The organism is Roseivivax sp. CAU 1761, from assembly GCF_054482755.1.
On record NZ_JBTLRM010000008.1, the window covers coordinates 1 to 110,651 of the forward strand.

110 protein-coding genes (1 of these 110 running past the window's edge) are annotated in these 110,651 nt (G+C 70.3%); 46 read left to right on the forward strand and 64 right to left on the reverse strand.

Annotated features, from left to right (window positions below; translation table 11 throughout):
• Nucleotides 1-105: 105 nt before the first annotated feature.
• Nucleotides 106-321, reverse strand: a complete 216-nt coding sequence (locus ACXYMW_RS06985; protein WP_459034585.1) for a hypothetical protein — start codon at nt 319-321, stop codon at nt 106-108.
• Nucleotides 322-457: 136 nt separating this feature from the next.
• On the opposite strand from ACXYMW_RS06985, the gene ACXYMW_RS06990 reads away from it, so the two are divergent.
• Nucleotides 458-853, forward strand: a complete 396-nt coding sequence (locus ACXYMW_RS06990; protein ID WP_459034586.1) for a flagellar hook-length control protein FliK — start codon at nt 458-460, stop codon at nt 851-853.
• Nucleotides 854-864: 11 nt separating this feature from the next.
• Nucleotides 865-1,539 (forward strand): flagellar hook assembly protein FlgD, encoded by a 675-nt coding sequence (locus ACXYMW_RS06995; RefSeq protein ID WP_459034587.1) that lies wholly within the window; start codon nt 865-867, stop codon nt 1,537-1,539.
• 4 nt (nt 1,540-1,543) lie between these two features.
• Here the strand turns inward: ACXYMW_RS06995 and ACXYMW_RS07000 are convergent, their stop codons facing one another.
• The 5 genes from ACXYMW_RS07000 to flgF all read right to left on the reverse strand — a co-directional run bounded on the left by ACXYMW_RS07000 (nt 1,544) and on the right by flgF (nt 5,272).
• Entirely contained in the window at nt 1,544-2,152 is a 609-nt protein-coding gene (locus ACXYMW_RS07000; protein WP_459034588.1) for a hypothetical protein, read from the reverse strand.
• 136 nt (nt 2,153-2,288) lie between these two features.
• Complete coding sequence (locus tag ACXYMW_RS07005) at nt 2,289-3,044, reverse strand: flagellar basal body L-ring protein FlgH (protein ID WP_459034589.1); 756 nt, start codon at nt 3,042-3,044, stop codon at nt 2,289-2,291.
• Nucleotides 3,041-3,715: a flagellar basal body P-ring formation chaperone FlgA gene (gene flgA, locus ACXYMW_RS07010; RefSeq protein ID WP_459034590.1), complete on the reverse strand. Its 675-nt coding sequence runs from the start codon at nt 3,713-3,715 to the stop codon at nt 3,041-3,043. The genes ACXYMW_RS07005 and flgA overlap by 4 nt, the downstream gene beginning before the upstream one ends.
• Before the next feature lie 2 nt (nt 3,716-3,717).
• Nucleotides 3,718-4,503 (reverse strand): flagellar basal-body rod protein FlgG, encoded by a 786-nt coding sequence (gene flgG, locus ACXYMW_RS07015; RefSeq protein WP_459034591.1) that lies wholly within the window; start codon nt 4,501-4,503, stop codon nt 3,718-3,720.
• Between the two features lie 19 nt (nt 4,504-4,522).
• Complete coding sequence (gene flgF, locus ACXYMW_RS07020) at nt 4,523-5,272, reverse strand: flagellar basal-body rod protein FlgF (RefSeq protein ID WP_459034592.1); 750 nt, start codon at nt 5,270-5,272, stop codon at nt 4,523-4,525.
• 94 nt (nt 5,273-5,366) lie between these two features.
• Here flgF and ACXYMW_RS07025 point away from each other — a divergent pair, with 94 nt between their 5' ends.
• From ACXYMW_RS07025 to ACXYMW_RS07040, 4 genes are all read left to right on the forward strand, one after another.
• Nucleotides 5,367-7,295: a hypothetical protein gene (locus ACXYMW_RS07025; RefSeq protein ID WP_459034593.1), complete on the forward strand. Its 1,929-nt coding sequence runs from the start codon at nt 5,367-5,369 to the stop codon at nt 7,293-7,295.
• Nucleotides 7,296-7,409: 114 nt separating this feature from the next.
• Nucleotides 7,410-8,717, forward strand: coding sequence for a flagellar hook protein FlgE (locus tag ACXYMW_RS07030; RefSeq protein WP_459034594.1), 1,308 nt, complete (start codon nt 7,410-7,412; stop codon nt 8,715-8,717).
• 30 nt (nt 8,718-8,747) lie between these two features.
• Nucleotides 8,748-10,151, forward strand: coding sequence for a flagellar hook-associated protein FlgK (flgK, locus tag ACXYMW_RS07035; RefSeq protein WP_459034595.1), 1,404 nt, complete (start codon nt 8,748-8,750; stop codon nt 10,149-10,151).
• Between the two features lie 13 nt (nt 10,152-10,164).
• Nucleotides 10,165-11,199 (forward strand): flagellin N-terminal helical domain-containing protein, encoded by a 1,035-nt coding sequence (locus ACXYMW_RS07040; RefSeq protein WP_459034596.1) that lies wholly within the window; start codon nt 10,165-10,167, stop codon nt 11,197-11,199.
• Nucleotides 11,200-11,257: 58 nt separating this feature from the next.
• On the opposite strand, the gene ACXYMW_RS07045 is transcribed toward ACXYMW_RS07040, so the two are convergent.
• The gene (locus tag ACXYMW_RS07045; RefSeq protein WP_459034597.1) at nt 11,258-12,004 is read right to left on the reverse strand and encodes a response regulator transcription factor; all 747 of its coding nucleotides are present in this window, start codon (nt 12,002-12,004) and stop codon (nt 11,258-11,260) included.
• A 177-nt stretch (nt 12,005-12,181) separates the two neighbouring features.
• Here ACXYMW_RS07045 and ACXYMW_RS07050 point away from each other — a divergent pair, with 177 nt between their 5' ends.
• From ACXYMW_RS07050 to ACXYMW_RS07085, 8 genes are all read left to right on the forward strand, one after another.
• A complete protein-coding gene (locus ACXYMW_RS07050) occupies nt 12,182-13,336 on the forward strand; it encodes a flagellar basal body P-ring protein FlgI (RefSeq protein WP_459034598.1) in 1,155 nt (384 codons plus the stop codon).
• A 10-nt stretch (nt 13,337-13,346) separates the two neighbouring features.
• Nucleotides 13,347-13,646 carry a rod-binding protein gene (locus ACXYMW_RS07055; RefSeq protein ID WP_459034599.1) on the forward strand — a complete coding sequence of 100 codons (300 nt, stop codon included), beginning with the start codon at nt 13,347-13,349 and terminating at the stop codon, nt 13,644-13,646.
• On the forward strand, nt 13,643-14,032 hold the full coding sequence (locus tag ACXYMW_RS07060) for a hypothetical protein (protein WP_459034600.1): 390 nt from the start codon (nt 13,643-13,645) through the stop codon (nt 14,030-14,032). The genes ACXYMW_RS07055 and ACXYMW_RS07060 overlap by 4 nt, the downstream gene beginning before the upstream one ends.
• A gap of 113 nt (nt 14,033-14,145) precedes the next feature.
• Complete coding sequence (locus tag ACXYMW_RS07065) at nt 14,146-15,000, forward strand: flagellin N-terminal helical domain-containing protein (protein WP_459034601.1); 855 nt, start codon at nt 14,146-14,148, stop codon at nt 14,998-15,000.
• A 103-nt stretch (nt 15,001-15,103) separates the two neighbouring features.
• Nucleotides 15,104-15,499, forward strand: a complete 396-nt coding sequence (locus ACXYMW_RS07070; protein ID WP_459034602.1) for a flagellar biosynthesis regulator FlaF — start codon at nt 15,104-15,106, stop codon at nt 15,497-15,499.
• A 4-nt stretch (nt 15,500-15,503) separates the two neighbouring features.
• Entirely contained in the window at nt 15,504-15,950 is a 447-nt protein-coding gene (locus ACXYMW_RS07075) for a flagellar biosynthesis repressor FlbT (protein WP_459034603.1), read from the forward strand.
• Nucleotides 15,951-15,964: 14 nt separating this feature from the next.
• A complete protein-coding gene (locus ACXYMW_RS07080; protein ID WP_459034604.1) occupies nt 15,965-16,768 on the forward strand; it encodes a DUF1217 domain-containing protein in 804 nt (267 codons plus the stop codon).
• Between the two features lie 17 nt (nt 16,769-16,785).
• A complete protein-coding gene (locus tag ACXYMW_RS07085; RefSeq protein ID WP_459034605.1) occupies nt 16,786-17,514 on the forward strand; it encodes a sulfotransferase domain-containing protein in 729 nt (242 codons plus the stop codon).
• Nucleotides 17,515-17,587: 73 nt separating this feature from the next.
• On the opposite strand, the gene ACXYMW_RS07090 is transcribed toward ACXYMW_RS07085, so the two are convergent.
• The 5 genes from ACXYMW_RS07090 to fliF are packed head-to-tail and all read right to left on the reverse strand — an operon-like array spanning nt 17,588 to nt 22,373.
• Nucleotides 17,588-18,658, reverse strand: a complete 1,071-nt coding sequence (locus tag ACXYMW_RS07090; RefSeq protein WP_459034606.1) for a flagellar motor switch protein FliG — start codon at nt 18,656-18,658, stop codon at nt 17,588-17,590.
• Nucleotides 18,659-18,674: 16 nt separating this feature from the next.
• Nucleotides 18,675-19,502, reverse strand: a complete 828-nt coding sequence (gene fliP / locus ACXYMW_RS07095) for a flagellar type III secretion system pore protein FliP (protein WP_459034607.1) — start codon at nt 19,500-19,502, stop codon at nt 18,675-18,677.
• Nucleotides 19,503-19,506: 4 nt separating this feature from the next.
• Nucleotides 19,507-19,968: a FliM/FliN family flagellar motor switch protein gene (locus ACXYMW_RS07100; protein WP_459034608.1), complete on the reverse strand. Its 462-nt coding sequence runs from the start codon at nt 19,966-19,968 to the stop codon at nt 19,507-19,509.
• Nucleotides 19,965-20,639: a FliH/SctL family protein gene (locus tag ACXYMW_RS07105; RefSeq protein ID WP_459034609.1), complete on the reverse strand. Its 675-nt coding sequence runs from the start codon at nt 20,637-20,639 to the stop codon at nt 19,965-19,967. The genes ACXYMW_RS07100 and ACXYMW_RS07105 overlap by 4 nt, the downstream gene beginning before the upstream one ends.
• A 3-nt stretch (nt 20,640-20,642) precedes the next feature.
• Nucleotides 20,643-22,373 carry a flagellar basal-body MS-ring/collar protein FliF gene (fliF, locus tag ACXYMW_RS07110; protein ID WP_459034610.1) on the reverse strand — a complete coding sequence of 577 codons (1,731 nt, stop codon included), beginning with the start codon at nt 22,371-22,373 and terminating at the stop codon, nt 20,643-20,645.
• A gap of 142 nt (nt 22,374-22,515) precedes the next feature.
• Between fliF and ACXYMW_RS07115 the strand changes: the two genes are divergently transcribed.
• From ACXYMW_RS07115 to ACXYMW_RS07135, 5 genes are read left to right on the forward strand one after another with little or no spacing between them, the layout of a single operon-like run.
• Nucleotides 22,516-23,073, forward strand: a complete 558-nt coding sequence (locus tag ACXYMW_RS07115) for a flagellar basal body-associated FliL family protein (protein WP_459034611.1) — start codon at nt 22,516-22,518, stop codon at nt 23,071-23,073.
• A complete protein-coding gene (locus tag ACXYMW_RS07120) occupies nt 23,070-23,999 on the forward strand; it encodes a flagellar motor switch protein FliM (protein WP_459034612.1) in 930 nt (309 codons plus the stop codon). The genes ACXYMW_RS07115 and ACXYMW_RS07120 overlap by 4 nt, the downstream gene beginning before the upstream one ends.
• Nucleotides 23,996-24,373, forward strand: coding sequence for a hypothetical protein (locus ACXYMW_RS07125; protein ID WP_459034613.1), 378 nt, complete (start codon nt 23,996-23,998; stop codon nt 24,371-24,373). Before ACXYMW_RS07120 ends, ACXYMW_RS07125 begins: the two co-directional genes overlap by 4 nt.
• Entirely contained in the window at nt 24,370-25,017 is a 648-nt protein-coding gene (locus ACXYMW_RS07130; protein ID WP_459034614.1) for a MotE family protein, read from the forward strand. The genes ACXYMW_RS07125 and ACXYMW_RS07130 overlap by 4 nt, the downstream gene beginning before the upstream one ends.
• A 19-nt stretch (nt 25,018-25,036) precedes the next feature.
• Complete coding sequence (locus ACXYMW_RS07135; protein ID WP_459034615.1) at nt 25,037-25,762, forward strand: hypothetical protein; 726 nt, start codon at nt 25,037-25,039, stop codon at nt 25,760-25,762.
• 3 nt (nt 25,763-25,765) lie between these two features.
• On the opposite strand, the gene ACXYMW_RS07140 is transcribed toward ACXYMW_RS07135, so the two are convergent.
• From ACXYMW_RS07140 to ACXYMW_RS07175, 8 genes are read right to left on the reverse strand one after another with little or no spacing between them, the layout of a single operon-like run.
• On the reverse strand, nt 25,766-26,890 hold the full coding sequence (locus tag ACXYMW_RS07140; RefSeq protein ID WP_459034616.1) for an EscU/YscU/HrcU family type III secretion system export apparatus switch protein: 1,125 nt from the start codon (nt 26,888-26,890) through the stop codon (nt 25,766-25,768).
• A gap of 7 nt (nt 26,891-26,897) precedes the next feature.
• Nucleotides 26,898-27,653, reverse strand: coding sequence for a flagellar biosynthetic protein FliR (locus tag ACXYMW_RS07145; RefSeq protein WP_459034617.1), 756 nt, complete (start codon nt 27,651-27,653; stop codon nt 26,898-26,900).
• Between the two features lie 4 nt (nt 27,654-27,657).
• Nucleotides 27,658-29,748, reverse strand: coding sequence for a flagellar biosynthesis protein FlhA (gene flhA, locus ACXYMW_RS07150; protein WP_459034618.1), 2,091 nt, complete (start codon nt 29,746-29,748; stop codon nt 27,658-27,660).
• 4 nt (nt 29,749-29,752) lie between these two features.
• Complete coding sequence (locus ACXYMW_RS07155; RefSeq protein WP_459034619.1) at nt 29,753-30,526, reverse strand: transglycosylase SLT domain-containing protein; 774 nt, start codon at nt 30,524-30,526, stop codon at nt 29,753-29,755.
• Nucleotides 30,523-30,792: a flagellar biosynthesis protein FliQ gene (fliQ, locus tag ACXYMW_RS07160; protein WP_459034620.1), complete on the reverse strand. Its 270-nt coding sequence runs from the start codon at nt 30,790-30,792 to the stop codon at nt 30,523-30,525. Before fliQ ends, ACXYMW_RS07155 begins: the two co-directional genes overlap by 4 nt.
• A gap of 4 nt (nt 30,793-30,796) precedes the next feature.
• The gene (locus ACXYMW_RS07165; protein WP_459034621.1) at nt 30,797-31,120 is read right to left on the reverse strand and encodes a flagellar hook-basal body complex protein FliE; all 324 of its coding nucleotides are present in this window, start codon (nt 31,118-31,120) and stop codon (nt 30,797-30,799) included.
• Between the two features lie 27 nt (nt 31,121-31,147).
• Complete coding sequence (flgC, locus tag ACXYMW_RS07170; protein ID WP_459034622.1) at nt 31,148-31,558, reverse strand: flagellar basal body rod protein FlgC; 411 nt, start codon at nt 31,556-31,558, stop codon at nt 31,148-31,150.
• Nucleotides 31,559-31,569: 11 nt separating this feature from the next.
• Nucleotides 31,570-31,983, reverse strand: a complete 414-nt coding sequence (locus ACXYMW_RS07175) for a flagellar basal body rod protein FlgB (RefSeq protein WP_459034623.1) — start codon at nt 31,981-31,983, stop codon at nt 31,570-31,572.
• Nucleotides 31,984-32,049: 66 nt separating this feature from the next.
• Between ACXYMW_RS07175 and ACXYMW_RS07180 the strand changes: the two genes are divergently transcribed.
• The 4 genes from ACXYMW_RS07180 (at nt 32,050) to ACXYMW_RS07195 (ending at nt 36,058) form a co-directional block, all read left to right on the forward strand.
• Entirely contained in the window at nt 32,050-33,420 is a 1,371-nt protein-coding gene (locus ACXYMW_RS07180; RefSeq protein WP_459034624.1) for a FliI/YscN family ATPase, read from the forward strand.
• 53 nt (nt 33,421-33,473) lie between these two features.
• Nucleotides 33,474-33,668: a heavy-metal-associated domain-containing protein gene (locus ACXYMW_RS07185; protein ID WP_459034625.1), complete on the forward strand. Its 195-nt coding sequence runs from the start codon at nt 33,474-33,476 to the stop codon at nt 33,666-33,668.
• 69 nt (nt 33,669-33,737) lie between these two features.
• Nucleotides 33,738-34,931, forward strand: a complete 1,194-nt coding sequence (locus ACXYMW_RS07190) for an AMP-binding protein (protein WP_459034626.1) — start codon at nt 33,738-33,740, stop codon at nt 34,929-34,931.
• On the forward strand, nt 34,928-36,058 hold the full coding sequence (locus ACXYMW_RS07195) for a thiolase family protein (RefSeq protein ID WP_459034627.1): 1,131 nt from the start codon (nt 34,928-34,930) through the stop codon (nt 36,056-36,058). Before ACXYMW_RS07190 ends, ACXYMW_RS07195 begins: the two co-directional genes overlap by 4 nt.
• Here ACXYMW_RS07195 and ACXYMW_RS07200 read toward each other — a convergent pair.
• From ACXYMW_RS07200 to ACXYMW_RS07225, 6 genes are all read right to left on the reverse strand, one after another.
• Nucleotides 36,034-36,753: a nitroreductase gene (locus ACXYMW_RS07200; RefSeq protein ID WP_459034628.1), complete on the reverse strand. Its 720-nt coding sequence runs from the start codon at nt 36,751-36,753 to the stop codon at nt 36,034-36,036. The genes ACXYMW_RS07195 and ACXYMW_RS07200 overlap by 25 nt on opposite strands.
• 56 nt (nt 36,754-36,809) lie before the next feature.
• Entirely contained in the window at nt 36,810-37,223 is a 414-nt protein-coding gene (locus tag ACXYMW_RS07205; RefSeq protein WP_459034629.1) for a hypothetical protein, read from the reverse strand.
• 339 nt (nt 37,224-37,562) lie between these two features.
• Nucleotides 37,563-38,723: a mannonate dehydratase gene (gene uxuA, locus ACXYMW_RS07210; RefSeq protein ID WP_459034630.1), complete on the reverse strand. Its 1,161-nt coding sequence runs from the start codon at nt 38,721-38,723 to the stop codon at nt 37,563-37,565.
• Nucleotides 38,724-38,751: 28 nt separating this feature from the next.
• Nucleotides 38,752-39,486, reverse strand: coding sequence for an FCD domain-containing protein (locus tag ACXYMW_RS07215; RefSeq protein ID WP_459034631.1), 735 nt, complete (start codon nt 39,484-39,486; stop codon nt 38,752-38,754).
• Nucleotides 39,483-41,273: a glycoside hydrolase family 2 protein gene (locus tag ACXYMW_RS07220; protein WP_459034632.1), complete on the reverse strand. Its 1,791-nt coding sequence runs from the start codon at nt 41,271-41,273 to the stop codon at nt 39,483-39,485. Before ACXYMW_RS07220 ends, ACXYMW_RS07215 begins: the two co-directional genes overlap by 4 nt.
• Nucleotides 41,274-41,282: 9 nt before the next feature.
• On the reverse strand, nt 41,283-42,266 hold the full coding sequence (locus ACXYMW_RS07225) for a TRAP transporter substrate-binding protein (protein ID WP_459034633.1): 984 nt from the start codon (nt 42,264-42,266) through the stop codon (nt 41,283-41,285).
• 208 nt (nt 42,267-42,474) lie between these two features.
• On the opposite strand from ACXYMW_RS07225, the gene ACXYMW_RS07230 reads away from it, so the two are divergent.
• The 8 genes from ACXYMW_RS07230 (at nt 42,475) to ACXYMW_RS07265 (ending at nt 53,967) form a co-directional block, all read left to right on the forward strand.
• Entirely contained in the window at nt 42,475-42,978 is a 504-nt protein-coding gene (locus tag ACXYMW_RS07230; RefSeq protein WP_459034634.1) for a TRAP transporter small permease, read from the forward strand.
• Between the two features lie 10 nt (nt 42,979-42,988).
• Nucleotides 42,989-44,293, forward strand: coding sequence for a TRAP transporter large permease (locus tag ACXYMW_RS07235; RefSeq protein ID WP_459034635.1), 1,305 nt, complete (start codon nt 42,989-42,991; stop codon nt 44,291-44,293).
• Nucleotides 44,290-46,656, forward strand: a complete 2,367-nt coding sequence (locus tag ACXYMW_RS07240; protein WP_459034636.1) for a glycoside hydrolase family 31 protein — start codon at nt 44,290-44,292, stop codon at nt 46,654-46,656. The genes ACXYMW_RS07235 and ACXYMW_RS07240 overlap by 4 nt, the downstream gene beginning before the upstream one ends.
• Nucleotides 46,657-46,781: 125 nt before the next feature.
• A complete protein-coding gene (locus ACXYMW_RS07245) occupies nt 46,782-47,270 on the forward strand; it encodes a MarR family winged helix-turn-helix transcriptional regulator (protein WP_459034637.1) in 489 nt (162 codons plus the stop codon).
• A 118-nt stretch (nt 47,271-47,388) separates the two neighbouring features.
• Entirely contained in the window at nt 47,389-49,533 is a 2,145-nt protein-coding gene (locus ACXYMW_RS07250; RefSeq protein WP_459034638.1) for a thiamine pyrophosphate-dependent enzyme, read from the forward strand.
• Nucleotides 49,530-51,182: an indolepyruvate oxidoreductase subunit beta family protein gene (locus tag ACXYMW_RS07255; RefSeq protein WP_459034639.1), complete on the forward strand. Its 1,653-nt coding sequence runs from the start codon at nt 49,530-49,532 to the stop codon at nt 51,180-51,182. The genes ACXYMW_RS07250 and ACXYMW_RS07255 overlap by 4 nt, the downstream gene beginning before the upstream one ends.
• 199 nt (nt 51,183-51,381) lie before the next feature.
• Entirely contained in the window at nt 51,382-51,939 is a 558-nt protein-coding gene (locus ACXYMW_RS07260) for a TRAP transporter small permease subunit (protein WP_459034640.1), read from the forward strand.
• Between the two features lie 3 nt (nt 51,940-51,942).
• The gene (locus tag ACXYMW_RS07265; protein ID WP_459034641.1) at nt 51,943-53,967 is read left to right on the forward strand and encodes a TRAP transporter large permease; all 2,025 of its coding nucleotides are present in this window, start codon (nt 51,943-51,945) and stop codon (nt 53,965-53,967) included.
• 666 nt (nt 53,968-54,633) lie between these two features.
• On the opposite strand, the gene ACXYMW_RS07270 is transcribed toward ACXYMW_RS07265, so the two are convergent.
• The 8 genes from ACXYMW_RS07270 to ACXYMW_RS07305 all read right to left on the reverse strand — a co-directional run bounded on the left by ACXYMW_RS07270 (nt 54,634) and on the right by ACXYMW_RS07305 (nt 62,154).
• The gene (locus ACXYMW_RS07270) at nt 54,634-55,821 is read right to left on the reverse strand and encodes a TRAP transporter substrate-binding protein (protein WP_459034642.1); all 1,188 of its coding nucleotides are present in this window, start codon (nt 55,819-55,821) and stop codon (nt 54,634-54,636) included.
• A gap of 215 nt (nt 55,822-56,036) precedes the next feature.
• Nucleotides 56,037-57,302 (reverse strand): ABC transporter substrate-binding protein, encoded by a 1,266-nt coding sequence (locus ACXYMW_RS07275; RefSeq protein ID WP_459034643.1) that lies wholly within the window; start codon nt 57,300-57,302, stop codon nt 56,037-56,039.
• Entirely contained in the window at nt 57,299-58,297 is a 999-nt protein-coding gene (locus tag ACXYMW_RS07280; protein WP_459034644.1) for a branched-chain amino acid ABC transporter permease, read from the reverse strand. Before ACXYMW_RS07280 ends, ACXYMW_RS07275 begins: the two co-directional genes overlap by 4 nt.
• Nucleotides 58,294-59,208, reverse strand: coding sequence for a branched-chain amino acid ABC transporter permease (locus ACXYMW_RS07285; protein ID WP_459034645.1), 915 nt, complete (start codon nt 59,206-59,208; stop codon nt 58,294-58,296). The genes ACXYMW_RS07280 and ACXYMW_RS07285 overlap by 4 nt, the downstream gene beginning before the upstream one ends.
• The gene (locus ACXYMW_RS07290; protein ID WP_459034646.1) at nt 59,205-59,939 is read right to left on the reverse strand and encodes an ABC transporter ATP-binding protein; all 735 of its coding nucleotides are present in this window, start codon (nt 59,937-59,939) and stop codon (nt 59,205-59,207) included. The genes ACXYMW_RS07285 and ACXYMW_RS07290 overlap by 4 nt, the downstream gene beginning before the upstream one ends.
• Nucleotides 59,932-60,705 carry an ABC transporter ATP-binding protein gene (locus ACXYMW_RS07295; protein ID WP_459034647.1) on the reverse strand — a complete coding sequence of 258 codons (774 nt, stop codon included), beginning with the start codon at nt 60,703-60,705 and terminating at the stop codon, nt 59,932-59,934. Before ACXYMW_RS07295 ends, ACXYMW_RS07290 begins: the two co-directional genes overlap by 8 nt.
• On the reverse strand, nt 60,698-61,780 hold the full coding sequence (locus ACXYMW_RS07300; protein WP_459034648.1) for an aldo/keto reductase: 1,083 nt from the start codon (nt 61,778-61,780) through the stop codon (nt 60,698-60,700). The genes ACXYMW_RS07295 and ACXYMW_RS07300 overlap by 8 nt, the downstream gene beginning before the upstream one ends.
• A complete protein-coding gene (locus tag ACXYMW_RS07305; protein ID WP_459034649.1) occupies nt 61,777-62,154 on the reverse strand; it encodes a TIGR04076 family protein in 378 nt (125 codons plus the stop codon). The genes ACXYMW_RS07300 and ACXYMW_RS07305 overlap by 4 nt, the downstream gene beginning before the upstream one ends.
• Nucleotides 62,155-62,270: 116 nt before the next feature.
• Here ACXYMW_RS07305 and ACXYMW_RS07310 point away from each other — a divergent pair, with 116 nt between their 5' ends.
• From ACXYMW_RS07310 to kynU, 4 genes are all read left to right on the forward strand, one after another.
• Entirely contained in the window at nt 62,271-62,927 is a 657-nt protein-coding gene (locus ACXYMW_RS07310; RefSeq protein WP_459034650.1) for a GntR family transcriptional regulator, read from the forward strand.
• Between the two features lies 1 nt (nt 62,928).
• Nucleotides 62,929-64,407, forward strand: coding sequence for an aldo/keto reductase (locus ACXYMW_RS07315; protein ID WP_459034651.1), 1,479 nt, complete (start codon nt 62,929-62,931; stop codon nt 64,405-64,407).
• Between the two features lie 86 nt (nt 64,408-64,493).
• Nucleotides 64,494-65,327, forward strand: a complete 834-nt coding sequence (locus tag ACXYMW_RS07320; protein ID WP_459034652.1) for a tryptophan 2,3-dioxygenase — start codon at nt 64,494-64,496, stop codon at nt 65,325-65,327.
• 1 nt (nt 65,328) lies between these two features.
• Entirely contained in the window at nt 65,329-66,516 is a 1,188-nt protein-coding gene (kynU, locus tag ACXYMW_RS07325) for a kynureninase (protein ID WP_459034653.1), read from the forward strand.
• Nucleotides 66,517-66,523: 7 nt separating this feature from the next.
• Here the strand turns inward: kynU and thiC are convergent, their stop codons facing one another.
• From thiC to ACXYMW_RS07370, 9 genes are all read right to left on the reverse strand, one after another.
• On the reverse strand, nt 66,524-68,335 hold the full coding sequence (gene thiC, locus ACXYMW_RS07330) for a phosphomethylpyrimidine synthase ThiC (protein WP_459034654.1): 1,812 nt from the start codon (nt 68,333-68,335) through the stop codon (nt 66,524-66,526).
• 292 nt (nt 68,336-68,627) lie between these two features.
• Nucleotides 68,628-69,350: an SDR family NAD(P)-dependent oxidoreductase gene (locus ACXYMW_RS07335; RefSeq protein ID WP_459034655.1), complete on the reverse strand. Its 723-nt coding sequence runs from the start codon at nt 69,348-69,350 to the stop codon at nt 68,628-68,630.
• Nucleotides 69,347-70,129: a cyclase family protein gene (locus tag ACXYMW_RS07340; protein ID WP_459034656.1), complete on the reverse strand. Its 783-nt coding sequence runs from the start codon at nt 70,127-70,129 to the stop codon at nt 69,347-69,349. The genes ACXYMW_RS07335 and ACXYMW_RS07340 overlap by 4 nt, the downstream gene beginning before the upstream one ends.
• Nucleotides 70,126-71,373, reverse strand: a complete 1,248-nt coding sequence (locus ACXYMW_RS07345; RefSeq protein ID WP_459034657.1) for an SDR family NAD(P)-dependent oxidoreductase — start codon at nt 71,371-71,373, stop codon at nt 70,126-70,128. The genes ACXYMW_RS07340 and ACXYMW_RS07345 overlap by 4 nt, the downstream gene beginning before the upstream one ends.
• Entirely contained in the window at nt 71,370-72,539 is a 1,170-nt protein-coding gene (locus ACXYMW_RS07350) for a thiolase family protein (protein WP_459034658.1), read from the reverse strand. The genes ACXYMW_RS07345 and ACXYMW_RS07350 overlap by 4 nt, the downstream gene beginning before the upstream one ends.
• On the reverse strand, nt 72,536-74,161 hold the full coding sequence (locus tag ACXYMW_RS07355) for an AMP-binding protein (RefSeq protein ID WP_459034659.1): 1,626 nt from the start codon (nt 74,159-74,161) through the stop codon (nt 72,536-72,538). The genes ACXYMW_RS07350 and ACXYMW_RS07355 overlap by 4 nt, the downstream gene beginning before the upstream one ends.
• Complete coding sequence (locus ACXYMW_RS07360) at nt 74,158-74,661, reverse strand: aromatic-ring-hydroxylating dioxygenase subunit beta (RefSeq protein WP_459034660.1); 504 nt, start codon at nt 74,659-74,661, stop codon at nt 74,158-74,160. The genes ACXYMW_RS07355 and ACXYMW_RS07360 overlap by 4 nt, the downstream gene beginning before the upstream one ends.
• Entirely contained in the window at nt 74,658-76,001 is a 1,344-nt protein-coding gene (locus ACXYMW_RS07365; RefSeq protein WP_459034661.1) for an aromatic ring-hydroxylating dioxygenase subunit alpha, read from the reverse strand. The genes ACXYMW_RS07360 and ACXYMW_RS07365 overlap by 4 nt, the downstream gene beginning before the upstream one ends.
• Before the next feature lie 13 nt (nt 76,002-76,014).
• Nucleotides 76,015-76,971: a PDR/VanB family oxidoreductase gene (locus ACXYMW_RS07370; protein ID WP_459034662.1), complete on the reverse strand. Its 957-nt coding sequence runs from the start codon at nt 76,969-76,971 to the stop codon at nt 76,015-76,017.
• Between the two features lie 195 nt (nt 76,972-77,166).
• Here ACXYMW_RS07370 and ACXYMW_RS07375 point away from each other — a divergent pair, with 195 nt between their 5' ends.
• Genes ACXYMW_RS07375 through ACXYMW_RS07390 form a run of 4 tightly spaced genes read left to right on the forward strand, consistent with a single transcriptional unit; the run spans nt 77,167 to nt 80,498 of the window.
• The gene (locus ACXYMW_RS07375; RefSeq protein ID WP_459034663.1) at nt 77,167-78,189 is read left to right on the forward strand and encodes a TRAP transporter substrate-binding protein; all 1,023 of its coding nucleotides are present in this window, start codon (nt 77,167-77,169) and stop codon (nt 78,187-78,189) included.
• Nucleotides 78,186-78,716, forward strand: a complete 531-nt coding sequence (locus ACXYMW_RS07380) for a TRAP transporter small permease (protein WP_459034664.1) — start codon at nt 78,186-78,188, stop codon at nt 78,714-78,716. Before ACXYMW_RS07375 ends, ACXYMW_RS07380 begins: the two co-directional genes overlap by 4 nt.
• A gap of 1 nt (nt 78,717) precedes the next feature.
• Nucleotides 78,718-80,004, forward strand: coding sequence for a TRAP transporter large permease (locus ACXYMW_RS07385; RefSeq protein WP_459034665.1), 1,287 nt, complete (start codon nt 78,718-78,720; stop codon nt 80,002-80,004).
• Nucleotides 80,005-80,009: 5 nt separating this feature from the next.
• Nucleotides 80,010-80,498, forward strand: a complete 489-nt coding sequence (locus ACXYMW_RS07390) for a MarR family winged helix-turn-helix transcriptional regulator (protein ID WP_459034666.1) — start codon at nt 80,010-80,012, stop codon at nt 80,496-80,498.
• Nucleotides 80,499-80,533: 35 nt separating this feature from the next.
• Here the strand turns inward: ACXYMW_RS07390 and ACXYMW_RS07395 are convergent, their stop codons facing one another.
• Nucleotides 80,534-80,935 carry a RidA family protein gene (locus ACXYMW_RS07395; RefSeq protein ID WP_459034667.1) on the reverse strand — a complete coding sequence of 134 codons (402 nt, stop codon included), beginning with the start codon at nt 80,933-80,935 and terminating at the stop codon, nt 80,534-80,536.
• The gene (locus ACXYMW_RS07400; RefSeq protein ID WP_459034668.1) at nt 80,932-81,348 is read right to left on the reverse strand and encodes an acyl-CoA thioesterase; all 417 of its coding nucleotides are present in this window, start codon (nt 81,346-81,348) and stop codon (nt 80,932-80,934) included. The genes ACXYMW_RS07395 and ACXYMW_RS07400 overlap by 4 nt, the downstream gene beginning before the upstream one ends.
• Before the next feature lie 145 nt (nt 81,349-81,493).
• On the opposite strand from ACXYMW_RS07400, the gene ACXYMW_RS07405 reads away from it, so the two are divergent.
• Together ACXYMW_RS07405 and ACXYMW_RS07410 are read left to right on the forward strand one after the other, a co-directional pair.
• Nucleotides 81,494-83,782 carry a bifunctional salicylyl-CoA 5-hydroxylase/oxidoreductase gene (locus ACXYMW_RS07405; protein ID WP_459034669.1) on the forward strand — a complete coding sequence of 763 codons (2,289 nt, stop codon included), beginning with the start codon at nt 81,494-81,496 and terminating at the stop codon, nt 83,780-83,782.
• Nucleotides 83,779-84,528 (forward strand): SDR family NAD(P)-dependent oxidoreductase, encoded by a 750-nt coding sequence (locus tag ACXYMW_RS07410; RefSeq protein ID WP_459034670.1) that lies wholly within the window; start codon nt 83,779-83,781, stop codon nt 84,526-84,528. The genes ACXYMW_RS07405 and ACXYMW_RS07410 overlap by 4 nt, the downstream gene beginning before the upstream one ends.
• Nucleotides 84,529-84,675: 147 nt before the next feature.
• On the opposite strand, the gene ACXYMW_RS07415 is transcribed toward ACXYMW_RS07410, so the two are convergent.
• The 8 genes from ACXYMW_RS07415 to ACXYMW_RS07450 all read right to left on the reverse strand — a co-directional run bounded on the left by ACXYMW_RS07415 (nt 84,676) and on the right by ACXYMW_RS07450 (nt 91,900).
• The gene (locus ACXYMW_RS07415) at nt 84,676-85,899 is read right to left on the reverse strand and encodes a flavin-dependent oxidoreductase (RefSeq protein ID WP_459034671.1); all 1,224 of its coding nucleotides are present in this window, start codon (nt 85,897-85,899) and stop codon (nt 84,676-84,678) included.
• Nucleotides 85,900-85,903: 4 nt separating this feature from the next.
• Nucleotides 85,904-86,353, reverse strand: a complete 450-nt coding sequence (locus ACXYMW_RS07420) for a cupin domain-containing protein (protein WP_459034721.1) — start codon at nt 86,351-86,353, stop codon at nt 85,904-85,906.
• Nucleotides 86,354-86,381: 28 nt separating this feature from the next.
• Nucleotides 86,382-87,068: an ABC transporter ATP-binding protein gene (locus ACXYMW_RS07425; RefSeq protein WP_459034672.1), complete on the reverse strand. Its 687-nt coding sequence runs from the start codon at nt 87,066-87,068 to the stop codon at nt 86,382-86,384.
• Nucleotides 87,068-87,817 carry an ABC transporter ATP-binding protein gene (locus ACXYMW_RS07430; protein WP_459034673.1) on the reverse strand — a complete coding sequence of 250 codons (750 nt, stop codon included), beginning with the start codon at nt 87,815-87,817 and terminating at the stop codon, nt 87,068-87,070. Before ACXYMW_RS07430 ends, ACXYMW_RS07425 begins: the two co-directional genes overlap by 1 nt.
• Complete coding sequence (locus tag ACXYMW_RS07435; RefSeq protein WP_459034674.1) at nt 87,814-88,809, reverse strand: branched-chain amino acid ABC transporter permease; 996 nt, start codon at nt 88,807-88,809, stop codon at nt 87,814-87,816. The genes ACXYMW_RS07430 and ACXYMW_RS07435 overlap by 4 nt, the downstream gene beginning before the upstream one ends.
• The gene (locus ACXYMW_RS07440; RefSeq protein ID WP_459034675.1) at nt 88,809-89,726 is read right to left on the reverse strand and encodes a branched-chain amino acid ABC transporter permease; all 918 of its coding nucleotides are present in this window, start codon (nt 89,724-89,726) and stop codon (nt 88,809-88,811) included. Before ACXYMW_RS07440 ends, ACXYMW_RS07435 begins: the two co-directional genes overlap by 1 nt.
• A 27-nt stretch (nt 89,727-89,753) precedes the next feature.
• Nucleotides 89,754-90,950 (reverse strand): ABC transporter substrate-binding protein, encoded by a 1,197-nt coding sequence (locus ACXYMW_RS07445; RefSeq protein ID WP_459034676.1) that lies wholly within the window; start codon nt 90,948-90,950, stop codon nt 89,754-89,756.
• Between the two features lie 92 nt (nt 90,951-91,042).
• The gene (locus ACXYMW_RS07450) at nt 91,043-91,900 is read right to left on the reverse strand and encodes an alpha/beta hydrolase (RefSeq protein ID WP_459034677.1); all 858 of its coding nucleotides are present in this window, start codon (nt 91,898-91,900) and stop codon (nt 91,043-91,045) included.
• A 237-nt stretch (nt 91,901-92,137) separates the two neighbouring features.
• On the opposite strand from ACXYMW_RS07450, the gene ACXYMW_RS07455 reads away from it, so the two are divergent.
• From ACXYMW_RS07455 to ACXYMW_RS07470, 4 genes are all read left to right on the forward strand, one after another.
• Entirely contained in the window at nt 92,138-92,545 is a 408-nt protein-coding gene (locus ACXYMW_RS07455) for a MarR family winged helix-turn-helix transcriptional regulator (protein WP_459034722.1), read from the forward strand.
• On the forward strand, nt 92,542-93,342 hold the full coding sequence (locus tag ACXYMW_RS07460; protein ID WP_459034678.1) for an enoyl-CoA hydratase family protein: 801 nt from the start codon (nt 92,542-92,544) through the stop codon (nt 93,340-93,342). Before ACXYMW_RS07455 ends, ACXYMW_RS07460 begins: the two co-directional genes overlap by 4 nt.
• Complete coding sequence (locus ACXYMW_RS07465) at nt 93,342-94,496, forward strand: acyl-CoA dehydrogenase family protein (protein WP_459034679.1); 1,155 nt, start codon at nt 93,342-93,344, stop codon at nt 94,494-94,496. Before ACXYMW_RS07460 ends, ACXYMW_RS07465 begins: the two co-directional genes overlap by 1 nt.
• A 75-nt stretch (nt 94,497-94,571) precedes the next feature.
• Complete coding sequence (locus tag ACXYMW_RS07470) at nt 94,572-96,215, forward strand: AMP-binding protein (protein WP_459034680.1); 1,644 nt, start codon at nt 94,572-94,574, stop codon at nt 96,213-96,215.
• A 329-nt stretch (nt 96,216-96,544) separates the two neighbouring features.
• Here ACXYMW_RS07470 and ACXYMW_RS07475 read toward each other — a convergent pair whose 3' ends face one another.
• From ACXYMW_RS07475 to ACXYMW_RS07515, 9 genes are all read right to left on the reverse strand, one after another.
• Complete coding sequence (locus tag ACXYMW_RS07475) at nt 96,545-97,333, reverse strand: aspartate/glutamate racemase family protein (RefSeq protein ID WP_459034681.1); 789 nt, start codon at nt 97,331-97,333, stop codon at nt 96,545-96,547.
• Nucleotides 97,334-97,344: 11 nt separating this feature from the next.
• A complete protein-coding gene (locus ACXYMW_RS07480; protein ID WP_459034682.1) occupies nt 97,345-98,655 on the reverse strand; it encodes a TRAP transporter large permease in 1,311 nt (436 codons plus the stop codon).
• Between the two features lie 19 nt (nt 98,656-98,674).
• A complete protein-coding gene (locus tag ACXYMW_RS07485; RefSeq protein ID WP_459034683.1) occupies nt 98,675-99,175 on the reverse strand; it encodes a TRAP transporter small permease in 501 nt (166 codons plus the stop codon).
• A 74-nt stretch (nt 99,176-99,249) separates the two neighbouring features.
• Complete coding sequence (gene dctP / locus ACXYMW_RS07490) at nt 99,250-100,233, reverse strand: TRAP transporter substrate-binding protein DctP (protein ID WP_459034684.1); 984 nt, start codon at nt 100,231-100,233, stop codon at nt 99,250-99,252.
• A 46-nt stretch (nt 100,234-100,279) separates the two neighbouring features.
• Entirely contained in the window at nt 100,280-101,257 is a 978-nt protein-coding gene (locus tag ACXYMW_RS07495) for a 3-hydroxybutyryl-CoA dehydrogenase (protein ID WP_459034685.1), read from the reverse strand.
• Nucleotides 101,254-102,357, reverse strand: a complete 1,104-nt coding sequence (locus ACXYMW_RS07500) for an NAD/NADP octopine/nopaline dehydrogenase family protein (protein WP_459034686.1) — start codon at nt 102,355-102,357, stop codon at nt 101,254-101,256. The genes ACXYMW_RS07495 and ACXYMW_RS07500 overlap by 4 nt, the downstream gene beginning before the upstream one ends.
• A 177-nt stretch (nt 102,358-102,534) precedes the next feature.
• Nucleotides 102,535-103,053: an acyloxyacyl hydrolase gene (locus ACXYMW_RS07505; RefSeq protein ID WP_459034687.1), complete on the reverse strand. Its 519-nt coding sequence runs from the start codon at nt 103,051-103,053 to the stop codon at nt 102,535-102,537.
• Between the two features lie 134 nt (nt 103,054-103,187).
• Nucleotides 103,188-103,517, reverse strand: coding sequence for a hypothetical protein (locus tag ACXYMW_RS07510; protein ID WP_459034688.1), 330 nt, complete (start codon nt 103,515-103,517; stop codon nt 103,188-103,190).
• Between the two features lie 224 nt (nt 103,518-103,741).
• A complete protein-coding gene (locus ACXYMW_RS07515) occupies nt 103,742-104,515 on the reverse strand; it encodes an L-iditol 2-dehydrogenase (protein WP_459034723.1) in 774 nt (257 codons plus the stop codon).
• 286 nt (nt 104,516-104,801) lie between these two features.
• On the opposite strand from ACXYMW_RS07515, the gene ACXYMW_RS07520 reads away from it, so the two are divergent.
• Nucleotides 104,802-106,973, forward strand: a complete 2,172-nt coding sequence (locus tag ACXYMW_RS07520) for a S8 family peptidase (RefSeq protein WP_459034689.1) — start codon at nt 104,802-104,804, stop codon at nt 106,971-106,973.
• A 138-nt stretch (nt 106,974-107,111) separates the two neighbouring features.
• Here ACXYMW_RS07520 and ACXYMW_RS07525 read toward each other — a convergent pair whose 3' ends face one another.
• Both ACXYMW_RS07525 and ACXYMW_RS07530 read right to left on the reverse strand, forming a co-directional pair.
• Entirely contained in the window at nt 107,112-109,469 is a 2,358-nt protein-coding gene (locus ACXYMW_RS07525; RefSeq protein ID WP_459034690.1) for a DUF7467 domain-containing protein, read from the reverse strand.
• Nucleotides 109,470-110,155: 686 nt separating this feature from the next.
• Nucleotides 110,156-110,651, reverse strand: partial view of a trans-3-hydroxy-L-proline dehydratase gene (locus tag ACXYMW_RS07530; RefSeq protein WP_459034691.1) — the end only. It continues 533 nt past the right edge of the window; the window shows 496 of its 1,029 coding nt (coding positions 534-1,029); the start codon falls outside the window, past its right edge; the stop codon is at nt 110,156-110,158.

Consider the following 110,651-nt stretch of genomic DNA (forward strand, 5'->3'; position numbering starts at 1 on the left):
GGCGAGCGGGGCGGTCCGGGCCCGCGCAGGCGTTGAACCCGGTGCGCCGGCGCGGCCGTCCGAGCCGGTCGCGGCCGGCGCCATCGCGGCGCCCGTTCCGCGGCCCTACCAGCCGCCCGCCGCCACCGCCGCCACGGCGCAGCCCGATCCGGCGCCCGGAGTCGACGAGGTGCGCAGCAACGCGCTCGTCGCGCGGCCGGGCGGCGCGCCGAGTGCCGGCGAGACGCGGTCCGCCGCGGCGTCGGCCTCCGCCGCGGGGGCGGCGCCGGCCGCCGGCATGACATCGCAGCCCGTCGAGGCCACGACCGCGCCGGGCGGCACGGAGCCCGGCAATCCCGCACCACAGCCGGCCGGTCCGGCCCCGGAGGCCGCGGCGCGGTCGCCGCAGGCGGCGCCGCCGCGGCCCGAACCCGGGCCCGTCCAGCCCCAGCCGGTGCCGCCGGAAATGACCCGGGCGATGCTCGACCGCGTCCGCCAGAGCAGCTTTGCCGAAGGCCGCACGCGGATCGAGCTGTCCTCGGGCGGCCTGGGCGGGATCGAGGTCGATCTCTCCGCCGACGAGGCGGGGCAGCTGCGCGTGGTGCTGCGGGCCGAGAACCCGGCGCTGCTCTCGGCGCTGCGCGGCGACCGGGCGGCGCTGCTCGACAGCCTGCAGCAGGGCGGCGTCGATGTCGGCGCCTCCGACCTCGACTTCGAGGGCTATGGCCCCCCGCGCGAGCGCCGCGACGGCGCCGAATGGCGCGACGGCGGCCTCCCCAGCGCGGAGGAGGCCGACGACGCGGCGCCGCCGCCGCAACCGACCGGCGCCACGCGTCGCCCCGCCGCCCCCGGGCGGCTCGACATTCTCACCTGAGGGAGACCTTCATGGCGATCGATCCACTGCAGACCTCCAACGCCGCCGCGGCCGCCGCGCCGCGGTCGAGCGCCGCGCAGGCCTCGCTCAGCGCCGATTACGACAGCTTCCTGAAGCTGCTGACCGCCCAGGTGTCGAACCAGGACCCGCTGGAGCCGATGGATTCCACCACCTTCGTCTCGCAGCTGGCCCAGCTCAGCCAGGTCGAGCAATCGATCCAGACCAATGCCACGCTCGAGGAGATCGGTGCGCGGCTGGCCGGGTTCGGGGCGCTGTCCGAGGCCGGGCTGATCGGCCGCACGGTGCGGGCGCCGGGCGACACGTTCCGGATCTCCGAGGGCGGAAATGCCGACCTCACCTTCGCGCTGAAGACCGGCGCGCAGACCACCAGCGCCACCATCCTGCATCCCGACGGCACCGAGGTGCAGACCTATCACGGCCTGTCGGGCCGCGCCGGCGAGACCCAGACGGTGCGCTGGAACGGCACCGATTACAACGGCCTGCCGCTGCCCGCGGGCGAATACCGCATCCGCATCGACGCCACCGACGCGGAGGGCAAGCGCGTCGGCTACGAGACCTTCACCGAGGGCAAGGTCGACAGCGTGCTGTTCCGCGACGGGGCCGCGATGCTGCGGCTCGGCACCGGGGCGGAGATCGCCTCCGACCGCGTGGTGGAGATCCGCTGAGCCCTCAGACGTGCGGCACGTCGGCCTTGTAGAAGGACAGGAACAGCACGTCCTCCACCTCCGCGTAGCGCTGCGACAGCGCCGCGCGCAGGTCGGCCGACAGCGCCTCGGTGTCGAGGCTGACGCCGCCCAGGGTGCCCGCGGTCACGCTTTCCGACAGCCGCTCGAGCAGGGCGTCGCGCAGCCGGATCGTGTGATCGGGCGTGCTGAAGCTCGCCGCGGTCTCGGCATCCTTCATGGCGACCCCGAAATCGGCGACGATGTAGGAGGTGCTGCGCGCCCGCCGCACCGGGATCGTCATGCGCCCGACATGCACCACGCGCCCGGCGATCTGCGGGTCCACCGGCTGCATCAGCGGCGCCTCCATGGCCCGGGCATCGGCCTCGGGGACCGGCGCGGCCTCCGCGCCGCTGTCCGGCGTGGCCGGGGCGTCGGCCTCCGCGACGATGTCGGGCTGCCGGGCCGGCGCCGCGGCGGGGGCCGGGGCGGCGCGCGGCGCTTCGGCGGACCGGAGCGGCGGCTCGGCCGTGTCGGGGGCGGGGTCGAGGAGCAGACCCGCGCCGAAGCCCGCCGCCACGCAGATCACGGGCAGTCCGGCCAGAAGGGGAAGCATGTAGGGCATGAATCTCCGGAAACAGTTTTGGGGCCTTGGGACGTTCGGGCCAAACTGCTTCCGGAATCTGGCCGCTTCGCGCCGCTTGCGGATCAATCCTGCGGCGCTTTGGCGGCACGGCGTTTCCGCCGCCCGATCAATATGGCAGCACGACGTCCATTACGCCCTCGCCGTAACTGACCCGCTGCTGGCGCGACAGCTGGCCGCGGCCGCCATAGGTGATGCGGGCCTCGGCGATCTTGTCGTATTCGATGGAATTGTCCCGCGCGATGTCCTCGGGGCGGATGATTCCCGCCACCCGCAGGTCGCGCAGCTCCTCGTTGACCTTGACCTCCTGGCGGCCGGCGACCACCAGGTTGCCGTTCGGCAGCTTCTCGACCACCAGCGCCGCGACGCGCAGGTTGATCCGCTCGTTGCGGTCGATGCTGCCCGAGCCCGAGACGTTCTGGCCGCCCGAGACCGCGATGATGTCCTTGCCGGCGAGGTCCTCCTCGTCGACGCCGGGCAGCAGTTGGCCGATCTGGCGGCCATAGCCGAAGAGCGACGGCGTGCCGAGATTGGTCGAGCCCTCGCGGCTGCGCTCGGTCTCGTTGCGCAGCTTGGCGCCGTCGTCGATCTCGATCACGATGGTCAGCAGGTCGCCGACCTCCTCGGCCCGCTGATCGGCGAAGAAGCCGCCGGAATTGCCCTGCCAGAGCGAGGCCTGCTCGGCCCGGTAGACCGCGCGCGTCACCTTCGGCGGCGGCATCGGCACCTGCACGCGCTCCACTGTCTCGGCGCCGGAGCCGATGCGGCTGTGCTCGATCTCGGGATTGAACGGCGACCCCGTGCAGGCCGCCAGCAGGGCCGGAAGGCTGACGAGCGCCGCGAGGCGGCAGGGCCGTGGGATCATCGTGTCACCTCGATGGTTCCGTCCGCCGCGGCGCGGCCGATGACGGTCTGGTTGCTGACGACGTTCACCACCTTGACCTCCTGCCCGGCATGGGCGTCGCGCAGCGCGCGGCCCGGGGCGGTGAGGGCGAGGCGGCCGTCGTCGTAGCGGATGGTCACCGCCTGGCCGCGGCTGATGACCAGCGGTTCCTGGATCGCCTGTGCCATCACCGGCCGGCCCTTGGCCAGCAGCGAGCGCACCTCCATGCCGACCAGCTTCTCGGCATCGGGCACGGTGAAGGAGCCGAGCCGCCCCTGCGGCAGATCGACGATTTGCAGGTCGGCCTCCTGGACGATCTCGCCCGGCATCATCTGGCGCACCGGCACCGCCACCGGCACCCGCACCACGGCGTAGCCGGTCAGGCGGTGGGTCTCGCCGGTCTCGGTCAGGGCGTTGGCGATGAACTGGCCGGTCTCCTCGTCGATCCAGAACGCCGAGAGCAGCATGGCGTCCTCGACCGGGGCGTGGGTCAGCGCCACCCGGATCTCGCCGCGGTCGGGGAAGCGGGCGCCGAAGTCCTCTCGCGCCTTGTCCTCGACCAGCTGGGTGACGGGCTCCGCCGCGGCGCCGGCGGCGGCCGCGCTCAGCGCCGCCGCGAGGCGCAGCGCCGGCGCGATGCGACGCCGGCGCATCATCATTTGATCTGGTTCGCCGTCGACATCATCTGGTCGGCGGTCTCGATGGTCTTGGAATTCATCTCGTAGGCGCGCTGCGCCGAGATCAGGTCAGTGATCTGCTGGATGATGTTGACGTTGGAATTCTCCAGGTAGCCCTGGCGCACCACGCCGATGCCGGGATCGCCGGGGTTGGCGGGCTGGGCGTCGCCCGAGGCCTCCGTGGCCTGCAGCAGGTTGGAGCCGAGCGCCCGGAGCCCGCTGTCATTGACGAAGGTGGTGAGCGTCAGGCGGCCGACCTCGACCGGGGCGGGGTCGTCTTCGACGAAGGCCGACACGGTGCCGTCCTCGGCGATGTCGAGCTGCACGGTGTTCTCGGGGATGACGATGCCGGGATCGACCTCGTAGCCCTGCAGGGTGACGAGCTGGCCCTCGGCGGAGACCTGGAAGGCGCCGTCGCGGGTATAGGCCTGTCCGCCATCGGGCATCAGCACGGTGAAGTAGCCGCGGCCGTCGATCGCCACGTCGGTCTGGTTCTCGGTCTGCGCCAGTCCGCCCTGGGCGTTCATCCGCACCACGCCGGCGGTGCGCACGCCGAGCCCGACATCGACGCCGGTGGGCCGGGCGGTGCCGGCCTCGGCGGTCAGCGTGCCCTCGCGCTGGCGGTTCTCGTAGATCAGGTCCTGGAACGCCGCGCGCCGGGCCTTGAACCCGGTGGTGTTGGCGTTGGCGATGTTGTTGGAAATCACGTCCACGTTGGTCTGCTGCGCGAGCATCCCGGTGGCGGCAATGCCGAGGGCTTTCATCGTCTGATCTCCTTGGGGGTCAGGACACGGCTTGGCCCAGGCGGTCGATGGCGTCGCGCCTGAGATCGCTGGTGGTCTGCATCAGCGTGGTGGCGCGCTCGTAGGAGCGCTGGATCTCGATCATCCGGGTCATCTCGAGCACCGGCTGCACGTTGCTGCCCTCGACCGCGCCCTGGATCATCCGGGTGGTCTGGGACGGGACGGCGTCGCCCTCGCCGCCATCGGGGGCCACGAAGAGCCCGGCGCCGCGGCGCTCGAAGCTTTGCAGGTCGCCGACCTCGAAGGTGCCGAGGCGGGCGAGGATGGCGCCGTCGGCACCGGTGATCGTGCCGTCCTCGCCGATCGAGACGGTGGCGACCTGGTCGGGCGGCAGCGCCACCGCCGCGCCCCCGGCATCGAGCACCACGGCGCCGGCCATGGTCACCAGGTTGCCCTGGTTGTCGAGCGTGAAGCGGCCGTCGCGGCCATAGGCGCGCTGGCCCTCCGGGGTCTCGTAGGCGAACCATCCGGGACCCTCGAGCGCCACGTCGAGACTGTTGCCGGTATGCTGCAGAACGCCTTGCGAGGAATCCACCCAGGAGCCGCCATCGACCACGTAGCTGGTGTCGGCATTCGCCGAATCGGCGGCGTCGTGAAGGTACGTCTCGAAGGCGACGCGCTCGCGTTTGTAGCCGGCCGTGTCGGCATTGGCGATGTTGTTGGCGGTGACGTCGAGTTCGCGGCGCAACGCGCTCGCCAGCGAAATCGGGAGTGTGGCCGTCGTGTCCATCCTGCGCCCTGCCTTCGGCTGCGATGCTCATTATCCTTGTTTCGATGCTGAAGCTGTAAGATAAAACTTCAAAAAGCAAGTATAGAAGTTGGAAGTGGCTAGCTATTCTTGGATACTCCTTGCTCTGCTGAGCGGCGCCGAGCCCGGCCTGAGCCTGCCGGAGCAGGCCGCAATGGCCGGGCCGCCCCACGCTGCCCGGGCGCCGCTGTTGCTGCACCGCATCGCCGCGGCGGCGGAGACGGACGCGCAGGCGATGCCTGCCGCGGGGTCCAAGCCGGCCGCGCCCGAGGGCGGCGCCGAGGCGGCAGCCGCGGCCCCCGAGGAAACCGGCCCCTGGCCGGCGCTCGATCTGCCGGCGCTGGCGGCCGCGCCCTATCTCGAGACCCGCACCCGCCTCCTGGAGGGCCTGGCCGAGACGCAAGCCGGGGCCCGCGGGGCGCAGCTTCAGGATCTCGCGGAGCTGCATCTGGCCCATGGCCTCTTGACCGAGGCGCGCAGCTTCTTGGCCGCGTCGGCCCGGGACGGGTCGGGGGATCCGGCGCGCGGCGCGGCACTCCGCGCGGCGCTCGAGGCCTTTCTTCCCGAAAGGGCGCGCGGCGCGGTGCAGGCCTCCGGTTCGGCGCGCGAGGCCTGGCCCGACGCGCCGATCTACGACGCGCTGGCGATGCTGAGTGCGGGCGGCGAGACCGAATATCGCGGCCTGTCCGCCGCGCTCGATGCGCTGCCGCGCCTCTCCCCGGCGCTCCAGGAACGCGCGCTGCCCCTGCTTCTGGAACATGCGGTGCTGACCGAGCGCTGGCGCGAGGCGCGTCTACTGGCGGAGCGCTTCGAGGCCGCGCCCGTCCTGCGCGACCTGCCGGTCTATCATTACCTGCTGGGACGGGTGGCCGAGGCCGGGGGCGAGGATGTCGCGGCCTTCGACAGCTACCGGCGCGCCGCGGAGGGCCGCGACGCCGCCGCGCAGCGGGCGCGGTTGCAGCTGTTGGCCCTGGGCGGCCGCACCGGCACGCTGACCCCGGAGGAGCGGACCGCCCTCCTGGCTGCGGCCCGGCGGCAATGGCAGGGCGGCCGTCTCGGCCGGCAGCTGCTGGAGGCGCAGGCCGAGGCGGCGCAGCTGTCCGGCGACCGGGTGGCGGCGCTGGCGGTGCTGCACGACCTCGCGACCCTGCATCCCGACACCCTGGCCGCCCAGAAGGCGCGGGCCGCCGCGACCGCGCTGCTGGAAGAGATCTATGCCGACGGTGCAGCGGGGCGCCTGCCGCTGGCCGAGTTCATGGCGGCGCATCAGCGGCTGGCGCGCGACTACCGCATGGCCGAGGCGTTCGGCCCGGCCGCGGAACGCTACGCCGCGACGCTGCGGGCCCGCGGCATCACCGCCGCGGCCGCCGCCGAATACGCGGCGATCCGCGAACATCTCGAAGTGGCGCAGGATCTGGGGCTCTCGCCGCCCGATCCGCTGCGCCGCGACCGGCTGCGGCTGGCCGAGGCCGAGGCGCTGATCGCCGGCGGGCGCTATGCCGAGGCGACGGTGCTGCTCGGTCCGCCGCTGGCGCAGGAGGATGACGGGCACGCGGCGCGGCGGGCGCAGCTGCGCGCCGAGGCGTTCCGCGGCGTCGACGACCTCGACGCGCTGATGGCCGAGGCGGACGAGGCGCCGTCGCCGCGCATGCTGCGCCTGAAGGGCGACGCGCATTTCCAGCGCGGCGAATGGGCCGAGGCCTTCGCCGCCTACGAGGCGCTCTGGGCCGAGGACGGCGAGGCCCTGGGCGAAGCGCGGAACCTGCGCATGCTCCTGGCCGCGCACCGCGCCGGGCTGGACGCGGCGCTGGCCCGGCTGGCCGCGGCGATGCCCGGGACCGCAAGCGCGGCGCCGCGCCTCGCCATCGCCGCCGGGCTCGCCGCTGAGCGCCCCGCGCTGGCGCCGCTGCGCCGGGAGGTGATCGAGGCCGAGATGGCGGGCGCCGCCGCCGCCGTCGAGAGAGTGCGCACCCTCGCCGATCCCGGGGGCGGTAGGGATGAATAGCAAGGACTGCAGACGGCGTAATTCTTTAAACCTGACGAAATCTTTGGGGCCTATCTCACCCCGGAGGCACGTCTGAACAGCGTCCGGCGGCAGACCGGGCAAGGAGGCAGGACCATGAGTATCTCACAGGCCATGCAGATCGGGGTCAGCGGACTCACCGCCAACGCCGACCGCGTCGGAAACATCTCCAACAACATCGCCAACGCCAACACCGACGGCTATCGCCGCAGCTTCTCGCAGCTGGTGTCGGAAGTGACCGCCTCGGGCACCAGCAATGTCGGCTCCGGGGTCCGCGCCACCGGGCGCACCGAGGTCACCACGTCGGGCACCATGCGCAACACCGACAGCGCCACCGACCTGGCGATTTCGGGGCAGGGCTTCTTCGTGGTCTCGCAGGGCATCAACGAGAACAACGAGGCGAACTTCGCGCTGACCCGGGCCGGCTCCTTCCTGCCCGACGAGAAGGGCAACCTGCGCAACGCGGCCGGCTTCTACCTGGCCGGCTACCCGATCGATCCGGGCGCCAATGCCACGACCGGGGCCGGGCTGGCGAGCTTCGCCGATCTGCAAACCGTCAACCTCGGCGCGCGCTCGATCTCCGGCAGCGCCACCACCGAGGTCTCGGTCAAGGCCAACCTGCCGGCCCAGGCCACCGGGCTCGCCACTCCGAGCGACCCGTTCGCCTCGTCCTCGGAATACTACACCGCGCTCGGCGCGGCGGAGCGCCTGCGCTTCTCCTGGCAGCCCGGCGCCAACGACAACGAATGGACGCTCACGGTCAACGACAATGACAACAACCCGCTGGGTTCGGTCGACGTGACCTTCAACGATTCCGGCGCCGATGCCGGTTCGCCGAGCGTCTATGCCGGCATCACCAACATGGCGACCGCGCCCGCGGCCTTTGCCTTCGACCCCACCACCGGCACCGCGACCCTGACGCTCGACAACGGCACCGTGCCGCAGCAGATCGCGCTGCAGCTCGGCGCCCCGGACAGCTTCGAGGGCATCACCCAATTCGCCGGCGACTATACCGGCCAGTCCGCCGAGGTGAACGGCCGCGAGGCGGGGTCGCTGACCCGAACGGAGATCGACGAGGCCGGAATAGTGTACGGCATCTTCGACAATGGCAGCCGCCAGGCGCTCTACCAGATCCCGATCGCCGTGGTGCCGAACCCGAACGGCCTGTCGCAGATCGAGGGCAACGCCTTCCAGCTGTCGCAGACCTCCGGTCCGGTCGACCTGCTGTCGGCGGGCGCCGGCAATGCCGGCACCATCCGCGGCAATTCGCTGGAAGGCTCGAACGTGGAGGTGGCCTCCGAGCTCACCGATCTGATCCAGGCGCAGCGGGCCTATTCCTCGAACGCCAAGATCGTCACCACCTCGAACGAGATGATGGAAGAGACGCTGCAGATCAAACGCTGATCCTGAGGCACGCCGGAAGGGGCCGCATCCATGAGCATCACCTCCGCCTTCAATGCCAGCCGGTCCGGCCTCTCGGCCGCGGCCGCGCGGGCCGGCCTGACCTCGACCAACATCGCCAATTCCGGCCGCGCCTCCTATGTGCGCCGGGACATGACGATGGTCGGGTCGAGCGACAACCAGGGCGTCACCATCACCGCCATCAAGCGCGACGTCGATGCCAGCCTGCAGGCGCGGCAGCGCCAGGCCGCGGCCCTGGCCGGGTTCGAGCAGGGCCGGGCGGAGGGGCTGGCGCTCTACACCCGGACGCTGGGCGAGCCCGGCGACGGCAGCACGCTGCCCGACCGGGTGTCGAAGCTGCAGACCAGCTTCGACCTGCTGTCCTCCGAACCGGCCGACACCAATGCCCAGAAGGCGGTGGTGCGGGCCGGCGAGGCGCTGGCGCGGTCGCTCAACGAAAGCGCCCGCGCGCTCACCGCGGCGCGCGCCGACGCCTATGAGGTGATCGGGTCCGAGATCTCCGAGGCCAATACCTTGCTGGGCGAGATCGAACGGCTGAACGAGCGGCTGGACGGCAGCGAGACCGGGGCGGCGGCCACGGCGGGGCTCCAGGACGAGCGCGACGCCGCGCTCGACCGGCTGAGCGAAATCGTCGATATCGAGGTGCGCGCCCGGGGCGCGCGGGTCGACGTCTACGCCGGCGGCGGCGCGCCGCTGATCGAGGGGCGCGAGATCGCGCCGCTGAGCTACGATCCCGGCTCCGGCGTCCTGACGGCGGGCGCGGTGGACGTCACCCCGGGCCGGCCAGGCGGCCGAGGCTTTGCCGCCGGATCGCTGGGCGCGGCGCTGACCCTGCACGATGCCACGCTCCCCGAGATGGGGCGGCAGCTCGACGCACTGGCCTCTCGGCTGGTCCTGGCCTTCGAGGATGCCGACGCGTCCCGCAGCCCCGGCGCGCCCGGCTTCTTCACCGATGCCGGCGCGGCCTTCAGCGCCCCCGACGGGCTGGCCGGACGGATCGCGGTGAACATCGCGGTGCGCCCGGAGGCGGGCGGCCAGATCAGGCGGGTCCGCGACGGCATGGAGGGCGTGCCCGGCAACGTGGCCGAGACCGGCCAGATCCTCGCCTTCGTGGCGGCGCTCGAGACCCCGCAGAGCTTCGACCCGCAGGCCGGGCTCGGCACCGACATGTCGCTCGGCGAGTACGCCGCCACCCTCGTCGGCGAACAGGCCGGGGCCACCGCCCGCGCCAAGGCGGCAGCCGAGGCGGAGACCGCGACGCTTTCCGCCATCGCCGTGCAGCGCTCCGAGACCGAGGGCGTCAACGTCGACGACGAATTGCAGAAGCTTTTGCAAATCGAACAATCCTATGCCGCCAACAGCCAGGTCATCACGGCGCTGACGCGCATGATGGATTCGCTCTTGGCCGCGGTGTGACGGAGCCCTTTCGATGTCCACGTTCAGCATTTCCGCCCCGTCCTCGCTGGCCTCGCACATGATGCGGCGGGACAGCCTGTCGAAACTGCAATCCGAAATGAACCGCGCCAGCCGCGAGGTCGCCACGGGGCGCTCCGCCGACCCGTATGGCAGCCTCGGCGGCCGGGCCGGCCGGGCGCTCGGCCTGCATGGCGAGGCGGCGCGGCTGGAAAGCTTCCTGACCTCCAACGCGGTGCTCGACAGCAAGCTCACCGCGAGCGAGAGCGCGCTCGGCACCATGCGCGAAGCCGCGCAATCGGTGCTGACGCTGGCCGTCGGCAACGCCACCTCGCCGCAGGCCACCGCTGAGGAGATGCAGCGCGCGGCCCGGGCCGCCTTCGACCGGATCGCCGCGGTCAGCAATACCAGCCATGCCGGGCGCAACCTGTTCTCGGGCACTGCGAGCGACGCGCCGGCGCTGACCGCCTGGAGCGAGCCGGGCCCCGGCGGCACCCCGCCCGAGGCCGCCGTGGCCGCCGCGATCGGCGCGCCCCCGGCCACCGCCGCGGAGGCGGCGACCAAGTCGGCGGCGCTGAAGACGCTGTTCCAGACCGGCTATGACGGGACCTTCTACGGCGGCGCGGTGGGCACCCAATCCTCCGCCGCCATCGACAGCGGCAGGGTGCTCGAATTCGGCGTCTCGGGCGAGGCCGACGCCTTCCGCGACGTGTTGCGCGGGCTTTCCATGCTGGCCAGCACCGATGTCGCGCAGATCGGCGACGGCGCCGCCTATCAGGCCTGGATGCAGGAGGCGGTGGCGGCGCTCGGCGCCGGGGCCGAGGGGCTGCTTTCGGCCGAGATCGATCTTGGCGAGGCGCGCAACCGGCTCGACGAGACCAAGCTGGCGCAGCAGGATCGCCTGTCGCTGCTGCAATCCGACACCGCGGCGCTGGAAGGGGTCGATCCCTACGACGCGGCGACCCGGCTGACCGAATTGCAGGCGCGGCTCGAGGCCAGCTATGCGGTCACCGCGCGGCTCGCCCGCCTGTCCTTCCTCGACTATCTCTGAGGCCGGTCCCGGGGAGCGTCGCCGCCGCAGCGGCGGCGCTCCGCCAGGGCGGCGGCCGTCACTCGGCCGCCGTCAGGTGCAGATGGCCCGGCATGCCGCGGGGCAGGCCCATCGCGTCCCAGCGCGGCTCCGCAAAGCAGTAGCCGCGCCGGCGGACCGTCTCGATATAGCGGTGGCCCGATTGCGCGGCGTCCGAGATCTTCTTGCGGATCTTGCAGATATAGACGTCGATCACCTTGTCGAAGGGCTGGTCGTCGGACAGCCCGTAGACCGCATCGTAGACCGCCTGCTTGGGCACGATGCGTCCGGCATTCAGGGCGAGGTGGCGCAGGATGTCATGTTCGCGCCGGGACAGCCGCACCTGGGTGCCGGAGACGTCCGGATTGCGGCCGTCGAAATAGACCGTGACCTCGCCCACCGTCAGGCTTTCGGCGGCATGGCCGCCGGCGCGGCGCGAGATCGAGTTGATGCGCGAGCGCAGTTCGACCGCCTTGACCGGCAGCACGATGTCGTCGTCGGCGCCGGCATCCAGGGCCTCGGCGGTGGCGCGGGCGTTGCGCAGGTCACGCATCACCAGGATCGGCGCGTCGCAATCCGCCCGGCGCAGGTTGCGCACGAAGTCGAGGGTCTGCGGGGTGTCCGCCAGAAGGAAGGGCACGCCGTCGGGACAGGAGGCCCGGAGCGACGCGGGTTCGCGGGAAAGAAAGCTTTCGTCGGCGGCGACGGTGCGGAGATTGGCGCGGCCAAGTTCCCGGCTCAGTCCGGTAAAGCGCGCCTCGCGCGGTTCGAAGAGAAAGATGTTCATGTGTCCTGCCTCGTTCCGCGGACAGTCGTGTTCTACGCCGCCCTGCGTTCTTATTGTTACACACCTAAGAATAGACAAGCATAAAAAGACAAGTATTCTTTTGGTCTTGGGCGGTGACGTGCAAGTATGGTCTCAGAAACGCAACAGCATCACCAGCAGGTATCGGGACGCAGCGGCATGCAGAGGCTCACGGCACCCACCCGCAATCGCCCTCCCGGCCGGCTGGCTCTGGCCGTGCTGGCCGCCGCGCTCTTGACCGTGCTGACCTTCGGGGCGGTGGCGGGGCCGGCCGCGGCGCAGGTCCGGATCAAGGACCTCGCCACCTTCGAGGGCGTGCGCGAGAACCAGCTGGTGGGGTACGGCCTGGTGGTCGGCCTCAACGGCACCGGCGACAGCCTGCGCAACTCGCCCTTCACCGAGAAGAGCATCGAGGGCATGCTCGAGCGCCTCGGCGCCGGCAACCTGTCGAACGACAACATCCGCACCGAGAACACCGCCGCGGTCATGGTCACCGCCATGCTGCCGCCCTTTGCGCGGCGCGGCGCCACCATCGATGTTGTGGTGTCGTCGCTGGGCGATGCCTCGAGCCTGCGCGGCGGCACGCTGATCGTGACGCCGCTCTCGGGCGCCGATGGCGAGGTCTACGCCGTGGCCCAGGGCCCGATCGCGGTGGCGGGCTACGCCGCCCAGGGCGCCAATGCCTCGATCGTCGAGGGCGTGCCGACGGTGGCGCGGATCGAGAACGGCGCCACGGTAGAGAACGAGATCGAATTCGAACTGGCCTCGTTGAACTCGATCCGGATCGCGCTGCGCGATCCCGATTTCACCACCGCGGTGCGGGTCGCCGACGCGGTCAATCGGGCGCTGGGTCCGCGCGCCGCGCGGGCGCTCGACCCCACCACGATCGAGGTCCAGGCGCATGACAAGACCGACCTGATGGGCGCCATGGCGACCATCGAGCGGCTCGAGGTCGAACCCGACACCCGCGCCAAGGTGGTGATCGATGCGCGGTCCGGCACCATCGTGATGGGCGGCAATGTCCGCATCGACCAAGTCGCGGTGAGCCAGGGCGGGTTGACCGTCATGGTGCGCGAGCAGATCGAGGTCAGCCAGCCCGAGCCGATCTCCATCGGCGAGACCGTGGTGGTGCCGCAGACCACCGTGTCGGTGGACGAGCAGCCGGCGCGGTTTGCGATCCTGAACGGCAATGTCAGCCTGCAGCGCCTCGTCGACGGGCTCAACGCCATCGGCGTCGGCGCCACCGAGACGATCTCGATCCTGCAGGCGATCAAGGCCGCGGGCGCGCTGCACGCCGACATGGAAATCATCTGAGGAGCCCGCGATGGAGTTCGGACGCCTACCGCCGCTGACCCCGGGCGACGCGCTCGCGGCGCGGCCCGCCACGCCCGACCCGGCCGCCAAGGCGGCGCGCGACTTCGAGGCCAGCTTCCTCAGCCAGGCCGTCGACGAGATGCTGAAATCGACCGGCGAGGGCTTCTTCGGCGGCGGCCAGGCCGACGAGACCTGGCGCTCCTTCCTGTCGAACGCCGTCGCCGACGCGCTGGCCGATACCGGCAGCACCGGAATCGCGCAGAGCGTCGAGGACGCCATCCGCGCCTATGGACAAGGAAACCGCACATGATCCGATTCGGTGGCGACCCCGACCTGACCGCCCTGACCGGCCTGTTGGAGCGCGAGATCGCTGCGCTCGACCGCGGCGACAGCGCCGCGGCGCTGGCCCTGCTGCCGGAAAAGCGGGCGCTGCTCGACCGGCTCGAGGCGCGCAGCGCTGCCCTGGCCGACGAGGCGCGGCGCAATGCCGGGCTGCGCGACAGGCTCGACCGGCTGCGCGCGCTGCTGGCCCGCAACGGCGCCCGGGTGGAGCGGCTGCGCACGGTCGCCGGCACGCTGACGGCCGATCTGGCGCGGCTGCGCGACCGGCACGGGCTGGGCGGGCTCTACGGCGCCGATGGCGGCGCCCGCAGCGCGCCTGTGACGGCCCGGTCACGCATCGACCACGAGGTCTGAATTTAAACTTGGGGAAACCCGGGCGCCCAATTTCCGACACGCGAGCATGAAAACGATGACCGCGAGGCCGTCAGAAGGACAGCCAAATATAGGAATGAACAGGAGCAGAACCCATGTCTTCCATCAATACCAATGCCTCCGCGATGACCGCCCTGTCGACCCTGCGGTCGATCAACCGTGATCTCGATTCGACCCAGAATCGGATCTCGACCGGTCTCAAGATCCAGTCGGCCAAGGACAACGCGGCCTACTTCGCGATCACCAAGACGATGAACAGCGACAGCAACATGTACAAGGCGATCGACGAGAGCCTGACGCTGACGCAGAACTCCGTCTCGACCGCGCGCCTGGGTGCGGAATCGCTGGCCGACCTGGCCGACGAATTCGCCACCCGCGTGGCCTTTGCCCAGGGCAAGGAAAACGACCAGTCGGCGCGCGACGACATCCAGGCCGAACTCGACGAGCTCGCCAACCGGATGCAGACGGTCATCGACCAGTCGACCTTCAACGGCGAAAGCCTGGTCGCCGGTGCCGTCGGGGGCACTGTTGGCGTCAACGTGGTGACCGGTGTCACCCGCACCACGTCGGGGCTGAGCACCACGTCGATCTCCTTCGACCGGCAGAACCTGCAGGTGATCCAGAGCGCGCTCGGCGCGATCAATATCGGGGGCTCGCTGGCGACCACCACCGCCGTCACCGACGCGCTGGCAACCGCCAACACGCAGCTCGACGCGGCGATCACCGCAGCGACCAAGCTCGGCATCGCCGAGAAGTCGATCGAGACCCAGAAGGAATTCCTGGGCGCTCTGACCGATCGCATCGATGCCGGCGTGGGTGCCATGGTCGACGCCAACATGGAGGAGGAGGCCGCGCGCCTCCAGGCCCTCCAGGTCCAGCAGCAGCTGGCCACCCAGTCGCTCTCCATCGCCAACCAGGCGCCCCAGAACATCCTCAGCCTCTTCCGCTGACGGGTTCTGACGCGACCTTCGGCAGGCCCGCCGCGTGCGGGCCTGCCGGCCCCCCGGCCGGACACAGAAGGCGGCCGGTGCCCCGACAGCAGAAGGCATGTCCATGAGCATCGCAGCTTACAAGAAGACCATCCGCGAGAGCGAAACGCCGCGCCAGATCGAGCGCCGCGTGATGTCCACCGTGACCGCCGAGATGGAGCGCCATGCCGCATTCGACGCCGCCGATCTCGACGGCCGGCGCACCATCCTCGCCGGCGGTCTGCGCAGCGGGTTGCAGGACAACCAGGCGCTCTGGCGCGCCCTGCGCACCGACCTGGCCGATGACGGCAACCGCCTGCCGGCGCCCCTACGCGCACAACTGATCTCCATCTCGCTCTGGGCCGACCGGCAATCGTCGCAGGTCATGGGCGGGCAGGCCGGACTGGCCGCACTGATCGAAGTTAACCGCCGGATCGCCGCCGGACTCGCCGGGCAGGCGCCGCAGCCGAACGAGGTCTGAGCCCATGCCATTGTCCCTGACATTGCGCCCCAACGAACGGCTGGTGGTGAACGGCTGCGCGATCCGCAACGCCAACAAGCGCCAGACCATCATCATCGAGAGCCGCGCCGACGTGGTGCGCTCCAACGACCTGCTCACCGCCGAAGAGGCGACGACGCCGGTCACCCGGGTCTATTTCGCCATCCAGACCGCACTGATCTATCCCAAGGAGCGCGAGGAGCTGGTGCCGCGGATCCAGCGCAACCTGGCCGAGCTCGCCACCGTCTTCGGCGGCGCTTCGCTGGGGGCGATCTTCGAGGCCGCGAACTTCATCAGCCAGACCGATTTCTACAAGGCGCTGGCGGTGCTGCGCCCGGTCATCGCGCACGAGGCCAAGCTCTTCGAACGCATCGCCGCCAGTGCCGAGATGGCCGGCGGCACGGCCGGCGCCGCGGGGGTGGCGGCGGAATGATCCCGATCGGCGGCATGAGCGGCCAGACCGCCCTGACGCTGGTGAAGTCGACCGAAGGCACGGCGCGCGACCTGATCCGGTCGGCGCCGCAGCACGACCGCGCGATCACGCATTTCCGGGAGAACATCGCCAAGGTCAATTCCGTCGACGACCTGATGGCCGATCCCGAACTCTACGGCTTCATGATGCGGGCCTACGACCTCGAGGACCAGATCTTCGGCAAGGCGCTGATGTCGAAGATGCTCAAGAGCGACATCGGCGACCCCGAGGCGCTGGTCAACCGGCTCACCGATCCGCGCTTCAAGGAACTCTACAAGGCGCTGGAATTCGGCACGGACGGGGTCAACACGCTGAAGACCATCAGCCGCAAATGGCAGGAGCGGGTCGTCGAACGCTACGTCACCCGCCAGTTCATCAACGGCAACGAGACCCAGAACGAGACGGTCGGCCGGGCGCTGGAATTCCGCGAGAAGGCCGGGTCGGTGTCCAACGTCTTCGACATCCTGAAGGACCGCGACCTCTCCAAGGTGCTGCGCACCGCGCTCGGCATTCCCGAAGCGGTGGCGGGCATCGACATCGACAAGCAGGCCGAAATCTTCAAGGCCAAGCTCGACCTCGAGGATCTCAAGGATCCGGAGAAGGTCGACAAGCTGATGCGCCGCTACGTGGCGATCTCCGACGCCCTCGCCGGGCCGGCGGCGCTCAGCGGCAATGCCGCGGTGACGCTGTTGTCCTCGGCAGCGTCCGGCGGCGGCTGGCTGCCGGTGACCATCGACATCACCGCGGTCTCGGCCCTGCCGTCGAATCCCTACCGCTGACAGAAAGGATCCGCGCCATGGACCGACACATTGTCATCGCCGGCCAGGGCCGCGCCGGCACGACCCTGTTCTACAGCATGCTGCGCGGAACGCTGCCGGGCTTCAAGATGCCGGACCGCGAGGTCCGCGCCGTGGAATACATGGCGATTCCGGGCAACTACGTCACCAAGCGCCCCTTCGACATCTTCGACGTGCCGTCGATCCTGAACTTGAATGCCGGTGCGAAACGGGTCGATCTGATCGTCACCCTCCGGGATCCCAGGGACATTCTGGTGAGCCGGCACGAAAACCTGCCGGGCGATTACATCATGCATGCCGACCGGTCCTGGGCGATCCGGAAAACCGGCGTGCGCGAATTCGTGAATCCCGGCGTGATCCCGATCCACCAGGCGATCGCCGAAGTGGCGACGTCCGGGGTCTTCAAGCAGGGTGTCTTCCTGTTGAAATACGAGGATCTGATCGCCGATCCCGAAGCGATGCAGGCCCAGTTGGCGCGCGATCTCGACCTAGAATTCGACGGCCGGTTCAGCGATTTCCATCAGCACAAGGTACCGGGTGTCCTGACTCCCGCGTTGAACGGGGTGCGCCCCGTCGAAAGTTCGCGCCTGCAGCGCTGGCGCGCGCCCGAGCACCGGGACCGGATCATCGACCAGTTCACCCGCTTCCCGGAGCTCTTCGACATGCTGGTGGCGCTCGATTACGAGCCGGACCGCGCCTGGTTCGACGCGTTCCGCGCCGCCGCCTGATCCGCACCGCGCACCATGTCCGACGCCCCCGGCCCGCGCCGGGGGCGTTTCGCGTCGCGCCGCCGGGCCCGGGTCAGCCCAGCAGCTCGTCCTCTTCGCTGAGCAGCGGCAGCACAACCAGTTCCTCGGCCGCCAGCTGGCGCGCGCAGTCGAGCATCGCGGTCTGGGCGGCGCGCACGTCGCGGCTGCGCACCTGGCCCATGCTGGACAGTTCGTCCTTCAGCATGTCGCGCGAGCGCTGCGGCAGCGCCGCATAGAAGCGCTCCACCACGCCGGCCTTGGCGCCCTTGAGCGCCAGCGGCAGGGTGTTGCCCTCGACGCCGCGCATCACCCGCACCAGGCTCTGGGTGTCCATCCGCACCAGATCGTCGAAGGTGAACATCTTCTGCCGGATCGCCGGGAAGCGTTCGGGCATCTTATCCTCGAGCTTCGGCGCCACCCGTTCGAACATGTCGGTGTCGAGCCGGTTGAACAGATCCGCCATGCGCTTCTCGCGCTCGGCCGCGGTGGGCTGGGCGGCGACCTCGGCCATGTCCTTCTGCAGCGTCTCCTCGATCTGGCGCATCATGTGGTGCGGCACCGCATCCATGCGGATCATCCGTTCGAGGATCGCCACCATGCGCTCCTCGCCGAGCAGCGGCAGGACCGCGGCGGCCACCGAGCTGTCGACGTTGGAGAGGATCGCCGCAGCGGTCTGGTCGTGCTCGGAGCGCAGGTAATTGGCGATCGAGGTCTCGTTCAGGGCGCTGAACCGGGCCCAGAGGTCGCGCTCCTGCAGCGGACCGCGGATCTCGCGCAGGATCGAGTTCACCTGGTCGTCGGGCAGCACCTTGCGCAGCATCGATTCCGCCATGGTGAAGGAGCCCACCACCGACCCGCCATGGGCGACGGCCTCGCCGAATTCGCGCATCACCTTCTCGACCGAGGGCGCGGCGATCACGCCGAGCCCGGCCATGGCGTGGCTGATTTTGCGGATCTCGGCTTCCGAGAGCTTCTTCATCAGCGCGGTGCCGCGCTCCTCGCCGAGGCAGAGAAACAGCACCGCGGCCTTTTCCGGGCCCTTGAGCGGGGCCGGCGCGGAGAAGGTCGTGGTCTTGGCCGGGGCGACCTGGGTTTCGGTGCGTTCCATCGTGGCGGTGCTCATGGCGGGCTCCTCGTTCTCAGCCGCCGGCCAGCGGCAGGTAACTTTCCATCAGACTTCCGGCCAGCATGTACCAGCCGTCGATCAGCACGAAGAAGATGACCTTGAAGGGCAGGGAGATCAGCACCGGCGGCAGCATCATCATGCCGGCGCTCATCAGGATCGAGGCGATGATCAGGTCGATCGCCACGAAGGGCAGGTAGATCAGGAAACCGATGGTGAAGGCGCGGCGCAGCTCGGAGATCATGAAGGCGGGCACCAGCGAGCGCCAGGCCGCGGCCTCCGGGGTCTCGGCCGGGGGCTGGTCGGCCTCGGGTTCGATCCCCTCGGAGCGCGCCGCGATGTCCTCGAAGAGCGCCAGGTCTTTGGGCCGGGTATTGGCGAACATGAAGGTCTTGAACGGCGCGCCGATGCGGTCGATCGCCTGTTCCTCGGTGATGGCGTTCTGCATCAGCGGCTCCAGCCCGTCCTCCCAGGCGTCGATCAGCACCGGCTGCATGACGAAGAAGGTCATGAACAGCGCCATGGCCGAGATCACCATGTTGGGCGGCGTCTGGTTCAGCCCCAGCGCCGAGCGCAGGATGGAGAACACGATGACGAAGCGGGTGAAGCTGGTCATCACCACCAGAAGCCCCGGCGCCACCGACAGGATGGTGAAGAGCGCCAGCAGCTGCACCAGCCGCCCGGACAGCGCCGCGCGGTCGTCGGAGCCCGCCGGCGCGTCGGTGAAGACGTCCGACAGCGCCCCGAGGAAGTCGCCCGCGCCATCCTGCGCCGCCGCCGGCAGGGCCGCGACGAGGCCGGCGGCCAGCGCGGCGAGCAGCAGGAAGGCGGGACGGCGGGGCATCGTCTCAGAGATCGCCCACGTGGTCGCGGACGATCTCGGTCAGCGACACGCCGATGCGTTCGCCGGGCAGTTTCACCAGGTCTCCGCGGGCCACGAGGCGGTCGTTGACCACCAGGTCCACCGGTTCGCCGATGCGCTGGTCGAGATCGATCACCGAGCCGCGGGCCAGCTTCAGAAGCTGCGAGATCGGCATGCGGCATTCGCCCAGCACCACCTTGACCTCGAGATCGACGTTGAACATCGCCTGGATCGTGTGGCCGGACTTGCCGGCCGCGGCGGCCTCCTCGGGCGGCGCGGGCAGGGCCTCGGGGTCCTCGAGTTCCGGGATCGCGGCGCCGAAATCCGCGCCGGCCGCGGCGTCCACCGGCTCGGGCGCGGTTTCGGGGGCCGTGGCCCTGGCCGCCGTCTTGCGGCTCCGCGGGGACGCGTCGCCCGGGTTCCGGTCGCGTTCGGTTTGCTCGCTCATTGCCGCTGCTCCGTTGTCTGGGCCGGGGACCGGCCGGTCTCTGCCGCTGCGCGCAGCGCGCCGCTCAGGCGCTCGCAAAGCTGCGCGAAACTGTGCTCCGCGAAGCCGTCGTCCCATTCGACGCGGCCGTCGCCCTCCGCCATCTCCGCGTCGGGCAGGACCTCGATCCGCCCGGACAGGCCGAGAGGCTCGGCGGCGCGGGCGATCTCGGGCGCCAGCCGGGTGGCGCTGTCCGGGGCCAGCCGCACCCGCACCCGGGCGCTGCCCACGGCGAGCCGCAGGCCGTCGAGCATCTCGGCCCGGAGCCGCCCCTCGGCGAGCCGCGCCACCGCTTCCGGGGCCAGCGTCTCGGCCAGCCGCGCGAACAGGTCGGCGGCTTCTTGCTCCAGCAGGGCGCGGTGGGCATCGGCCTGCTCGGCGAGCCCGGCCACCGCCGCGGTCAGCGCCTCGAGCGCCGCCTGACGGGCGGCGGCCATCTCGTCCCGCGCCTGCGCCAGGGCCGCGGCGCGGCCTTCCTCGAAACCCGCCGCGCGGCCCTCGGCGCGGGCCTCGGCGCAGCGCTCGGCCAGATCGCTTTCGCCGTAGGAGACCAGGGCATCGCCGGCAGCGGCGGGGCCGCCGCGCTCGATTTCCAGCTCCCTGTCGAAGTCGCGATCGAAGATGAACCGCATGGTTTACGCTCCCTCCGCGGCGAGCCAGTGCCGCAGCACCCGCAGGGATTCGTCGGGCTCGGCATCCACCAGTTCGCCCACCGATTGCACCCGGCGCCGGCGCACGCCGCCGCGCACCGAGGCCAGCGAGACCAGGTCGTCGGAGGCGTCTTCCATGAGCAGGTTGTCGATCGCGGGCTCGATCCGCGTCACCCGGCCGGTCTCGCTCACGGCGCCCTCGACGCCGGGCAGGGCGGCCTGCCGCGCCCGCGCCTCGCCCGGGATCTGCGCCGGGCCCTCGGCGGCCAGGCCGGCCTCGGCCGCGCCGCCTGCGGCGCCGGGCAGGGCGGGGGCCTCGGGCAGGGTGTTGAGCGAGCGGCGCAGCGCCGGGCGCACGCCGAAGAACACGATCACCGCGACGATCGCCAGGGCCAGCACGCCGCGCAGGATCGACATCAGGTTGCGGGCCAGGAGGTCGCCCAGAAGGCTGCCCTGCGCGAGGCCGAAATCCTCCTCGAAGGTCATGAATTGCAGCGATTCCACCGACACGACGTCGCCGCGCGCCGCGTCGAAGCCGATGGCCGAACGCACCAGCCGCTCGATCCGCTCGAGTTCCTCGGGGCTGCGCTCGGTATAGACCGGATCGCCGTTCGCGCCCGGCTGGTAGGTGCCGTTGACCAGCACCGCCACCGACAGGCGCTCGACCTCCCCGGGTTCGCGGATGATCTCGGACCGGGTGGTGCCGATCTCGTAATTGACGATCTCGTCGGTCTGGTTGGAGCGCTGCGAGGAGCGCGGTCCGGCATCGCCGCCGGCGCCGTCGCGCAATTCCGGCGGCAATTCGTTGACCACGCCGACCTCGCCCGCCGCCGCCTCGCTGCCCTCGCTCGATTCCTGGCGGGTCTCGGTGGAGCGCACGACCTGCTGGTCCGGATCGAAGCTTTCCTGGCGGATGACCTGGCGCTCGGTGGTCAGGTCGACCCGCGCCTCGACGCGGACATTGCTGGCCCCGACCCGCGCCGAGAGGATCTCGGTGACGCTGCGGGCCAGCCGGTCCTCCATCGCCGCCTGGGTGCCGGCGATCGAGACCTCGCCGGGCGTGTCGCCCTCGGGCCCGAGGATGGTCTCGCCGGTGGCCGAGAGCACGGTGACCTGGTTGGGCGACATTTCCGGCACCGCCGAGGCCACCAGCGCCCGGATCGCCAGGGCTTGCCGGCGGCCCAGCGAATAGCCGGCGCGCGAGCGCACGATGACCGAGGCGGTGGCCTCGGGCCGGCTGCGGCTGAAGGCCTCGCGCTCGGGCATCACCAGGTGCACCCGCGCCGCCTCGATGCCGTCGATGGTGCGCACCGAGCGCGACAGTTCGCCCTCCAGCGCGCGCAGCCGGTTCACCCGCTGCATGAAGGTGTTCATGCCGAGCCCGCTGGCATCGTCGAACAATTCCCAGCCCGGCGTGCCCTGCGAGGGCAGGCCCTGGTCGGCCAGCGTCATGCGGGCGCGGGCGATGTCGGTCTCGGGCACGCTGACCACCGAGCCCGCGCGGTCGAGCTTCACGGTGAAGCCGGCCTGTTCCAGCGTGGTGACGATGCGCGAGGCGGAGGCCGGGTCGAGATCGCCGTAAAGCGGCCGATAGGCCGGCGACATCACCGTTCCGAGCCCCAGAAACAGCAGGAGCATCAAGCCGGCGCCGGTCGCGCCGAGGACGGCCAGACGCCCGCGGCCGAGCGCCATGAGGTTCTGGGCTAATGCATTCACTGGAACTTCGCCTGTTCTGCCTCACGCTGGCTCTTCGGCCATGCTTGGAAATTTTTGTCGTTGGTTTAATCTTGAAGGTCAATTGCAATTTGTCCATGAATAGGCAAGGATAGCCATCAGGCAACAGCAGCGGGCAGAACCGGTGTCGGAAGCAGAAAAGCCCAAACGTTCCCTCAAGAAGCGGCTGCTCGTGACGACGGCGCTGGTTCTGTTCTGCGTTGCCGCCGGCGCGGGCGGCCTGGGCCTCGCGCTCGGGCCGAGCCGCGCGCTGGCGTTGCTGTCCGGCGGCGCGGCCGCCGAGGAGGGCGATTCCGTTGAGGGTGCGGCGGAGGCGGCCCCGGCCGCCGCGGCAGGCGACGGCACCGAACTGCCCGAGGGCATGGCCAAGGTGGTGCCGCTCGACACGATGATCGTGAACATCACCGCGATGACGCTGACCGGGCGCAAGACCTCGCGGTTCCTCAAGCTCGACATCGCGCTGGTGGTCGATCCGGCGGCGGCGGGCGCGGAACGGATTTCCGAGCGCGAGCTGTTCCTGCGCGATTCGATCCAGGATTACCTGCGCCAGCTCACCGAGGACGACCTGGAGGGCAGCGCCGGGCTGGCGCAGCTCAAGTCCGAGCTGCTGCGGCGGGTGCGCACCGTCACCGACAGCACGGCGCCGCAGGACATCCTGATCGCGGACATGGTGATCCAATGAACCAGCCGACCGAGAAGATGGCGCCGGGCTCGAGCCTCGAGGAAGAGATCATCCGCGCCGCCGCGGAGAACATCGAGCGGCTGCCGATGCTGCAGCTGATCTTCGACCGCCACGGCCAGGGCCTGTCGGCGGCGCTGAAGTCGTTCTGCGGCATCGCCACCGAGAGCGAGCTGCGCGGCGTCACCTACGGCCCGATGAGCCAGGTCATGCACGGGCTCGAGGAAAGCTGGCTGACGCTGATCTGCGAGGCCGATCCCTGGGGCGGCCAGTTCGCCGTCGTGATCGACCCGAACCTGCTGTTCGCGGCGCTCGAGATCCTGCTCGGCGGGCGCGAGGCGGAGCCCCTGGCCTGGACGCCGCGCAGCTTCACCTCGATCGAAAAGAACCTCGCCCGGCAGATCGGCGCGCTGGTGCTCGACGAGCTCGCCACCGCCTTCGCGCCGGTCGAGACGGTGGCCTTCGCGCTGTCCTATCTCGAGGCCAGCCCGCAGGCCGCGATGCTGGCGCCGCCCAAGAGCCCCGGCGTCGCCGCGCGGTTCGAGATCGCCTTCGAGGGGCGCGGCGGCGGGCTTGCCGTGGTGATGCCGCACAGCACCCTGCGGCCGGTGCGCCACAAGCTGGCCGAGCTCTTCGCCGGAGAGGCCATCGACGCCGATTCCGGCTGGCACGACCGCCTGGAATCGGCGCTCACCGAAACCGGGGTGACGCTGACGGCGGTGCTGCGTCGGCTCCGCGTGCCGCTGGCCGAGGCGCTGGACTGGCGCAAGGGCCAGGTGCTCGACCTCGGCATCGGGCCGGACGACGAGGTCGAGGTCACCGCCGGCGGCCGCACCCTCCTGCGCGGCGCCATGGGACGGCGCCGCGGCGGCGCCGCGGCGCTGCGCGTCACCGAGACTTACTTCGACAAGAACGGGAAGCTGACATGACCGGGCTTATCATCGACATCGTCATCGTGGCGCTCCTCGGCGGGGCGATCGGCTTCGGCCTGGTGCTCGACCGGCGGGTGAAGCGGCTGATGCAGGCGCTGGCGGAGCTGCAGCCCGCGGTCGACCAGTTCGCCCGGGCGGTCGACCGCTCCGAGGATTCGGTGCACGCCCTGCGCGGCGCCTCGGCGCAGGCCGCCGAGGCCGGGCGTTCGGAGACCGGAGGCCGGCGCGGCGCCGGCGTGCCGAACCTGCGGTCGCTGCGCAACCAGGCAGCGCGTTCGGTCCGCTCGGGCGGGGCCGGGGTGGCCAAGGTCGAGGGCAAGTCCGACCTTGTGCGGTCGTTCTTCGAGGCGGCCGGGAAGCGTCAGGCATGATCCGGCCGTCGCGATCGCAGCTGCTCTTCGGGGCGCTGGCCTGCGCCGGGATCCTGCGGCTCGGCGTCGGGCTGGGCGAGGGCGCCGATGCCGTCCGCGGTTCGGTCTTCGTGGGCCCGGCCCAGGCCGCCGGTGCCGCTGCCGAGCCCGAACCGGCAGCGCCCGCCCCGGATGTCGGGCAGGCCGCCGACGAGATCCTCGCCAAGGGCTGCGAGATGCCCGAGGCGCTGCTCTCGGCGATCAAGCGCGAGCGCGAATTGCTGGCGGCGCAGAAGGAGAAGCTCGAGGCCCGCGCCTCGGAGATCGACCTCGCGGCGGCGGAACTGGCGATCGAGAAGGATCGGCTGGGCGCGCTGCAGGCCGAGCTGGCCGCCCTGCTCGAACGGGTCGCCGCGCACCAGACCGCCGATGTCGACCGGCTGGTGGCGCTCTATTCCGCCATGAAGCCGGGCGAGGCCGCGCGGATCATGGACGATCTCGATCTCGAGACCACGGTGATGGTGCTGGGCACGATGCGCGAACGCGACGCCGCCCCGATCATGGCCCAGCTCAGCCCGGTGCGGGCGCGGGCGATCTCCAAGATCATTCTCGAACGCTCGCAGTTGCCCGGCGACCAGGACCTGACCGGCCTGCGGATCAAGTGAACGCAACAGGGAGGCGCCGATGATCGTCGCCGAAGCGGTGGGTTTCGCCGCCACGCACACCATCTCTGCCATCCTCGACGGGCTGCCGGACCACGAGGTCGCCCACGGCACGCAGGATTTCGAGACCAAGCGCCCGGTCGGGCGCGCCCGCCAATCCCCCGGGGCCTTTGCCGCCAGCATGGCCGCGGCGGCCGAGAGCGGCCAGCGCCCGGTGGCGGTGCACACGCTGTTTCCGCCGGCCGAGATGAAGCCCGCCTGCGAGGCCCGCGGGATCCTCTACCGGCTGCTGGTGCGCGCGCCGGAACGCCAGATCGAGAGCTGCTATGCCTGGGTGCTGGCCAAGGTGCTGGCCGGCGAGGCGGTGATGGGCGCCGCGCTGAACGTGTCGGTGCCGCTGCTGCCGAAGCTGGACCTGCAGCCGACGCTGCCCAACATCCTCTATCTCTTCGCCGCGCATCAGGTCATGGCGTATAACGGCGCGGCGCTGGCGGTCGGCGCGCAGAGCGTCCGGATCGAGGATCTGCTGGCCGACGAGGCGGCGTTCCGGGCGCTGTTCGAGGTGCCAGAGGACATCAGTATCGGGCATTTCGCGGGCCGGCCCGTCGCCTTGGCCTCGCACCGCGCCAAGGTCGCGCCCGGCACGCTGGCCGACCCCGACCGCACGGCGATCCTCGAACGGCTCACCGTCGACGTGGCCGGCATGCCGATCGGCTATCCGGCCTACCGCGCCGCCCTGGGTTACTGAGCCTCACTCCTCGCGCAGCGACGATCCGGCGGGCGGGCGGCGCTTCAGGTCGGCGCGCAGATCCATGACGTAGCGGATGATCTCGGCCACCGCCTTCCAGTGCTCGGCGGGAATCGTCCGGTCGAGTTCGACCGCGTCGTGCAGCGCCCGGGCCAGTGGCCGGTTCTCGATCATCGGCACGTCGTTCTCGCGCGCGATGCGCCGGATCTGCGCGGCCATCAGGTCGGTGCCCTTGGCGACGCAGACCGGGGCGCTGTCGCGGCCGAGGTCGTAGCGCAGCGCCACCGCGTAATGCGTCGGGTTGGTCAGCACCACGCTGGCCGTCGGCACCGCCAGCGTCAGCCGCTGCTGGGCGCGCTGACGGCGCAGCTGGTCGCGCTTGCGCTTGATCAGCGGGTCGCCCTCGCTGTCCTTGTGCTCGTCGCGCACCTCCTTGAGCGACATCTTCTGTTTCTCGCGCCACTGGTAGCGCTTCCAGATGATGTCGAAGATGGTCAGCGGCACCAGGAAACCGCAGGCGCCGATCAGGATCAGCGACACCTCGTGGCGCAGATAGCCGGGCAGGGTTTCCGGGGCGAAGAGCATGCCCTGCCAGATCTGCGTGACCGCGCCCTGCGCCACCCAGGCGCCGATCACGCCGACCACCGCGACCTTGGCGAGGTTCTTCAGGAACTCGATGGCGGTGTCCTTGGAGAACAGCCGCTTGAGCCCCGCCATCGGCGAGATTTTCGACAGTTTCGGGCGGATGCGCTCGGCCGCGACCACGACCTGGCCCTGGATCGCGACCCCGAAGATCGCCAGCGCCACCATGGTGGCGAAGGCCGGGGCGAGGATCATCAGGACCGACAGCGCCATGCCCTGGACCACGCCGCCGAGATCGGAGACGCCGGTATCGCCCACCCCCACGCGGATCTCGCTGGCATTGGCGATCACCGCGCCCAGCGTGCGGGCGAGGTCCGGCGCCGCCGAGGGCAGCACCAGCAGGACCAGCATGAAGAGCGAGAAGATGCTCATCAGGTTGCCGGTCTCCTTCGAGGAGGGCACGTCGCCCTTCTCGCGCGCCTTGCGCAGCTTCTGCGCCGTCGGCTCTTCCGTCTTGCTGGACTTGTCCTCGGTATCGTCCGACATGCGCGCCTCAGAACCTCAGGGTGCCGAGCCAGTCGGCGAACACGGTCAGGAAGCCGGTGAGGATCGACGGCGCCGCCATCACCAGCACCGTCAGCCCGGCCGCCAGCAGCACCGGGGTGGCCACGAAGAACACCGGCAGGGTCGGCATCAGCCGGTTGGCGAGGCCCAGCCCGACATGCAGCACCAGCCCCATGACGTAGAAGGGCGCGGCCACCGAGACCCCGACATAGAAGCTCATGGCGCCGGCCCGGGCGATCTGCTCGGCGAGATCCCCGGGCATGATCCGGCCCGGCGGGAAGACCTCGTAGGACAGCAGCAGCGCGCCGAGGATGATGTGATGCGTGTCGGTGGCGAAGATCAGCGCCACCGCGGCCAGGATCAGCGTCGAGGCGACGATGGTGGCGCCCTCGAAGGCGCCGACCGAGGGCGCCAGCGCGTTGGCCAGGCCCGAGACCATGCCGATCTGGTAGCCGGCGAAGTTCAGCGCGTTGAGCAGCACCCGCGCGGTGAGGCCGAGCCAGAGGCCGAGCGTCGCCTCGAGCCCCAGCATGGTGAAGATCGCCACCGGGTTCTCGAGGCTGAGCGGCCCCACCGGCAGCGCCGGCGACAGCCCGAGGCAGAGCGCCAGTGCCAGCGCCAGGCGGTGGCGCACCGGGATCGCCGTCTCGCCGAAGCCCGGCATGAACAGGAACACCGTGCCGATCCGGGCGAAGATCGCGGCCAGCCCGAGGAACTGCGAGGTGACGAAGACCGTGAGGTCCATCGCCTCAGGCGCCGATCCGGCCGACCGTGCGCAGGCTCGCCTTGCGATGGATCTCGGCGTGGCTGATGATCGCGGTGTTGGGGCTCACCCGCTCCAGCATGGAGCGGACATGCGCGCGGATCTCGGCGGGCACGAGGATCGAGGGCCAGGAATCCGACTGCGCCTGCATCTGGATCTCCTTGCGCGCCTCGAGCACGAAATCCTGCACCCGCTGCGGCGCCATCAGGAAGGACTGCTCCTCGCCACTTGTGCGGATCGCCTCGAGGAACTCGCGCTCCCAGTTCGGCGCCAGCCCGATCACCGGCAGGTAGCCGGCGCCGTCCATCAGCTGGTTGCAGATCTGCTTGGCGAGCCGGGCGCGGACGTGCTCGGTGACCCGGGTGACGTTGGTGGTGGCGCGGCCCGCCTCGGCGATCGCCTCGACGATCAGCGGCAGGTTGCGGATCGACAGGCGCTCGGCCAGCAGCCGCTGGAGGACGTGCTGCACGAGGATGGTGGGCGAGGGCACGCTGAGATCGGAGACCAGTTTCTGGTAGTCGCGGTCGAGCCGCTCCACCGCCTGCCTGGCCGCGCCGTAGCTCAGGAGTTCGGCCATGTGGTCCTTGACCACCTCGGTCATGTGGGTGGTCAGCACGCTTTCGGGATCGACCACTGTCAGCCCGGCTTCCTCGGCCTGGCGCGCCACCGCGCGGTCGACCCAGAGCGCGTCGAGCCCGAAGGCCGGATCCTTGGTCTTTTCGCCGGGCAGCTGCACGCTCATCTCGGCCGGGGTCAGCACCATCCGGCCGCTCGGCCGGATCTCGCCCCGCACCGCTTCGACCCCCTGCACCATGATCCGGTAGGTGTGGATCGGCAGGCTGGTCTCGTCGCGGATCCGCACCACCGGGAGCACGAAGCCGTATTCCCGCGCGAAGAGCCCGCGCAGGCTCTTGATCTTGCCCGGCAGCGCCGCGTCCGGGCTGTCCGAGAGGGTGACCAGCCCGGCGCCCAGCTCGAGGCAGAGATCGTCCACCTTCATGCTGTCCTTGAGCGCCTCCTCCTCGGTCTGCGGCGGGCCCTCGGCCTCCTTCATGGCATCGGCCGCGGCCTTGCGGTCCTCGCGCGCGAACTGCCGCGACAAGAGGTATCCCGACCCCGCCATGGCGCCGGACAGCAGGGCGAAGATGGCCAGCGGAAAGCCCGGCAGCAGGCCCATCGCCAGCAGCAGCGCCGCGGCCATGTAGAGCGCCTTGGGAAAGCGCCCGAGCTGGCCCAGCACGACCTCGTTGGCGGCGCCCTCGGTGCCGCCCTTGGTGACGATGAGGCCGGCCGCCATGGAGACGATGAGCGCCGGGATCTGGCTCACCAGCCCGTCGCCGATGGTCAGCGTGGTATAGGTCGAGGCAGCCTCGCCGAGGCTCAGCCCGTGCTGCACGGTGCCGATCAGGATGCCGCCGCCGATGTTGATCAGCACGATGATGATGCCGGCCACGGCGTCGCCGCGGACGAACTTCGAGGCGCCGTCCATGGCGCCGAAGAAGCCGCTCTCCTCCTCCAGCGTGCGGCGCCGCGCCTGCGCCTGCTGCTCGTCGATCAGCCCGGAGCCGAGATCGGCGTCGATCGCCATCTGCTTGCCCGGCATGGCGTCGAGCGAGAACCGCGCCGAGACCTCGGCGATGCGCGTCGAGCCCTTGGTGATGACGATGAAGTTGATCACCACGAGGATGGCGAAGATCACGATGCCGATGACGTAGGAGCCGGCGACGATGAAGCGCGAAAAGCCTTCGATCACCCCGCCGGCGGCGCCGGTGCCGGTATGGCCCTCGGACAGGATCAGCCGTGTCGAGGCCACGTTGAGCGACAGGCGCAGCAGCGTGACGATCAGAAGAAGCGTCGGGAAGGCGTTGAATTCCAGCGGCTTCTTGATCCAGAGCGCCACCATCAGGATGAGCACCGAGACCGAGAGCGAGATCGCCAGCCCGAGATCGAGCAGGAAGGCCGGCAGCGGCACGAAGAGCATCGCCAGCACCAGGGTGACGCCCACCGCGAAGCCCACGTCGCGGTTCGCCAGGCCCTTCTGCCAGACGGTGTTCTGCGGATCGGCGGTGGCACTCACGGCGTCAATCTCCCCGCTTCAGTTGCGGCAGGACCGGCTGCAGCGCGCCCCCGCCATAGAGGGTGTGGCGGGCGGCGCCGGCGATTGCGGCGGTGGACCAGATCGGCCCGCCGGGCCCGCGCCCGGCCGGCGCGGTCTCGGCCGGCAGGTCGGCCAGCGCGCGGAAGCCGTTGATGCGCTGGTTGGCGACGCGGATGTTGCGCATCAGGGCGCTGTGGTAGATTGCCTGCTTGTCCGGGGTGCGCGAATGGTAGGCGCTGGCGGCGCGCTGCCAGTCGCCGGTCTCGCTGTGGAGCCGCTTGAGAAAGCGCGCGGCGTAATCGACGTTGAGGCGCGGCGTGAAGCCGTCCTCGATGGTCGCGAAGGCGCCGGGATGCCAGCGCAGGTTGATCTGCATGCAGCCCACATCCATCGATTCCACGCCGCGGCGCTGCTCGGCGGCGACGAAGTCGAGCGCCGCGCGGCGGGTTTCGAAATGGTAGCCCGAGCCCTCGGAATTGACCGCGTAGGGCCAGACGGTGAGTTCGCCGGCCTTCATCAGGCCGGCTTCCTGCAGCCCGATGCCGAGCAGGATGTTGCCGGGGATGTCGTGGCGTTCCTGCGCCTCGAGGATCTCGCGCAGGCAGATGCCGTGCTCGGCCGAGAGCGTCGGGGCGCGGGCGCTGCCGGCGGCCGGGGCGGCGCCGCCATAGAAGCTGGCCCAGCCATTGGCGCGCACGGCCACCGCAACGAGGCAGAGCAGCGCCGCGAGCGCCAGACGGAGCAGCCCGAGGCTCACAGCCCGCCGCTCGCGATGGCGTCGAAGCTGCGTTCGGCGAGGCCCTCCAGCATCGAGTAGATGAACGGGGTGGTGGCGACGATGCTGATCAGGATCACCACGATCTTCGGCACGAAGGTCAGGGTCATCTCCTGGATCTGCGTCAGCGCCTGGAAGAAGGCGATGGCAAGCCCCACCGCCAGCGCCAGCGCCAGGATCGGCCCGGTGGCGATCAGCACGGTCCACAAAGCGTCCGTGAGATAGTCGTAGACCTCACCGGGCGTCATCGGATCACATCGGCATCCGCATGATTTCCTGGTAGGCCTCGACCAGCTTGTCGCGGATCGCCACGGTCGTCTTGACGGTGGATTCGAGGCTCAGCGTGGCCTGCACCACCTCCTGGGTGGTATGCCCGCCAGCCAGGCCCTCCTGCATCACCCGCTCGGCGCTGCGCGCCTCGCGGACCGCCGAGGCGCCGGCATCGACGAGAAGCTGGGCGAAATCGGCGCCGTCGGCCTGCGGGGCCGCGGCGGCGCTGCCGCGGTCGAAGGTCAGGCCCTGCGACGCCCGGTAGGCCCCGAGCGCGGCGTTGGAGGAAACGAGACTTTCTGTCATCGAAACTTACCCGTGTTCTGCTGGAATCTAGCGGAGCAGGTCGAGCAGCCGGGTGCGCATGCGCCGCCCGGTCTCGAACATCGTCATGTTGGCCTCGTAGCTGCGCGAGGCCTCGCGCATGTCGGCGATTTCCATCATCGCGTTGACGTTCGGCACCTTGACCAAGCCATTCTCGTCGGCGGCCGGGTGCGACGGGTCGAGCACCTGCTCGAAGCGGCCGGGCGCGCGGCCGACCTTGTCGACCTCGACCCGGGAGGCGCCGCTGGCGCGGTCCAGGACCTCGGCGAAGGACACCGTCTTGCGGCGGTAGGGATCGCCGCCCGGCGCGGTGGCGCGGGTGTCGGCATTGGCGACGTTCTCGGCCACCACCCGCAGCCGGGTGCCCTGCGCCACCATGCCCGAGGCGGCGATGCTGGTGATCGACTTCAGCGGATCCATGGGCTCTCTCCTCAGCGTCCGCCGGTCGCCGCAAGGGTCAGCAATTCGTGTCCCTTGCGGTAGAGATCGGCGGCCAGGCGGTAGGCGTCCTCGGATTCGGTCGCCTTGATGATCTGCTGCTCCAGAACCACGGTGTTGCCGTCCATCGTGGTCTCCCAGGGCGCCTCCTCGGCGGTGGTGGGCACCGCCGAGCGGCCGGGCAGGCTGCCTTGGATATGGCCCAGTTGGGTCACCGCAAGCCCGGTGCCGCGGACCTCCGAGGCGCGTGTGCCGTCGAGCATCTGCTGGAAGCTCGTGACCTCGCGCGCGCGGAATCCCGGCGTGTCGGCATTGGCGATGTTCTCGGAGATCACCTCCTGCCGCGCGGCAAGCCAGTCCATGCGCTTCGCCGCAAGGTCGAAGAAGGATATGGAGGACATCTTCATGCTGGTTTCCCCGGTTCTATTCATATAGTATCATGAATAAATGCGGGTTTCCAAGGAAAACTGTACTTGAGCACCCTGTTTGCGGACATGAACGCCGCCATCGCCGGCATCCCGCGGACGCGCTGCGTCGGCCGGGTCGCGGCGGTGATCGGGCTCAAGCTGACCGTTTCGGGCCTGCACCGGGCGCTCGGCATCGGCGCGCGCTGCCGGGTGGCGGGGCAGTTCGGCCCGGTCACCGGCGAGGTCGTGGGCATCGACGCGGCCGGCGCGCATCTGCTGCCCTTCGGCACCTGGGACGGGGTCGGGCCCGGCGCCGAGGTGGAGCTCTGCGGCCCGGACGAGGGCCTGCGGCCGGGCCGCGCCTGGCTCGGCCGGGTGATCAACGCGCTTGGTCGGCCGGCCGGTGGTGGCGGGCCGCTGCCGGTGGCGGGACCGGTCCGCGCGGTGCGCGCCGCGCCGCCCCCGGCCTTCGACCGCCGCGCCGTGGGCGCGCGCATCGAAACCGGCATCCGCGCGCTCGACGTCTTCGCGCCGCTCTGCGACGGCCAGCGTATGGGGATCTTCGCGGGATCCGGCGTCGGCAAGTCGACGCTGATGTCGATGCTGGCGCGCCGCGCCGGGGTCGACGCCATCGTCGTCGGGCTGGTGGGCGAGCGTGGCCGCGAGGTGCAGGATTTCATCCGCTCGGCGCTCGGCCCCGAGGGGCTGGCCCGCTCGGTCCTGGTGGTGGCCACCGGCGACGAGGCGCCGCTGATGCGCCGGCAGGCGGCCTGGACCGCCACGGCGGTGGCCGAGGGGCTGCGCGACGCCGGGATGCGGGTGCTCTTGATGCTCGACTCGGTCACCCGCTTCGCCCAGGCGCAGCGTGAGATCGGCCTCAGCCTGGGCGAGCCGCCGGCAGCGCGCGGCTATCCGCCCAGCGTGTTCTCGGAACTGCCGCAACTGCTGGAGCGGGCCGGGCCGGGGGCCGGCGGGCAGGGCAACATCACCGCGCTCTACACCGTTCTGGTCGATGGCGACGACATGAACGATCCGATCGCCGACGCGGTGCGCGGCACGCTCGACGGCCATCTGGTGCTGACCCGCCGGATCGCCGAACGCGGCCGCTACCCGGCGATCGATCTGGAGCGCTCGCTGTCGCGCATGCTCCCCGATTGCCACAGCGCCGCGGAATACGCCCTGCTGGCGGCCGCCCGCGCGGCGATCTCGCGCTACACCGACATGGAGGAGCTGATCCGCCTCGGCGCCTACCGCAAGGGATCCGATCCGGAGGTCGACCGCGCCATCGCGGTGGCCGGCAAGGCCGAGACCTTCCTGAGCCAGACAAGGCACGACGCGACGCCGGCGGCGGAGGCCTTTGCGGGCCTGGCCGAGATCCTCGACGCCGCCGGTTGGCCGGTGGAGCCCGGCCAGCAGCTTCCCGCCCCCGGGGCTTGACCTTCCGGCGGGGCAATCCCCACCTCCCGCTGATGCGATCAGAGGAGGACAGGATGGCCCGGTTCCACGTTCCCGACATGTCCTGCGGACATTGCGAGGCCACCATTCGCGAGGCGCTGGCCGCGGCGCTGCCCGGCGCCCGGGTCGAGGTCGACCGCGATGCCCGGCTGGTGCGCGTCGAGGATGACGCCGAATGCGCCCGCGACACCATCGCCAAGGCCGGCTACCGCGCCGAGCCGGTGGCCTGAGCGCCGCTGCTTCCCTCGCGCCCGCGCGGCGGCTAAACCGCGGGGCGGGAGCCTGAGCGCGGAGGGGTCATGGACGGCAACACGGCAGCATCCGGGGCACGGCCGCGGGCCGCGACGGGCAAGCGGTTCGTCTGGCACCCGCAGGCCCGGCTGACCGCGCCGCCCGGGGCCGCCGCGCACGGGCTCGCGGCGGCGCTGCGCGCCGGGGCCGGTCTGGCCGCGGGGCCGGACGGCATCAAGGCGCGTCCCGAGGCGCCGGGCTGGCTCCATACCCGCTCGGGCGGCACCACCGGGCCGGCCAAGATCGTCCGCCGCAGCCACGCCTCCTGGATCGCCAGCTTCGAGGTATCGCGCGCGGTGCTGGGCTGCGGACCGGCGGACGTCTACGCCGTGCTCGGCACGCCGGAGCATTCGCTGGCGCTCTACGCCATGGTGGAGGCGGCGCATCTCGGCGCGCATCTGCGCGATCTCGGCGGCCTGTCGCCACGCCGGCAGGCCGCGGCGCTGGCCGAAGCCGGCGCCACCATCCTCTACGCCACGCCGACCCAGCTGCGCCTGCTGGCCGAGGCCGGCCGCCCGGTGCCGACCCTGCGCCACGTGCTCAGCGGCGGCGGCCGCATGCCCGAGGACCTGCCCGCGCGGATGGCGGCTTTGGCGCCGGCGGCCACCTTGCGCGAATTCTACGGCTCGAGCGAGGCCAGCTTCATCGCCTGGGGCGATGCGGCGCGGCCCGCGGGCTCGGTCGGGCGGCCCTATCCCGGGGTCGAGCTGCGCATCGACGCGGTCGCGGGCGAGCCGGGCGAGATCTGGGTGCGCAGCCCCTACCTGTTCGACGGCTACGCCGATCCGGTCCCCGCCGCGGGCGGCGCCGATTGGCGCGACGGCTGGCTGTCGGTGGGCGAGATCGGACGGCGCGATGCCGAGGGCTTCCTGCACCTTTCAGGACGCCGCAACCGCATGGTGACGATCGCCGGGCAGAACGTCTTTCCCGAAACCATCGAGGCCTGGCTGGCCGCGCAGGAGGGCGTCGGGCCCTGCGCCGTGCTGCCGCGCCCGGACGCCCTGCGCGGCACCGTCCTCGTGGCGCTGCGCGCGGGCGCGGCGGATCCCGAGGGCGATGCCCGGCTGCTGGCCGCGGCGCGCGCCCGGTTCGACGCGCTGGCGGCGCCGCGCCGGATCGTGGCGCTGCCGGACTTTCCGCTCACCGCCGCCGGCAAGCCCGATCTCGGGCGGCTGGCGGTGCGGCTCGCGGAGCTGACGTGACCGCCGCCTTCGTGGTCGCCGCCCGGCGCAGCCCAGTGGCGCCCCGGGGCGGCGCGCTGGCCCGGCTCGAGCCCGCCGAGCTTGCCGCCCCGGTGCTGCGCGCCGTGCTGGACGAGGCCGGCCTGCCGGCCGCGGCGGTGGACGAGGTGATCCTCGGCAACGCGCTCGGCGCCGGCGGCAACCCGGCGCGGCTGGTGGCGCTGGCCGCGGGCCTGCCCGAGCGGGTGGCGGGGCTGAGCCTCGACCGGCAATGCTGCGGCGGGCTCGACGCGCTGCGCCTCGGCGCGGCGCTGATCGCCGCGGGCGAGGCCGAGGTGGTGGTGGCGGGCGGGGTGGAATCCTATTCCCGCCGGCCGCTGCGGCTGCGCACCGACCCCGATGGCGGCGCGCCGGTGGCCTATGACCGGCCGGCCTTCACGCCGTTTCCCGACCGCGATCCCGAGATGGATGCGGCCGCCGCCGCGCTGGCGCAGCGCTTCGGCATCGACCGCGCCGCACAGGATGCCTGGGCGGTCGGAAGCCACGCCCGGGCGCGCGCCGCCGAGACCCGGCTGCGGGACGAGATCGTGCCGCTGGCGGGGCTCGAACGCGACGCCTTCACCCGCGCCCTGACGCCGCGCCTGGCGGCGCGGGCACGCAGCCTCGCCGGGCCGATCGCCGCCGGCAATGCCGCGGTGGCGGCGGACGGGGCAGGGCTCTGCGTGCTGGTCTCGGAGCCGGTGGCGCGGCGGCTCGACGGCTCGGCGCTGCGGGTGCTGGCGGGCGCGACCCTGGGCGGCGCGCCGGATTGCCCAGGACTGGCCCCGGTCGCGGCCATTGCCGCGGCGCTGGAACGCGCGGGCCTCGCGCCCGGATCGCTCGCGGTGGCCGAGATCATGGAGGCCTACGCGGTGCAGGCCATGGTCTGCGTGGCCGAGGCCGGGCTCGACCCGGCCCGGGTTAATTTGGGCGGCGGCGCGCTGGCCCGCGGCCATCCGATCGGCGCCTCGGGCGCGATCAACGCGGTGCGGCTGGTCTCCGAGCTGCGGCGCCGCGGCGGCGCGGGGCTCGCCGCCATCGCCGCCGCCGGCGGCATCGGCAGCGCGCTGGTTCTGGGCACCGATCAGAAGCCGCAGAAGGTCGCGTAATCCTCCAGCGGCGCGCGCTCGGTGCGGACGGCGTTCGCCGGCGCGTCGGGATCGGCGCGCCCCAGCGCCATGCCGCAGACCACCAGCTCCCCGGGATCGATCCCGAGCGCTGCCTGCACCACGTCGGCATGGCGCGCCAGGGCGCCGATGCCGCAGGTGGCGTAGCCCGCGCCCTCGGCAGCCAGCATCAGCGCCATCAGCGCCATGCCCAGATCCATGTAGCAGCCCGCGCCCATGTCGCGGCGGATGGTCACCACGAGGCCCACGGGGGCGGCGAAGAAGCGGTAATTTTCCTCGAACTGCGCCCGCCGGCCGGCGAGGTCGCGGCGCGCGATCCCCAGCGCCTCGTAGAGCGCGAAGCCGGCGGCGCGCTGGCGCGCCTTCAGCTCGGGCGGCATCGGGTCGGGGAAATAGCTGTATTCCGACACCGGGGGCCGGTTCTCGGCGATGGCGTGGGCCAGCGCCCGGCGCAGATCGTCGAGCGCGGCGCCGCTGAGCGCGTGGAACCGGCCCGGCTGCAGGTTGGCGCCCGACGGCGCGCTGCGCGCGGCGCGCAGGATCCGCGCCACGTCCTCCCGCGGCACCGGGTCGGGCCGGAAGCCGCGCACCGAGCGCCGGGCGGCGAGCAGCCGCTCGATACCGGTCTCGGGCGCGGGATCCGCCGCGGGGTCGCTCTGGCGCAGGCTCTGGCTCATGCCCCGGGTCTAGCCCGGATCACGCCGCCGCGCCATCCGCGATCACCCGGCGGCGCTCAGCATTGCGGCACGCCCATGGCGATGATCTCGGTGGCCGGAACCTCGTGGTAGCCGACGATCAGGAAGCGCCCCTCTTCCATGAACCAGCTGCGCAGCCGGTCGGGGTAATGGCCCGCCATGACCTCGCTCCAGTACTCGAATTCGACCTCGCGCAAGGGTGTTCCGTACCACGAGGGGCCGTGAAACCCGAAGCGCACGCCGGGCGCCACGCAGACGTCGCCGGCGCCGAGATACATGGTGCAGGAGGACAGACAATCCGGGCCGCGGATCTCGACCCGCCCGCCGGAGGCGCGCAACGCCGCGATCTGTTCCACCCGAGGTCCCAACAAGCCGCCCCGGTCGCTGCCGATGATCACCACCTGCGATCCGGCTGCCTGCGTTTCGGGGGCGATCCAGGCCAAACTGGCCACAAGGCACAACTGTGCAATGTCCCGAAGAACTTTCATTAAACCAACACTCCGTTCCACCCCGGGGCGTCCCAAGCCCCGTTCCCACGGTTCACCCTGTCCGAGAACCGTTGATGAAATGCTGATCGGCCGATCGCCCGGAAAGATTATGTGAAGCGGACCGCGTCGTAAACCGGGGATGTCCGTGCTGCACCGCAATATGCGGTGATCCGGTCACATATAGCGTCTAGCGATAGTATGGCGCTGAATATGACGCCGATCGGGCAGGCGCTTTGCCCAATCGGCAGGCGTTTTAATAAAAGCCGCGCGGTGTTTCGCGGCCCGTCCGCTTGCGCGGCATAATCACTCGGATAGCGCAAAGGCGGCCGCCACACCGCGCAATTCCGCCAGGCCGCGCAGACGGCCGATATAGGGATAGCCGGCGCGCATTCCGGCGCGCAGATCCCAGCCGATCATGTGGCCGTGGTCGGGGCGCATCGGCACCTGCCGGCCGGTCCGCGCCTCGAGCGCCAGCGCCGTGCGCACCACCCGCACCAGCCCGGCATCGCCCGCCAGGTGCGCCGCCTCGTGAAAGCTCACGCCGTCGGCCTCGCGCCGGGTCGAGCGCAGGTGCAGGAACCGCACCCGGTCGCCGAACCGGTCGAGCAGGGCCGGCAGGTCGTTGTCGGCGCGCACGCCCAGCGAGCCGGTGCAGAAGGTGACGCCGTTGGCCGGGGAGGGGCTGTGGCCGAGGATGGCGTCGAGATCGGCGCCGGTGGAGACGATGCGCGGCAGCCCGAACAGCCCGAAGGGCGGGTCGTCGGGGTGGATGGCCAACTCCAGTCCCAGTTCCTCGGCCACCGGCAGCACGCGGTCGAGGAAGGCGAAGAGATTGCCCCTGAGGCGCGCCGCGTCGATCCCCGCATAATCCCCGAGCCGGGCGCGGAAGCGCTCCAGCGTCCAGCTTTCCTCGGCGCCGGGCAGGCCGGCGATGATCGTGTCGACGAGATGCGCGCGCGCGGCGTCGTCCATTTCGGCATGGCGTTCGGCGGCGGCCGCGGCGATCTCGGCGCGGTGGTCGGCGGCGGCGCCGGGCCGGGCCAGGAGGTGGATGTCGAAGACAGCGGCATCGACCGCGTCGTAGCGCAGGCAGGTGGCCCCGTCGGGCAGCACATGGGCGAGATCGGTGCGCGTCCAGTCGAGCACCGGCATGAAGTTGTAGCACACGGTGCGGATGCCGGCGGCGGCCACGGCGCGGAGCGAGGCCGCCCAGGCATCGGCATGGGCTTCCCAGCCCGGCGCGCCGGTCTTGATGTCCTCGTGCACGGGAATGCTTTCGACCACCACCCAGTCGAGCCCGGCGGCGCGGATCAGGTCGCGGCGGGCGACCACGTCCTCGGCGCGCCACGCCTGGCCCGCGGGCACGCCGTGCAGCGCGGTGACGATGCCGGTGGCCCCGGCCTGCCGGATATCGGCCAGCGAAATGGGATCGTCGGGGCCGAACCAGCGCCAGGATTCGATCATGACTTGCCTTTCATGGTGGGAGGTGCGGTCAGGAGGCCGAGCCCGCGACCGGCTCGAAGAGGTAGCCGTCGAAATCGGGGTCCTCGACATCCGACAGCGTCATCAGGGTCTCGCGCACATTGCCGAGATGGCGCCACATGGCGGCGCGCGCCTCTTCGGGGTTGCGCGCCTGCAGCGCCGACAGGATGGCCTGGTGATCCTGCAGCCAGGCCTGGCGGTAGGCGGTCTCGAAGATGCGGTTGTGCAGCTTGGCCCACATCGGGCTCTGCTCGCGCTTGCGCCAGAGCTCCTCGACGATGTCGACCAGCACCGAGTTCTGCGTCGCCTCGGCGATCAGACGGTGGAACTGGCGGTCGCCGGAATAGTCCGGATCGCCCGAAGCGAGGTCGGCGCGCTCGCGCTCAAGCGCCTCGCGCATGCGCAGGATGTCGCCCTTGGTGACCATGCGCGCGGCAAAGCCCGCGACGTCGGCCTCGATGAGCTGGCGCGCCTGCAGAAGCTCGAAGGGGCCGATATCGTCGCGCGCCGGCGCGCTGCTCAGGCGCGGGTTCTCGGCCACGAAGATGCCGGCGCCGCGGCGCACCTCGACCGCGCCCTCGATCTCGAGCAGGATCAGCGCCTCGCGGACCAGCGAGCGCGACACGTCGAGCCGTTCGGAGAGCACGCGTTCGGGCATCAGCCGGTCGCCGGCGGCCAGCCCAGCCTCGGCGATCACGCCGCGGATAGCGCGGGCGACGTCCTGATAGCGGCGCGGCGGTGTCATGGGGCGGTCTCCTCCTCGGCGCGGCGCTCGGCGTAATGCGCGGCCAGGATGTCGAAGGCCGGCTTCTTCGTCGCCTTGTCGGCGGCGATCAGGCCCTTGCGGTTCCAGCCGCGCTGAAACACGTTCTGCCGGCGCTCGACGCGGAAATCGTAGAGGATCCAGGGCGACATGCCCTTCACGTAATCGAGCGTGCGCAGCGTGGCGATCTGCTTCTCGTAGACCTCGGCCTGGTAGGCCAGCGAAAACAGGCCGGTCTCCGGGCCCTTCTCGTGGTCGCCGTCGGCGCCGGTCTCGGAGATCACCACCGGCCGGTCGGGGGCGGAGTTGCGGCCGATCACCGCCAGGTCCTCGAAGACCTCGTCGTACCAGCCGTAATATTCGTTGATGCCGATGACGTCGATATGCGCCGCCAGCCGGTCCTCGATCTTCAGCTTGTGGTGGTTGATCAGGCAGGCCGCGGCGGTCAGGCGGGTCGGGTCGAGCGCCTTCGCAGTCTCGGCCAGGTCGCGCATGAAGGCGAGGCGGGCATCGGTGTCGGGGTTCTCGTTGCCGATCGACCAGATGATCACGCTGGCGCGGTTGCGATCGCGGCGGATCAGCTCGGAAAGCTGGTTGCGGGCGTCGCGCCGCGTCGCCGGGTTGGCGAAGTCGATGGCCCAGTAGACCGGGATCTCCTCCCAGAGCAGGAATCCCATCTCGTCGGCGATCTCGGCGGCGCGCTCGTGATGCGGGTAATGCGCGAGGCGCAGGAAGTTGGCGCCCAGCTCCTTGGCATGGGCGAAGCGGCGGCGGATATCGGCCTCGGAGGTGACCTTGCCGGTCTCGGCATCGTCCTCGTGCACCGAGATGCCGCGCAGGAAGAGCGGTCGGCCGTTCAGCACGATCTCGGTGCCGCGGCGTTCGATGCTGCGAAAGCCGACGCGGTCCGACACGCCATCGCCGCCGGCGGAACAGGTCACGTCGTAGAGCCGGGGGCTGTCGGGCGACCAGAGCTCGGGCCGGACGTCGAGCGCCACCTCGCCCTGTCCGTTCTGCAGCGCGATCTCCGCGTCGATGCCCAATTCGGGGATCGCCAGCCGGGCGCTTTCGGCCGGGCCGTCGACCGCGACCGTGGCGCGGATGGCGCCGCCGTCGAGCCGCACGAAGAGGTCGCGGATGACGCTGGCCGGGGTCTCGTAGAGCGTGACCTCGCGATAGATGCCGCCGTAATTGAACCAGTCGGTGTTGCGCATCGGCACCCGATCGCGGGTGCGCGCATTGTTGACGCAGAGCGTCAGGGTGTTGCGGCCCGGCGCCAGCGCCTCGGTCAGCTCCACGCAGAACGGCGTCGAGCCGCCGTAATGGTTGCCGAGGAAGGCCCCGTTGACGAAGATCTTGCAATCGTATTGCGCGGCGCCGATGCGCAGGAAGCGGCGCCGCCCCGCGGGCAGCGGCTGCACATCGAGATCGCGGGAATACCAGCCCGACCCCTCGAAGAAGTACCACTTTTCCTTCAGCATCTGCCAGCAGGACGGCACCGGCACGGTCTCGCCGTCATGCGGGTCGTAGTCCCACGGTTCGATCCGATCCTGCGGCCGGGCCGGCGTCATGGCGAACCATTTCTGCCTGAGCCCGGTATCGAGCAGGTCGACGGCGAAGCGCCAATCTCCGTCGAGCGACCGCCCCTGGCGGCCGCCCGTGAAGATCAGCGTCTCGGCGTTCAGCGCCTGCGTGTTGAAGGGACGGTCGTAGTCCTCGTCATGCAGGCACTGAAGCGCGTTCTCCGCAAGATCGGATCTCTCCAGCATGGGCGGACCTTACGAACCCGAACCGGCGGCGCGGATGCGCTCGATCAGCGCGGCCACGGTGTCGGAGCTCTGCGCCACCTCGTCGTACATCGGCTGCACGGCCTCGACGAAGGGCGCCTTGTCGACCTCGTGGATTTCCACGCCGAGCTCGGCCTTGGCCTCCTCGATGGCGGCGTCCGACGCCTTGGTCCACGCCTCGCGGTGCGCCTCGGTCGATTCCGCCGCGGCGGTCATCAGGGCCTCCTGGTGCTCCGGCGACATGGCGTCCCAGGCGCAGTTGGAGATCACCACGACCGACGGGATGATGGTGTGCTCGTCGAGCGAGAAGTGCGACGCGACCTCGCCGTGACGCGCGGTGGTCAGCGCCGTCGGGTTGTTCTCGGCGGCGTCGACGACGCCCTGCTGCAGGGCGCTGTAGAGCTCGCCCCAGGAGATCGGGGTCGGATTGCCGCCCAGAAGCTCGACCATGCGGATGGCCGAGGGCGAGGGCTGCACGCGCACCTTCACGCCCTGCAGGTCGGCCGGCGACAGGATCGGCTTCTGGCCGTAGAACGACCGCGCGCCCTCGGTGTAATAGGCGACGCCGCGAAAGCCGTTATCGGCCGAGGCGGCGAGGATGTCGGCGCCGATCTCGCCGGTGATCACCGCGTTGAAATGCTCTTCGCTGTCAAAGATGTAGGGCAGGTTCAGCGCCGCGTAGCTTTCCTCGAAGGCCTCGAGCTCGGAGGCGTTGGAGCGCGCCATCTCGAGGGCGCAGTTCTGCACCAGCTCGATCGATTCGCGCTGCGTGCCGAGCTGCGCGTTGGGGAAGATCTGGATCTGCACTTCGCCGTCGGTCAGCTCGGCGACGCGGTCGGCCATCAGCTGCATCGACAGGTGCACCGGGTGATCCGGCGGGTTGTTGTGGTTGAGCCGCAGGGTCGCCGCCTCGGCGGCTGCGGTGGCCGCGACGAGCGCGGTGGTGGCCAGAACGGCCGACGTCACACGAGTCATGGTATCCTCCCGGATGTGGTCCTTGGCCGCCCCTCCTGGTCGACCAATTCGCGGTAAAGATGGGGTAGGCGACCGCAAGTAGTCAACCCGTTTTTAAATTGGTTGACCAATTGAGCGACGACTGCGAGGGTGGCGGCCACGTTCCGGCTCGGCCGAGTCGGAGGCTGCGCGGCCGCGCGGCCGGAGACCCCGGGAGGAGGTTCCAGAAATGAAAACTGCCGTCGACGCGGTCCTGCGCTGGATCGTCGTGGCGATCTTCGCGACATTGGTGGTGTGCGTGTGCTGGCAGGTGGTCAGCCGGTACCTGCTGGGCACGCCGAGCGTGCTGACCGACGAGATCGCCCGCTTCCTGTTCATGTGGCTGGCGCTGATCGGCGGCGCCTACACGCTCGGCCTGCGCCGCCACCTCGCCATCGACCTTCTGACCCTGCCGCTGACCGGGCGCGCCAAGCTGGCCTCGGAGGCGGCGATCCTGGCCGTGGTGGTCGCCTTCGCCGGCGCGGTGATGGTCTGGGGCGGCGGCTCGCTGACCCTGAAGACGCTGGCCTCGGGCCAGCTCACCCCGGCGCTGCGGATCTCCATGGCCTGGGTCTACGCCGCCATCCCGTTCTCCGGGCTGGTGATGATCTATTACTGCCTGCTGTTCTTCGCCGACATCGCCCGGGGCCGGATGCCCGTGGGCGAGGCGGAGAGCGACCTGCCGCTGGAATGAGGGGACGGAAATGAGCGACGCGATCTGGGTTCTGTTCGGCTCCTTCGGGGTGCTGATGGCCATGGGCGTGCCCATCGCCTTCGCCATCGGCGCGGCGGCCACGCTGACCTTCCTTTTGTTCATGGGGGTCGAGCAATCGGTCTTCATCGTCGCCCAGCAGATGGCCTCGGGGCTCGACAGCTTCACCCTGCTGGCGATCCCGTTCTTCATCCTCGCCGGCAACATCATGAACCGCGGCGGCATCGCGCTGAGGCTGATCGAGTTCGCCAAGGTGCTGGCCGGCCGGCTGCCCGGGGCGCTGGCGCATTGCAACGTCATCGCCAACATGCTGTTCGGCTCGATCTCGGGCTCCGCCGTGGCCTCCGCCGCGGCCGTGGGCGGGGTGATGGCGCCGCTGCAGGCGCGCGAAGGCTACGACCGCGACTTCTCGGCCGCGGTCAACATCGCCTCCTCGCCCACCGGCCTGCTGATCCCGCCCTCCTCGACGCTGATCGTCTACTCGCTGATCACCGGCGGCACCTCGATCGCGGCGCTCTTCGTCGCCGGCTACCTGCCGGGGCTGCTGATGGGCCTGGGCCTCATGGTGGTCGCCGGCATCATCGCCAAGAAGCGCGGCTATCCGGTGCCGCCGCGGCCCAGCTGGTGCGAGGTCTGGCGCGCCGGGCGCGACGCGGTGCTGCCGCTCGGCCTGATCGTGGTGATCATGGGCGGCATCATCGGCGGCGTCTTCACCGCCACCGAGGCCGCCGCCGCCGCCGTGGTCTACGCGCTGCTGCTGGCGCTGGTCTGGTACCGCGAGATCAGTGTGCGCGACCTGCCGCGCATCCTCGTCGAATCCGCGGTCACCACCTCGGTGGTGCTGCTGATGATCGGCGCCTCGATCGCGATGAGCCGGGCGATGGCCTTCGGGATGATCCCCAACACCATCTCGGACCTGCTGCTGGGCCTGTCGGACAACCCGCTGGCGATCCTGCTCGCGATCAACATCACCCTGCTGATCGTCGGCACCTTCATGGACATGACGCCGGCGCTGCTGATCTTCACGCCGATCTTCCTGCCGGTGGTGCAGGGGCTCGGCATGGATCCGGTGCATTTCGGCATCATGATGACCTTCAACCTCTGCATCGGCATCTGCACCCCGCCGGTGGGCTCGGCGCTGTTCGTCGGCTGCTCGGTCGGCGGCACCTCGATCGCCAAGGTCATCCGGCCGCTGCTGCCGCTCTACGCGGTGCTCTTCGTGCTGCTGCTCGTGGTCACCTACGTGCCCGAGATCAGCCTCTTCCTGCCACGACTGCTGCTGGGATACGGCGGATGAAAGTTCTCAAGACCTGGGCCCTCGAGGCCACCCACCCGAACGGCGCCGACCTGCGGGTGGAGGGCCGTCACCTGCTGCGCCTGCGGGTTCTGGACGAGGCGCTGATCCGCGTCTCCCTTCTGAAGGACGGCGCCTGGCGGCTCGGCCGGTCCTGGGCGGTGGCGCCCGAGGGCGAAACACCCTGGGAGGGCCGCGACCGCGACGGCGATGCGGGCTTTGCCTGCCCCGCGGCGCAAGTGACGCAGGACGGCGACCGGCTGGTGATCCAGACCGGGACCCTGCGGCTCACCGTGTCGACCCCGCTGCATCTGAGCTGGGCGGCGCAGATTGACGGCGCCTGGCACACCTTCGTCGAGGAGCGGCCGACCGGCGGCACGCTGCTGGGCGTCAAGGATCACAAGCACCAGCATTACCTCCGCCGCTATGCCGGCGAGCCGGTGCACGGCCTCGGCGAGAAGACCGGCGATCTGAACCGCGCCGGCCGCCGCTTCGAGATGCGCAACCTCGACGCCATGGGCTACGATGCCGAGACCACCGACCCGCTCTACAAGCACGTCCCCTTCACCATGACCCGGACCGAAGAGGCCGGCGCCTGGTCGATCTTCTACGACAACTTCGCCTCCTGCTGGCTCGACCTTGGCAACGAGCTCGACAATTACCACCTTCCCTATCGCGGCTACCGGGCCGAGGACGGCGATCTCGACTATTACGTCCGCTGGGCGCCCGAGCTTCTCGACCTGGTGAAGGGGCAGGTGCGGCTGACCGGCGGCACCGCCTTCCCGCCGCGCTGGACGCTGGGCTATTCCGGCTCGACCATGAGCTACACCGACGCCCCCGACGCGCAGGCGCAGCTCGAAGGCTTCCTTGCCAAGCTGGCGGAGCACGACCTGCCCTGCGACAGCTTCCAGATGTCCTCGGGCTACACCTCGATCGGGCCGAAGCGCTACGTCTTCAACTGGAACACCGAAAAGGTCCCCGACATCGACGCCATGGCGGCCAGGTTCCACGATGCCGGCGTGCACCTGATCGCCAACATCAAGCCGTGCCTGCTGCAGGACCATCCGCGCTACGACGAGGTCGCGGCGGCCGGGCTCTTCGTGCGCGACAGCCAGGCGTGGGAGCGCCCCGAACGCTCGGTCTTCTGGGATGACGAAGGGTCGCATCTCGACTTCACCAATCCCGAGGCGGTGGCCTGGTGGCAGGACGGCGTGACCCGGCAGCTGCTCGAGCACGGCATCGGCTCGACCTGGAACGACAACAACGAATACGAGATCTGGGACGCCGCGGCGCCCTGCCACGGCTTCGGCAGCCCTGTCGAGATCGGGCTGATCCGGCCGATCATGCCGATCCTGATGACCCGCGCGAGCTTCGAGGCGCAGCGCGCCCATGCCCCCGAGCGCCGGCCCTACCTGATCACCCGCTCCGGCGCGCCGGGCCTGCAGCGCTACGCCCAGACCTGGTCGGGCGACAACCGCACCGAATGGAAGACGCTGCGCTACAATATCCGCACCGGGCTCGGCATGTCGCTGTCGGGCTTCTACAATATCGGCCACGATGTCGGCGGCTTCGCCGGTCCGCGGCCTGGGCCCGAGCTGTTCCTGCGCTGGGTGCAGAACGGCATCTTCCATCCCCGCTTCACCATCCATTCCTGGAACGACGACGCCACGGTGAACGAGCCGTGGATGTATCCCGAGATCCTGCCGCAGATCCGCGACGCGCTGGCGCTGCGCTACCGGCTGATCCCCTACATCTACACCCTGCTCTGGGACGCGGTGATGGCGGACGAGCCGATGCTGCGTCCGGTCTTCCTCGACCATCCGGACGACCCGCAGGCCTGGGTGGAATGCGACGAGTTCCTGCTCGGCCGCGATCTTCTGGTCGCCAACGTGATCGAGGCGGCCGCCACCGAGCGGCGGGTGCGCCTCCCCGAGAACGGCACCGGATGGTGGCAGCTCGCCTCCGGCACCTGGCACGCCCCGGGCGCGACGGTGACGGTGCCGGTCGACCTGTCGTCGATGCCGCTCTTCGCACGCGCCGGATCGGTGATCCCGGTCTCCACCGGCGCCATGCGGGCCGCGCCCGAGGCAGATCGCGGCCGCGAACTCTGGCTCTTCCCCGAGCCCGAAACCGGCGGTGCGGCGGGACGCCTCTACGAGGATGACGGGGTCAGCGCCTCGGGCCCGTTCAGCCTGCTCGACTTCCGGCTCGAGGGCGGGCCGGACGGCCTGGCGCTCGACTGGCGGCAGGAGGGCGCCGGCGCGCCCTGGTGTGCGGAGGCGCGTGCCGTGCTGCCCGCGGGCGAGACCCGCCCCCTCAGGGTGCGCGGCGCCGAGGTGGCGGAGGGCGCGTCCTTCGCGCTCTGACGCGCCGATCCTGCCACACCGGGCCGGGCGCGCCGCGGCGCCCGGTTGACCCGCCCTGCCGCCTCTTGGATTCTTGCATTCGCATGTGACGCCCCCGGACCCGGAGGCGGACGAGGAGGGCGGTGATGAGTGAGCAGGGCGGCGAGGATGCGATCGAGCGGGCCGGGCGGTCGCTGGGCGAGATGGGGCTGTGGCAGTTCGCGCCCTACCTGATGAACCGCATCATGGGGCGCTACAACGCCGAGCTGCAGACGGCGCTGCGGGCGCATGACCTGACCACCGCCAAGGCCCGCACGCTGGCCGTGCTGGCCGTGGTGCCGGGCCTCACGATCAACGAATTGTCGGTCTACGCGGTGACCGAGCAATCGACCATGTCGCGCACGCTCGATGCGCTGGAGAAGGCCGGGCTGGTCAGCCGGACCGCGCGCCCCGACGATGCGAGGGTGCGCGAGATCGCCCTAACCGACCGCGGCCGGGCCGAATTCGAGCGCCTCTGGCCGCTGATGCAGGCGCGCCATGACGAGATGTTCGCGGGCATCGACGATGCCGAGCACGCGGCCTTCGTGACGACGCTGCAGAAGGTGCTGCGCAACATCCGCCGCCACGAGATCTGAGGGCGAAATCGCGGCCCGCCACCGTCCGGCGGGAAAAATTCGCGCCGAGGCCGCCTCAGCCTTTGCCAAACAATATGCAAATGGATATAACTGTCCCCGAAGACACCCGGAGGGCATCATGGCGGAACGCTCGTTCAAGAAGGAAGTCGAGCAGCTGCGCATCGGCGCGGGGGAGACCTTCCGCGGCGAGGGCATCCTCGCCATCACCAAGGCGCTTCTCGAGAACGGCGTCGGCTATGTCGGCGGCTACCAGGGCGCGCCGATCTCCCATTTGATGGACGTGCTGGCCGATGCCGAGGATCTGATGGCCGAGCTCGGCATCCGCTTCGAGGCCAACGCCTCGGAGGCCGCGGCGGCGGCGATGCTGGCGGCCTCGGTGCATTACCCGATCCGCGGCGCGGTGACCTTCAAGGGCGCGGTCGGCACCAACGTGGCCTCCGACGCGCTCGCCAACCTCGCCTCGGGCGGGGTGACCGGCGGCGCGCTGGTGATCGTCGGCGAGGATTACGGCGAGGGCTCCTCGATCATGCAGGAGCGCAGCTACGCCTTCGCCATGAAGTCGCAGATCTGGCTCCTCGACCCGCGGCCCAACCTGCCCTCGATCACCCAGGCCGTGCGCCACGGCTTCGAGCTTTCCGAGGCCTCAAACACCCCGGTCATGCTGCAGCTGCGGATCCGCTGCTGCCACGTCCACGGCGCCTTCGAGGCCGCCGACAACGTCCCCCCGCCGCTCACCGTGCGCGAGGCGGTGGCCAATCCGCGCCGCGACACCGGGCGCATCGTGCTGCCCCCGGCCTCGTTCCGCCACGAGCAGGAGAAGATCGCCAAGCGCTGGCCGGCGGCGCTCGACTACATCCGCGAGAACGGCCTGAACGAAGTCTTCGGCCCTGAGGCCGGGCCGGTCGGGATCGTCCTGCAGGGCGGGCATTACAACGGCGTCATCCGCGCCCTGCAGCGCCTCGGCCTGGCCGACGTGCACGGCGAGAGCGCCGTGCCGCTCTACTGCATGAACGTCACCTATCCCATTTTGGACGATGAGTTTCTGTCCTTCTGCGAAGGCAAGGACGCGGTCCTCGTCGTGGAGGAGGGCCAGCCCGACCACATGGAACAGGGCCTGCGCGCCATCCTCCACAAGGCGGGCGCCACGGTGAAGCTCGCCGGCAAGGACGTGTTGCCGATGGCCGGCGAATATACCGGGCAGGTGCTGCTCGAGGGGGTCGAGGCCTTCCTGCGCCGCCATGCCGGCGACCTGCTGCCCGATCGCGGCCGCGCGCCGAACCGCCCGGGCCCGGTGCCGGATCTCTCCGAGGTCGTCCCGGGCCGGCCGCCCGGCTTCTGCACCGGCTGCCCGGAGCGGCCGATCTTCGCCGCCATGAAGCTGGTGGAGGAGGAGATGGGGCCGCACCAGATCTCCGCCGATATCGGCTGCCACCTGTTCTCGATCATGCCGCCCTTCGAGATCGGCGGCACCACCATGGGCTACGGGCTCGGGCCGGCGTCGAACGCCGCCTTCGACGGCGGCGGCGACAAGCGGCCGATCTCGATCCTCGGCGATGGCGGCTTCTGGCACAACGGGCTGTCCTCCTCGATCGGCAACGCGGTGTTCAACAAGTCCGACGGCGTGACCATCGTGGTCGACAATTACTATTCCGCCGCCACCGGCGGGCAGGACATCCTGTCGTCCCGCGCCGAGAACAGCACCAAGGCCACCAAGCACCCGATCAAGCGCGCGCTCGAGGGCGTCGGCGTCGGCTGGGTGCGCCAGATCGACCGCACCTACGACGTCAAGAAGATGCGCGACACGCTGAAGGAGGCGCTGACCACCGGGCACGAGGGGCCCAAGGTCATCGTCGCCTCGTCGGAATGCATGCTGAACCGCCAGCGCCGCGAGAAGCCGCTCTTGGCCAAGGCGATCAAGGACGGGCGCCGGGTCGAACGGCCGAAATTCGGCGTCGACGAGGAGGTCTGCACCGGCGATCACGCCTGCATGCGGCTGTCGGGCTGCCCCTCGCTGACCCTGAAGATGCCCGACGACCCGCTGCGCGACGATCCGGTGGCGCATATCGACCAGACCTGCGTCGGCTGCGGCAATTGCGGCGAGGTCGCCGATGCCGCGGTGCTCTGCCCGTCCTTCTACCAGGCCGACCTGGTCCACAATCCCGGCCGCTGGGAACGCCGGCGCGCCGGCTGGCGGCGCCGGGTGATCGGCTGGCTGCAACAGCGCCGGGCCGCCTCGCGGCCGCTGAAGGAGGCCGCGCAATGACCCAGATGACCGACGCCGCCGCCTTCCGGCCCGCCGCCCGCGACCTGCGCCTCGACGATATCGTCAAGCTGGCGATCCTCGCCGTGGGCGGGCAGGGCGGCGGCGTGCTGACCAACTGGATCGTCGATCTCGCCGAACGCAACGGCTACGCGGTGCAATCGACCAGCGTCGCCGGCGTGGCGCAGCGCACCGGCGCCACCATCTACTATGTCGAGATGATGCCGGAGACCGGGCAGACGCCGGTCTTCGCGCTGGCGCCGGCGGAGGGCGATGTCGACATCCTGATTGCGGCCGAGCTGATGGAGGCGGGGCGCGCCATCATGCGCGGCTTCGTCACGCCTGATCGCACCACCCTCATCGCCTCGACCCACCGCGCGCTCGCGGTGAGCGAGAAGATCGTGCCCGGAACCGGGCTCGCGGATGGCGAGGCGGTGCTGCGCGCCGCGCGGGAGTCGGCCCGCCGGGTGCTCGCCTACGACATGGAGGAGACCGCGCGGGAGGCCGGCTCGGTGATCTCGGCCAGCCTCTTCGGGGCCCTGGCCGGCTCGGGCACGCTGCCCTTCCCGGTGGAGAGCTACCGCGAGACGATCCGCGCCTCGGGTCGCGGCGTCGCGGCCTCGCCCGCCGCCTTCGACCTCGCCCGCGCGCGCGCCGCCGAGGGACGCGGCGCGGCGCCGGGCGGCTCCGAGGCGACGCCCGAGGGCGCCATGGAGAAGCCGCCGGGGGGCACGCTGCCGCCGGCGGCCACGCCGCTGGAGGCGGAGGAAACCGCGGCCGGGATTGCCCTGCCGGAGGCGCAGCGCCCGGCCTGGGAGGCGCTCGTGGCGCGGCTGCGCAAGCTGCCCGGTGAGGCGCAGTCAAACGCACGGGCGGGCCTTGTAAAGGTCGTTGATTTTCAGGATGTTGACTACGGGGCCGACTATCTCGACCGGGTCGAGCGGGCCTGTGCCGCGGACTGCGAAGCCGGGGGCGCGGACCGGTCCTGGGGCTTCACGTCAACAGCCGCGAAATATCTCGCAAATGCAATGTCCTACGACGATCTCTTGAGAGTCGCGGACCTGAAGACGCGGGGCGACCGCAGCCCCCGCATCGCCGACGAGATGCGCGCCACCGAGGGCACGCTGGTGCAGGTGACGGAGTATTTCCACCCCGGCGCCGCCGAGGTGCTGAGCATCCTGCCCGCCGGGCTCGGACGCCGCATCGAGGCCCGACCGGGCCTCGTCCGGGCGCTCGACCGGCTGGTCAACCGCGGCCGACGCGTGCGCAGCGACACGCTGCGGGGCTTCCTGCCGCTCTACGCGCTGGCCGGGCTGCGGCGCTGGCGCCGCCGGCTGCTGCGCCACGAGCGCGAGATGGCCCATCTCGAGGCCTGGCTGGCCGCCGCGCTGGCGCGGCTGCCGCACGATTACGCGCTGGCGGTGGAGACGCTGCGCATAAGGCGCCTCGTCAAGGGCTACAGCGACACCCATGCCCGCGGCCTCGCCAAGTTCGACCGCGTCATGGCGGGGGCGGCGCTGGTCGAGGGCCGCGCCGACGCCGCCGAATGGACCGCCCGGCTGATCACCGCGGCGCTCGCCGATCCCCGCGGCGAGGCGCTCGACGGCGCTCTGCGCACCATCCGCTCCTTCACCGAGCCGCAGGCCGCCTGACCGCTGCCGCCCCCCGCGCGCAGCCCCGTGCCGCGGTGCAGCGCGGGACGCTTGCGCCCTTACCTGCCATGTGCCACAGGGCGCGCGCGCGACCGCGATGGCCGGCTTCGGTTTTGCAGCCCGGCCCGGCGCGCTAGCTAGTGGCGCGGCGGGCCTCGAATGCGGGCCGCCGGGTCGGGGGTTTCAGGCGGAGGTCGTGATGAGGGCGCTTCTCCCGCTGGCGCGGGTCATCGATACAATCAACGGCGTGGTGGGCCGGGCGGTGGCCTGGCTGCTGCTCGCCGCGGTGCTGGTCTCGGCCGGCAACGCGGTGATCCGAAAGAGCTTCAACCTGTCGTCCAACGCCTGGCTGGAACTGCAATGGTACCTGTTCGGCGCGGTCTTCATGATCTGCGCCGCCTGGACCTTGCGCGAGGACGAACATGTCCGGGTCGACGTGCTGTCGTCGCGTCTGTCGATGCGGTCCCGGGTCTGGATCGACCTCGTCTGCCACATCCTCTTCCTGATGCCCTTCGCGGTGCTGATGGTCTGGCTGTCCTGGCCGTTCTTCGTCACCTCCTACGTGTCCGGCGAGGCCTCGAGCAATGCCGGCGGGCTGATCCGCTGGCCGGCCAAGCTCTTCGTGCTGGTGGGCTTCGCGCTGCTGATGGCGCAGGGCGTCTCGGAGATCGTCAAGAAGGCGGCGATGCTCACCGGCGCGCTGCCGCTGCCCGCGGCCGAAGACGCCGCCGACCATGCCGCCGAGCGGAGGGGCTGAGCCATGATCGAACTCGTCGCGCACAACCTCGCCCCGATCATGTTCATCTCCGTCATGGCGATGCTGGTGCTGGGCTACCCCGTTGCCCTGACGCTCGCCGCGGGTGGGCTCTTCTACTTCGTCGTTGGTGTCGGACTGTCCGACTACTCTAGTGAAATCAATCTGTTCTGGCCGCTTCTTCGCGCGATGCCGGAACGTGTCTTCGGCATCATGTCGAACGACACGCTGCTGGCCATTCCATTCTTCACCTTCATGGGGCTGATCCTCGAACGCTCCGGCATGGCCGAGGACCTGCTCGACACGGTGGGCCAGCTCTTCGGACCGCTGCGCGGCGGCGTGGCCTTCGCGGTGGTGCTGGTGGGCGCGCTGCTGGCCGCCACCACCGGCGTCGTCGCCGCCTCGGTGATCGCCATGGGGCTGATTTCGCTGCCGATCATGCAGCGCTACAAGTACGACCCCTCGGTCGCCACCGGCACCATCGCCGCCGCCGGCACGCTGGCGCAGATCGTGCCGCCGAGCCTCGTGCTGATCGTCATGGCCGACCAGCTCGGCGTGTCGGTCGGCGACATGTATCTCGGCGCGCTCTACCCGGCGCTGATCGTGGTGGCGCTCTACTGCGTCTATGTCTTCGCGCTGACCCTGCTGCGCCCCGAGGCGGTGCCGGCGCTGCCGCCCGAGGAGCGGCGGCTGGGCGGCGGCGTGCTGTCGCTGCTGGTCATGGCCGGCCTCGCGGTGCTGCTCTACATGGGCTCGGCGCGGCTCCTCTTCGGTGAGGTCACGCCGGCCTCGCGGGTGGTCTTCGCCTCGGCTTTCACGGTCGTGGTGCTCTACGCCATCGCGCTCGGCAACCGCTATCTCAAGCTCGGCGTGCTGTCGCGGCTGACCGAGGAGGTGGTGATCGTGCTGATCCCGCCGCTGGCGCTGATCTTCCTCGTGCTCGGCACCATCTTCCTCGGCATCGCCACGCCGACCGAGGGTGGCGCCATGGGCGCGGTCGGCGCGCTCTTGCTGGCGCTGGCCAAGCGGCGGCTCGACGGGGCCACGCTGCGCTCGGCGGTCGAGGCCACGGCCAAGCTCTCGGCCTTCGTGATGTTCATCCTGATCGGCGCCCGGGTCTTCGGCCTGACCTTCTACGGCGTCAACGGCCAGGTCTGGCTCGAGGAGCTGCTGCTGGCGCTGCCCGGCGGGCAGATCGGCTTCCTCGTCGTCGTCACCATCGTGATCTTCATCCTCGGCTGCTTCCTCGACTTCTTCGAGATCGCCTTCATCCTGGTGCCGTTGCTGGCGCCGGTGGCCGAGACGCTGGGCATCGACCTGATCTGGTTCGGGGTGATCCTGTCGCTGAACCTGCAGACCTCGTTCCTGACGCCGCCCTTCGGCTTCGCGCTGTTCTATCTCAGGTCGGTGGCGCCGACCCGGGACTGGCAGGACGAGAGCTCCGGCGAGACCCTGCCGCGGGTCCGCACGCAGGAGATCTATCGCGGCGTGCTGCCCTATATCGCGCTGCAATTCGCGATGATCCTGCTGGTGATCTTCGTGCCCGGGCTGGTGACGCATTACGACGATGCCCGCGGGGTGCGGGCGCCGGCGACCCAGAGCGCGCCGGCCGAGGGCGGCACCGGCGGGCTGAACTTCGGCACGCCGTCCTCCGAGGCGCCCTCCGGTGCGCCGTCCGGCGGGTTCAACTTCGGCGGCAGCGGCGGCGGCCAGGAGGCCCCCGAGACCGGCTCGGGCGGCTTCAATTTCGGCGGCGACGCGCCGGCACCCTCGGGCGGGCCGTCCGAGGCCCCCGGCGAGGCGCCCGCCGCACCGGAGGCTTCCGGCACCCCGGGCGGGTTCAACTTCGGCGGCGAGAGCGCGCCTGCGGAGCCCGAGCCGGCCCCGCAGGACAGCGCGCCCGAGGACGGCTTCAATTTCGGCGCCCCGCAGGCGCCGGCGGAGGAGGAGCCTGAGCCCGAGCCCGAGAGCCAGCCGTCCGACCCGGCCCCGGCCGACAGCGGAAGCGGAGGCTTCAACTTCGGCAACTGAGCCCCGCCCGATCGTCGCACAGAGGACCGCGACCGACCCTGGGAGGGCGCCGGCCATTTTTCTCGTGATGGGCGCTTTATCCCCAAAGCCCCGGACGACGGCCCTGCGGCGCGCGACATCGCCAGAGCGCCCTCCCGGGGGGAGGGTCGGGCGCGGCCCGGGGCTGGGCGCCCCGGACCAACGCCCGTGAGGGTTAGTCCTCAGGGAATTGCAGCGGGAAGGCCGTGCCGAGGGCACTGCTCACCGAGGCAAAGCGTTCCGGAGTATCCCCAGCGGTAAATCGGAAAAGTCCGCCCGCCCTGAATGGATCGACGAGGATCGCGCCCGACCCTGGGTGGGCGCCGGCGCTCCGCCTGTGGAGGGCGCTTTATCCCCAAAGCCCCGGAGGACGGACGTGCGGCGCGCGGCATCGCCAAAGCGCCCTCCCGGAGGGAGGGTCGGGCGCGGTCCGGGGCTGGTCGCCCCGGACCTCGGCGGGTGATCGGCGGGTTGCGGAAGGCCGTTGGCCTCAATCGCAATGGCGCGTGGGGCGCGACTGACGCACTTCGAGCAGAATTGCCCGCCCGCACCACGGCAGGCGCATGCCAGGCACAAAAACGCCGCGGGCGGTCTCCCGCGCCGCGGCGTCGACTTGGACCCCGGGCGATCCGGGGCCGAAGACCGAACTTACTGGTTGCCGCCCTCGGCTGCGCCCCCTTCGGCCGCGCCACTCTCGGCGCCGCCAGCACCACCGCCCGCGCCGCCGGACATCTGCGCCGGCAGCTGGTTGTTGCGCTGCTTGTTCTGCATGAAGGTCGCGAAGGTGGTCTCCGCCACCTGCTGCCACAGGAAGTGCTCGGCCTGGAACGCCATCTGCGAATCGTAGATCGGCCCCCAGTCCGGGTTGCTCTCGCGCAGCTCGGCATAGAGATCCATCGCCGCGTCGTAGGTGGCGTTCAGCACGTCCTCGGGGAAGGCCCGGAGCTGCGCGCCGCTCGACACCAGGGAGCGCAGCGCGGTCGGGTTCTTGAAGTCGTACTCGGCCATCATCTCGGTGTTGGCGGCACGGCAGGCGGTCATCAGCAGGCTCTTGTAGCTGTCCGACAGCGCATTCCACGCCTCGGTGCCGACGAAGACGTTGAGGGTCAGGTTCCCCTCCCACCAGCCGGGATAATAGTAGTAGGGCGCCACCTGGTAGAAGCCGAGCTTCTCGTCGTCATAGGGCCCGATCCATTCGGCGGCGTCGATGGTGCCGCGCTCCAGCGAGGGGTAGATGTCGCCGCCGGCGATCTGCTGCGGCACCACGCCGACGCGCTCCATGATCTGGCCGGCGAGACCGGCGATCCGCATTTGCAGGCCCTCCATGTCGACCAGGCCGTTGATCTCCTTGCGGAACCAGCCGCCCATCTGGGTGCCGGTATTGCCCGCCGGCAGGTAGTGCAGGCCCTGCGCGTTGTAGAACTCGTTCAGCATGTCGAGCCCGCCGCCGTAATACAGCCAGGCGTTCATGCCGCGGTTGTTCAGGCCGTAGGGAATGGTCGCGCCGAGCGCCCAGGTCGGCGACTTGCCGACATAGTAATAGGCCGCGGTGTGGCACATCTCGACGGTGCCGTTCTGCACCGCGTCGGCGGCCTGCAGGCCGGACACGATCTCGCCACCGGCGAAGACCTGGATGTCGAAGGCGCCGTCGGTGGCCTCGCGGACATACTGGGCGACGTCCTGCGCGCCGCCAAAGATCGTGTCGAGCGATTGCGGGAAGGACGAGGTGCAGCGCCACTGCACCTTTTCGGCCGATTGGGCCAATGCCGGGGCGGCCAAGGCGGCGGTGCCGGCGCCGCCGAGCGCGGCGTTGCGAAGGAATTTGCGGCGGTCCATGAGAAACCTCCCAATGCGTGTGGAACCGGGTCGGGACCTAGCGCCCGGGCGCGGCAAGGCCAAGATGCTGCCGCCCGCAGACGCCCCGCCGCCCCGCCGCGGCGCCGGTCCGGACAGCAGAAAGCCCGCCCGGTTTCCCGGGCGGGCACCGCCCGCATGGGGTGCCGGGCGGACCGGACGGGGTCCCGGAGGGCCCCGCCGGATGGTGCGTCAGGCTAGTGAAGCGCGGAGACGAATTCGTCCACCTGTTCGAGCGACAGGTACTCGACCTCCTCGATGCCGTCCTCGCTGAACTGCCAGACCACCGCCGGGGCGGAGACGTCGCCGTACTGGTCGAAGCGGACATTGCCGGTCGCCCCTTGATAGAGCACCGAGCCGCCCCCGGCCAGAATTTCGCGCGCCTGCGCGAAGCCCGCGGCATCGGCGGTGACCGGCGTGCCCTCGGGGTCGGTGACGCGCGGCACGGCGGCGGCGATCTCGGCGCCGCTGGCATCCTCGCCGGCGGCCTGCATGGCCAGGAGCGCGATCATCGTCGCGTCGTAGCTGTTGGCGAGGCCCGGGCCGTTCGGCGCGCTGTCGAACTTCGCCTGGTAGGCGTCGACGAAAGCGGTGGCGCTGTCGGTGCGCGGGCTCGCCGTGTCGGTGCCCCAGGCGGTGCCGAGATATTGCATGCCGACATTGTCGCGGAATTCCTCGGATTTCAGCGAATTGGCGAGGATCATGTTCTGGGTGCCGCCGAGCGACAGCCATTCCCGCACCGCCGCGGTGCCCTCGTTCGGGTAAAGCCCGAGATAGAGCGCCTCGGGGTTGGATTGCCGGGCCTGGGCGACCTCGGCGCGGTAGGAGGGCTGGGCGTCGTTGATGGCGATCTGGTCGGTGACCTCGATGCCGAGCGCCTCGAGATCGGCGGCCACCGCCTTGGCCAGGTCCTGGCCCCAATCGTCGTTCTTGTAGAGGATGGCGACCGACTTGTAGCCCTGGTCCTGGGCCACCTTGGCGCCGACCGCGGCCTGCACCGCGGTGGTGGCGAAGGTGCGGAACCACAGCCCCTCGGTCTTGCCCTCGGCGGCCAGCGTGGTGAAGGCGTTGGAGGACGAGCAGCACGACATCTGCATGACGCCCGCCGGCACCGTCACCGAGGTCAGGATCGGCATCGAGACGCCCGAGGAAACGGCGCCGAGCAGCACCTTGACGCCCTCGAGATCGACCAGCGCCTTGGCGGCGTCGACGCCGACCTTGGGATCGACCTGGGTGTCGCGCAGGATCATCTCGACCTGGCAATCATGCACGCCGCCGGCCTCGTTGACCTGGTCCACGACCCATTGTGCGGTCTCGGCGATGGGGCGGCCCCAATCGACCGAAGTGGGCAGCACCGCGCCCACCGGCACGGTGCAGTCCTGCGCCGCGGCCCCGGTCGCCATCCCGGCGCCGAGCGCCAGCCCCAGCGCGCCCGCGCCGAGCCCGAAAAGCCTCTTCGTCATGTCGGTGAACTCCCTGTCTGTGCTTGGTTTGTTATCGTGATCCTGCGCGGTGCGCCGGAGGATTGCGAGACCACCAGGCGCTCGGGGAACAGGCCCTGCGGGCGCCAGAGCAGCATGCCGACGATCACCAGCCCGATCAGGATATACTGGATCGAGCCGGCATAGATCTGCGCCTCGACCGGGGCGAAGCGCGCCAGCGCCCAGCCGCTCGCCGTCCAGGCACCCCAGATCAGCACCGCGCCGAGGATGGCGCCGCGGTTGTTGCCGGCGCCGCCGACGATCAGCATGGCCCAGATCTGGAAGGTCAGGATGGGCAGCACGTCCTGCGGGCTGACGAAGGCGTAGAACGACCCGTAGAGCCCGCCCGCGAGCCCCATGATCACCGAGCCGGTGATGAAGGCGGTGAGCCGCACCCGCGCCGGCGACTTGCCGAGCGAGCGCGCCGCCTCCTCGTCCTCGCGGATGGCGCGCAGCAGCCGGCCGAAGGGCGAGCGCACCAGCCGTTCGAGGAACAGGTAGGTGGCGAGCAGCACCGCCAGCACCACGGCGAGGTAGAGCGCGTTGTAGAGCAGCCCCGCGCCCAGCACGTCCTGCAGCGGCCGCTCGAAGCCGCGCAGGCCCTTGGCGCCGCCTGAGAGCCATTCGGCGTTGCGCATGACGTTCTCGAAGGCCACGGCGACGCCGAAGGTGGCGATGGCGAGGTAGTCGTGCCGGAGCTTAAGGGTCAGCCGTCCGACCACCCAGGCCAGCGCCGCCGCCGCCGCCATGCCGCCGGCCAGCGCCAGGGGCCAGGGCAGGGCGAAGCCGCCCAGATGCCCGGCCTGCGGCGTGCCGCCGAGGATCAGCGTGCCGTAGGCCCCGGCGCCGAAGAAGGCCGCGACGCCGCCGTTGAAGAGCCCGGTATTGCCCCATTGCAGGTTCAGCCCGAGCACCGCGATGGCGAGGATCGAGGCCACGGTGGCGAAGAAGACCAGGTAGGAGACCAGACCGATCATGCCCGCGCCTCCCCGAAGAGGCCGTTGGGACGCAGGAACAGCACGGCGAGGATGATCAGGAAGGGCAGGGAGGGGCTGTAGCCCGAGGGCAGCACGACGAGCGCCAGGTTGGCCGCGAGGCCCACCAGGAAGCCGCCCGCCGCGGCGCCGTAGACCGATCCGATGCCGCCGGCGATGGTGGCGGCGAAGACCGGCATCAGAAGGTCGCGGCCGATCATCGGGGTGATCTGGTTGGTCAGCCCGTAGAACACCCCCGCGGCGGCGGCCAGCGCGCCGCCGATCAGCCACACCGCGACGATGATGCGGGCCAGGTTGATGCCCGCGACCTGCGCGAGGCTCGGATTCTCGGCCACCGCGCGGAGCGCGTAGCCGAAGGTGGTCCGCGCCAGCACCAGGTGCAGCAGCACCATCAGGACCAGCGCCGCGGCGAGCACGAAAAGCTGGTCCGGCCGCACCAGGATCAGCGGATCGGCCGACACCATCCAGGCGAACGGGATGTCGCGGCTGTAGAGCGTGGTGCCGAGCCCGAAGAGCAGCCCGATCAGGCTGCGCAGGATCAAAGCCACGCCGAAGGAGGCAAAGACCATCGACAGCGGGTCGCCGCGCTCGCGGATGCGCCGGAAGACCAGCCGGTCGATCAGCACGGCGCTGGCCCCGGTCACCGCCATGGCGCCGAGGATCGACAGCAGCAGCGCGCCGGTCAGCGACAGCGGCCCGAGCTTGGCCGCCAGCAGCGGCGCGAGGGTCGAGAACACCTTGTCGAAGACCAGCGCCGAATAGGCGCCGACCGACAGCAGCTCGGCATGCGAGAAATTGGCGAAGCGCAGCATGTGCATGACCATTGTCAGCCCGATCGCGCCGAGGGCGTAGATCGCGCCGACCAGGACGCCGTCGATCAGGTGCTGGATCATGCCTCCGCCCTCAATCGCTTGCCGCCGAGATAGATGTCGGCCACCACCCGGTCGCCCATGAGGTCGGCGGCGCGGCCCGCCACCTGGTTGCGGCCCTCGGCCAGGATGTAGCAGAAATCCGACAGCCGCAGCGCCTGCCGCACGTTCTGTTCCACCAGCAGGATGGTGACGCCGCGCGCGGTCAGGCCGCGCGCCATCTCCAAGACCTCCTCCGCGGCCTTCGGCGCCAGCCCCGCGGAGGGCTCGTCCATCAGCAGCAGCCGCGGATCGGTGGCCAGGGCGTTGGCCACGGCGAGGAACTGGCGCTGCCCGCCGGAGAGCGACCCGGCGCGGTCGCGCTGCTTGGCGGCGAGGGCGGGAAACTGCGCGAAGAGCGCCTCGCGCCGCGCCTCGGCGGCGTCCCCGGCGCGGCGCAGCGCCAGGTCGAGGTTCTCGCGGATGGTCAGCGAGCGGAAGATATTGTCGGTCTGCGGCACATAGGCGATGCCCTGCGCCGCCATCCGGTCGGGCCGGATGTTGGTGATCTCGCGGCCCTCGTGCCGGATCCGGCCCGAGGAGACCGGCACCAGCCCGGCCACCGCCTTGATCAGCGTCGACTTGCCGGCGCCGTTCGGCCCGATGATGGTGGTGACGCTGGCCGTCTCGACCGCGATCGAGACCTCGCGCAGGATCGGCAGGTCGGGGCGGTAGCCCGCGGTCACGGCCTCGGCGGTGAGCACCGGCTCAGGCATCGGCCATGGTCCCGAGATAGGCCTCGAGCAGGACCGGGTTGGCCTGCGCCTCGGCGGCGGAGCCCTCGAAGACCACGCGGCCCTCGGCCAGCGCGACGATCGGGTCGCAATGGCGCATGATGAAGTCCATGTCGTGCTCGATGATCACGAAGGTCTTGCCCTGGCGGTTCAGCTCCTCGATCTTCTCGATCAGGATGCCGGTCAGGGTCGGGTTGACGCCGGCCGCCGGCTCGTCGAGCAGGATCAGCTCGGGGTCGCCCATCAGCACCCGGGCCAGCTCCAGCAGCTTCATCTGCCCGCCCGAGATCTTGCCCGCCGGGTGATCGGCGAGCGGCCCCAGAGTCACGAAGTCCAGCACCTCGAGCGCGCGGTCGCGGATCGCGCGTTCCTGCGCGCGGACCCGGCCGGGGGCGAGGAACGGGCCGAAGACGCTTTCGCCGCGCTGCCCGAGCGGCGCCAGCATGACGTTTTCCAGCACTGTCATGCGCGCGAAGGGGCGGGGAATCTGGAACGACCGGCCGAGGCCGCGGCCGAAGAGCCGGTCGGGCGTGGCGCCGGTGACGTCGCGGCCGCGCAGCCTTATGCGGCCCGAGCTTGGCGCCAGCGTTCCGGTCAGCAGGTTGAACAGCGTCGACTTGCCGGCGCCGTTGGGCCCGATCAGCCCGGTGATCGTGCCGCGCCGGATGCGCAGCGACACGCCGTCGACGGCGCGCAGCTCGCCGAAGCTGCGGCTCAGCGCCTCGGTCTCGAGGATCGGCTCAGCCATCGACCGCCCCCAGGACCTGGTCGTCGGGGCGGGCGTTGAGGTTGTATTTCATGATCCGCCCGTGCCGGCTCGTGCGGTCGGCCTCGAGCCCGAAGACCGGCCCGTCCGGGCCCTGCGCGCGGGCGATCACCGCGCCGATCTCGTCGCGGTCGCGGTCGCTCAGCGCCACGTCGAAGACCTGCAGCGTCTGGGGCAGGTGGCGGGCATAGCGGGCGCCGACGATGGCGGCGGCGACCTGCGGCCCGTCCAGCACCCAGGCGGTGGCCACCGAGGAGAGCGACACGCCGTGCCGGTCGCCCACCGCCTTCAGCGCGGCCAGGAGCTCCTGGAAGAGCGGCCAGGGCCCGAACTCGTCGATGATCAGCCGGTACTTCACCAGGCTGCGGTTCTCGAAGGCGAAGCCCGGATCGGGGAGGCCCAGCCAGCGTTCGGTCAGGAAGCCGCCGGCCAGCGTGCCGTAGCACAGCAATTGCAGCCCGGCCTCGGCCGCCCAGGGCACCAGCGTCGCCTCGGCGCGGCGGTCGAGCACCGAATACTGCACCTGCGTCGAGACCAGGTCGATCCCGGCCTCGACGAAGGGCCGGGTCTGGGCCACGTCCCAGTTGGTGACGCCGAGGCTGGCGATCTTGCCCTTCTTTTGGCAGCGCTTCAGCACCTCGAGCGCGGCGAGCGGATCGCCCAGGCTCAGGTCCCACCAGTAGAATTGCACCAGATCCAGCCGCTCCACCTGCAGCCGCCTCAGCGAGCGGTCGACGATGGCCTCGACCTCGTCGGCGCGCAGATCCGGCAGCCGCCCGAGATCGGGCACCAGCTTGGTGTGGACCACCACCCGCTCCGCGGCGGCGGCCCCGCCGCTGCGGCGCAGGTCGGCGATGAACTCGCCGATCATCTCCTCCACGCCGGTATAGATGTCGGCGCAGTCGAAGGTGGTGATCCCGGCCTCGACGAAGGCGGCCATGTCGGCGATGGCGGCGCGCCGATCGACGCTGCCGTGGTCTCCGGCCAGTTGCCAGCCGCCGCGGATCACCCGCGAGATCTCGTGGCCCGGGCGCAGATGGGTGGTCTCGACGCTCATGCGCCCGTCTCCTTCCAGTAGGGGTCGGCGCGCCGCTCGGGCAGGCCGGTGGTCTCGGCATGGCCGAAGCGGCGCCGGCCCTCGCGGATCACCCGGAAGCGCCCGCCGCAATGCGGGTCGGGGCAGGCGATCTCGGCATCGGTCGACATCCAGTCGTTGGGATCGGTCATCCGCTGCTTGGCCGGCAGAAGCGGCAGCAGCGCCGCCAGCGCATAGGCCGAGACCCGGGTTCCGGCCTCGAAGACCAGCGTCTCGCCCTCCATGCGGAAGGCCTCGCCCTCGACATGACGGCAGACCGGGACGCGGCCGTCCAGCACCGTCTCGATGCGCAGATCGTAGAGCCAGAAGCCGTCATCGGATGGCGCGTCGGGCATCGGCTGCCTCCGCGATTGATCTGTGATATTTGATCTTGTGTCTGCGATATTTTAATTGTCAAGCTTTCTCTGCGCCCCTAGGATCGGCGCCATCCGGCACGGCGGGGGACGCTCAGATGAACCAGCCGCGGCTTGCCCGCATCGACCAGTCGAAGCTGCGCGAAACCGTCTACGACGCGCTGAAACAGGCCTTCACGCGCGGCGAGTTTGCCCCGGGCGACGTGCTCTCCCTGCGCGATCTGGCGGAACAGCTGGGCTGCTCGATGACCCCCGTGCGCGAGGCCGTGCGCCGCCTCGTGGCCGAGGGCGCGCTGATCGACACGCCCAGCCGCACGCTGATGGTGCCGCCCTTCGATGCCCGTCGCATGGGCGATCTGAAGGCCGCGCGGCTGGCGCTGGAGCCGCTGGTGCTCGACCAGGCCATGGCCCGGGTCGGCCCCGAGGACGTGGCCCGCCTGCGCGTCGTGCTGGCCCCCGCCCGGCCCGAGAACGGCCCGGATCTTGAACTCAACTACGCCTTCCATTTCGGCCTCTACCGGCTCAGCGGCTCGGACGTGCTGCTGCCGCTGATCGAGGCGCTGTGGATGCAGTACGGCGCCTATCTGAACCTGATCATACGCGAACAGGATGCGGTCAATCTCGAGGAACACCGCCACCACCACGAGATCCTCGCCGCCCTAGAGGCGGGCGACGCCGCCGCCGCCCGGGCGGCGCTGATCGCCGATATCGAGCGCAGCTTCCGCGTTCTCATGCCCCACGGCGAAAGGCCCTGAGATGACCGACATGACCCCGCTGGCGCCGCGGCCCGACCGCCTGCGCCTGACCGACAGGCTGGAGATCGCCCGCACGCTGGTCGGGCTCTGGCAGGTCGCCGACATGGAGAAGGACGGAACCACGCTCGATCCCGAGGCCGGGGCCGACGCGCTCGCCGCCTATGCCGCGGCCGGGTTCGACACATTCGACATGGCCGACCATTACGGCAGCGCCGAGATCATCGCCGGCCGTCTGCTGGCGCGCCATGACGGCGCGGCCGGGCGCCCGCTGGCCTTCACCAAATGGTGCCCGGCCCCCGGCCCGATGACCCCGGAGGTGGTGCGCGCCGGCGTGCAGGAGCGGCTCGACCGGCTGGGCGTGGCGCGCGTCGACCTGCTGCAATTCCACTGGTGGAGCTTCCAGCACCCGGCCTGGCTCGACGCCCTGCACGAACTGGCGGCGCTGCGCGCGGAGGGGCTGATCGGCGAGATCGGCGTGACCAATTTCGACGCCGACCACCTGCGGGTGGCGCTCGCCGACGGCGTGCCGTTGGTCTCCAATCAGGTCTCCTTCAGCCTCGTCGACCGCCGCGCCGCGGGACCCTTGGCCACGCTCTGCCGCGAAACCGGGGTGAAGCTTTTTGCCTATGGCACGCTCTGCGGCGGCTTCCTGTCGGAGCGCTGGCTGGGCCGCCCCGACCCGGAGACGATCGGCGACTGGTCGAAGATGAAGTACCGCCGCTTCATCGAAGCGGCCGGCGGCTGGGCGCCGTTCCAGGGCCTCCTGCGCGCCGCCCACGAGATCGGCCGGAAGCACGGCGTGTCGCTGTCGAACGTCGCCACGCGCTGGGTGCTGGAGCAGGACCACGTCGCCGCCACCATCATCGGCGCGCGGCTGGGCGAAAACGATCACCGCGACGACAATGCCAAGCTCTTCACCTTCGCGCTCGACGCCGAGGACCGCGCCCGGCTCGACACCGCCTTCGCGGCGACCACGCCTGTCCCCGGCGATTGCGGCGACGAATACCGCAAGCCGCCCTTCCTGACCGCCTCGGGGGATCTGTCGCACCACCTCGACACCCTGCCGCAGGCCTTCGCCGCCGAACCCGCCGCCCGGGCGGGGGCGGAGCGTGTGCTGTCGGGCTCGGACTGGGAGGACATCGCCGGCTATGCCCGGGCGCAGCGGATCGGCGACCGGGCCTGGGTCTCGGGCACCACCGCGACGCATGGCGCCGCGCGGGTGGTGGCGCCGGACGATGCCGGCGCCCAGGCGACCTACGTGCTCGACAAGATCCTCGCCGCGCTGTCCGCGCTCGGCGCCCGCGCCGAGGACGTGGTGCGCACCCGCATCTACCTGACCGACGCCGCCGATGCCGAGGCGGTGTCGCGCGCCCATGGCCGCGTCTTCGGGGAGATCAAGCCGGCCAACACGCTCGTCGTGGTGGCCGGGCTGATCGGCGGCTACCGGGTGGAGATCGATGCCGAGGCGGTGATGCGGTGATACTTCAACCCTGAAGTTTCAATCTTGAAGCATTTGCGGCGGGCGCGTATCATCGCCCGCGTCGCCGCGGGGCGGAGGGTGATCCGATGAGCCAGGCCTATGATCCGTCCGAGGACGGCGCGCAGATGTCCTTCGCGCGCGACATGTCCTACGGCGATTACCTGCGCACCGACGCGATCCTCACCGCGCAGCACCCGATCTCCGACGCCCATGACGAGATGCTGTTCATCATCCAGCACCAGACCAGCGAGCTCTGGATGAAGCTGGCGCTGCACGAACTTGGCGCGGCGCGGACCGCGCTCGGGCGGGGGGCCTTTCAGCCGGCCTTCAAGGTGCTGGCGCGGGTGACGCGGATCTTCGACCAGCTGAACTCGGCCTGGGACGTGCTGCGCACCATGACGCCGTCGGATTACACGACCTTCCGCGAAAGCCTCGGGCGGTCCTCGGGCTTCCAGTCGCACCAGTACCGGCTGATCGAATACACGCTCGGCAACCGCAACACCGCGATGCTGAAGGTGCACGAGCACCGCGCCGACCTGCTGGCGCTGCTGGAGGCGGAACTGGCGCGGCCCTCGCTCTACCACGTCACGCTCGACGCGCTGGAGGCGGGCACCGGCAGCCGTTTCGCGCCCGAGAGCCGCCGGCTGCGCGCGCCGCATGTCCACGACGCCGAGATCGAGGCCGCCTGGCACCGCGTCTACACCGACACCGAACGCTACTGGAACCTCTACGAGCTGGCCGAGAAGCTGGTCGATCTGGAGGATTACTTCCGCCGCTGGCGCTTCAACCACGTCACCACGGTGGAGCGGGTGATCGGCTTCAAGCGCGGCACCGGCGGCACCAGCGGCGTGCAATACCTGCGCAAGATGCTCGAGGTCGAGCTCTTTCCCGAACTCTGGAGCGTCCGCGGAGGACTCTGACATGACCGTAACCCGCAAGCACCTCTTCGACCTGCCCGAAGGGGTGATCTACCTCGACGGCAACTCGCTGGGCCCGCTGCCGAAATCGGTGGCGCCGCGCACCGCCGAGATGCTGCGCGCGGAATGGGGCGGGATGCTGATCCGCGGCTGGAACGAGGCCGACTGGATGGGCCAGCCGGCCCGTATCGGCGACCGCATCGGCCGCCTGATCGGCGCGCCGGAAGGCTCGGTGGTGATCGGCGACACGCTGTCGATCAAGGTCTACCAGGCGCTCGCCGCGGCGCTGGCCTTGCGGCCCGACCGCCGCGTGGTGATCTCCGACAGCGGCAATTTCCCGACCGATCTCTACATGGCGCAGGGCCTGCTCGACACGCTGGGGCAGGGCCACGAACTGCGCGTGGTGGCGCCCGAGGAGGTGGCGGGTGCGCTTGGCGCGGAGGTCGCCGCGGTGATGCTGACCGAGGTCGATTACCGCACCGGCCGGCGCCACGACATGGCGGCGCTCACCGCCGCGGCGCAGGAGGCCGGCGCCGTGATGATCTGGGATCTGGCGCATTCCGCGGGCGCGATCCCCGTCGACCTCGCCGGGTCGGGCTGCGAATTCGCGGTCGGCTGCACCTACAAGTACCTTAATGGCGGGCCCGGCGCCCCGGCCTTCATCTATGTCCGCCCCGACCTCGCCGCCGAGGCGCGGCCGGCGCTGCAGGGCTGGATGGGGCATAGCGCGCCCTTCGCCTTCGACCTCGACTACCGCCCGGCCGCCGGCATCGAGCGGATGCGCGTCGGCACCCCGCCGGTGATCCAGATGACCGCGCTGGAAGAGGCGCTGACAGTCTGGGACGGGGTGGCGATGGCGGATGTCCGGGCCGCCGCGGTGGCGCTGATGGAGCTTTTCATCGCCGAGGTCGAGGCGCGCTGCCCGGCGCTCAAACTGGCCAGCCCGCGCGACCCCGAGGCCCGCGGCAGCCAGGTCTCGTTCCGCTTCGAGGAGGGCTACGCCGCGATGCAGGCGCTGATCGCCCGGGGCGTGATCGGCGATTTCCGCGCCCCGGACATCATGCGCTTCGGCTTCACGCCGCTCTATCTCGACGAAGCCGACGTGCGGGCGGCGGTCGACGTGCTCGAGGACGTGCTGGCCCGGGAGACCTGGCGCGACGAACGCTACCGCCGCCGCGCCCGCGTCACCTGAGCCGGGCTCACTCGGCCCGCGCCGCCACCGTCTCGGCGGGCAGGTAGAGTTCGCCCTCCTCGCGGAACTTCTCGGCCATGCGGGCCATGCCCTCGCGCTTCTCGGCCGCCGCGCGGATGTCGTGGCTGATCTTCATCGAGCAGAATTTCGGCCCGCACATTGAGCAGAAATGCGCCACCTTGTGGGCCTCCTTGGGCAGCGTGGCGTCGTGGAAGCTGCGCGCCGTGTCGGGGTCGAGCGCGAGGTTGAACTGGTCCTGCCAGCGGAACTCGAACCGCGCCCGGCTGATCGCGTCGTCGCGGGCCTGCGCGCCGGGATGGCCCTTGGCGAGGTCGGCGGCATGGGCGGCGAGCTTGTAGGTGATCACCCCGGTCTTGACGTCGTCGCGGTCGGGCAGGCCGAGATGCTCCTTGGGCGTGACGTAGCAGAGCATCGCGGTGCCGAACCAGCCGATCATCGCCGCCCCGATGGCCGAGGTGATGTGGTCGTAGCCCGGCGCGATGTCGGTGGTCAGGGGGCCCAGCGTGTAGAACGGTGCCTCGTGGCAATGCCGCAGCTGCTCCTCCATGTTTTCCTTGATCTTGTGCATCGGCACGTGGCCCGGACCCTCGATCATCAGCTGGCATTCCTTGTCCCAGGCGATCCGGGTCAGCTCGCCCAGGGTGCGCAGCTCGGCGAACTGCGCCTCGTCATTGGCATCCGCGACCGATCCCGGGCGCAGCCCGTCGCCGAGGCTGAAGGACACGTCGTAGCGCCGGCAGATGTCGCAGATCTCCTCGAAATGCTCGTAGAGGAAGCTTTCGCGGTGATGGTGCAGGCACCACTTCGCCATGATCGAGCCGCCGCGGCTGACGATGCCGGTGACCCGCCTTGCGGTCATCGGGATCATGTGCAGCCGCACCCCGGCATGGATGGTGAAGTAGTCGACGCCCTGCTCGGCCTGCTCGATCAGCGTGTCGCGGAAGATCTCCCAAGTCAGGTCCTCGGCCACGCCGCCGACCTTTTCCAGCGCCTGGTAGAGCGGCACCGTGCCGATCGGCACCGGGGCGTTGCGGATGATCCAGTCGCGGATGTTGTGGATGTTGCGCCCGGTGGACAGGTCCATCACCGTGTCGGCGCCCCAGCGGATCGCCCAGACCATCTTCTCGACCTCCTCCTCCATCGAGGAGGTGACCGCCGAATTGCCGATATTGGCGTTGATCTTCACCAGGAAGTTGCGGCCGATCACCATCGGCTCGAGCTCGGGGTGGTTGATGTTGGCGGGTAGGATGGCGCGGCCCGCCGCGATCTCCGCCCGGACGAAGTCGGGGGTGACGAAATCCGGGATGGCGGCGCCGAAATCCTCGCCGTCGCGGGCCGCGCACCAGGCCGCGCTGCGGCCGCGGTTTTCGCGGATCGCGGCGAATTCCATCTCCGGGGTGACGATCCCGGCGCGCGCCGCGGCAAGCTGCGTCACCGCGCGCCCGTCGCGGCCGCGCAGCGGATCGCGGCGCAGCGGAAAGCCCGGCACCAGCCGCGCGCCCTCGGCAAAGCCGTTATCGGCGGCGGTGACGTGGCGCCCGGCATAGGTCTCGAGATCGCCGCGGTGGGCGAGCCAGGCCGCGCGCAGCGGCGGCAGGCCGCGGGCGATGTCGATCCGGGTCTCGGGATCGGTGTAGGGGCCGGAGCTGTCATAGACCACCTGCGGCGCCTCGCCGGTCACCGCGATGGCGCGCATCGGCACGCGGATCTCGGGATGGATCTGGCCGGGGACGTGGATCTTGCTGGAGGCGGGCAGGGGGCCGGTGGTGATCTGCGGCGCGGTCTCGGGGCGGGTCATGGTCTCTCCTCGCGTGACGACCCGAAGAGAGGGAGGCGCGGCGCGACGGGGGCCCGGGCGGCCCGGCGCGGCTGCGCGACAAGGGGCCACCGGGGCCCGAAAGGACCCCCCGCGCGTGCAGCGATCGGGGAAAGCGCCCTCCGGTCTTCCTACGCCAGTCTCAACTGGGTCAGGTTCTAAGGGTCGCGTCACCGCGGACCGCAGGGTCCGCTGTCAGCCTCTCAGTCCCCTGGGCGGGACTCCCCTGACGTGAGGGCACGCTACACGCGCCGGGCGCGCATGCAAGCGGAATTCAGATCGGCACCGATCCGACGCTGGCGCCGCCGCAGACATAGAGCGTCTGGCCGGTGACGAAGCCGTTCTCGGGATCGGCGAAATACAGGAAGGCGCGGGTCACGTCGCCGGTCTCGCCCAGCCGCCGGACCGGGATGCGCTCAGCGAGGCCGGCCTCCTGGTCGCTGCCCTTGGGCACGATGCCCCAGAAATTGTCGGTGCGGATCGGCCCCGGCGCCACCACGTTCACGGTGATGCCGTGCGGCGCCAGTTCCAGCGCCCAAGTGCGCGCCATGCCGATCATCCCGGCCTTGGACGCGCCATAGGCGGTGCGCGTCGCGGCGCCGAGCGCGGCGCGCGACGAGTTGAACAGCACCCGCCCGAAGCGCCGCGCCTTCATCGCCGGCAGGAACGCCTGTAGCAGCGTCAGGGCGGAGCCCAGATGCAGCTGCGCCAGCCCGGTGATGTCCGACGGCTTCGCCTCCTCCACGAGGTTGGGCCAGATCACGCCGGCATTGTGCACCAGATGCGTGACCTCGTGGCGCGCGGCGATCTCGGCGGCCGCCGCGGCCACCGCGTCGGGGTCGAGGAGATCGCAGGCCACGTGTTCCAGCCGCTCATGCGCGACCTCGGGGGCGTGCCGGGCGACCGAGACAACCGTATAGCCGCGCTCCAGCAGCGCCTGCGCCAGGTCGAGGCCGATGCCCTTGTTGCCGCCGGTGATGACCGCCGTGTAGCTCATGGCGCACTCCGCTCCACCAGCGCCAGCACCCGAAGCGGGCTGCCGGTGCCGTTCTTGATCTTCAGGGGCGCTGCCAGCAGCATCGCGCCGGTGGCCGGCAGCCGGTCGAGGCCCTTCAGGCATTGCAGCCCGTAGCGCCCGGCGCCGTGCAGGTAGTAATGCGCCGGGTATGGCGGGGTGAAATGCATGCCCTGGCCGGCATCGGTGCCCACCGTCTCCGTGCCGAAGCCGCGGATGTCGCGCTCCTCGATCAGGAAGCGGATGCCCGCGGGGTCGGGGCCCGGAGAATGCGGCCCGTCCTCGCGCATGTTGAGGTATTCCGCGCCGGAGCGCTGCGACCAGTCGGTGCGCATCAGCACCCAAGAGCCCGCGGGGATGCGGCCATGCTCGGCTTCCCAGGCCTGCACCACCTCCGGGGTCAGCACATAATCCTCATTACGCGTCGCGCCCTCCGAGCAGTCGATGACGCAGACCGGGCCGACAAAGGCCGCCGGGTCGATCTCGTCCACCGCGCCGTTCGGCACGTCGCGGCCCGAGATCCAGTGGTTCGGCGCGTCGAAATGCGTGCCGGTGTGCTCGCTGAGCGTGAGGTTGTGCCACTTCCAGGCCGGGCCGCGATGGTCGTAGGCGGAGATCTCCTCCATCCGGAAGCGGGCGCACTGGCCGAACTCGGGCGGCAGGATGATCACCGGGAAGTCCGGGTCGAGCGTGTGGGTCAGATCCACCACCTCGACCGCGCCCGCGGCGAGCGCGCCCGCCAGATCGCTCAGGATGCTCATGCGCCGCCTCCCAGCTCGCGTTCCAGAACCTTGGGATCGCTGCGGAAGCGCTCGCGCAGATCCCATGCGACATCGCCGCACCAGACCTCCTCGGCGCCGTCGCGCAGCCCCTGCACCACCGAACGGGCCAGCGCCTTGGGCAGCACCTTGGGCGGCGGCACGTCCTGGTGCCAGTCGTCCTCGGTCGGCCCCACGAAGACGTTCATCACCCGCACCCCGCCGGGGCGCAGCTCGGCCCGCAGGCTCTGCGACAGCGACAGCGCGGCGGCCTGGCTGGCATTGAAGGCGCCGTAGGCCGGATCGTTGACGAGCGCATGCGCCGCCAGCACGTTGACCCAGGCCACGGCGGAATTCACCCCGTCGGCGCCGCGCGCCCGCATGCCGGGGCCGAAGGCCTGCGCCAGCCGCATCAGGCCGAGCGCGTTGACCTCCATCTCGTCGCGGGCAAAGCCGGTATCGCCGCGGGCGAGGATGCCGCCCGGCCGCACGAAGCGCGCGTTGTTGATCAGGATGTCGGTCTTGCCGCCGATCTCGCCCGCCAGTTCCACCACCGAGGATGTGTCGGTGACGTCGAGCGGCAGCAGGTGGACCTTGTCCATCGCGGCCAGTTTCGCGCGCTGCGGATAGGGCCGCCAGGTCTCCGCCTCGCCGACGAAGACCGTGCTCGCCCCGGCCTCGATCAGCGCCGCTGCCAGCGCCAGGGCGCTGTCCTGCCGTGCGTCGGTGATCAGCACGCGGCGGTGCTTGGGGTCGGCGGTGAGCTCGCGCAGCTCGGGATCGTCGGCCATGTTCGGCACCTTCTCCTCGGGCAGCGCCATCAGAACGCCCTGCCCGGCCCGGTCGAGCCGGTTGATCAGCCGCACCCGCGCGCCCGTCGCGCAGTCGCCGTGCAGGTGCACCACCACCGAGGGCCCGGCATCGAGCCGCACGGTCCCCGCCCGCCAGGGCGCGGCGCGGCGGAAATAGAGATTGGGCGAGGTGCGCACCACGGTCTCGGCAATGAGCGTGCCGGCGGGATCGGTGTCGCGCCAGCGCAGATCGGTCGACAGGCAGCCTGCGCAGGCGTCGCGCGGCGGGTATTGCACCGCGCCGCATTCGGCACAGTGCTGCAGCGCAAAGCGCGCCTCGGCCGCGGCGGCGGTCAGGCCCATGGCGGCGCGGCTGCGCATGCCGGGCGGCGCCAGCGGCACCGCCTGCACCTTCTGCGGGTTCTTCTTCGGCGGCGGGCGCAGCGGGTCGGTCATGACAGCCCCTCGATCACCGCGGCGCCGGAACAGAGCCCGCGGTCGTAGTTGATCATCCCGAAGCCCGAGACCAGCGCGCGCGACGCCTCGGCCACCTGGGTGGGCCCGGCGGTGTTCGTGACCTGCCGCAGCGCCTCCACCAGCCCGATGAAGCCGCCGCCGGCGCCCGCCTGCCCGGCCGAGAGCTGGCCGCCCGAGGTGTTGTGCGGCAGGTCGCCGGTCACGGTCAGGTCCTTGCCCCTCAGGAAGTCGGCGGCGCCGCCCTTGGGGCAGAAACCCAGATCCTCGAACTGCAGGAAGGAGATCACCGGGTAGTCGTCGTAGGTCTGCACGAGATCCATGTCCGACGGCGCCATCCGCGCGCAGGACCAGAGCTCGTCGCGGTCCACTTCCCAGCCGCCGCGCAGCTGCACCGGATCGTCGGGAAAGGCGTTGTGGCGCTCGATGGTCGCGGCGATGCGGGCGGCGGGCAGGTTGCGCCGGGCCGCCTCCTCCTCGGTCATCACCAGGAAGGCCTCGGCCCCGGCGCAAGGCATCACGCAGTCGAAAAGCGCGATGGGGTCGGCGATGGGCCGGGCGTTGAGGTAGTCGTCGAGGCTCAGCGGCTTCTTCATCACCGCGTTGGGGTTTTTCAGCGCGTTGGCGCGCTGCGCCACGCAGATCCGGCCGAAATCCTCCCGCGTGGCGCCGTATTCCTGCATGTAGCGGTCGGTCAGCAGCGCGAACATCGCGTTCGGCCCGCCGTAGCCGTAGGGATAGGCGGCATCCATGGCGAAGCGCGAGAAGGACGACAGAAGCTTGCGGAAGCTGTCGATCTGGTTGGTGTCGCCCGCCACGCAGGCGACGATGTCGGCATCCCCCGCCTGCACTGCCCGCGCCGCCCGGCGCAGCGCCACCACGCCCGAGGCGCCGCCCATCGGGATCGCGTCGAGCCAGCGCGGCGTGAAGCCCAGATGCTGGGTCAGCCCCACCGGCGTGTCGGGAAAGAGCGTGAAGGAGGCGACGCCGAGGCCGTCGACCTCCTCCTTGCGGAGCCCCGCGGCGTCCAGCGTGCCCTTCAGGGCGCGGGCCAGCCAGTGATGCGCGGTCTCGGTGGAATAGCGGGTATAGGGCGTGGAGAAGGGGGCGGCGAGAACGACGCCCTCGTAGCCTTGGCGCTGCCTCATGCCGCCTGCCGTTTCTTCAGCTTGCGGGTGTCGACGGTGCCCGGCGCGCCGAGCAGCCGCGCCGCCTGGTCCTTGAGCGCCGCACGCTGGATCTTGTTGGTGGCGGTCAGCGGCAGCGCCGCGACGAAGGCGACGTAGCCCGGCACCTTGTAATAGGCCATCTGCCCCAGCGCCCAGGTGACGATCTCCCGCGCCGCGTCCTCGCCGGTCTCGCCCTCGACCGTCAGGCAGGCAAAGACCTCGTCGCCGCGCACCGGGTCGGGCACGGCGGCGACGCCGGCGGCCCGGATCCGGGGGTGGCGCATCAGCACCGATTCGACCTCGACCGCGGCGATGTTCTCGCCGGAGCGGCGGATGACGTTCTTCTTGCGGTCGACGAAGATCATGTCGCCCGATTGCTCCTGCCGCACCACGTCGCCGGTGTGGAACCAGCCGTCCTCCCAGGCCTCGGCGGTGGCCTCCTGGTTCTTCCAGTATTCGGTGAAGAAGCCGCGGCGCGGGTCGGGGCCGTGGCGGCGCACCAGCAGCTCGCCCGGGTGTCCCTGCGCCACCTCGGCGCCCGCGTCATCGACCAGTTTCACCTCGAGCTCCGGGCCGGGGCGGCCGAAGCAGGCCTCGCCGACGCGGCGCGGCTCCCGGTTGGCGGCGATCACCGCGCCGGCGCCGGTCTCGGTCATCGCCCAGGCCTCCATCAGCGGGAAGCCGAAGCGGGATTCAAACGCTGCGTGCAGCTTCGGATCGACGCCCGCGCCGAAGCCGAAACGCACCGCATGGTCGCGGTCCGAGGCCGCTTCGGGCGCGCCCATCAGCATCGACGGCATGACGCCGAGATAATGCAGGCAGGTGGCGCGGCTATCCCGGACCGAGGCCCACCACGAGCGCGGGTGGAAGCGGTCGAGCGCGGTCAGGCAGCCGCCCACGGCGAGCATCGCCATGAAGGAATAGGCCATGGCGTTCATGTGGAAGATCGGCAGCGGCGTCAGCATCCGCTCGCCATCCTGCGTGAGCGCACAGACCCCGCCGGCGCCCGCATACCAGCGGCCCGCTTCGAGGAAATAGGTGTTCGACAGCACGCAGCCCTTGGGCCGCCCCGTCGTGCCAGAGGTGTAGAGCACCGCCGCCTCGCGCGCCTCCGCCGGGCCGGTGGCGTCGAAGACCGCGCCGCCGCAGGGCGCGGGCAGGTCGGCGTCGGGCGTCACCACGGCCATGTCGCGGCCGGCATCCCGCGCAGCGGCGGAGAGATCCGCCACCCGCGCGGGGATCGCCACCGCGAGCGCCGGTTCGGCGTGGGGGATCATGTAGTCGAGCTCCGCCGCGCGCAGGTCCGGGTTCACCGGCACCACCGACAGGCCCAGCCCGTTCAGCGCCAGCCAGTAGAGGAAGAAGTCCGGCCGGTTCTCCAGCAGCAGCATGACCCGCTGCCCGGCCCCGTAGCCGGCAGCGGCGAAGCTCTTGCGAAGCGACGTCACACGCGCCAGCGCGGCGGCATAGGAGATCTCCCCCGCCGGGATGCCGTAGATCTCGGCCGTCTCGGGCAGCACGTTCAGCACCGGGCGCTCGGGCCAGCGACGGGCCGTGGCGGCGAAGGCGTCGGCGACGGTGGGCTTGTCCATCGCGCTCATGGCAGAAGCTGGATGTTGCCGAAGGCGGCGTCGCAATTGAGGATGTCGACCCGCTTTTGGCGGATCTTCAGCGTCTCGCCGTCTCGCACCAGGTCGTGCCGCGCGGTCAGCGCCAGCAGCATCTGGTCGTCGAGCCGCGTCTCGACGTAATGCATCTGCGTCGTCACCACGTATTCGCCGGCGTCGTTGTCGATGTGATCGACCCAGGGCCGCTGCAGGACGTGGTGGCAGCGGCTCTTGGGCTTCTGGGAGAAGGTCCGCGCGCCGGCCAGCCGCTCCACGCGCAGGCGCAGCATGAACTGGTCCTCCCACATCAGCGAGGTCTCGTGGATCGGGTCTTTCTGCTGGTAGTCCAGCGGCATCCAGTACATGCCGTCGGGCAGCCAGAGCTTCAGCCAGTCGTCGTAGCGCCCGAAATCGAGCATCCGCGCCTCGTCGTAGACGAAGTCGATCAGCGCCTCGCGGGTGATCTCCCGCCCCTTCACTGCCACGTCGCTCATTCCGCCGCCTCCCGCGATGCCGCCTCGGGCAGGGTGGCGGTCATGAACTTCACCCAGGCGTGGAACTGGTTGCGCATCTGGCGCTCGGTGGTGCCGTTCTCCACCGCTTCCTCATCCAGATCCTCGTCCTCCCGGTAGAGCCGCTGGACGTTGACCCATTCGAGCCCGTCCGACATCAGCCCCTCCTGCGCGCGCTCGTACATCTCCAGGTCGTCGTGGCCGACGATGGAGGTCGGCGCGTTGATCATCCGGTTGTACATGGCGGTGCGGGCCACCAGCTCGTCGGGCGCGTCCACCAGCCGGTAGATCCAGCTTTCCACCAGCGTCTTGTCGGGGCCCAGCGGAATGAAGTTCCTGAGCTGCTGGATCGGCCCCTTGATCATGATGTTGGGGAAATAGACCGTGTTGTGGCGGTTCTCGCCGAGGATCTGTTTCGCCTTCTCCTCCCCGTAGGCCTCGATCATCGCCTCCTCGTAGCCCGGGATGGCCGAATAGTCGGCGTGGATCGAGGTGTGCACGCCGGTATGGCCGTGGCCGTTGGGCCAGGTGCGGATGCCCATTTCCTCGAAGAACTCGTAAGGGCTCATGAAGGGCGCGATGATCTGCATGGCGGGGGGCTTGGGCGTGCCCTCGGGCATGTCCATCTCCTCCCAGATCTTCACCGCCGTGCCGGCGCTGCTCTCATGCGCGACCATGGGATGGCAGGTGTCGGTCTGGTTCTCCACCAGCATCTTCCAGTTGCAGCGGTGCATGTAGCGCAGCGGCTGCCCGGCGACCTCCAGCCGGCCCGCCGGCGAGCGGTCTGCCATGTTGTCGAAGGACGACAGCGAGCCGCCGAAATACTCCTCGAAGCCGATCCCCTCCTCCGCCAGCCGGGCGAAGACGAAGCCGCGATGGACCGCCACCGCGCCCACCGCCTTCATACCCTTGGCGCTTTCGGTCTTGTCGAGGCCGGTGCCGTCGTAGCCCTTCTTCAGCGGGATCGCGAGCAGGCAGCCATCGGTCTTGAAGGACCAGGCGTGGTAGGGGCAGCGGAAGAACTTGCCGGTATTGCCGGTGCGGTCGATGGCGATCTTGGTGCCCTTGTGCGGGCAGCGGTTGTAGAGGACCTTCACCTCGCCGTCCGAGTGGCGCACCATGATCACCGGCTGGTCGCCGATCTGCGTGGTGTAGTAGTCGCCCTTGTTCGGCACCTGGCTGTCGTGGCCCACGAAGACCCAGGTGTTGGCGAAAAGGTGCTCCATCTCCAGCCGGTAGATCTCGGGCGAGGTATAGACGTCGCGGTGCACCTGGTAGGGCGTCACCAGCGAAGCCACGTCGGCTTTCGTGCGGTAGGCCATGAAGTCTCCTCCCTCAGAGGTCGAGTTTCAGCCGCGGGGTCTTGGCCCGGCTGACGCAGATCTGCATGAGCGTGCCGCGCTCGCGCTCCTCGGGCGAGAGCACCACGTCGCGGTGGTCGGGCACGCCCTCCAGCACCTCGGTCTGGCAGATGCCGCAATCGCCGCGCTGGCAGTCGTAGATCAGGTCCTCGCCGGCCTCCTCCAGCACGTCGATGATGCTCTTGCCCGGCGGAATCGTGTAGACCTTTCCGGAGGAGGCGATCTCGACCTCGAAGGCGGTGTCGCCCGCCTGATCGGCGGCGGCGTCGAACAGCTCGAAATGCACGCGGTCCGCGGCCCAGTCGGCGGCATGGGCCGCCGCCTTCACCGCCTCGATCATCGGCTTCGGACCGCAGACATGGACATGCGCGCCCTCCGGCGCCTCGGCCAGCACGGCGGTCACGTCGAGCGGCCCGCCCGCGGCATCGTCGCGGTGCAGGGTCAGCGCGTCGCCATGCGCCTCGGCCAGCGCCTCGGCAAAAGCCGCGGCGGCGGCGTTGCGCACCGCGTAGACCAGCCGGTAGTCGCGCCCGGCGGCCTTCGCGGCGCCGGCCATGGTGACGATCGGGGTGATGCCGATGCCGCCGGCGATCAGGAGCGCCGGGGCGTCGCCCCCGGCGAGCGGAAAGTCGTTCTTCGGCGCCGAGACCCGGACCACGTCGCCCTCGGCCAGCCCGTGCATGTATCGCGATCCGCCGCGGCTCTCGGGCTCCAGCCGGATGCCCAGCCGGTAGACGTCAGGCTTCGCGCAGGCGCCGGAGAGATCGACCAGCGAATAGGGCCGCGTGGCGCCGTCGGGCAGGTCGACCTCGACATGCGCGCCGGCCTCATAGCCCGGCAGCGCCGCATCACCCAGAGGCTCCAGCGTCACCGCGCGGATGGCCTCGGCCGCGTCCTCGATCCGGCTCACCTTGAGTTCGATCGCTGTCATGCCGCCTCCCCGTTACGCGATGGAAAGATGCAGGTGCAGGGGCCCGCATTGCTTGAAGCATGAAATATCATACACCCGTCCGTCAAGCTTCAAGCTCAAAAAAATGCAGTTTCATATTTTTCTTGCCAGACGCGGAGGGCCGCGCTTAAGCTTCCGGCAATGGACAGAGATCCACGACAGGGAGTCGACACCACCATGACACGGACCGCCCGCATCCTCGCCAGCTCCGCCCTTGCCGGCCTGCTCGCCCTGTCCGCCGTCGCGCAGGAGACGACGCTGCGCCTGTCGAACTGGCTGCCGCCCTCGCACCCGATCGTGAAGGACATCGTGGTGCCCTGGTCCGAGGCCGTGGCCGAGGCCACCGAGGGCCGGGTCACGGTGCAAATCCTCGACGCGCCGCTGGGGCCGCCGCCGGCGCATTTCGACCTCGCCGCCACCGGCGCCGCCGACGTGACCTACGCCCCGCACGGCTACACGGCCGGGCGCTTCGGCCTGACCGACCTGGCCGAATTGCCGCTGATCACGCCGTCCTCGACGGCGCTCTCCGTGGCCTATCAGCGGGTGCATGACGCGATGTTGGCCGAGGCCGGCGAGCACCAGGGCGTGAAGCCGCTGGCGGTCTTCACCCACGGCCCCGGCCACCTCTTCACCACCGGCGCCGAGGTCTCGCCGCTGTCCTCGGTCGACGGGCTGAAGATCCGCGTCGGCGGCCCCCTGCCCTCGCAGCTGGCCGAGGCGATGGGCATGGTGCCGCTGCAATCGCCCTCCACCCAGACCTACGAGATCCTCTCGGGCGGCATCGCCGACGCGATCTTCTTCCCGTCCGAATCGGTGACCTTCTTCAACCTCGATTCGGTCCTGACCCAGGGCTTCCGGGTCGAGGGCGGGCTCTACAACACGTCCTTCTTCATGGCGATGAACCAGGGCAAGTGGGACAGCCTGTCGGACGAGGACAAGGCCGCCATCGACAGCGTCTCGGGCGAGGCGCTGGCGCGCATGGCGGGCGAGGCCTGGGACAAGGCCGACGCGGCGGGCCTGGCCGAGATGGAGGGCACCGTGACCTTCCACGACGCCACCCCCGAAGAGCGCGCCGAGATCGAGGCGCTGGCCGAGCCGCTCTACGCCGCGGTGCGCGCCAAGTTCGAGGAGAAGGGCGTCGATTTCGACGCCGCCCTCGAGATGCTGAAGGCCGAGGCCGCGAAGGTCGCCGCGGAATGACCCGCGCGGAGACCCGCCCCGCCCCTGCCGGTCAGGGCCGGGCGGGGCTCCTGCGCGACCGCTTCCGCCGCATCACCGCCTGGGCCACCGGCGCCATGCTGCTGGCGCTCACCGCGGTGACGCTGATCGACGTGGGCGGGCGCTACTTCCTGTCGAGCCCGCTGCCCGGCGCCTCCGAACTGACCGAGCTTCTGGTCATGGCCATCGTCTTCGCCGGCCTGCCGGCGATCTGCCTCGACGACGGCCATATCAGCGTCGACCTGTTCACCGCGCGCCTGCGCGGCCGCGCCGAGGGGCTGCAGATCCTCGCAGCCCGGCTGGTGGTGGCCGCCATGCTCGGCATCATCGCCTGGCAGCTCTGGGAGCACGGCGCGCGGATCGGCTCCTACGGCTCCACCACCACCTATCTGCGCATCCCGCTGGCCCCGGCGGCGCAGATCGCCGCCGCGGTCTCGGCGCTCTCGGGCCTGATCGTTCTGGGCATGGCGCTGGCGCGGCTGCCCAAGGGCCGCTCTGAGGAGATCTGACATGGACTGGCCCCTCGGCCTCGCGATCTTGCTGGGCCTGATCTTCGCCGGCATCCCCATCGCCTTCGCGCTCGCCGCGGTCGGGCTCGGCGGGGTGATCTCGATCATCGGCGTCGACCCGGCGCTGGCGATGCTGGGCCAGATCTATTTCGACAGCGGGCGCAGCTACACGCTTTCGGTGGTGCCGCTGTTCCTGCTTATGGGCAATTTCATCGTCCAGTCGGGCATCGCGGCCGAGCTCTACGACGCCGCCAACGCCTGGCTCCGGCACCGCCGCGGCGGGCTCGCCATGGCGACCATCGTGGCCTGCGGCGGCTTTTCCTCGGTTTGCGGCTCGTCCCTCGCCACCACCGCCACGATGGGGCGGATCTCGCTTCCGGCGATGAAGCGCTACGGCTATTCCGACCGCCTCGCCGCCGCCTCGGTCGCCGCCGGCGGCACGCTGGGCATCCTGATCCCGCCCTCGGTGATCCTGGTGATCTACGGCATCCTCACGCAGCAGGACATCGGCAAGCTGTTCCTTGCCGGGCTCGTTCCCGGCCTGATCGGCATCCTGTTCTACATGGCGGCGGTGCGGCTGTCGCTGGCGCTGCATGCCGAGACACTGGAAGTGCCCGCGAAACTGCCGCTGGCCGAGCGGCTGCGCGCCACCCGCGGCGTGTCGGGCGCGCTGGTGCTCTTCGTCTTCGTGCTGGGCGGCATCTATCTCGGCGTCTTCACCGCCACCGAGGCCGCCGGCATGGGCGCCGGCGGCGCCATCCTGATCACCGCCTTGCGCGGCAAGCTGGCGCTGCGCCCGACGCTGGCCACGCTCTTCGACACCGCCAAGACCACCGCGGTGATGTTCTTCATCCTGTTCGGCGCGCTCTACTTCCTGAACTACGTCAACCTCTCGGGCCTGACCACCGACCTGCGCGCCTGGATCTCGGCGCTCGGCGTCGGGCGGCTGGGCCTGATCCTGATGCTGATCCTGCTCTTCCTGGTGCTGGGCTGCCTGCTCGAGAGCCTGTCGATGATCCTGCTCACCGTGCCGGTGCTCTACCCCATCGTGCAGGGCATGGGCGTCGACCTGATCTGGTTCGGCATCTTCGTCGTGGTCGCCACCGAACTCAGCTACATCACCCCGCCCATCGGCATGAACGTCTTCGTGATGCGCGTCGTGGCGCCCGAGATCCCGCTCGAACGGGTCTTTGCCGGGGTGCTGCCCTTCGTCATCGTCGACGTGGCGCGGCTGTTTCTGCTGATCGCGGTCCCGGCCCTGGTCCTCTTCGTGCCGAACTCCATGTGAGCGGCATGGACGATCTCAGACACCAGGCCCCCGGGGCTCCGGACGGCGACAGCTTCCTCTCCGACTACCTTCTGTTCCTGCTGGCCTCGACCAGCGCTGCGGCCAGCGCCGGGTTTCACGACACGGTGCGCGGCGCCGGGCTCCGGGTGCCGGAATGGCGGGTGCTGGCCTCGCTGCACGACCGCGACGGCCAGATGATCACCCGGCTGGCCGACCTCGCCCTGATGGAGCAGTCGCGGCTGACCCGGATCGTGGAGCAGATGTGCGCCCGCGGATTGGTGGAGCGGCGCAGCGATGCCCGCGACCGGCGCCGGGTGCGGGTCTTCCTGACCGGCGACGGCGCGGAACTGGCGGCGCGCATGGTCGAGGCCGCGCGCGCCCACGAGGCCGGGCTGATGGCGCGCCTGCCGGCGGGCACCGGCGCACGGCTCAAGCGCCTGCTGCGCGCCGTGCATGCCGAACTCGCCGGCGCCCCGCCGACCGCCAGCGACTAGGTCCGGCGCGGGGGCTCGCCCCGCGCCCCGTGCGCTCACTCGGTCGGCAGCACCGCGGTGGCCTCGATCTCGATCAGCGCCTCGTCCTCGACCAGCGCCGACACCACCACCATGGTCATCGCCGGGAAATGGTAGCCCATCACCTCGCGGTAGGCGGCGCCGATCTCGCGCTGCCGGGCGACGTATTCGCGCTTGTCGGTGACGTACCAGGTCAGCCGGGTGATGTGCTCGACCGCTCCGCCGGCCTCTTCCACCACCGCGCGGATGTTGCGCAGCGCCTGGCCCATCTGACCGATGAAATCGTGGCTCTCGAAGACCTGCTCGGCGGTCCAGCCGATCTGCCCGCCCACGAAGAGCACCCGGCCCTCGGCGAGCATGCCGTTGGCATAGCCCTTGGCGGGCTTCCAGCCCTCGGGGTGAATGGTGATCGTGCTCACGCCGCATCCTCCTTGTACTGCTCGAATGTCGCTTTCAGATCCTCGGGCCAGCGCCGCGACTTCACGGTGTCGAGCCCGACGAAGACCAGCGTGGCCCGCGCCGTCAGCCGCGCCTCGCCGGCGCAGGCGGCGTCGAGCCGCAGATCGACGCTGGCCCCGCCGGCGCGCGCCACCGCCAGCCGCCAGTCGAGCACGTCGCCCAGCCGCGACGGCGCCCGGAATTCCGCGTCGATCCGCGCCGCCGGCACGCCCACCCGCTCCTGCGCGTGCATCCGCGCGAAGGACCAGCCGGCGCTGCCGAAGAACGTCTCGATCACCGCGTTGATCATCTCGTAATAGCGCGGATAGAAGACGATCCCCGCCGGGTCGCAATGCTGGAACATCACCGGGATGCGCTGGGTGAACTCTGCCATCGTCTCTCCGCGCCTCCCGCCGCCGATTGTCTCGACGGCACCTTCGGCCAGCGGGCAAAAAACTTCAAGCCTAAAGTTTTATGCTTGAAATGATTGCCCGTGGACGAATATTGTCATCCCGACACGACCGACAAGGGAGAGCGCGATGAAGACCGTCTGCCTCGGAGGCGGCCCGGCCGGCCTCTACTTCGCCATCAGCCTGAAACTGCGGAATCCCGAGGCCGAGGTCACGGTGATCGAGCGCAACCGCGCCGACGACACCTTCGGCTGGGGCGTGGTGCTGTCGGACGAGACGCTCGACAACCTCGCGCAGAACGACCCCGACAGCGCCCGGCTGATCCGCGACCATTTCGCCTACTGGGACGACATCAAGGTGGTCAAGGAGGATGTCGCCATCACCTCCACCGGCCACGGCTTCTGCGGGCTCGGCCGCAAGACCATGCTGCTCCTGCTGCAGGACCGCGCCCGCGAGCTCGGCGTCGATCTGCGCTTCGAGACCGAGGTCGACGACATCGACGCGCTGCGCCGCGACTATGACCTCGTGGTCGCCGCGGACGGGGTGAATTCCAAGACCCGCAAGGCCTACGAGCACGCCTTCCGCCCCGAGATCGACACCCGCGCCTGCAAGTTCGTCTGGCTCGGCACCCATGCCAAGTTCGACGACGCCTTCACCTTCATCTTCAAGAAGACCGAGGCGGGGTGGATCTGGGCCCATGCCTACCAGTTCGACCCCGACACCGCGACCTTCATCGTCGAATGCGCCGAGGACACCTGGCGCGGCCTCGGCTTCGACGCGATGGACCAGGACGCGATGGTCGCCAAATGCGAGGAGATCTTCGCCGATCACCTTCGCGGCCACGCCCTGATGTCGAACATGAAGCACCTGCGCGGCTCGGCCTGGCTGAACTTCAACCGCGTGCTCTGCGAGAAGTGGCACCACGAGAACGTCGTGCTCCTGGGCGACGCCTCGGCCACGGCGCATTTCTCCATCGGCTCGGGCACCAAGCTGGCGCTCGAGAGCGCCATTGCGCTGGCCGAGCTGGTGACCAAGGAGGAGAGCCTCGAGAAGGCCTTCGAGAAATACCAGGACGAGCGCCGGCTCGACGTGCTGCGTCTGCAATCGGCGGCGCGCAACTCCACCGAATGGTTCGAGGAGGTGGAGCGCTACCTGCATCTCGACCCGGTGCAGTTCAACTACTCGCTGCTGACCCGGTCGCAGCGCATCAGCCACGAGAACCTGCGCCTGCGCGACGCCGCCTGGCTCAAGGACGCCGAGGAATGGTTCCAGGCCCAGGCCGGCGCCAACGGCGTGCACCGCGCGCCGATGTTCGCGCCGTTCCAGCTGCGCGACATGCGGCTGAAGAACCGCATCGTCGTCTCGCCGATGGCGCAGTACAAGGCCAAGGACGGCACCCCCACCGACTGGCATTTCGTGCATTACTCCGAGCGCGCCAAGGGCGGCGCGGGCCTGGTCTACGTGGAGATGACCTGCGTTTCGCCGGAGGGCCGGATCACCCCGGGCTGCCCCGGGCTCTATGCGCCGGAACACGAGGCCGCCTGGACCCGGCTCTGCGACTTCGTCCATGCCGAGACCGACGCGAAACTCTGCATGCAGATCGGCCATTCGGGCCGCAAGGGATCGACCCAGCTCGGCTGGGAGGAGATGGACGCGCCGCTGCCCGAGGAGAACTGGCAGACCCTGTCGGCCTCGCCGATCCCGTGGTCGGAGCGCAACCCGGCGCCCAGGGCGATGGACCGCGCCGACATGGACATGGTGCGCGACCAGTTCGTCGCCGCCACCGAGATGGCGGCCCGCGCCGGCTTCGACATGATCGAGCTACACGCCGCCCACGGCTACCTGATCTCGTCCTTCATCTCGCCGATCTCCAACCGGCGCGAGGACGCATACGGCGGCAGCCTCGAGAACCGCATGCGCTACCCGCTCGAGGTGTTCCGCGCCATGCGCGCCGCCTGGCCCGCGGAAAAGCCCATGTCGGTGCGCATCTCGGCCACCGACTGGGTCGGCGAGCGCGGCGTCGAGGGTGCCGAGGCGGTGGAGATCGCCGCCCTGTTCCGCGAGGCCGGGGTCGACATCGTCGACGTCTCGGCCGGGCAGACCAGCTCGGAGGCGCAGCCGGTCTATGGCCGCATGTTCCAGACCCCGTTCTCCGACCGCATCCGCAACGAGAAGGGCATCCCGACCATCGCGGTCGGCAACATCTACGAGCCCGACCACGTCAACTCGATCCTGATGGCCGGCCGCGCCGACCTCGTGGCTCTGGCCCGGCCGCATCTGGCCGATCCCTACTGGACGCTGCACGCCGCCGCGGCGCTGGCCGACGAGGAAACCGCCTGGCCGCTGCCCTACCTGCCCGGCCGCGACCAGATGCGCCGCCTTGCGGAGCGCGGCGAGGGCCTGGGGATCCGGGTATGACCGACCTGTCGGGCAAGCGCGCGCTGGTCACCGGCGGCGGCTCGGGGCTGGGCGCCGATCTGGCGCGCCGGCTGGCCGAGGCCGGGACCGAGGTCTGGATCGCCGGACGCCGGGAAGAGGCGCTGGCGGCGGTGGCCGAGACCTGCCCCGGCCTGCACACGATCACCGCCGACGTCACCGACGAGGCCTCGGTGGCGGCGATGTTCGAGACCGCCGGGCGCTGCGACATCGTCGTGGCCAATGCCGGCGCCTCGGCCAGCCGTCCCTTCGCCAAGACCGATCTCGCCACCTGGCGGGCGATGATCGACGTGAACCTCACCGGCGCCTTCCTGACCCTCCGGGGCGGCGCGGCGCAGCTCAATGGCGCGCCCTGGGGCCGGCTGATCGCCGTCGCCTCGACCGCCGGGCTCAAGGGCTACGGCTACGTCTCGGCCTATGCCGCCGCCAAGCACGGGGTGGTGGGCATGGTGAAATCGGCGGCGCTGGAACTGGCGCGGAGCGGGATCACCGTGAACGCCCTCTGCCCGGGTTTCCTCGACACCGAGATGACCGACCGCTCGGTGGCCAACATCGCCGAGACCACCGGCCGCAGCCCCGAGGAGGCCCGCGCCTCGCTCGAGAGGATGAGCCCGCAGCGCCGGCTGATCCGGCCCGACGAGGTCTCCGCGGCGGCGCTCTGGCTCTGCGGGGCGGGGTCGGACGGGATCACCGGGCAGGCCATCGCGATCGCCGGCGGCGAGGTCTGACGGCGCCAAGTTGCCGGATTGCGCCGCCTGCGGCGGCGCCCCGGGGAGGGGGCTGCCGCCCCCTCTTGGCGCGTGCCGCGCCAATTCACCCCTGCGGATATTTGCGCTCAGAAGAAGGCTGGCTGGCACGGAAGGGGGCGGGGCGGGTCAGCGGCCGAAGCCCGCCATGCTGGCATAGCCGCCGACGATGGCCTTGCGGGCGGCATGCGGCAGCACCTGGTCGACGTCTCGGAAGCCCGCCGGGGCGCGCTTCTCGACCTCGTCGATGACCCGCTCGGGGCCGCCGATGCGGTTGGTGGCGACCACCTCGGCGGTCTTCGGCAGGCGCTCCTTCTCGTAGGCCCAGATCGCGGCGCGGGGATGCTCGGCGCGGGCCAGCGCGTCGGCCAGGCAGCGCGCGTCCAGCACCGCCTGGCTGGCGCCGTTCGAGCCCACCGGATACATCGGATGCGCGGCGTCGCCCAGCAGCGTGACCCGGCCGAAGGTCCAGCGCGGCAGCGGGTCGCGGTCGGCCATCGGGTATTCGAAGATCGCCGGGGTGGCCCGGACCAGCCCGCCGATATCCATCCCCGGCACCCGGAAGCGCAGGGCGTGCGGCAGCACCTGGGCGAGGCTCGCCCGGCGCGACCAGCTGTCGGGCGGCGGCGGCGACACGGCCGGGTCCTTGATGCGCACGTTGACCACCCAGTTCATCAGCTGGCGGCCCTTCTCGGGCGGGGCGATCGGGTAGAGCACGAACTTGCCGCCCAGCCCGCCGCCGATCGCCATGCTCTGGCCGTCGAGCCAGACCGGCCAGTCGGCGGCGCCGCGCCACATCACCACGCCCTGCCAGGACGGCGGGCCCTCGCCCGGGTAGAACACCCGGCGGCCGGCGGAATGGATGCCGTCGGCGCAGACCAGCACCTCGCCGCGCGCCGTCTCGCCGGCGCCGCCCTCGGCGGAATCGGTGAACTGCGCGGTGACCCCGGATTCGTCCTGCACGAAGCCCGCGAGCCGCCGCCCGGTGCGGATCGCGCCCGGCCCCAGCCGGTCGAGCACCGCATCGTGGATGATCTTCTGCAACCGGCCGCGATGGATCGAGAATTGCGGCACGTCGTGGCCGGCATGCTTGCCGCGCAGCTCGGTCCAGACCTCTTGGCCCTGGCGCGTCAGGTAGGCCAGCTTGCGGGTCCGCACGCCGACCCGGTCGAGCTCGGGCAGCAGCCCGAGCCCGGCCAGTTCGCGGATGGCGTGCGGCAGCACGTTGATGCCGACGCCGACCTCGCGGACCTCGCGGGCGGCCTCGTAGAGCTGCACCGGAATGCCGCGGGCATGGCACATCAGCGCCGTGGTGAGGCCGCCGATCCCGGCCCCTGCGATCACGACCCGCATGGGCTCAGCCCTCCTCGGGGGGCGGCAGGAAGTCGACCTCGTGCTCGGCCGAGACCGCCACCACGTCGGCCGGGTTGGCGTCGGGGCCGAGATTGTGCAGCGCCCAGAACAGGTCGTAGAGCCGCCGCGTCGGCGCCACCCAGAACAGGCATTTGATCGTCGTGTCGGTCTTGTTGAAGATGCCGTGCGGCACGTTCATCGGCAGCCGGATCAGGTCGCCCGGCTCGGCATAGGTCTCGACCCCGTTCAGCAGCAGGTCGAAGCGGCCCTCGAGCACGTAGATGAACTCGTCCTGGGTCGGGTGGATGTGCGGCGGCACGAAGGTGCCCTTGGGCAGCGTCGCGTGCCAGGCCATCGAGTTCTCGGAACGCTGCTTGGGCACGTAGGTCTGCCCGAGGATGTTCCAGGTGACCCCGTCGAGGCCGGAATTGGACTTGGTGACGCCGGGCAGCATGGTCATGGGTTTCGATCCCTTGGATTGCTCAGACATGCAGGAAACGGTCCTTCACTTCGGGGGTGGCGAGGATCTCGGCGGTGGTGCCGGTCCAGACCACCCGGCCCTTCTCGATCACCACGTGGCGGTCGGCGAAGCGGGTCAGGGCATCGACGTTCTTGTCGATCACCAGAATCGCCTCGCCCTCGCGCTTGAGCTTCTCCAGGCAGGCCCAGATGTCGGCGCGGATGAGCGGCGCCAGCCCCTCGGTGGCCTCGTCGAGCACCACGAGGCGGGGATTGGTCATCAGCGCCCGGCCGATCGCCAGCATCTGCTGCTCGCCGCCCGAGAGCTGGTCGCCCATGTTGCGCCGGCGCTCGGCCAGACGCGGGAACAGCTCGTAGATCCGCGGCAGCGTCCAGGGCCCGGGCCGGGCGGTGGCGCGCAGGTTCTCCTCGACATTCAGGGTGGGAAAGATCTGCCGGCCCTCGGGAACCAGCCCGAGCCCGGCCAGCGCCACCCTGTGCGGATCGGCGCCGGTCAGGTCGGTGCCGTCGACGCTGACCCGGCCGGCGCGCGGCTTCAGGAGGCCGAAGATCGACTTGATCGTGGTGGTCTTGCCCATGCCATTGCGCCCGAGCAGGGTCACCACCTCGCCGGGGCCGACCTCGAGATCGATCCCGAACAGGATGCGGCTGTCGCCATAGGCGGCTTCCAGTCCCTCGACACGCAGCATCAGGCGTCCTCCTCCTCGCCGAGATAGGCGGCGCGGACCTGCGGATCGGCGCGCACCTCCTCGGGTGTGCCGGTGGCGATCAGGCGGCCATAGACCAGCACCGAGACGCGGTCGGCGAGCGCGAAGACCGCCTCCATGTCGTGCTCGATCAGCAGCATGGTGACGCGGCCCTTGAAGCGCTTGAGCCGGGCGACGAAGGCCTGCGCCTCCTCGCCGCCGACGCCCGCCAGCGGCTCGTCTAGGAGCAGCACGCGGGGCTCGGTGGCGAGCGCGATGGCCAGCTCCAGACGCCGGTGCTCGCCGTGGCTCAGCGCCCGGGCCGGCACCGGGGCGCGCTCGGCCAGGCCCGCCTCCTCGAGCGCGGCGAGGGCGCGGGCATTCAGCTCGGCCTCCCGCGCCACCGGGGCGAAGAACCGGAAGGAGGAGCCGGCGCGCGCCTGCACCGCCAGCGCCACGTTCTCGAGCACCGTGAAGCCGGGCAGGATCTGGGTGATCTGGAAGCTGCGGGCGAGACCCAGATGGACCCGCTCCGGCATCGAGGTGGCGGTGATGTCCCGGCCGTCGAGCGCGATGCGCCCGGCATCCGGCGCCAGCTGGCCCGAAAGCTGGGCGATCAGCGTGGTCTTGCCGGCGCCGTTCGGGCCGATGATGGCGTGCAGCTCGCCCGGCGCCACGTCGAGGGTGACGTCGTCGGTGACCTTCAGAGCGCCGAAGCTCTTGGCGAGGTTGCGGACCTGCAGATGGCTCATTCCGGACGCCTCCCCAGCCCCATGCGCTCCAGCGCGCCGGTGATGCCGCGGGGCGAGAACAGCACCATCAGCACCAGGAAGACGCCGAACCACAGCCGCCAATGCTCGGTCAGGGCGCCCAGGAACTCCTCCAGCAGCAGCGCCGCCACGGCGCCGCCGATGGCCCCGGTAAGCGTGCCGATGCCGCCCAGCACCACCATCACGATGAGCTCGCCCGAGCGGTGCCAGGACATGAAGGCGGGCGAGACGAACTCGGCCTGGTTGGCGAGGAAGACGCCGGCCACCGAGGTCATGCAGCCCGAGATCACGAAGGCGGTGAGCTGGTAGCGGAAGGGCCGGTAGCCCACCGCCTCCATGCGCAGGCGGTTCTCGCGGATGCCGGTCAGCACCCGGCCGAAGCGCGCGCCGACGATGCGGTGGCAGATCCAGAACAGCGCGATCAGCACGGCCAGCGTGACGTAGTAGAGCGTCACGTCGTTCTCGAGGAGGTCGGAGCCGAACACCGTGGAACGGTTGCGCAGCCCGTAGCCGTCATCGCCGCCATAGGCCGAGAGCGAGATGAAGAAGAAGAAGGCCATCTGCCCGAAGGCCAGGGTGATCATGATGAAGTAGACGCCCCGGGTCCGGAGCGAGATCGCCCCGGTGACGAAAGCGAAGAGCGCCGAGACCGCGACCGCGGCCAGGACCTGCAGGAGCAGGTCGTTGACGCCGTAGCTCGACAGGATCGCCACGGCATAGGTGCCGAAGCCCAGATAGGCGGCGTGGCCAAAGGAGACCATGGCGCCGAAGCCGAGGATCAGGTCGAGCGCCAGCGCCGCCATCGCGTAGGCCAGGATGCGGGTGCCGATCAGGGTCAGGAACGGGTCGTCGAGCGCCTCGGCCACCGGCGGCAGCGCGGCGAAGAGCGCGAAGAGGACGAGCGCCGCCTTGACGCGGGGCGCCAGCGCCGGGCGCCGGGTGTCGGCGGCGGCGGGAATGCTCTGGGTCGCCATCAGCCGCGCCCTCCGAAGAGACCCGCGGGACGGGCGAAGAGGATCGCCGCCATCAGGATGTAGACCAGCATCGGCGCCAGCATCCGGCCGGTCTGCCCGGCGGCCGCCGGCTCCAGCACCGAGCGCAGCAGGATCGGGCCGAAAACGCCGCCCAGCGTGTCCACCACGGCGACCAGGATGGCGCCGAGGAAGGCGCCCTTGATCGAGCCGATGCCGCCGATGACGACCACCACGAAGGTCAGGATCAGCACGCTTTCGCCCATGCCGGTATCGACCGACAGGATCGGGGCGACCAGCGCGCCGGCAAAGCAGGCCAGCACCGCCCCGAGGGTGAAGACGATGGCGAAGAGCTTGCCGATATCGACGCCGAGCGCCGAGACCATGGTGCGGTTGGTGGCGCCGGCCCGCAGCAGCATGCCGATGCGGGTGTAGTTGACCATCAGGAAGAGCCCCGCGGCCACGGCGAGGCCGGCGACGATGATGGCGATGCGGTAGACCGGGTATTGCAGCGGGCCCATCAGCGGCACCGAGCCCGACAGGATGTCCGGCATCGGCACCGAGAGCGGCGAGGTGCCCCAGATGATCTTCACGCTTTCATTGGCGATCATCACCAGCCCGAAGGTCGCCAGCACCTGGTCGAGATGCGAGCGCGCGTAGAGCCTTCGGATCACCACCACTTCGAGGATGAGCCCCACCGCGACGGCGCCCGGCAGCATCAGCAGGAGACCCCACCAGAAGCTGCCGGTCATCGCCGCGAAGGTGGCCAGAAGGTAGGCGCCCACCATGTAGAGGACGCCGTGGGCGAGATTGACCACGTCCATGATGCCGAAGACCAGCGTCAGCCCGGCGGCGATCAGGAACAGCAGCACGCCGAGCTGCAGCCCGTTCAGCAATTGCAGAACGAAGAGATTGGCCATGGACGTGGTCCCTCCCTTTCTTTCGGATCAGGCGCCGCCCATCTCGCACTGCTCGGCGTAGTTATCGACGTAATCGTCGAAGATCTTCTCCTTGGCCGAGGTGCCGTACATGCCGTCCTCGCGCTTCACCGCCTCGACCAGCCAGAAATCCTGGACGGGATAGTTGTTGACGCCGAAGGAGAAGTCGCCGCGCGGGCTGTCGAAATCGGCCTCCTTGATCGCCGCGCGCAACGCGTCGCGGTCGGTCAGGTCGCCGCCGACCTTTTCGACCGCCGAATGGATCAGCTGCGCCGCGTCATAGGCCTGCATGGCGTAGGTGCCGGGCACGTGGCCGTATTTCTCGATATAGGCCGAAACGAATTCCTCGTTGGCCTCATTCTCCATGTCGGGCGCCCAGTTGGCGCCGCCGAGAAGCCCCACGGCGGCGTCCTGGGTCGCCGGCAGCGTGGTCTCGTCCACGGTGAAGGCCGACAGGAACGGAATCGAGGAGAGGCCCGCCTGGCTGTATTGCTTGACGAGGTTCACGCCCATGCCGCCAGGCATGAAGGTGAAGAGCGCGTCGGGCTGGAAGGCGGCGATCTGCGCCAGCTCCGACGAGAAGTCGAGCTGTCCGAGCTCGGTGAAGACCTCGCCGGCGACGCCGCCGGTATAGGAGTTCTTGAAGCCCGCGAGGCTGTCCTTGCCAGCCTGGTAGTTCGGCGCCATCAGGAAGACGTTCTGGTAGCCCTGCTGCTGCGCGTAGGCGCCCATCACCTCGTGGTTCTGGTCGTTCTGGTAGGAGGTGACGAAGAAGTTCTCGTGGCACTCCGCCCCGGCGAAGTTCGAGGTGCCGGCATTGGTGGAGATCAGGATCGTGCCGGTCTCGGTCACCGGCTGGTGGATCGCCACCAGGATGTTGGAGAAGATCGGACCGACCACGAAATCGACATTCTCGCGCTGCACCAGCTCGCGGGCATTGTCCGCGGCGAGGTCGGGGCGCTGCTCGTCGTCGACGACGATGATCTCGGTCTTCATGCCGCCGAGATCGCCGATCGTCTCGGCCGCCAGCATGAAGCCGTTGCGGGCCTGCTCGCCGAGCGCCGCAGCGGGGCCCGACAGGGTGTAGATCAGGCCGATCTTCAGAACGTCGTCCTCGGCCGCGGCGGGCACGTCCTGGGCGGTCGCCGCCTGGGCCAGGCCGAGCGACAGGATCGTCGTGGCCAGAAGCGTGGTCTTGTGGGTCATCTGTGGTCTCTCCCGTGTCGGTTTGTCAGAGGCCGCGCCGTCTGTCGGGCGTCGTGCCGGTCGGTCTTGCGGCCCTTCATCAGGCCGTTATCTCATTGGCCTTGCAAGTCCTTTCTGGGGTCAGCCTGCGCGACGGGCCGGAGTGCCGCCTGCATCAGGGGGGAGGCGGGATCGGCAAGGCCGTCGATCACGCTGAAATGGTGGCGGTCGGGTTCGACATGAGCCAGCGTCTCGGCGCCGAGCCCGTGCCAGATATTGGCGATCAGCGCGGTCTGGCGCAGGAATTCCTGCCGCTCCGCACCGCCCACCCAGGCGGTCAGCCGCACGTCCGGCAGCGGCCGCTTGAGCGCCGGGGAATTGGCCTCGGCGCGCGCCATGTCGAGGCCGAGCTGCGCGTTGCGCGCGGTGCGCAGCATCGGGCGCAGGTCGTGCAGGCCGGAAATCGAGACGACATGCGCGAGCCGCGCCCGGGTGGCCTCGGAAAGCGGGCTGTCCTCGCACATCATCGCGGTGACGAGGTGGCCGCCGGCGGAATGGCCGGACAGCACCACCGGCCCCGCCACCTCGCCGGCCGCGTGGTCGATGGCGGCGCCGATCTCGGCGGTGATCTCGGCGATCGAGGCCTCGGGGCAGAGCGTGTAGGACGGCATCGCCACCGCCCAGCCGCGTGCCAGCGCCCCGGCCGCGAGATGCGACCAGTAGGACTTGTCGAGCGCCACCCAATAGCCGCCATGCACGAAAACGAAGAGCCCGCGCGGCGTGCCCTCGGGCAAGAACAGGTCGTAGCGGTTGCGCGGCGCGGGACCGTAGGCCACGTCCAGCCGCCCCCGTGCCGCGTCGCGGAAGGCCGCGGCCGGCGCCACCCAGGGGCCGGGATAATCGGTCCCGCCCGGGATGTTGCGTCCGTTCTCGTAGGCGTCGTCCCAATCCGTGATACGGTGCACGATCACGCGTTTCTCCCCGTCGTCCCGGCCGATCAGCGCCGGCCTTTCGGGTATCGTTACAGCCCCCGCAGAGTATTTCAAGCTCAAACCTTTTTTGCTTGAAACAAACTTCGCCGCTGCCTAGCCTACCCTCCTGACAAGGCAGTGGAGCGACGGGCGGTGCGGCACGGAAACGACGGCGATGTGAGGGAGCGTCCGGTGACGGACGAGGAAAGCAAGGCACGGCTGAGGCTGTGGCTCCGGATGCTGAAGAGCACCCGCCGGGTCGAGTCGGCGCTGCGCGACCGGCTGCGCACCGAATTCGACACCACCCTGCCCCGCTTCGACGTGATGGCCGCGCTGGCGCGCTACGATCAGGGCCTGAAGATGAGCGCGCTGTCGGGCGTGCTCCGGGTCTCGAACGGCAACGTCACCGGCATCGTCGACCGGCTGGCCGAGGACGGCCTGGTGGTGCGGGTGCAGGTCCCGGGCGACCGCCGCGCCTCGCTGGTGCGCCTGACCCGCAAGGGGGAGCAGGAATTCGCCCGGCAGGCCGCCGCGCACGAGGCCTGGATCGGCGAGTTGCTCGAGGATTTCACCGCCGCCGAGGCCAACGGTCTTTGCGACCGCTTCGACGCGCTGACGCACAGGAACGAGGACGACGAGGCATGAGAACCGACACCACCCATTTTCGCTGCGAGATCGACGGCGCCGTGGCGGTGATCCGCCTCGACCGGCCGGACCGCAAGAACCCGCTGACCTTCGACAGCTATGCCGAGCTGCGCGACTGGTTCCGCGATCTGCATTACGACGACAGCGTGAAAGCCGTGGTCTTCGCCTCGAACGGCGGCAATTTCTGCTCCGGCGGCGACGTGCACGACATCATCGGCCCGCTGACCCGGATGAGCATGAAGGAGCTTCTGGCCTTCACCCGGATGACCGGCGATCTGGTCAAGGCGATGATCAATTGCGGCACGCCCGTCATCACCGCCGCCGACGGCGTCTGCGTCGGCGCCGGCGCGATCATCGCCATGGCCTCGGACCTGCGGCTGGCGACGCCGGAGGCCAAGACCGCCTTCCTGTTCACCCGCGTGGGCCTCGCCGGCTGCGACATGGGCGCCTGCGCCATGCTGCCCCGGATCATCGGCCAGGGCCGCGCGGCGGAGCTCCTCTATACCGGCCGCGCGATGAGCGCCGAGGAGGGCGCGGCCTGGGGCTTCTGGAACCGCCTCGTGCCGGCGGCGGATCTCGAGGCCGAGGCGGTGAAGCTGGCCCGCAGGATCGCCGAGGGTCCGACTTTCGGCCACATGATGACCAAGACCATGCTGAACCAGGAATGGTCGATGTCGCTGGAGCAGGCGATCGAATCCGAGGCCCAGGCCCAGGCCATCTGCATGCAGACCGAGGATTTCACCCGCGCCTACAACGCCTTCGTGGCGAAGGAAAAACCGGTCTTCGAGGGCGATTGATGGCGGACAGATCCTATCTCGACTGGCCGTTCCTGGAGCCGAGCCACCGCGCCCATGCCGAGGGGCTGGAGGCGTTCGCCGCGGGGCTGGGGCCGATCGACCACCACGACACCGACGCCACCTGCCGCGACCTCGTGCGCCGGCTGGGCGAAGCCGGCTGGCTGGCGCCAACCGCCATCGACCCCACCGCGCCGGCGCCGCTCGACGTGCGCACCCTCTGCCTCAGCCGCGAAACGCTGGCGCGCCATGACGGGCTGGCGGATTTCGCCTTCGCCATGCAGGGGCTGGGGACCGGGGCGATCTCGCTTTTCGGCAGCTCGGCGCAGCAGGCCGAATGGCTGCCGCTGACCCGCAGCGGGAGGGCGATTTCCGCCTTCGCGCTGACCGAGCCGCAATCGGGCTCCGACGTCGCCAACTCGACCATGACGGCGCGCGACGACGGCGACGCCTGGGTGCTCGACGGCGAAAAGACCTGGATCTCGAATGGCGGCATCGCCGATGTCTACACGCTCTTCGCCCGCACCGGCGAAGGCCCGGGGGCCAAGGGCCTCTCGGCCTTCGTGCTGCCCGCCGACACGCCCGGGCTGGAGATCGCCGAACGGCTCGACACCATCGCGCCGCACCCGCTGGCGACGCTGCGCTTCGACGGCGCCCGGCTGCCAAGGTCTGCGCTGATCGGCCAGCCCGGACAGGGCTTCAAGATCGCCATGTCGGTGCTCGACGTGTTCCGCACCACCGTGGCCGCCGCGGCGCTCGGCTTTGCCCGCCGGGCCCTCGACGAGGCGCTGGCGCGCGTCACGGCGCGGCAGGTGCAGGGCAAGCCGCTCTCGGATCTGCAGATGGTGCAGGCCCATATCGCCGAGATGGCGCTGCGCGTCGATGCGAGCGCGCTGCTCGTCTACCGCGCCGCCTGGACCAAGGATCAGGGCGCGCCGCGGGTCAGCCGCGAGGCTGCGATGGCCAAGCTCTACGCCACCGACGAGGCGCAGAAGGTGATCGACGCGGCGGTGCAGCTGCATGGCGGCGACGGCGTGCGCTCGGGCGCCACGGTGGAACGCCTGTACCGCGAAATCCGGGCGCTGCGCATCTACGAGGGCGCCTCGGACGTGCAGAAGGTGATCATCGCCCGCGCCGCGCTCGACGCCGCGGGCTGACAGACCGCCGGAGGCGGGCCAACCCGCCCCGGCCAATCGAGGCCGAATTCTGGCCAGCGCACAGGGAGCGCGAAGATGACCGAAGCGACCGCCCACGACCTCCTCGGGCCCTCGGCCCACACCGACACCTTCACCCGGGACAACCTGCCGCCGCCGGCGCAATGGCCCGATTTCCTGCTCGACGGGTTCGACTATCCCGAGCGGCTGAACGTCGGCGTCGAGCTGACCGACGCGATGGTCGCCAAGGGCCATGGCGACCGCACCGCGCTGATCGGCAACGGCCGCCGCCGGACCTACAAGGAGCTCGCCGACTGGACCAACCGGCTGGCTCATGCTCTGGTCGAGGACCTCGGCGTAAAGCCTGGAAATCGCGTGCTGATCCGGTCCGCCAACAACCCCGCCATGGTGGCGGCCTGGCTGGCCGCGACGAAGGCCGGCGCGGTGGTCGTCAACACCATGCCGCTGCTGCGCGCCGGCGAGCTGGCCAAGATCGTCGACAAGGCCGAGGTGCAGTTCGCGCTCTGCGACACCCGGCTGATGGACGAGATGGTGACCTGCGCCAAGTCGAGCACCTTCCTGAAGAAGGTGGTGGGCTTCGACGGCACCTCGAACCACGACGCCGAGCTCGACCGGCTGGCGCTGGAGAAGTCGGTGACCTTCGAGTCGGTGCCGACGGGGCGCGACGACGTCGCGCTTCTGGGCTTCACCTCGGGCACCACCGGGTCGCCCAAGGCGACGATGCATTTCCACCGCGACATCCTGATCATCGCCGACGGCTACGCCCGGGAGGTGCTGAACGTCACGCCGGACGACGTCTTCGTCGGCTCGCCGCCCCTGGCCTTCACCTTCGGGCTGGGCGGGCTGGCGGTCTTTCCGCTGCGCTTCGGCGCCGCGGCGACGCTCCTGGAGAATGCCTCGCCGCCCAACATGATCGACATCATCGAGAAATTCAAAGCGACGGTTTCCTTCACGGCGCCAACGGCTTACCGGGTGATGTTGAAGGCGATGGACGAGGGCGCGGACCTCTCCAGCCTGCGCGCCGCGGTCTCCGCCGGAGAGACGCTGCCGGCGCCGGTCTACGAGGAATGGATGGCCAAGACCGGCAAGCCGATGCTCGACGGCATCGGCGCCACCGAGATGCTGCACATCTTCATCTCCAACCGCTTCGACGACCACCGCCCGGCCTGCACCGGCAAGCCGGTGACCGGCTACGAGGCGAAGATCCTCGCCGAGGATGGCAGCGAGGCGCCGCGCGGCGAGGTCGGCCGGTTGGCGGTGCGCGGCCCCACCGGCTGCCGCTACCTCGCCGACGACCGGCAGGCCGGCTATGTCGCGGATGGCTGGAACATCACCGGCGACGCCTTCGTGATGGACGAAGACGGCTACCTGCATTTCGCCGCGCGCAACGACGACATGATCATCTCGGCCGGCTACAACATCGCCGGGCCGGAGGTCGAGGCGGCGCTGCTCGCGCACCCGGCGGTGGCGGAATGCGCCGTGGTGGGCCAGCCCGACCCCGACCGCGGCCAGATCGTCGAGGCGCATGTGGTGCTGGCCGAGGGCGAGGAGCCCTGCGCGGCGCTGGTGAAACTTCTGCAGGACCACGTCAAGGCGGCGATCGCGCCCTACAAGTATCCCCGCTCGGTGAAGTTCGTGGACGCGCTGCCGAAGACCGAGACCGGCAAGATCCAGCGCTTCCGCCTGAAGCAGGACGCCTGAAGGGCCGCCGCGTCCCGGCCTGAACGGCCGGCGTGATCCCGGCCCGCCGCCCGGGGCGCCCTGCCCGAGCAGCACCGCAGGCGCCGGGCCGTCTCGCGGCGTGGCGCGATACCGCCCGCGCGCAAGGGTCGGGCGGTGGAGGGGCGTGGCGGGGATCAAGCGGACGCCTCCGGCGTCGCAGCGCCAGCCCCCGACCCGGCGCGCGCCCAGCGGCCCGTCCCCGGCGTGGCTGGGAGGTCATGGGTGCGCGCGAAGCGGAACGCGGTCGGCGACTCGATCCGACCGGCCCGGCGGGCCGCCCCGCGCCACCCGACGGGACCGCAGCACGCTCACATGTCGCGGGCGGGGTGCCGGGCGGGGTGTTCCAGGAACTCGTCGATGACCGCGCGCGGGGGTTGGACGAAATCGCCGGTCCGGCTGACCGACAGCCCCCAGTCGCGCTTCATCTCCACCGCCATCTCGGCCTGCTTCACTGCGAGCGGGATGCCGTTCACCACCGGCAGCCCGCCGACCCGGTGGCCGTGGATCTGCGCGAAGAGCAGCATCGGGATGCCGCCGCCGGGGATCAGCACGTCGGTGCCGGCGGCGATCATCGGCGCGGCCTGCTCGGCAAAGAGCCGCGCCACCTCGTCGCGCCGCGCCTCAGAGCCGTAGGCGCCGAGGATCTGGCCCGGCTCGAAATCCATCGCGTAGACGTCGGTCACCCGCTCGCGCAGACCGTATCTGCCGATCTGGTGGTGAAACCACGGGATGAAGCGGCGGTTGATCGTCACGATGCCGATCTTCTGGCCCAGCATGCAGGCCTGCAGCATCGAGGTCTCGCCAAGCGCCAGGACGGGAATGTCCACCGCCGCCCGCGCCTCGTAGAGCCCGGCATCCTGGAAATGGCCGATGACGAAGGCGTCGTAGCCCTCGCGCTCGGCCTGCACGGCGTTGCAGATCATCTCGCGCGCGCAGCGGAACTCCACCAGCGGGTGGGCATAGCTGTCGAAGGGCGTGATGCCGTGCACCAGGATCTCGGTCCCCGGCCGGGCGATGGCGTCGAGATGGGCCTGCAGCTCCTCCCAATAGGCGCCGCCATTCTCGCGGTCGACATAGCTCTGGTACCAGATCCGCATCGCCCGCGCCCTCAGAGGCCCGGAAGCCAGGTGGCGAGGCCGGGGAACAGCACCAGCAGGATCAGCAGGACCAGCGTGCAGAGGATGTAGGGGAACACCGCCCGGGTCACGTCCCAGAGCGTGGTGCCGCGCGGCGCCACCCCGAGCATCACGAACAACAGCAAGCCGAATGGCGGGGTTACGAGGCTCAGCTCGAGGGCCACCAGCATGAAGACCCCGAACCACACCGTGTCGAAGCCGAAATGGATCACCAGCGGCATGAAGATCGGCAGCGACAGCATCATGATCGACAGCTGGTCCATGAACATCCCCATGACCAGCAGCACGAGGAAGATGAAGAGCAGCATCACGTAGCCCGAGACCTCGAAGCCGGTGGCCCATTGCACCACCCCGCGCGAGGCGCCGGAAAAGGCGAGGATCTGCGCGAAGGTGGTGGAGGCGACGATGATCGTCAGCATCATCACCGACACCGCCAGCGTGCCGCGCAGGGAGCGCACGATGACGCCGGCGTCGAGCCGGCGATAGGCCAGCGCCAGGATCGCCACGGCCAGCACGCCGAAGGCGGCGCTTTCGGTCGGGGTGGCCCAGCCGAGCAGGATCAGGCCGATCACCGCAAAGATCACCAGGCCCATCGGCGCCACGTCGCGCAGCAGCGCACGGGCGATCTCGCGCGCCGGGGCGCGCTCGGCGGCATAGGCCGGGGCGGCGTCGGGATCGAGGAAGATCAGCGTGCGGATGGTCAGTGCGAAGAGCACGGCGAGGACCAGCCCCGGCAGCACCCCGGCGATCAAGAGCGCGCCCACGTCGATGCGGGCGAGCGAGCCCAGGAGCACGGCGAGCGACGAGGGCGGGATGATCATCGCAAGGCTGCCGGTGGCGAGGATCGGCCCCATCACCAGTGCGTTCTTGTAGCCGCGCTTGGTCATCTCGGGCATCAGCGTGGTGCCGAGCATCGCCGTGTTGGCCATCGAGGAGCCCGAGAGCGTGGCGAAGAGCGTGCCGCCCGCCACCGTCATGTAGCTCAGCCGGCCGCGGGCCGAGCCCAGGCACTTGTCGAGCGCGTCGAAGACCCGCAGCGCCAGGCCCGACTGGAACAGCAGCTCGCCCATCAGCACGAAGAGCGGCACCGGGACGAGGCTGAACGAGGTGACGCTGTCGGTGGCATTGGCGATGAGCTGGTCGATCCCCGGCATGCCGCCGAGAAACAGCACCGCGCCGAGGATGTTGATGCCGAGAAAGGCCAGCGCCACCGGCAGGCCGAGCCCCATCAGCAGCAGCACGCCGCCGATCATCAGCCCCGCCGCGCCATACCAGACCATCATCGCCCCGCCCCTTTCCTGTTCAGTGCTGCGCGTTCGACGCGTCGTAGGTTTCCCCGCGCAGCAGCAGACGCAGGAATTCCGTGGCCATCAGCGCGAAGCCGGTGGCCAGCATGGAGGGCAGGATCCACGACGGCAGCGCGATCGAGCGGATGTCCTGGGCGCCGGCCTCCACCGCTTCCCAGGCGACCACCCCGGCGCGCCAGCTCAGCAGCGCCAGGATGGCGATACAGAAGACCAGCGCGGCGCGGTCGATGAGGCCCGCGGCGCGCTCCGGCAGCTGCCCCATCAGCGCCCGGATCGCCACGTGGCCGCGATCGCGGATCAGCCAGGGAGCGCCCGCCATGGTGGCGAAGAGCAGCCCGTACTCGATCAGCGCGCTCGAGGGTTGCAGCGGCCGCAGGCCGAGATTGCGCAGCCCCACATCGACGACGATGCCCACCACCATCAGCACGAAGACCGAGGCGGCCAGCCCCGCGAGGCCGAAGATCACGCCGTCATAGAGCCGCAGCAGCCGCGCCATCGCCTGTCCCCCGCTGGGTGCGGGGGCGGCCGGCCATGCCGGCGCCGCCCCCGCGCGACCGTTCCGAGAGTGGGTCACCGGTCGTAATACGCCTCGCGCAGCGCGTCGTAGCGCTCCGTTCCGGCGGCTTCCATGCGCGCCCAGGCGCTGTCATAGGCGGCGTCGAGATAGGCCTCGCGGGCCTCGCCCTCGAGCTCGATCACCGTCATGCCCTGCTCGCGGACCTTGGCGTCGGTCTCGGCGATCACGTCCTGGAAGGCGTCGTAGGAGATCTGTTCGTATTCGGCGGCGACCTCGGACAGCAGCGTGCGCGCCTCCTCGCTCAGGCCCTGCCACTTGTCGGGGTTCATGACGATCGCCAGGTCGGTCTGGAAGAAGCCCGGATCGACGCGGTATTTCAGGAACTTGTCCCAGGACAGATCCTGGATCGCGACGATCGGCCAGCCGGCGCCGTCGAAGGTGTTGCGCTCGAGCCCGGTATAGACGTCGGGCACCGGGACCGAGATCGGCACCGCGCCCAGCTCCTCGAAGAAGGACTTGTAGATCGGCTGGCTGCGCAGCTTGGCGCCGTCGAATTGCAGGTTGCCCTCGGCGTCGCGGCCGGGCTCGTTCACGGTGTAGACGTGGAACTGGATGCCGCTGTCGATATGCGCCAGCAGCTCGACGCCGAGCTTCTCGGAGAAGGCCTCCTGCATCAGGGCGAAGCCGCCGTTCTCGCGCGCCTCCATGGCGGTGACGGTGGAGCCGACCCAGGCATCGGCCTCGGGCATGGTGCCGAGGTGGAACGAGGCCGGACCGTAATGCATGTCGACCACGCCGCGCTTGGTGGCGTCCATCTGCTGGTTCTGCGGGATCGCCTCGGGGCCGCCGACATAATCGATCCGCACCACGCCCTCGCCGCGTTCGTTCACGAGGTCGACGAAGCCGAGGAAGGACTGGCTGAACGCCAGCTGCGACGGGAAGGCGGTGACGGCCCGGATCGTGTCCTCGGCCGCCGCCGGCGACGCCAGCGCGGCGGCGAGGCCCAGAACGCTGGTCAAGGTGGTGAATTTCGTCATCGAGTGACTCCCTGTTGTGATCGGCCCGGCCCGGGTTGGCCCCGGGTCATGTCGCCGGAGGTCGGAACAGCCCGGCCTGCCGCAAGGCGGCAAGAAAGGCGCCCATACGGTCGCGCTGATAGGCCGCGACGTCGCGGCCGGAATAATCGTAGAAGCCCTGCCCGGATTTCATTCCGATGCGGCCCGCCTCCATGTTCTCGGCCACGATGGCCGGCGGCGCGAAGCGCTCCTCGCCGGTGGCCGCGGCCATGTAGCGGCTGGCATGATAGAGGATGTCGCCGCCGCCCCAGTCAATGAATTCCAGCAATCCCAGCACCGAGAAGCGCAGCCCGAAGCCGTATTTCACCGCCCGGTCCACGTCCTCGGCGGAGGCCACGCCCTCCTCGACCAGGCGGGCCGCCTCGTTCATCGCCAGCGCCTGGATGCGCGGCACGATGTAGCCCGGCGCGGCCTTGCAGGTCACCGGCACCTTGCCGAGCGCCTCGAGCTCGGCGCGCACCCGCTCCAGCACCTCGGGCGCGGTCTCGTCGCAGGGGCTGAGCTCGACCAGCGGCACTAGCAGCGCCGGGTTCAGCCAATGCGCGTTCAGGAAGCGCTCCGGCCGCCGGGTCAGCGCGGCGAGGTCGGTGGCCAGCATCGTCGAGGTGGTGGAGGCGAGGATCGCCGTCGCCCCGGCATGGGCGTCGAAGAGCGCGAAGGCATCGGCCTTGGCGTCGCGGATCTCGGGCACCGCCTCGAAGACCAGCTCGGCGCCGTCGAGCGCCTGTGCCGCGGCGTCCAGCGGGTGCACCGAGACCCGTGCCATCAGCGCGGACAGATGGCCCGGGTCGAAGCCGCCGAGCCCGGCCACCATGCCGAGCCCGGTCTCCACCTCCGCCAGGACCGCCGCGCGATAGGCCTCGAACCCCGCCGCGTCGCGCGGCCGGGCATCGAGAAGCGCGATCTCCGCGCCGCCATAGGCCAGCGCCTGGGCGATGCCCCGGCCCATCCGCCCGGCCCCGATGCAGGCGGCCTTGCGGCTCACGCCGGGACCCCGGACGCGGCCTCGGCCAGCCCCTCGGCCAGGGTCCGCTGCAGCTCCGCCGGGCTGCGCCCGGCGAGGCCCAGCCGCTCGAAGGTGCGGCCGTCGCGGCGCGGGTCGCGGCCGGTCACCGCCCCGGCGACCGCCAGCAGCCCGGAGGCGACCGGCGTCGGCACGCCGGCCCATTCGCCCACCGAGACCAGCAGCGCCAGCCCGACCTCGATGTCCTCGGTCATGTAGCGGTGGGTCTTGAGATCGAGGCTCTCGTGCCAGTCGCCCGAGCCCACCAGCTTGTCATGCGCGAGGTTGCCGTACATCCAGTCCGAGGTCTCGTAATGGTCGCGCAGCGGGAAATGCGGCGCGCCGTAGCCCAGCTTCTCGCGGATCGCGATGCGCTCGGCATCGAGCGCGTCGTGCACCGCGCGGATCGCCGGCTGGGTGCCCTCGTTGTGGATGTCCCACTTGTCGAAATGCTGGATCGGCCCGGCATTCATCAGGATCAGCGGCGGATGGATGATCGGCCCGGCATTCATCAGCGCCGCCGAGAGCGCATCCTCGCAGCGCTCGATGGCGCCCGGATAGACCTCCGCCAGCCGCATCAGCGCGTGATCGGTGAGCCGCGCCGGCAGCACCCCGGTGGGCAGGCGCGAGGCCCGCGTGGTGATCCGCACCTCGGCCTCGCCCTGCTTGCGGCAGAGCCACGGCAGGGTGCCGGTCTCGCAGATCGCCACATCGGCGGTGCAGCCGGCCTGCCGCACGCGCTCCAGCATGATCCACGACCCGAAGGAGCCCGGCGCCAGGTAGATCACCTGGCCGTCGACGAGATGCGGCGCCAGCGCGCCGGCCAGATCCTCCTGCGCGAAGGCCGGCATCGGCGCCAGGATCACCGCGGCGCCGTCGAGCGCCTGGCCGAGATCGGCGGTGGTTTCGACCGCGATGTCGCGGCTGCCGGCATGGTCGGTGACGCGCAGCCGCGGCGGCGTGCCGAGCGGCGCGAAATTCGCCGCATCGCGCCGCCACCAGCGCACCTCGTGCCCCGCCTCGACCGCATCGGCCACCGCCGCGTAGGATCCGTTGCCGCCTCCGAGTACCGCAATCCGCACCGCTCTCTCCTTCCCTGTTCGCCCGGAAACGATGGCAGCAAAGTTTATCTGCAAATGCAAGTATTTTATTTTAGGCTTGAAGGATACCGGCGCGGTTCCGGCCGTCTGACACGAAAAAGGCGGCCCCTCAGGGCCGCCCGGAGGACTGCGCGGCGCCCGGCGCGGCGCCGGAAAGGCTCAGCGCAGCGGCACGGAGACGCGGAACTGCACCGTCTCGATGCCGGGATTCTCGTCGTAGAGCCCGGCATTCGACCGGTGATCGTAGCTCAGCGCGTAGCGCCAGCCGCTCGGCGCCTCGTAGCCCAGCTCGAGACCCGAGCGGAACGCCACCGGCCCGCCGAGATCGAAGCCGCCATTGTCGATGTAGAGGCCCGGCATGGCGTGCAGCTCGGCATAGAACGGGCTGGCGCCGAGCCAGGTGTGCCAGGTCATGCCGGCGCCGAGCCAGGTCTCGCCCTCCTGCCCGACCGACAGGCCGAGCGCGGTGCCGAAGGGGCCGAAGCGCGTCGCCGGGTCGTGCCGCAGGTAAATCTCCGCGGCGCTGTCGGCCTCGCGCGGCACCACGCCGCCCACCGACAGCGACAGCCGCGGCGTCTCCATGCTGCGCGCCAGACAGCCGTCGGCACTGCAATGGTTCACGTTCATGTCGGTCAGTCCCGCCACCAGCATCAGAGCTGCGAACGTTCCGTCTGCCATCTGGTCCTCCTGCGCATTTTTGCGCCAGATGGCCCATGGCGGCGGAAGAAGTCCACCCGGCGAAATGTCATGGCAGGAATCCGTGGCCGCGCTACAGCGCTCGCACGGGCATCGCGGGGCGCGAAGCCGCCGGATCAGTCGCGGACGGCGCGCGGCGCGTCGAGCAGTTCGTCGAAGACCTTGCCCACGTCGCGCAGGAAGACCATGCCGGAATTGGAGCGGGCGTGCAGCCGGTGCAGCAGGGCGTGCTTGGCCGAGCGTCCGACCGGCGCGGCGGCAGCGGCCGGCGCCGCGGGCCGGGCCGCTTCCTGCGGCGCCTGGTCCAGGCTCGGGGCCGAAGTCGGCGCGGCCGGCGGGGTCGGCGCGAAATCGGCGAGCGCCTGGCAATAGGCGCTGCGGCGCTGGCCCTCGGACACGACGCGCGGCGCCTGTTCCGTTCCGTATCCCGCTCCGTATCGCGTCATGATCCCACCCGGCAGTTGTGGCCTTCGATACAGGATTAGGGCGTCTCCACCGTCGCGACAAGAATCGAGCGCTTTTTGGCCTTATTTTCGGTGCAGCCATCCAGAGAATCGGGCCAATCGCCGGGATTTTCGGGTTTTGTCCGGCTCGGGCGGACACCATGCCGGGGACGGGCCCCGGAACCGGGCGGAAATCGGGCGATTCCTGGGCGCGCCGGCCCGCGGGCTCAGCTCATCCACTGCCCGCCATCGACGTTGTAGGTCTGCGCCACGATGTAGTCGGCCTCCGCCGAGGCCAGGAAGACCGCCATGCCGGTCAGGTCCTCGGGCCGTGCGAAGCGGCCCGCCGGCACGCCGGCGGCGACCTCCGCCTTCTTCTGGCCCGGCGGCTTGCCCTCGAGCCGGGCGAACATCGAATCGACGTGCTCCCAATGCGCGCCCTCGACCACGCCGGGGGCGATGGCGTTGACGTTGATGCCGTGCCTGATGAGGTTGAGCCCCGCTGATTGCGTCATCGAGATCACCGCGGCCTTGGTCGCGCAATAGACCAGCACCAGCGGCTCGCCGCGGCGGCCGGCCTGGCTTGCCATGTTGATGATCTTGCCGCCGTGGCCCTGCGCGATCATCTGCCGCGCCGCCGCCTGAAGGGCAAAGAGCGTGCCGGCCACGTTGATCGCGAACAGCCGGTCGTAGCTGTCGCGGGTGATGTCGACGGTCTCCGCGGCATCGAAGACCGCGGCGTTGTTGACCAGGATGTCGAGCTTGCCCCTGCGCGCGACGACATCGGCAATGGCGGCGTCGATGCTGTCCTGCCGGGTCACGTCGAGCGCCACCGCGTAGGCGCCCGCGCCGAGCTCGCGCGCCGCCGCCTCGGCCGCCGCGAGGTCGATGTCGCCAAGCGCCACCGTGGCGCCCTCGCGCAGATACGCTTCGGCGAAACTCTTGCCGATCCCCCGTCCGGCGCCGGTGATCAGCGCCGACTTGCCCTGCAGCCGCTCCATCCTGGTCTCTCCCTTCATGGGGCCGGGCGCCCGCTGCGCCGCTTTGCCGATCCTGCCCGCGTTCGCCGGCCGGGGCCAGCCGCCGCCGCGCCGCCCGGCAGGGCCGCCGGTTCCGGCGGTTCCGGGCGACAACGTCCGGGTGAGGCAATCGTGCAACGCTCGCGCCTCCTGACCGGTTCGTGAACAGGCTATTTGCACCTCCGCCCTTAAAAGCCTCCGGGCGGAGAGCGGCGGTGCTCCGCGACCACCCTGACCCTGTCGCGTGCGATCGACGGAGCCCATGCCGATGACCCCTTCGACCCTGTCGATGCCCCGCCCCCTGCCCCGCGCGCGGCGGTTCGCCCTGTGCCTTGCGACGCTCGCCGCGCTCGCCGGCTGCAAGGGCGGTGGCGGCGGCGGCGGCGGCGCCGACCTGCCGGATGCCAGCCTGATCTCCTCGGCCAGCGAGGCGCTCGGCGTGCTCGAGGCCTATTACGTCAAGAGCTTCGACGCCTTCGAGGCCAAGGCGACGCAGCTGCGCGAGAACTCGAAGCGCTACACCCGGCAGAACAACCGCTGGAGCTTCAAGGGGGCGGGGCAGGTCCATCACAGCTACCCGCTGGCCTCCTCCCGGGTCGAATACGCCCATGCGGCGGGGCTGCGCGGGCGCGGACAGATCGTCTCGGTCATCGACGAGGGCTTCCGCCTGTCGCACGAGGCGCTGCGCGACCGGACATTCTTTGACCCCGGCTACGATGTCGGCCTGGCCGATCACGGCACCGCGGTCGCCTCCGTGCTGGCCGGCGACGCCGTCGGAATGGTCGGCATCGCGCCCTCGGCGGACCTGGCGCTCGGCCGGTTCGACAGCAGCGCGCATCTCGCCCGGGCGACCTGGCAGGCGCTCAGCCTCGGTGCCGTGGCGCAGAACAATTCCTGGGGCTACACGGACCTGCCGGCGACGCCCACCGGGGTCAGCCGCGCCTTTGCCGGCCCGGACGGCGCCGATTACCTCGATGCCCTGAAGGCCTATGCAAGCGAGGGCGTCGTGGTCTTCGCGGTCTCCAACGACGAGACGCGCACCCAGTCGCTGGTGATGGAGGCGCTGCCGAAGATGCTGCCGTCGCTGGAACCCGGCTGGCTGGCCGTGGTCAACGCCGTCCCGGACTTCGATGCGGAGCGCATCCTGTCGGCGCAGCGCCTGTCGGCGGGATGCCTCGACGCCGCACGCTGGTGCCTTGCCGCGGATGGCGGCTGGGACGCCGCCAATGCGGCATCCGACACCGCGTACCGCTTCGTCACCGGCAGCTCCTTCGCGGTGCCGCAGGTCAGCGGCGCGCTGGCGCTCCTGGGCGAGGCCTTCCCCAACCTGACCCCGCACCAGCTGCGGATCCGGCTGCTGGCCTCGGCCGATAACGGCTTCTTCAGCCATGACGGCACGGTGGAGCTGGCGCCGGGATTCGAGCACGGCTACAACCGCGAGTTCGGCCACGGCTTCCTCGACATCCGCAGCGCGCTGCTGCCCATCGGCACCCCGGCCGTGCCCATGGCGGACGGCGAGGCGCGCCCGGTCGACGCGCCGCTGGTCGCCTCGGGCGGCGCGGCGGGCGATGCCGTCACCCGCGCGATGCGCGACCACACGGTGCTCGCCACCGACCCGCTGGGCGGCGACTTCCTGATCCCCGCCGACAGCCTGACCGCCCAAGCCGCGCCGCCGCCCCTGCTCGGCGACCGCCTCGCGCGGCTCGGGCCCGCGGCGCTGGAGCTTGCCCGGGAGGCCGGCCCGGAGGTGATCGAGCCGGTCTTCGACGCCTATCCCGCCCTGGTCTTCGAAACCGCGCTCTCGGCCACCGGCACGCGGCTCGCGGTGATGGGTCCGGGCGATCACGGCACGGGCGATCTCGGCGCCGGGCTGCACCAGGATTTCGCAACGCTCTGGGGCAGCGGCACGATCGGGGTGAGCGTGATGAACGACGCCTCGGGGCTGTTCGGCGTCGCGCTTGGCGACACCGAAAGCGCCGGCCTCGCCGCGGCGCTGGATTTCGGCACCACCGTCGATCTCGAGCGTGGCGGCTTCCTGCGCGCCGAGGGCCGGCTCGGCCTGGCCGCGGGGCAGGAGGCGGGGTTCGGATCGGTGGAGGAGGCGAGCTTCGACAGCTGGGGGCTCGCCATCGGCAGCCGCGACCTGCGCCGCAGCGGCGACAAGCTGACCCTCAGCGCGGCGCTGCCCGTGGCGCTGGAGTCCGGCGCGGCGCGCATGGCGCTGCCGGTCGCCCGCGGCATGAGCGGCGCCGTCACCTACGCACCGATCGAGATCGACCTCGCCCCCGAAGCGCGCGAACTCGACCTGACGCTGCGCTACGAGACCCCCCTGGCGGCCGGCTGGAACATGGTCGCGGAACTCGTCCATGCCAGCAATCGCGGCCATGTCCGCGGGGCGCGCGAGACCGGCGCGCTGCTGGGGCTGTCGAAGGCGTTCTGACGCCGCGCCCGGCGGCGGCGGGCACCGGAACCGGAAGCCGCGCGCCGGCACGGGCGCGCGCCTTCCGGCCCGGACGGTGCGGCACGGAGCGGGCCCCCCGCCCCGCGCCGTGCCGCCCGACGTCGTCTGCCCCCCGGGTCAGACCACCTCGATCACGCCGATCAGTGTCGAGATTTCGACGTTCTCCAGCGTTGCCACCGCCACGCCGTCGCGCTCGAAGAGCACGTCGCTGCCCGAGGTCGAGAAGCCGAACTCGGCGGCGGTCAACCCGTTCTCCAGCACCAGCCTGTCGCCCTCGGCGGCGTCGAAATCGGTGATGATGGTGTAGCTCGGGATGGTGTCGAGGATGCGCTGGTTGAACACGAAGCGGTCGGCGCCGCTGCCGCCCGACACGGTGTCGAAGCCGCTCAGCGACCGGATCTCGTCATCGTCGGCGCCGCCGAAGACCAGGTCGTCGTCCTGGCCGGTGCTGATCGTGTCGTTGCCGCAGCAGCCGTAGATCACGTCGCCGTCGGGATTGCCGAGAATGAAGTCGTCGCCGTCATTGCCGTAGATCGTGTCGGCCCCGGCATTGCCGGCGATGGTGTCGTCGAAATCGGTCCCCTGGATCACGTCGTCGTCCGCGGTGCCGCTATAGGGCACGCCCGGGGTGATCGGCGAGGCGCTGGGATCGCCGCCCTCGCAATCGCAATCCTTCTCGTCCACATCCTCGACGCAGATCTCCAGCGGCTTCTCGGCGAAGCAGTGGGGGTCGGTCTTGGCGGTGGCCCGCACCACGATGTTGTAGACGTTGTCGGCGCCCTGATCCTGCGGATTCTCGAAATCCGGGGCCTCCTTGAAGCTCACCTCGCCGGTCTCGGGATTGATCTCGAAGAGCGCCGCATCCGGCCCCAGCAGCGAATAGACGATGTCGCCCTCGCCGAGCTCGACCTCCTTCGACCCGGTGAAATGGTAGAGCTTGCCGGTCTCCTTGCCCTCGAGCGCCGCCCCGGTTAGGCTGACCGAGCCGTACTGGTCGCCGATGACCAGCGGCGCCGAGCAGGAGGTGTGGAAGTTGATCGTCTGCAGCAGCGTGCCGCCCTCGGAGGAGAAGATGTGCACGTAGGTCTCTGAGCCGAACTTGCCGTCGATACCGAGCGCGGTGAAGCTCTCGCCGGCCTCGACCACGCCGGAGAAGTGCAGCTTGCTGAGATTGTTCGGATCCTCCTTCTTCGAGACCAGGATGAAGTAGCTGCCGTCGCCGTCATCGCCGGGCTTCACCTCGCCGACCTCGAGCTTCTTGCCCTGGCTTGACTTGATCTCGTCGGTCAGCGACGTGCCCAGGGTCAGGGTCAGCTCGCTCGGCTTCTTAAGATCCTCGCCGAACTCGTTGCCCTCGCATTCGCAATCATCGTCGTCATCGTCGTCGTCGCAATCGTCGTCATCGTCGTCGTCGTCATCGTCGTCGTCCTTGCTGGCCCGCCGGCGATCGCGGTCCTTGCCGTCGTCATCGTCGTCGTCGTCGTCGTCATCGTCGTCCCTTTTGGAGCGGCGGCGATCGTGACCCTTCTCGTCATCGTCATCGTCGTCATCGTCGTCGTCATCATCGTCATCGTCGTCGCAGGCCTTGCGAAGATCGCAGATGTCCTTGCCGTCATCGTCGCCGGGCACCTTGCATTTGACGGTCAGGTCGACATCGATCAGCGGTTGCGGGTTGGTATTCTCCTCGATGCAGATCTCGTCGAGATCGTCCTCGACGCAGACCGCCAGCGGCTTGTCCTCGAAGCTTCCGTCCTCGCGGGTGGCGCGGACGACGACCTCGTAGGTGTTGTCGCCGCCGGCATCCTGCGGATTCTCGTAATCCGGCGGCGCGATGAAGCTGACCTCGCCGGTGAGGGGGTTGACGAAGAACAGGGCCGCGTCGTCGCCGCCCACGATGCTGTAGGTGACACCATCGTCGCCCGAGCCGCCGGTGCCGGCGCCGTATTCCTCGAGGGTCCCGTCCACCTCGAAGCCGAACCCGGTCAGCGACACCGACCCGTACTGGTCGCCGATCACCAGCGGCTGCGAGCAGGAGGTGTGGAACTCGATGGTCTGCAGCAGCGTGCCGCCATCTTCCGAGAAGATGTGGATGTAGGTCTGTCCGCCGAAATCCCGGCCTGCCATCTCCGAGAGCGCGGTGAAGGTCTCCCCGAAGGCCACGTCGCCGGAGAAGAAGATGTTGTTGGAGGCCATGTCCGAGGCGTCGTCGTCCCGCGACACGGTGATGTAATACATGCCGTCCGGGTCGCTGGCCCCGGTCAGGCTGGCATCGGTCTTCTTCGCCGCTTGCTGGGAGACGATCTCTTCGGTCAGTTCGTCACCCAGCGTGAAGGTCAGCGCGTCGGGCTTCTCCTCCTTCAGGTCGTCCGCCACGTCGCAGGCATCGAGCCCGATATCGGGGTTCCCCTCGCCGCAATCGAGATCGATCACGTCCCGGGTGTTTTCCTTGACCACCACCTTGGTAAAAAAGCTCATGGACTATCCCCCTGATCGGCGGCACTGCAATGCCGCGAAATGGTGTCTCTTCTGCAATTCCCCAGAGAGTTCGCGCGCCATTCCGAAAGACAGCCAAACCGCACACGGCTCCGCGCATTGCCCCGTTAAATCGGCAGCGCAATTTCACCCGAAAGAATTTGCACTTCGAATTTCGTCCCGACCTGGTTCAATAGCCGCGGGACCCGGTAAAAACTCAATGCTCCGCCGATCCGGCCAGAGCCCCCTGACCCGGCCGTCTCTGCCAGCATTTTCCGACCACGCCCGCGATTCCGTCAAGGTTTCTTGCACTTGGCGGACCCAGCGAAAGGTTAAGGGTTCGTAAAACAAAGTGTTTTTCAAACAAACGGCAATTTTGCGAACGCGGCGCGCATTATCGATTGATTAGCTTTGATTGATTGGCAGAGTTGAATACACGCTTGGGATGTTTTTGACGACTCCCCAATTCGCAGTTTCCCCGACCGTGCAGAAAGGATCGAAACGGCGGAATCGTGTCGGACCTACGGCGGAGTCCCGACGGCTTCCAACCGCTCCGGCCCATTGATGCCGACGCCGCCCGAGACCGCGGCGCCTTACAAAAACTCGGGAAATACCGGTTCGCAGCGCCGATTGCCGGCCCGGCGGCTCAGCACAGGCGCGCGGTCCGGCCGGAACGCCCGCATGCCTTCTCAGCGCGCGCCCCAGGTGTCCGACAGGCGGTAGCCCCCGGGCCAGGGGTCGGCCGGGTCGAGCATGTGCTGGTGGATGCCGGTGATCCAGCCGCGGCCCGAGATCTCGGGGCGGATCGCCGGCCGGCCGCCGAGCGTGGTCGCGCCGAGGATGGTGCCGCCGAAGGTCGAGCCGATCAGCGAGCGCGCGGTCAGCCGGTCGCCCACCTGCATGCGGCCCCTGGCATGGAGGACCGCCATCCGGGCCGAGAGCGCCGTGCCGGTGGGCGAGCGGTCCACCTTGCCGGGCTGGATCGCCACCGCCGCGCCGGTCTCGAGCCCGTTCGGGCCCTGCGCCAGCGGCCCGGCAAAGAGGCAGAAGGAGATGTGGCGCCAGTCGGGGTTCTCCGGGTGGGTGAAGCCCAGCTGCGCATTGGCGGCGTTGGTGATGCGCACGCCGAGCGTCGCGATGTCATGCGCCTCGTCCTCGGTGAGGGCGAACCCCATCGCCGCGGCG

Coding starts and splice junctions, on each gene's coding strand:
- ACXYMW_RS06990 (WP_459034586.1), top strand. CDS start 458: ATGCTCGACCGCGTCCGCCAGAGCAGCTTTGCCGAAGGCCGCACGCGG.
- ACXYMW_RS06995 (WP_459034587.1), top strand. CDS start 865: ATGGCGATCGATCCACTGCAGACCTCCAACGCCGCCGCGGCCGCCGCG.
- ACXYMW_RS07000 (WP_459034588.1), bottom strand. CDS start 2,152: ATGCTTCCCCTTCTGGCCGGACTGCCCGTGATCTGCGTGGCGGCGGGC.
- ACXYMW_RS07005 (WP_459034589.1), bottom strand. CDS start 3,044: ATGATCCCACGGCCCTGCCGCCTCGCGGCGCTCGTCAGCCTTCCGGCC.
- flgA (WP_459034590.1), bottom strand. CDS start 3,715: ATGCGCCGGCGTCGCATCGCGCCGGCGCTGCGCCTCGCGGCGGCGCTG.
- flgG (WP_459034591.1), bottom strand. CDS start 4,503: ATGAAAGCCCTCGGCATTGCCGCCACCGGGATGCTCGCGCAGCAGACC.
- flgF (WP_459034592.1), bottom strand. CDS start 5,272: ATGGACACGACGGCCACACTCCCGATTTCGCTGGCGAGCGCGTTGCGC.
- ACXYMW_RS07030 (WP_459034594.1), top strand. CDS start 7,410: ATGAGTATCTCACAGGCCATGCAGATCGGGGTCAGCGGACTCACCGCC.
- flgK (WP_459034595.1), top strand. CDS start 8,748: ATGAGCATCACCTCCGCCTTCAATGCCAGCCGGTCCGGCCTCTCGGCC.
- ACXYMW_RS07040 (WP_459034596.1), top strand. CDS start 10,165: ATGTCCACGTTCAGCATTTCCGCCCCGTCCTCGCTGGCCTCGCACATG.
- ACXYMW_RS07045 (WP_459034597.1), bottom strand. CDS start 12,004: ATGAACATCTTTCTCTTCGAACCGCGCGAGGCGCGCTTTACCGGACTG.
- ACXYMW_RS07050 (WP_459034598.1), top strand. CDS start 12,182: ATGCAGAGGCTCACGGCACCCACCCGCAATCGCCCTCCCGGCCGGCTG.
- ACXYMW_RS07055 (WP_459034599.1), top strand. CDS start 13,347: ATGGAGTTCGGACGCCTACCGCCGCTGACCCCGGGCGACGCGCTCGCG.
- ACXYMW_RS07060 (WP_459034600.1), top strand. CDS start 13,643: ATGATCCGATTCGGTGGCGACCCCGACCTGACCGCCCTGACCGGCCTG.
- ACXYMW_RS07065 (WP_459034601.1), top strand. CDS start 14,146: ATGTCTTCCATCAATACCAATGCCTCCGCGATGACCGCCCTGTCGACC.
- ACXYMW_RS07070 (WP_459034602.1), top strand. CDS start 15,104: ATGAGCATCGCAGCTTACAAGAAGACCATCCGCGAGAGCGAAACGCCG.
- ACXYMW_RS07075 (WP_459034603.1), top strand. CDS start 15,504: ATGCCATTGTCCCTGACATTGCGCCCCAACGAACGGCTGGTGGTGAAC.
- ACXYMW_RS07080 (WP_459034604.1), top strand. CDS start 15,965: ATGAGCGGCCAGACCGCCCTGACGCTGGTGAAGTCGACCGAAGGCACG.
- ACXYMW_RS07085 (WP_459034605.1), top strand. CDS start 16,786: ATGGACCGACACATTGTCATCGCCGGCCAGGGCCGCGCCGGCACGACC.
- ACXYMW_RS07090 (WP_459034606.1), bottom strand. CDS start 18,658: ATGAGCACCGCCACGATGGAACGCACCGAAACCCAGGTCGCCCCGGCC.
- fliP (WP_459034607.1), bottom strand. CDS start 19,502: ATGCCCCGCCGTCCCGCCTTCCTGCTGCTCGCCGCGCTGGCCGCCGGC.
- ACXYMW_RS07100 (WP_459034608.1), bottom strand. CDS start 19,968: ATGAGCGAGCAAACCGAACGCGACCGGAACCCGGGCGACGCGTCCCCG.
- ACXYMW_RS07105 (WP_459034609.1), bottom strand. CDS start 20,639: ATGCGGTTCATCTTCGATCGCGACTTCGACAGGGAGCTGGAAATCGAG.
- ACXYMW_RS07120 (WP_459034612.1), top strand. CDS start 23,070: ATGAACCAGCCGACCGAGAAGATGGCGCCGGGCTCGAGCCTCGAGGAA.
- ACXYMW_RS07125 (WP_459034613.1), top strand. CDS start 23,996: ATGACCGGGCTTATCATCGACATCGTCATCGTGGCGCTCCTCGGCGGG.
- ACXYMW_RS07130 (WP_459034614.1), top strand. CDS start 24,370: ATGATCCGGCCGTCGCGATCGCAGCTGCTCTTCGGGGCGCTGGCCTGC.
- ACXYMW_RS07135 (WP_459034615.1), top strand. CDS start 25,037: ATGATCGTCGCCGAAGCGGTGGGTTTCGCCGCCACGCACACCATCTCT.
- ACXYMW_RS07140 (WP_459034616.1), bottom strand. CDS start 26,890: ATGTCGGACGATACCGAGGACAAGTCCAGCAAGACGGAAGAGCCGACG.
- ACXYMW_RS07145 (WP_459034617.1), bottom strand. CDS start 27,653: ATGGACCTCACGGTCTTCGTCACCTCGCAGTTCCTCGGGCTGGCCGCG.
- fliQ (WP_459034620.1), bottom strand. CDS start 30,792: ATGACGCCCGGTGAGGTCTACGACTATCTCACGGACGCTTTGTGGACC.
- ACXYMW_RS07165 (WP_459034621.1), bottom strand. CDS start 31,120: ATGACAGAAAGTCTCGTTTCCTCCAACGCCGCGCTCGGGGCCTACCGG.
- flgC (WP_459034622.1), bottom strand. CDS start 31,558: ATGGATCCGCTGAAGTCGATCACCAGCATCGCCGCCTCGGGCATGGTG.
- ACXYMW_RS07175 (WP_459034623.1), bottom strand. CDS start 31,983: ATGAAGATGTCCTCCATATCCTTCTTCGACCTTGCGGCGAAGCGCATG.
- ACXYMW_RS07185 (WP_459034625.1), top strand. CDS start 33,474: ATGGCCCGGTTCCACGTTCCCGACATGTCCTGCGGACATTGCGAGGCC.
- ACXYMW_RS07190 (WP_459034626.1), top strand. CDS start 33,738: ATGGACGGCAACACGGCAGCATCCGGGGCACGGCCGCGGGCCGCGACG.
- ACXYMW_RS07200 (WP_459034628.1), bottom strand. CDS start 36,753: ATGAGCCAGAGCCTGCGCCAGAGCGACCCCGCGGCGGATCCCGCGCCC.
- uxuA (WP_459034630.1), bottom strand. CDS start 38,723: ATGATCGAATCCTGGCGCTGGTTCGGCCCCGACGATCCCATTTCGCTG.
- ACXYMW_RS07215 (WP_459034631.1), bottom strand. CDS start 39,486: ATGACACCGCCGCGCCGCTATCAGGACGTCGCCCGCGCTATCCGCGGC.
- ACXYMW_RS07220 (WP_459034632.1), bottom strand. CDS start 41,273: ATGCTGGAGAGATCCGATCTTGCGGAGAACGCGCTTCAGTGCCTGCAT.
- ACXYMW_RS07225 (WP_459034633.1), bottom strand. CDS start 42,266: ATGACTCGTGTGACGTCGGCCGTTCTGGCCACCACCGCGCTCGTCGCG.
- ACXYMW_RS07230 (WP_459034634.1), top strand. CDS start 42,475: ATGAAAACTGCCGTCGACGCGGTCCTGCGCTGGATCGTCGTGGCGATC.
- ACXYMW_RS07235 (WP_459034635.1), top strand. CDS start 42,989: ATGAGCGACGCGATCTGGGTTCTGTTCGGCTCCTTCGGGGTGCTGATG.
- ACXYMW_RS07240 (WP_459034636.1), top strand. CDS start 44,290: ATGAAAGTTCTCAAGACCTGGGCCCTCGAGGCCACCCACCCGAACGGC.
- ACXYMW_RS07245 (WP_459034637.1), top strand. CDS start 46,782: ATGAGTGAGCAGGGCGGCGAGGATGCGATCGAGCGGGCCGGGCGGTCG.
- ACXYMW_RS07250 (WP_459034638.1), top strand. CDS start 47,389: ATGGCGGAACGCTCGTTCAAGAAGGAAGTCGAGCAGCTGCGCATCGGC.
- ACXYMW_RS07255 (WP_459034639.1), top strand. CDS start 49,530: ATGACCCAGATGACCGACGCCGCCGCCTTCCGGCCCGCCGCCCGCGAC.
- ACXYMW_RS07260 (WP_459034640.1), top strand. CDS start 51,382: ATGAGGGCGCTTCTCCCGCTGGCGCGGGTCATCGATACAATCAACGGC.
- ACXYMW_RS07265 (WP_459034641.1), top strand. CDS start 51,943: ATGATCGAACTCGTCGCGCACAACCTCGCCCCGATCATGTTCATCTCC.
- ACXYMW_RS07270 (WP_459034642.1), bottom strand. CDS start 55,821: ATGGACCGCCGCAAATTCCTTCGCAACGCCGCGCTCGGCGGCGCCGGC.
- ACXYMW_RS07275 (WP_459034643.1), bottom strand. CDS start 57,302: ATGACGAAGAGGCTTTTCGGGCTCGGCGCGGGCGCGCTGGGGCTGGCG.
- ACXYMW_RS07280 (WP_459034644.1), bottom strand. CDS start 58,297: ATGATCGGTCTGGTCTCCTACCTGGTCTTCTTCGCCACCGTGGCCTCG.
- ACXYMW_RS07285 (WP_459034645.1), bottom strand. CDS start 59,208: ATGATCCAGCACCTGATCGACGGCGTCCTGGTCGGCGCGATCTACGCC.
- ACXYMW_RS07290 (WP_459034646.1), bottom strand. CDS start 59,939: ATGCCTGAGCCGGTGCTCACCGCCGAGGCCGTGACCGCGGGCTACCGC.
- ACXYMW_RS07295 (WP_459034647.1), bottom strand. CDS start 60,705: ATGGCTGAGCCGATCCTCGAGACCGAGGCGCTGAGCCGCAGCTTCGGC.
- ACXYMW_RS07300 (WP_459034648.1), bottom strand. CDS start 61,780: ATGAGCGTCGAGACCACCCATCTGCGCCCGGGCCACGAGATCTCGCGG.
- ACXYMW_RS07305 (WP_459034649.1), bottom strand. CDS start 62,154: ATGCCCGACGCGCCATCCGATGACGGCTTCTGGCTCTACGATCTGCGC.
- ACXYMW_RS07310 (WP_459034650.1), top strand. CDS start 62,271: ATGAACCAGCCGCGGCTTGCCCGCATCGACCAGTCGAAGCTGCGCGAA.
- ACXYMW_RS07315 (WP_459034651.1), top strand. CDS start 62,929: ATGACCGACATGACCCCGCTGGCGCCGCGGCCCGACCGCCTGCGCCTG.
- ACXYMW_RS07320 (WP_459034652.1), top strand. CDS start 64,494: ATGAGCCAGGCCTATGATCCGTCCGAGGACGGCGCGCAGATGTCCTTC.
- kynU (WP_459034653.1), top strand. CDS start 65,329: ATGACCGTAACCCGCAAGCACCTCTTCGACCTGCCCGAAGGGGTGATC.
- thiC (WP_459034654.1), bottom strand. CDS start 68,335: ATGACCCGCCCCGAGACCGCGCCGCAGATCACCACCGGCCCCCTGCCC.
- ACXYMW_RS07335 (WP_459034655.1), bottom strand. CDS start 69,350: ATGAGCTACACGGCGGTCATCACCGGCGGCAACAAGGGCATCGGCCTC.
- ACXYMW_RS07340 (WP_459034656.1), bottom strand. CDS start 70,129: ATGAGCATCCTGAGCGATCTGGCGGGCGCGCTCGCCGCGGGCGCGGTC.
- ACXYMW_RS07345 (WP_459034657.1), bottom strand. CDS start 71,373: ATGACCGACCCGCTGCGCCCGCCGCCGAAGAAGAACCCGCAGAAGGTG.
- ACXYMW_RS07350 (WP_459034658.1), bottom strand. CDS start 72,539: ATGAGGCAGCGCCAAGGCTACGAGGGCGTCGTTCTCGCCGCCCCCTTC.
- ACXYMW_RS07355 (WP_459034659.1), bottom strand. CDS start 74,161: ATGAGCGCGATGGACAAGCCCACCGTCGCCGACGCCTTCGCCGCCACG.
- ACXYMW_RS07360 (WP_459034660.1), bottom strand. CDS start 74,661: ATGAGCGACGTGGCAGTGAAGGGGCGGGAGATCACCCGCGAGGCGCTG.
- ACXYMW_RS07365 (WP_459034661.1), bottom strand. CDS start 76,001: ATGGCCTACCGCACGAAAGCCGACGTGGCTTCGCTGGTGACGCCCTAC.
- ACXYMW_RS07370 (WP_459034662.1), bottom strand. CDS start 76,971: ATGACAGCGATCGAACTCAAGGTGAGCCGGATCGAGGACGCGGCCGAG.
- ACXYMW_RS07375 (WP_459034663.1), top strand. CDS start 77,167: ATGACACGGACCGCCCGCATCCTCGCCAGCTCCGCCCTTGCCGGCCTG.
- ACXYMW_RS07380 (WP_459034664.1), top strand. CDS start 78,186: ATGACCCGCGCGGAGACCCGCCCCGCCCCTGCCGGTCAGGGCCGGGCG.
- ACXYMW_RS07385 (WP_459034665.1), top strand. CDS start 78,718: ATGGACTGGCCCCTCGGCCTCGCGATCTTGCTGGGCCTGATCTTCGCC.
- ACXYMW_RS07390 (WP_459034666.1), top strand. CDS start 80,010: ATGGACGATCTCAGACACCAGGCCCCCGGGGCTCCGGACGGCGACAGC.
- ACXYMW_RS07400 (WP_459034668.1), bottom strand. CDS start 81,348: ATGGCAGAGTTCACCCAGCGCATCCCGGTGATGTTCCAGCATTGCGAC.
- ACXYMW_RS07405 (WP_459034669.1), top strand. CDS start 81,494: ATGAAGACCGTCTGCCTCGGAGGCGGCCCGGCCGGCCTCTACTTCGCC.
- ACXYMW_RS07410 (WP_459034670.1), top strand. CDS start 83,779: ATGACCGACCTGTCGGGCAAGCGCGCGCTGGTCACCGGCGGCGGCTCG.
- ACXYMW_RS07415 (WP_459034671.1), bottom strand. CDS start 85,899: ATGCGGGTCGTGATCGCAGGGGCCGGGATCGGCGGCCTCACCACGGCG.
- ACXYMW_RS07420 (WP_459034721.1), bottom strand. CDS start 86,353: ATGCTGCCCGGCGTCACCAAGTCCAATTCCGGCCTCGACGGGGTCACC.
- ACXYMW_RS07425 (WP_459034672.1), bottom strand. CDS start 87,068: ATGCTGCGTGTCGAGGGACTGGAAGCCGCCTATGGCGACAGCCGCATC.
- ACXYMW_RS07430 (WP_459034673.1), bottom strand. CDS start 87,817: ATGAGCCATCTGCAGGTCCGCAACCTCGCCAAGAGCTTCGGCGCTCTG.
- ACXYMW_RS07435 (WP_459034674.1), bottom strand. CDS start 88,809: ATGGCGACCCAGAGCATTCCCGCCGCCGCCGACACCCGGCGCCCGGCG.
- ACXYMW_RS07440 (WP_459034675.1), bottom strand. CDS start 89,726: ATGGCCAATCTCTTCGTTCTGCAATTGCTGAACGGGCTGCAGCTCGGC.
- ACXYMW_RS07445 (WP_459034676.1), bottom strand. CDS start 90,950: ATGACCCACAAGACCACGCTTCTGGCCACGACGATCCTGTCGCTCGGC.
- ACXYMW_RS07455 (WP_459034722.1), top strand. CDS start 92,138: ATGCTGAAGAGCACCCGCCGGGTCGAGTCGGCGCTGCGCGACCGGCTG.
- ACXYMW_RS07460 (WP_459034678.1), top strand. CDS start 92,542: ATGAGAACCGACACCACCCATTTTCGCTGCGAGATCGACGGCGCCGTG.
- ACXYMW_RS07465 (WP_459034679.1), top strand. CDS start 93,342: ATGGCGGACAGATCCTATCTCGACTGGCCGTTCCTGGAGCCGAGCCAC.
- ACXYMW_RS07470 (WP_459034680.1), top strand. CDS start 94,572: ATGACCGAAGCGACCGCCCACGACCTCCTCGGGCCCTCGGCCCACACC.
- ACXYMW_RS07475 (WP_459034681.1), bottom strand. CDS start 97,333: ATGCGGATCTGGTACCAGAGCTATGTCGACCGCGAGAATGGCGGCGCC.
- ACXYMW_RS07480 (WP_459034682.1), bottom strand. CDS start 98,655: ATGATGGTCTGGTATGGCGCGGCGGGGCTGATGATCGGCGGCGTGCTG.
- ACXYMW_RS07485 (WP_459034683.1), bottom strand. CDS start 99,175: ATGGCGCGGCTGCTGCGGCTCTATGACGGCGTGATCTTCGGCCTCGCG.
- dctP (WP_459034684.1), bottom strand. CDS start 100,233: ATGACGAAATTCACCACCTTGACCAGCGTTCTGGGCCTCGCCGCCGCG.
- ACXYMW_RS07505 (WP_459034687.1), bottom strand. CDS start 103,053: ATGGCAGACGGAACGTTCGCAGCTCTGATGCTGGTGGCGGGACTGACC.
- ACXYMW_RS07510 (WP_459034688.1), bottom strand. CDS start 103,517: ATGACGCGATACGGAGCGGGATACGGAACGGAACAGGCGCCGCGCGTC.
- ACXYMW_RS07515 (WP_459034723.1), bottom strand. CDS start 104,515: ATGGAGCGGCTGCAGGGCAAGTCGGCGCTGATCACCGGCGCCGGACGG.
- ACXYMW_RS07520 (WP_459034689.1), top strand. CDS start 104,802: ATGACCCCTTCGACCCTGTCGATGCCCCGCCCCCTGCCCCGCGCGCGG.
- ACXYMW_RS07525 (WP_459034690.1), bottom strand. CDS start 109,469: ATGAGCTTTTTTACCAAGGTGGTGGTCAAGGAAAACACCCGGGACGTG.